The sequence below is a fragment of the Archangium primigenium genome (assembly GCF_016904885.1).
In the GTDB taxonomy this organism is placed as follows: Bacteria; Myxococcota; Myxococcia; order Myxococcales; family Myxococcaceae; genus Cystobacter; species Cystobacter primigenius.
In genome coordinates this window covers 5663809-5779151 of sequence record NZ_JADWYI010000001.1, presented here as the reverse complement: position 1 = coordinate 5779151, position 115343 = coordinate 5663809, and the positions used below count along the sequence as shown (strand labels likewise).

The window sequence follows — 115343 nt, the reverse complement described above, 5'->3', positions numbered from 1 at the left end:
GCGGCTCTCGGACCTGGTGGCCCGGCTCGTCACCGAGGCGGTGGAGGCGCACACGCGCGCGCAGGACGTCCTGCGGCACCAGGCGCGCGTCGCCCAGGAGACCGAGCGCGCCCAACTCGAGTCCCTCGTCCAGCACGTCCCCCTGGCCATCGCCGTCCTCCGGGGCCCCGCGCTCGTCTTCGAGATGCTCAACGCCGAGACCCAGCGCGTGTGGGGCCGACCCCGGGAGCAATTGCTGGGCAAGCCCCTCCTGGAGGCCCTGCCAGAGCTGGTGAGCCAGGGCTTCGACACCCTGCTGCACGAGGTGATGGCCACGGGCAGGCCCTACGTGGGTCCGGAGGTCTCCGTGCCCGTGCGGCAGGCGGATGGCTCGGTGGGCACGTGCTACTTCAACGTCACCTACGCGCCGTGGTGGAGCGATGCCGCGGCCGTGTCGGGCGTGCTCGTGGCGGCCATGGACGTGACCGAGTGGGTGCGTGCGCGCGAGGCGGTGCTCCGGGAGCGCCGGCGCGTCGAGCAGGCCCGGACCGGGGTGCTCGACGCCCTGGCGGCCCAGTCGCTCGTGGGGGTGGCCTACCTCCAGGGCCCCGAGCATGTCTTCCAGATGGCCAACGCCGCGCACCTGCGGATGCTGGACCGCGACGTGATGGGGCAGGGCGTACGCAACGCCTTCGCGGACATGGCCGACCAGGGCTTCTTCGAGCTGCTGGACCGGGTGAACCAGACGGGCGAGCCGTTCGTGGCCCGGGAGACGCCCGTGCGCATCGGGCCGGGCCGCACCCGCGGGCCGTACGAGCACCTGTGCGACTTCACCTACCAGCCGGTGCGCGGACCCGAGGGGGAGATCGAGGGCCTGCTCACGCTCGTGGTGGACGTGACGGAGCAGGTGCGGCAGCGGCGCGCCGCCCAGCGCCTGGCCGAGGAGGAGCGCACGCGCCGCGACTTCGAGCAGTACCTCATCGGCATCGTCAGCCACGATCTGCGCAACCCCCTGAGCTCCATCCTCCTGGGGCTCCAGCTGCTCTTGCGCCGCGAGGATCTGGAGGAGCGCACCCGCCAGTCGCTCGTGCGGCTGCACGCGAGCACCGAGCGCGCGGTGCGCATGGTGCGCGACCTGCTCGACTTCACCCAGGCGCGGCTGGGCGGTGGGCTCAAGGTCGAGCGCGTGCCCGGGGACCTGCACGTCCTGGTGCGCTCGGTGTTCGACGAGTTGCTGACCACGCATCCCGAGCGCGAGTTGCGGTTGGAGATGAGCGGAGACGGCCAGGGCAGCTGGGACGGCGACCGCATCGCGCAGCTGTTGGGCAACCTGCTCGCCAATGCGCTCAAGTACAGCCCCCCGCACAGCCGGGTGACGGTGCGCTCGGTGGGACAGGACGAGGCGATGGTGCTGGAGGTGCACAATGGGGGCGCGCCCATCGCCGCCGAGGCCTTGCCCCGGCTCTTCCAGCCCCTGCAGCGCGCGGTGGAGGGGACGGACCCCACGAGCCGCAGCGTGGGCCTGGGGCTGTACATCGTGGATCAGATCGTGCGCGCGCACGGCGGCGACATCCGCGTGGAGTCGAATCCGAAGGCGGGGACGACCTTCCGCGTCCGTCTGCCCCGCGCGCCGCCCCCGCCGTAGCGCCGTCACTTCGCGCGCATGAAGAAGGCGACGGTCATCAGCGTCGAGACGAGGAGGATGCCGCCTCGGAGCACCTGGGGCGAGAGCCGCCGGGCCAGCCGCGCCCCGCCGTAGCCGCCCACCACCGCGCCGCTCAGGAGCAGCAGTGTCTGGGGCCAGGCCACCCGGCCCGCGACGATGAAGCAGAGCACCGCGCTGGCGCCGGTCGCGGCCACCAGCACCGTCCGCGCCGGGTTGAGGTTGTGCGCTCCGGAGGAACTCAGGAGGCTCCAGACCGCCATCATCATGATGCCCACGCCGCCCACGAAGTAGCCGCCATAAAGGGTGAGCAGGAACTGGAGGCCGAGCACCGCCCCGGGCGAGACGCGCACCCGGCGGCGCAGCGCCTCGCCCGCGCGCCGGCCCCCGGCGAACACGAGCGTCGCCCACAACAGCAGCCATGGCAGCACCTGATCGAAGGCCCGCTGGGGCGTGAGCAAGAGCAGCGTCGCGCCGAGCAGGCCCCCGAGCACGCTCACCCCCAGCATCCTCCCGAGGGAGACGCCACCCACGGGCCGGAGGTCCTCCCGGTAGGCCCACGCGCTCGCCAGGCCGCCGGGAAAGAGCGCCACGGTGCTCGAGGCGTTGGCGGCCAGGGAGGGCACCCCGACGAGCACGAGCGCGGGCAGCGCGAGGAAGGAGCCGCCCCCCGCCAGGGCATTCATCGCCCCCGCGAGCAGGCCGGCCCCGAGCAGCAGCGGAGCGGAGTCCATGCCCCCAAGCTGTCGCCGGAGGGCGCGCCGGACAATCTGGAAGTTCCGGAGACGGACTTCGCCTCCGCCGAAGGCTTGGGGCAGAGTCCCCGGGATGGCTCCTTGTGTCCTTCGTGTCCGTGCCGTCCTCGTGGGCGCGGTGCTGGCCCTCGCCGCGGCGTGCACCACCCCCTCGGCCACGGCCCCCGCCGCGCGCGAGGCCCCCGTCCTGCGCGTGGGCACCAGCGGCGACTATCCGCCCTTCACCTCGATGCGGGAGGACGGCCGGGTGTCCGGCTTCGACGCCGCGCTCCTGGATGCCTACGCGGCCGAGCGCGGCTACCGCCTGGAGTGGGTGCGCTTCCACTGGCCCGGGTTGGTGGCGGACCTCACCGCCCACCGCTTCGACCTGGCCGCCAGCGGCCTCACCCTCCGGCCCGAGCGCTCGCTGGTGGGGCGCTACACGGTGCCCGTGGCGCGCAACGGGGCCCTGGTGCTCCTGCGGCGTCCGGCCTGGGCCCCGGCGCCCACGGGTCCCGAGGCCCCGCTCGCCACCCTCCAGGCGCTGGACCGGCCCGAGTTCCGGCTCGCGGTGAACCTCGGCGGCCACCTGGAGCGCGTGGCCCGCGCCCACTTCCGGCACGCGCGCATCCTCGCCATTCCCGGCAACGCGGTGCGCGAGGCCCTCGTCTCGGGCCAGGCCGACGCGCTGCTCACCAACACCGTCGAGGGCCCCCGCTGGGCCGAGGGCCTCACGGGCCTCGAGCGGGTGGGGCCCTTCACCCAGGACACGGTGGCGCTCTACGTGGAGGCCTCGCGCGCGGAGCTCGCCGCGGATCTGGACACGTGGCTCCTGGCCCAGGAGGCGAGCGGGGCACTGGCGCGGTGGCGGGAGAGGTACCTGGGCGAGGGCGCCCGGGAGGCCACCGCCACGCCCGTGGACGCGCTGCTCGTCGCGACCGCCGAGCGCCTGGCGCTGATGCCGCGGGTGGCCGAGGCCAAGCGGCGCGCGGGTGTGCCCCTGGAGGTGCCCGAGCAGGAGGCCCGGGTGCTGGAGGCCGCCCGCCGTGACGTGCATCAGGCCGCGCGCGACCTGGGCCTGCCCGCGCCCTCGGACGCCGCCATCACCGCCTTCTTCCAGGCCCAGATGGACGCGGCCAAGCAGGTGCAGGCGCGTGCCCCCCGCACGGACGGGCCCGCGGATTCCCTCGAGGACCTGCGCGCGGCCCTGGCGCGGATCAGCGCGCGCATCGCCACGCTCGTGCCCCGGGTCCCCGGCGGCCTGGCGCCCGACGCCCTGCGGCGCCAGACCCGCGCGCAGCTCGCCGCCTCGGGCCTGACCCCCGGCGAGTGTGACCGCCTCGCGGAGGCCCTGGCCGCCCTCGGCCCGGCCCGATGAGCCCGACACGGGAGGCGCTCTCCCGGGCGCTGACGGACCTGACCGACCTGCGGCTGTTCCTCGCGGTGGCCGAGACGGGCAGCATCACCCGGGGGGCCCGGCGGGTGCACCTGTCCCTCGCCGCCGCGAGCGAGCGCATCCACCGCCTGGAGGACGGGTGGGGGGTGGCGCTGCTGGAGCGGCGGGGGCGGGGCGTGCGGCTGACGTCGGCGGGCGAGGCCCTGGTGCCCGAGGCCCGCGCGGTGCTCCTCCAGGTGGAGCACCTCCAAGGCGCCATCGCCCTGCATGCCCAGGGGCTGCGGGGGCGCGTGCGGCTGTTGTGCAACACGGCGGCCCTGTCCGGCGCGCTCCCGGAAGCGCTCGGCGCCTTCCTCGCCCAGCATCCGCTCGTGGACGTGGAACTGGAGGAGCGGCCCAGCCCGGACATCGTCCAGGCCGTGGCGGAGGGCCGGGTCGAGGTGGGACTCGTGGCGGACACGGTGGACCTGGGCGGCCTGGAGACCTTCGCCTTCCAGGAGGACCGGCTCGCGGTGGTGATGGCGCCCGGGCACCGCCTCGCGATGCGCCGCGCGGTGGCCTTCGCCGAGGTGCTGGACGAGCCCCTCGTCGGCCTCGCCGAGGGCAGCGCCCTCCAGGAGATGCTGGAGGCCCAGGCCCTTCGGCTTGGCCGTCCGCCGCGCTACCGGCTGCGCCCGCGGGGCGTGGAGGAGGTGTGCCGGGTGGTGGCGCTCGGGGGCGGGGTGGGGGTGGTGCCCGGGGCGGCCGCCCGGCGCTGGCGGCGCCCGCTCGGCCTGCGCGCCGTCCCTCTGGAGGACGTCTGGGCCCGGCGCCAGCTTACCCTGTGCGTGCGCCGCCTCGACGGGTTATCCCCGTTCGCCCGGCTGCTCGTCGACGGGCTGCGGCGCTCCCCGCTTGCGGGGTGAAGAGGCGACGTGGCACGCTCATGGCCCCCCATGAAGTCCCTCGTTCGCCGCCCATCGTCCATCGCCGCGCCGCACCCGAGGACGGGATGAGCAGCACCTACCGGTTGACCGGCCGCACCGAGGCCGGAGAGCTCTCCGAGTTGTACGAGGCCGTCCAGGAGCCCGAGGGGCTCCCGGTGGTCATCAAGCTCTTCACCGCGAAGACGTCGGACACGCGCTACGCCACCACGCTCGCCGCCACCTATGGCGTGCTCAACCCCCTGTCGGCCGAGGGCGTGGTGCACGTGCTGGACATGGGCTTCGTGAAGAACCGCCTGGCCGTGGTGCGCGAGGCGGTGGACGGCCCGAGCCTGGGTCTGGCCCTGCAGCGGCTCAACACCAAGGAGGTCATCCTCCCGCCGTCCGTGGCGCTCAGCCTCATCATCCAGATCCTCGATGCCGTGGACCTGGCGCATGGCGCGGGCGTGGTGCACGGCGCCATCACCCCGGCCAACGTGCTGCTCTCGCGTGACGGCCACCCGCACGTGTGTGACTTCGGGGCGCTGCAGGCGCTCCTGGCCGTCCCGGAGCTCAAGCGGGCCTTCGCGCGGGGCCGCAGCGCCTACCGCGCCCCCGAGGTGGGCAAGGGCGGCGAGCCCACGTCGCTCTCGGACCTCTACTCCATCGGCGCCATCGCCTACGAGCTGCTCACCCTGCGCGAGGCCGTCATCGGCGATGGCGGCGGCGGGGTGAGCACGCGCCGCGCGGCCCTGCCTCCGCCCAGCCGGTTGGATCGGCGCCTGCACGCGAAGTTGGATCCCATCATCCTGCGCGCCCTGGAGGCCACGCCCACGCGGCGCTACGGCTCGTGCGCGGAGATGGCCCAGGCGCTGCGCGGCTTCCTGTCCAACCAGGGCGGCCTGCCCGGGGCCGAGGACGTGCGCCGCTTCATCACCGAGCTGGTGCCCAACGGGGTGTCGCTCACCACGCCGGGGCCGGTGCCCTTCGCCGAGGCGTTCCCCCTCACGCCCATCTCCGGGGTGTCCTCGCTGGCGCAGCTGCGCGCGGACGCCCTGGAGAAGTCCGTGGTGGCGCGCGTGCCGTTCAGCCCCGCGCCCAATGACGCGGACACCATGGACGCGCCGCCCGCCTTCGAGGAGTACCACCCGTCCATGTTCCCGGACACCCCGCCGCCCGGCATCGCCCTGGCGCCCCCGGCGAAGGTGCTCGAGTCCACCCACATCATCACCCCGGGCGAGCCCGATCGCACCGCCGTGGGCACGGCGCCGCCGGGCGTGGAGGTCACCCACTTCGGCCGCCAGCGCGGCGGGGAGCGCGGCGTCGTCGCCCGCGCGCCCGAGCGCCCCGAGGGCCCGCCCAAGGACGACGAGCAGACGTGGGTGGCGCCGCCCGGTGCCCCGCCCGTCAAGTCCACGCGCCGCGCGCCGGTGTCCCTGTCGGGGGGCGGCGAGGGCACGCGCATCGGGAAGAATCCCCGCCTGCGGCTCGTGGAGGACTTCTCCAAGCCCGCGCCGGGCACCCCGGTGGCCGCGTCCTCGCATCCGGTGGATCCGGACGACCTGCGCGACACGGATCGCATCGAGGTGACGGTGGCGCGCCAGCGTCCGCGGCCGCCGCCCGCGCCCCCGCCCGCGTCCGTGGCGTCCGAGGACTACGCCGCCGTGCCCGCGCCCTCCCAGCTGGAGGTGCCCGCGGCCGGGGGCCGGGGCGGGCGGCTGTTCACCGAGGAGCGCAACCTCCTGGAGGACGCGCGGCGTCGGCGCCGGATGATGTCCGTGGCGGGCAGCGTGGCCGGGGTGGGGCTCGTCTGCTTCGCCTTCGGCATGTGGCGCTTCGTCCAGCGCACCCGCGAGGAGGATCCGGATCCCAAGGTCGCCGCCGTGAGCGAGACCGTGCGCGAGTACCTGCGCGAGCCGGCCGCCCCGCCGCCCAGCCCCGAGCCGACCCCGCCCGTGCCCGTGGAGACCCCCCGGGAGGACGCCAAGGCCAGTCAGGCCTGGCTCACCATCCGGGCCAACCGCCCGGCGCGGGTGTACGTGGACGGCGTGCGCATCAAGCGCGCGCTGCCCCTGGTGAACCTCCCGGTGAAGGCGGGCGATCGCAAGGTCGTCGTGGAGACCACGGGCACGCCGCGCCTGCGCGAGGTGTTCGAGGTGCACGTGCAGGGCGGAGAGCACCGGCTCCTGGAGCCCATCTTCCCCGAGACCCGCCGCCGCTGAGGCCGTCCATGGACCGCACCCGCGTCTTCGTCGTCGAGGATCAGCCCACGCTCCTGCGCAACCTCCTCAAGGTGCTCGGCGCCTTCGAGGAGCTGGAGGTGGTGGGCAGCGCCCAGGCGGGCGAGGAGGCCGTGGAGGCCATCGTCCAGGAGCGCCCGGACCTGGTGCTGCTCGATCTGGAGCTGCCGGACATGAACGGCATCGAGGTGACGCGGCGGGTCAAGCGGCGCGCCACCGACGTGGCGGTGCTCATCCTCACGTCCTTCGAGGACGAGCAGAAGGTGTACGAGGCCATCCAGGCGGGGGCCTCGGGCTACCTGGTCAAGCGGGTGGGGCCGGAGAAGATCCGCTCGGGCATCCGCGAGGTGATGGAGGGCGGCACGGTGCTCGAGCCGCTCATCGCCCGGCGCTTCTGGAACTACTTCCACTCGCTCAAGGCGCGCCAGGACGCCGAGGCGCCCCCCCGGGACGAGAACCCCTGGGGCCTGACGCCCGCCGAGCTGGAGATCTTGCGCTACGTGGCCAAGGGCCTGTCCAACGCCGAGGTGGGCCGGGTGATGACGCTCGAGCGGCGCACGGTGCGCACGCACCTGTCCCACCTGTACCGCAAGATGGGCGTCAACTCGCACGTGGAGGCGGTGGTGCTCGCCGTGCGCGCGGGCCTCGTGGACGTGTGAGCCCGCGCGCGCTCACCAGCGCACGGGCAGGGACTCGAAGCCGCGGAAGTTGAGGCTGTGGCACTTGAGGCGCACGGGCCGCGACTCGTCCAGCCGCAGCCCCGGCAGCCGCTCGAGCAGCTGCGACACGCCGATCTCCAGCACCCGCCGCGCCAGGCCCGCGCCCATGCAGTGGTGGGCCCCGAAGCCGAACGCCAGGTGGCGGGGGCTCGCGGTGTCCCGGGTGATGTCGAAGCGGTCCGGGTCGCGGAAGGCCCGGGGATCCCGGTTGGCCGCCGCCAGGCCCAGGAACACCACGTCCCCGGCGCGGATCGTCCGGCCGCGCAGCTCCACGTCCTCCACCGCCACGCGGAAGATGAAGGGCACCGCGGGGTGGAAGCGCAGGCTCTCCTCCACCGCCAGGCGCATGAGCTCGGGCCGCTCGCGCAAGAGCTGGAGCTGCTCGGGGTGGGTGAGCAAGTCATGCACGAAGTTGCTGAACTGATCCGTGGTGGTGGTGTGCCCGGCGAACAGCAGGAGGATGGCGTTGGCCACCAGCTCCGCGGACGTCATCTGGCCCTGCTCCTGCGCCTGGACCATGAGGCTGAGCGTGTCCGGGGTGGGGTGGGCGCGCCGCTGCTCGAGCAGGGGCAGGAAGTAGGCGCTCATCTCCATCATGGCCTGGTTGGCCCGGCGCGCCGTGTCCAGCATGCTCGTGCCCGCCGCGGGCGCGGCGAAGTCGGCGAGCCTGTCCGACCAGCGCCGGAAGCGGTCGCGATCCTCCACCGGCACGCCCAGCAGATCCGCGATGACGAGCGTGGGCAGGTGGTAGGCGATGTCCTGCGCCAGGTTCATCCGCCCCCGCGACTGCACGCGCTCGAGCAGCTGGCGCAGCGTCTGGTGGATGGCGGGACACATCGCGTCCAGCCGGGGGGGGGTGAATCCCGCCCCGGTCTGCCGCCGCAACCGGACGTGCTCGGGGCCCACGCGCATCACCATCTGGTTGCGCGTGGTTTCCATGAACTCCCGGATCGTCTCCGGCCCTAATCCCTGAATCTGGTATTCGAAGAACTTCAAGCGATCCGCGCTCATCCGCGGATCACGAAAACACGCCATCACGTCGTCGTGGCGGGTGAGGATCCAGCCATTCACCAGAGGAGACCAGTGCACCGGCTCGTCCTCGCGCAGCTCCGCGTAGAGGGGGATGGGGTGGGCCAGGTTCTCGGGGCTGAGGAGGTTGCGGTCCTCGCGGACCAGGGGCATGACGCTCGACATGATGGGGCTCCTGTGAATGGGCCGGAGGTCCACGCACCGCGCCCGCGCTCGGGCACGCGCGGCGGTGGCGCACTCCGCTGCCAGACTTCCTGTCAGCAGAGGTTGTGCCAGCCGATTCGAGAGAGGGATTGACGCATGGCGGATGGAAATATGGGCAGCCGCCTCGCGTCTGTCCGAAGCCATCACCCTCCGAGCGGAAGGCGATGTGCACCCAAAGACAGACAGACGGAGTAACGCCATACCCCATCGGGTCAACCCAGACCCATGAGGATGTGAGGGAAAGGACTTCTCCGAGAGCCCCGTGTTCCGGGGCACCTCGTCCGCCCATGCGGGCGCGGACTAGGAGTCGCGCACGAGCCGCAGGTGGGCGCGCTTGCCGCCCGCGGGGGACGGCTCGGGGCGGGTGGGGCTGGGGACGGACGCGTCACCCGGCCGGGTGGGGCCGTGCTGATCCGCGGCGAGCGGATCCGCCGGCCCGCGCAGCCCCGAGCGCAGCACGACGACGAAGAGCAGCGTCATCAGCAGCGACACCGTCACCAGCGGCAGGAAGTTGCTCGTGAACAGGCCATCCAGCGCGGGCGCGGGATCCGGCATGAAGAGCAGGGCGCCGAGCAGGAGCCACCACAGCGCGCAGCCCACGAAGCCCACGCCGCCCACCCACAACTTCACCCGCGAGCCGAGCGAGCGCTGGGGCTCGGGCGTCACCGCCGGCACGGAGGCGAGGGACAGGCGCCGGGGCTCCTGCGCGAGCCGCGCCAGTCCCGGCACGGCGGCCACCGGCGCCGGGCGCGCCCCCGTCTTGCGGGAGCGGTGGCGCCACAGCGCGCCCATCGTCACCGCCAGCGCCCCATAGGGGACCCAGACGGCGGGCCCCAGGCTCCAGGCCTCGGGCGCTCCGTACAGGAGCGCCGCGCAACCGAGGCCGGACAGCAGGGACCGGAAGGGGAGGGGCGGGGGCACCAGCATGAAGCAGACGGTAGCAGACCTGACGGCTTTCTCCAGTTCCCCACCCCCCCCACCTCCGGCCGGGATGCTCGCGGCTGGACGCTCCCACGCCCGGACGCCACGCGCTCCACACATGCGTCGTCCGCTCGCACGGTTTTCTGGCGAGCGGATCGGAATTTCAGCCCAGCGGGTCCACGATGGGGTCGGGCATCACCCAGAGCGCGGCGGGGTCCGTGTAGGCCTGATCGAAGGCGTACAGGATGCCCAGCCAGCGATCCCAGAAGACGGCCCAGTTGTACTCCGTGGGCGGAGACGTCAGCGGACTGCCATCCGGATCCGGCCGGCTGTAGGCGAAGTCGGCGTAGGTCCACGTCTGGGTGCCGAACTCCGTCTTGAGCAGCGGGGTGAGGGCCTGGAGCACCCCGGGGCGCGACACCTCTCCCGGGAAAACGGTGCCCGGGGAGAAGACGGGCTGGGCCATGTCGTACTGCTCGCGCCAGGCGACGTAGTTGTTGCCCACGGCGATGAGCGCGTCGCGCCGGGCGGGCGTGGGCGCCAGCCGCGCCTCCTCATAGAGCGCGAACGCCGCCACCAGCAGGCTCTTGTAGTGCAGCGTCGGGAAGAGCTGGGAAATCTGGAAGGGACGGGGCGAGTCCTCCGCGTGCGCCACGGCGTAGGCGTGGGCGGCGCGGGCCTCGGCCTCCACGGCCAGGGGCAGGGTGAAGCCCGCGAGCACGGCCTCGGGCGTCACCGGGCCCGTCTGCCGCCGGCGCCAGTCGAGGTAGGCCTGCCCCGAGCCGCCAATGTCCGTGAAGATGGCGAGGTTGCCCTCGTTGAGCAGCCGCTCCAGGGTGAGGGCGATCGCGTCCGCCCGGTCGAGCGGGTGGGGGCCCGCGGCGCTCCAGTAGAGCGCGGCCAGGCGCTGGGACGTGGCCAAGAGCGTGCGGGGATCCGACAGGGCGCCCCCATTCATGGCCGTGATGAGCGAGGCGACCGAGGCCGCCCCGTCGATCGTCATGCCCCGGAGGATGAGCTCCAACGACAACGACTCCACCAGGACGCGCACCGTGCCCGTGAGATCCAGCCGGTTGAGGGCCTGGGTGAGCGTCAGGGACGGCTGGACCCGGGCCGCGGCGATGGCCCGCCGGGCCTGGGTGGCCGCGAGCATGCCCTGGCCCCCGGTGCGCGAGGCGTGGGGCGCGAAGACGAACCAGATCGGCCGCGCGGTGCTCGTGCCGCCGGGCTGGAGGGTGGGGTCCACCACCGCGCCCAATTCGTAGGCGAGCTGGATGTAGCCCAGGGTGATGCGCCGGTTGTCCTCCAGGGGGGTGGTGGCATGCGCGGGGGGGGCCAGCAGCAGGGTGGTGAGCACCAGCGCGCTCACCCCGCGGCCAAGGACGGCGAGGGATGTCATGGGAGGCGACTCCAACGGAGGGGGAAGGGGGGAAGCGGGGAACGGCAAACTAGTCATCACCTGTCTCGCGGGAAGTGTCACCCCCCGGAACTTCCCGGCGCTTTGAATACAAACATCCTGACGGGGGCGCGTGTCCTGGAAGCCGCCGAGCGGCCGGGCCATGGACACGTGTCATTGTGGATTGGGAGACACGGGCGAGTCGTGTATTTTGGAATCGCTTTCACAACGACAGGTCGAACGTGCCCCATCGGACGCCGTCTTCCCCCCGTCTCCCTTCCGAATCCGTGACTTCCCTTCCCGGCGCCTCGCGCGTGCTGGCCGCCGTGGCCGCCGCCGAGCCCGCGCCGCGGGAGACGCCCCGGGCGCCGGTGAGCGTGTCGCCCGCGCCCCTGTCCGTCACCACCGCCTCGGCGCGCCTGGCCTTCGAGACCGTGATGGCGCTGGACCTGGACGGCGATGGTCGGCTCACCCAGCGTGACGCGGTGCTCGCGCGCGAGGCGGGCCTGCGCTTCGCGGTGGACCTGGAGCTGGGGCCCGGCGTGCGGCTGGAGCTGGCCGGCCCGGAGCGCCTGTCGCACGCGGCGGACGTGCTCGCCGAGAGGGTGCTGGAGGGGCGCGGGGACGAGGACGGCCTGCCCGTGGAGCGGCTCCTGGAGACGCGCACCGCCGCGCTCAAGGGCCTGCTGGACCGGGGCTGGGACGGGCTCGTGCGCCGCTCGGACCGGGCGGTGGACCTCAAGAAGGCGCTCGAGGTGATGCCGGTGAAGGATCCCACCGGTGTCTCGCGCGTGTACGTGCCCGTGCGCGACCGCCAGGCGCTCAAGAAGCTGCGGGCCGAGGCCCGGCGCGCGGGGGGCCTGGAGATGGTGCCCCTGCACCGGCCCCGGAGCGCCGAGGACTGGACGGCCCTCATGCGCGCCCCCGGCATGCTCTACCTGCCCCGGCCCTACATCGTCCCCGGCGGCCGCTTCGTGCAGATGTTCGGCTGGGACAGCTACTTCAACGCCCGGGGCGCGCTGGCCTCCGGCCGCGTCGAGCTGGCGCGCGACATGCTGGAGAACCAGCTCTACGAGATCGAGCACTACGGGAAGATCCCCAACTCCAACCTGAGCTACCACCTGTCGCGCACCCAGCCGCCGCTCATGCCGCGGCTGGCGCTGGCGGTGCACGAGGCGCGCTCGGACCGGCGCCTGCTCAAGCGCGTGGCCCGGGTGGCCGAGCAGGAGCTGGAGGAGGTGTTCCGCACGGGGCCGCGCGCCACGCCGGGCGGCCTGTCGCGCTACCAGGACGACGCCGCGGGCCCCGACGCCGAGGACCTGTCGCACTTCTACGACGAGGCGCGGCCGGACGACGCGGGCTTCCACCGCCATGACCGGGCCATCCGCGAGAGCGGCTGGGACATGTGCCACCGCTTCGGCACCGCCACCCACCACCACGAGCCGGTGTGCCTCAACTCGCTCCTGTTCCAGTACGAGCAGGACCTGGCCACGCTCTGGCGCCACGTGGAGGGCGAGGGCGGCGTGCGCGCCACCCGCTACACCCGCGCCGCCCGGGCCCGCGCCCGCGCCATGCGCGCGCGCTTCTGGGACGCCGAGCGGGGCCTCTTCTTCGACCATGACTTCGTGGCCGGGCGCCGCTCCACCTACGAGTGCCTCGCCACCTTCTATCCCCTGTGGACGGGGTGGGCGAGCCGCGAGGAGGCCACGCGCGTGGCCGCCGCGCTCCCGCGCTTCCTGCACGCCGGCGGCCTCACCGCCAGCAGCCGCGCGTCCCGCGAGGCCGTGGGCGGCGAGGATCTGCAGTGGGACTACCCGTTCGGCTGGGCGCCCCACCAGGTCATCGCCGTGGAGGGCCTGCGCCGCTATGGCTTCCACGCCGAGGCCGACGCGGTGGCCTACCGCTGGCTGTCCATGGTGCTGGACATCGCCGGGAGCCACAACGGCCTCATCAAGGAGAAGTACGACGTGGTGAGCCGCTCGGCGGACGTGCCCGTGGAGTACGGCAACCAGGGCGCGGACCGGGGCGCGCTCCTCGCGCCCCGCGCCGAGCGCACCCTGGGCTTCGCCTGGACGAACGCCTCGGTGCTGCTCCTGCTCGAGGGCCTCTCGCCGGGCCTGCGCGAGGCGCTCGACGCGGGCATCCCCGCCGAGCGCGTGCTGGGCCCGCGGGACGAGGGCGGGGGCCGGGGCGTGCCCCGCCGCAAGCGCCTGTCGCGCATCGCCGCCTGAGTCCGGGGGACCCCCCGTGGGGGACGATTGACCCCCCTGCCGCATCCAGGGGATCGTGCACCCCGTGGTGAGTCCCCCGAGCACGGAAGGCTGGATGGAGCGGTCCGAGACGTCTGCGAGCACGAGCACCTGGCTGCTGGGGGCCCTCACCCAGCTCCAGGCGAGGTTCCTCCAACACCGCGATGCACGCCGGGCCCTGGGCGGGCTGTGGGCGGTGCTGCGGGAGTGGACGGGCAGTGCGTCCGGCTTCATCGGCGAGTTCCAGGCCACGCCCGAGGGCGCGTCCTTCCTGCACCTGTACACGGAGGGGGGGAGGGAGACGCCCGAGCGCGTGGCGCTCGAGGACCTGGGGCCGCTGCTGGGCGGCATCCCGCGCACCGGCGAGGCGGTGTTGAGCCAGGAGCCGGGGGAGGGGGCGCGGTGGGGCGGGCCGCTCGCGGCGCATCCGCCGCCCCGGTCCCTGCTGGGGCTGCCCCTGCGCGTGGGCCCGGAGGTGGTGGGCCTGGTGGTGCTGACGGATCGCGAGGAGGGCTACGACGCGCGGGTGGTGGCCAGCCTGGAGCCCGTGCTCGTCACGTGCCGGGTGATCCTCCAGGGCCTGCGCGAGGAGCGGGGCCGCCAGCGGGCCGAGGCCGGCGAGCGGCGGTGGTCCGAGAGCTTCCGGGCCCTCCTGGACGCCGCGCCGGACGCCATCCTCGTGCACCGCGAGGGCCGGGTGGTGTTCGCCAACGCCGTGGCCGCCCGGCTGGTGGGCCAGCCCGAGGACGTGCCGATGGAAGGGCAGCGCTTCGCGGACTTCGTGCTGCCCGAGGACGCGGATCTGCTCGAGCCGACCCCGGAGACTCCGGAGAGCGCGGGGCCGCGGGAGGTGCGCCTGCGCCACCGGCGCGCGCTGCGGGTCGTGGCCGAGGTGAGCACGGTGGCGCTCCTGTTCGACGGCCAGCCCACCCGGGTGTCCATCGCCCGCGACGTCACCGGCCGGCGCCAGGAGCAGGAGCAGCTGCGCGCCACCGAGCGCATGGTGTCCCTGGGCACGCTCGCCGCGGGCGTGGCCCACGAAATCAACAACCCCCTGTCCTACCTGCTGAGCAACCTGCGCTTCGTGGACGAGGAGCTGGCGGCCATGCGCGAGGCGGGCGAGGCGCTCACGGGCGAGCGGGGCCGGGAGGTGTGCGAGGCCCTGCACGAGGCGCTCGCGGGCACCCACCGGGTGCGCGACATCGTGCGCGACCTGAAGACGTTCTCGCGCGACAGCGAGGACTCGGTCGAGTCGGTGGACGTGTGCGGCGTGCTCGACTCGTGCGTGAACATGGCCTGGGGCGAGATCCGCCACCGCGCGCTGCTGGAGAAGGACTACGGCGTGGTGCCGCGGCTGGAGGCCAACGCCTCGCGCCTGGGGCAGATCTTCCTCAACCTGCTCGTCAACGCCGCGCACGCCATTCCCCACGGGGACCGCGAGGGCAACCGCATCCACGTGTCCACCCGCCACGAGGAGGGCCTGGTGGTGGTGGCCATCCGCGACAGCGGCGTGGGCATCTCCCCGGAGAACCTGGGCAAGCTCTTCCACCCCTTCTTCACCACCAAGCCGGTGGGGCAGGGCACCGGCCTGGGCCTGTCCATCTGCCACAACCTCATCACCGCCATGGGCGGCCGCATCGGCGTGGACAGCGTGGAGGGCCAGGGCACCACCTTCCGCGTCGTCCTCCCCGTCAAGCGCCCCGCCAGCATCTCGCGCTGAGTCCGACACTCCCGCCGCGTGACGCGGAAAGTCATCGTTCACAGACTTCTAGCGTTTGCCGGGTTTTCCGGGGAGGCTCCCTTCCGGCGGATCCTCCGGGCCGGCTTCTCCCCCACGGCCCGACCCCGACAGACAAGGTGGCGTGCATGCGAGTGGTGACGACGCGACGTGGTGGTGTGCTCAAGACGCTGGGCCTGGCGTTGACGCTGGGCCTGGCCGGCCAGGCCCAGGCGGGCGTCTACGTGCACCTGTTCGAGTGGCGCTGGCCGGACGTGGCGCGCGAGTGCGAGACGTGGCTCGGCCCCAAGGGCTACACCGCGGTGCAGGTGTCGCCGCCCAACGAGCACGTCACCGGCGAGGCGTGGTGGACCCGGTACCAGCCCGTCAGCTACAAGCTCGAGTCGCGTGGCGGCACGCGGGCCCAGTTCATCGACATGGTGAAGCGCTGCAACGCGGCGGGCGTGGCCATCTACGCGGACCTGGTCATCAACCACACGGCGTCCCTGAGCAACGGGGGCGTGGGCACGGGCGGCACCTCCTGGACGCCCCGCAAGCACCCGATGTACTCGGCCCAGGACTACCACTCGCCCGTCTGCTCCATCACCAACTACCGGGATGCCTGGAACGTCCAGAACTGCGACCTGAGCGGCCTGCCGGACCTCAATACCGGCTCCAGCTACGTGCAGCAGACGCTGGCCAACTACATCAACGATCTCACCAGCATCGGGGTGAAGGGCTACCGGGTGGACGCCGCCAAGCACATGGCCTCCGGGGACCTCTCCGGCATCCGCGGCCGCATGACGGGCGCGCCCTACGTCTTCCAGGAGGTCATCGACCTGGGCGGCGAGGCCGTCACGGCCAGCCAGTACCTGGGCAATGGCGCGGTGACGGAGTTCAAGTACAGCGCCAACATCGGCACCCAGTTCAAGACGGGCCAGTTGCGCAACCTCTCCAACTTCGGTGAGTCCTGGGGCTTTCTGTCCAGCGGCTCGGCGGTGGTCTTCACCGACAACCACGACAACCAGCGCGGCCACGGGGCGGGGGGCGCCAACATCCTCACCTACAAGGACGGCGCGCTCTACACGCTCGCCAACGTGTTCATGCTGGGCTGGCCGTATGGCTATCCCCAGGTCATGTCCAGCTACAGCTTCACCAACACGGACGCCGGGCCTCCGGGCAGCGCGGTGCACAGCGGCTCGAGCGTGAACTGCTTCGGGGCGTGGCAGTGCGAGCACCGCTGGCGGGAGATCTCCAACATGGTGCGCTTCCGCGCGGCGACCGAGGGCGCGGGCGTGTCCCGGTGGTGGGACAACGGCAACAACCAGGTGGCCTTCGCCCGCACGGGCAAGGGCTTCGTGGTCATCAACCGCGAGGGCGGGGCGCTCTCGCGCACCTTCGCCACGGGCCTGCCCGCGGGCACCTACTGCGACGTCATCAACGGGGAGGCCGCCAACGGCGCGTGCACGGGCCGGAGCATCACCGTGGACGCGAGCGGCAACGCGACCTTCTCCGTGCCCGCGATGACGGCGGCCGCGCTGCACGTGGGCGCGCTCGGCGCGGGCGGGGGCACGACGCCTCCGCCCTCCACCGGCAACGTCACCGTCAACTTCACCTGCACCAATGGCACCACGTACGTGGGCCAGAGCGTCTACGCCGTGGGCAGCCACGCCTCCCTGGGCAGCTGGGCGCCCGCGAGCGCCGTGAAGCTCAACCCCACGAGCTACCCCACCTGGACGGGCTCCCTCTCCCTGCCGGCCAACACATCCCTCGAGTGGAAGTGCCTCAAGCGCGAGGAGGCCAACCCGGCCAATGGCGTGCAGTGGCAGGCGGGCGCCAACATCGTCTACAAGACGCCCGCCTCGGGCACCGGCGCCACCTCGGCCGGCTTCTAGGCCCCGGGGGGCCGCCCACACGGGGTGTGCGGCCTACCCGACACTGTCCCGACGGGGCCGTCGTGTCTTGAACGGAGCTGGCACGCACCCCGGTGGCCTCGGACACCCCGGGTCAACATCTTCGGCCCTCCTTCAGGCGCCGGAGCATCCGTGAGTTGTCGTCAGACCCCTCCCTTTGTTTTTCGGATGATGGCGTGGCTCCTGGTGCTCGCGCTCCCGCTTCCGGCGCTCGCCGCGCGGGAGTCCATTCGCAACCACCTGGTCGTGATCCAACAGCTCCTGGGCAGCACCGAGTACGAGCGCGCGCTCGAGCAGATCCAGGTGGCCCGCCAGGAGCGCCACGGGACGGACGAGGACGTCACGCTCTCGCTCTACGAGGGCATCCTCTTGTACGAGCTGCGCCGCAAGGACGAGGCGAGGGCGGCGTTCCGCCGGGGCTTGCTGCTGCGGCCCGAGGCGGAGCTGCCCGTGCCGGTGTCCCCCAAGATCCAGGCGGATGTGGACACCGTGCGTCGGGAGGTCGAGGCCGAGCTGAAGGCCATGCCCCACCCCCCGACCCGACCGGAGGACGTGCGGGCCGTCACCGTCACCCCGGACGCGCCGGTCCAGAAGACGGCCGCGCCCTCCGGACTGCGCCGGCGCGCGTGGATTCCCGCCGTCGTGGGGGGCGCGTTCGCGGTGGCCGGAGGGGTGTCGCTGGGCTTCTCCCGCGCGCAGTTGAACCTCTTGCGCGACGACGATCCGCGCATCGTGAGCCGCGCGGACGCGGAGCTGGTCGCCCGACGGGGGCGGAACTGGCAGACCGCGGGCGTCAGCCTGCTGGGCGTGGGCGCCGCGGGCCTGCTCACCGCGGCGGGCATGTACCTGCTGGGGGCGCCCGACGACGCCGCCCCGTCCCTGGCCGTGGGCACCCACGGGAGCTCCGCGTTCCTCTATGGGAGGTGGCCGTGACGCGAACGAGTGTCGTGCCCGTTGGACGTGTCCTGCTCCCCGTGCTGGTGGGGCTGCTCGGCGCCTGGGGTTGTGTGCGCTTCGACACGGAAGAGGAGGCGTACTGCCAGCGCAATCCCGAGACCTGCGGGACGCCCTCCGGCGACGCGGGGACGAGTCCCCCCGCCCCCGTCGAGCGGGTCTCCGCGAGGGGACAGTTCAGCCTCGCCCTGCGCAGTGATGGCTCGGTCTGGGCCTGGGGAAAGAACGAGGAGGGCCAACTGGGAGACGCGGACACCAGCGTCCACAAGGCCCCGACCCGCGTCGAGAATCTGGGCGGGGTCAGTCAGGTGGCCGCGGGGTTTTCCCATTCGCTCGCGCTTCGCGCGGGCAAGGTCTGGTTCTGGGGCGCGAAGGCCTCGGGGGCCGTCCAGCTGCCGCTCGTGGAGGCGCCCGGGTTGAGCGGCATCACCGCCATCGCCGCGGGCGCTTACCACTCCCTCGCCCTGGATCCCTCCAAGTCGGTCTGGATCTGGGGACGTCACGGCGCGACGATCAACGGCGATACGCCCCGCCTCGTGGAAGGACTGCCTCGCATCAAGGCCATCGCCGCGGGCAACGCCCACTCGCTGGCGCTGGGCGAGGACGGCTCGGTCTGGGCCTGGGGAAACAACGAGTTCGGACAGCTTGGTCTGGATTCGCCCTCGGAGAGTGACACGCCCGTGAAGGTGGCGGGTCTGCCCGCCACCATCGAGTTCATCGCGGGCGGCGGGAATCACTCCCTGGCCCGAGACGCCACGGGCGCCGTCTGGGCCTGGGGAAACAACAACCATGGTCAGTTGGGGGACGGGACGATCGGCGGCAAGCGCTCCACGCCCGAGCGGGTGGTGGGCTTGGGTGACATCACGGACGTGGCCGCGGGCTACGAGCATTCCCTGGCGCTCACCCGGGACAATGACATCCAGGCCTGGGGAAGGGATTCCTCGGGGCAGCTCGGAAACGATGCCGAGCAGTACAACCCGACGTCCCAGGATCGCGCCCTGCCCGTGAAGACCTACGGATTGACCCGGGTCACGTCCCTGTCCGCGGGCTACTCCCACTCCCTGGCCATCCTCAATGGGGGCCTGTTGTTCGCGTGGGGCTCCAATCAAGGCGAACGGCTGGGCGTCGGCCAGGCGGGTGACACCCTCGGGACGCCGCGGCCCGTGACCTTCCTGCCGTGAACCGTCACCTCATTCCGACGCGGTGACGTTGAGGGGGGTGAGCTTGCCGGCCTTCACCTCGACCCGCCGGGTCACGGACCTCGACAGGGTGGGGAAGAAGAACGTCACGGTGTGCAGCCCCGCCGGCAGCTCCAACGCCGACTCCAGCGGGGTCGAGCCCCGGGGCGTCCCGTTCACCGAGATGTTCGCATAGGGCTGGGCCCGCACGTCCAAGGACCCCAGGGCGGCAGGGGGCGCGGGACGTCGGAGCTTGGAGGCACGGGCACTGCGCGCCGGGGCCGGCCGCGCCTCGGGGGGCGCGGACGTCTCGGGAGCGGCCTCGGCCTCTGGCTCCCGGGGCGCTTCCGCCAGGATCGGCCGCCGCTGCGGGGGCTCCTCGGTGGGCACGGCCTCGGCGGGAGGCGCGGGGGCCGGATCCTTCGAGGCGACCCCGGGCGAGGCACTGACGCGCGCTGGCGCGGGGCTCCGCCCCCAATGGACGAGCCCGCCTCCCGCCATCAGCAGCACGGCCCCCGCCAGCGCGTACCGTGTCCAGGCGCCGCGCTTGGACGCGAGGGGGACATGAAGTCGCGTCTCCACCCCCGGGGATGCCCGGGGCGCCCGGGCTTGGGAGGGCGGGACGCGCGAGGCATCCTGGGGCGCCATCATGTCCTCGAGCAGGGTCGCGGGCGCCTCCCGGGGCGCCCCGTCCGCGTCCGTCACCGCCTCGCTGGCGGTCTCGGCGGCGGGCGGCGCGGTGACTTGATGGACGAGCTGGGCCACCTGGGACGCGGTGAGGGTCCGGCCCCCCGCGAGGATGAACTCCTCGAGCTCCGCCTGGAGGGCATGGCAGTCCGGGTAGCGCTGCGCCCGATCCTTGTCGAGGGCCCGCGCGAGGATGCGCTGCAAGGCCACGGGCAGGTCCGGCCGGTGGTGGACGGCGGGGGTCGGCGGCTCGAAGAGGATGGCGTGCATCAGCGCCGCGTCCTCCGTGGGACGGTAGGGCTTGTGGGACGTGAGCAGCTCGTAGAGCACCACGCCGAGCGCGTACACGTCCGCCCGCCGATCCAGGCCCCGGCCGCGCAGCTGCTCGGGCGGCATATAGGCGAGCTTCCCCTTGATGACCCCGCTCTCGGTCTTGTGGCTCTGGCCGGCCGCCTTGGCGATGCCGAAGTCCACCACCTTCACCGAGCCTTGGCGCGTGAGCAGCAGGTTGTCCGGGCTGATGTCGCGGTGGATGAGCCCCAGCGGCTGATGCGTCTCGGGGTCGGCGAAGTCGTGGGCGAACGCCAGCCCTTCACAGGCCTGGGAGACGAGTCGGGCACAGACGGTGGGGGGCAGGGGCAGGCCCCGCGCCGAGGCCCGCTTGATGAGCGTGCGCAGGCTCGGCCCGTCGATGTACTCCATGGCCAGGAAGTAGGCGCCCTCCACCTCGCCGAAGTCGTAGATCTGCACGATGTGCGGGTGGTTGAGCCGGGCGGCGAGCATGGCCTCGGAGAGGAACATCCGCACGAAGGCGGGCTCCTGGGCCAGGTGCGGCAGGATGCACTTGACCACCAGGGTCTTCTCGAAGCCATGGGGCCCGGCGGCCTTGGCGAGGTACACCTCGGCCATGCCCCCGGCGGCGAGCTTGCGGATGAGTTGGTACTTGCCGACGAACCGGGTCACGGCCTGCCTCCCTCCTGGTGCCCTCCACCTCCGGACGCGCGACGCCCCGGATTCCGGCAGGCCTAGGAAAATGCCGCGCGCGGGGCTCCTATTCTCCGTATGGGAGGGCGAGGGCACGGCGCGCTGGCGGTGCCCTCGGAGGGTCGGCGGGCGGGCGAGGGCTCACCTAGGGGGTGGCCCGGACGAGGTTCAGCGTGCTGGAGAACCGGGCGGAGTAGGGCACGCCCTGGTAGGTGGCGCGCACGGTCCCCTCGTACTCCAGGGTGATGATGCCGCCCAGCAGGGTCGCGGTGCCGCGGGTCACGACGAAGTCCGCCGTCACGGTCTCGCCCTCCGGGCTCGTCACGGTCTTGCGACAGGTGGTCCGGGGCACGAGGGTCGCCACCGTGTCCTGGACCTTGGCGGGAAGGGCGCACCCCTCGCCATCGGAGATGGCGATGTCGGCGCTGAGCCCCTCGGTGATGCGCAGGGTCTCCTCGCGGGACTGGGACGCGCGCGAGTCGAACAGGGAGAGGGTGATCTGTCCGGAGGCGTCATAGGTGCCCAGGAACGGTTGGATGTCCGGGGCACAGCCCGGCCCCACGGCGAGCGCCCCCACGAGCGCGACGAGACGAAGGTTCATGCACGGGATGACTAGTGCGGCGCGCGTCCCGCGCGACCCGGGAGGGCCGACGAAAAGCGCCGCACGTGTCACACCCAACAGAACCCCCGTGGGGGCGGGCGCGCGCTACCGGTCCCGGGTCACGTTCGAGTAAGGACCCAGGGGATCCGTGGCGAGGTTCACGGCCTGGCGCAACGAATCACCCAGCCGCTCGTTCACGGCCGCGCTGTGATTGAGGATGTCCGCCCGCGTCTGGGCGCTCATGGCGGAGCCCACCAGGCCCGCGCACCCCGTCTGGGATTGGAAGAAGTCCGTCTCCCGGCGCGCGAACGTGTCCACGTTCTGCCGGGTCGCGGGGCTGTTGAGCAACGAGCGCTCACTCTCGTAGAAGTCGCCCACCTTGCCCGCGCACCAGCCGCCCACGCCCACGCCGTGGGTCACCGCGGCCAGGGGGACGTTGATGGCGGCCCCGACGGAGCCCGGCGGCGCTTCGCGGGTGGCCTGCAGGGCCCGCTCCCGTTGAGCGGTGGGCAGCGCGTCCATGAAGGCATCCGCGAGGTGACCGAGGCGATCCCTCAAGGAGGGGGACTGCTGGGCGGCCTTCTTGTCCTCCTCGGCCTTCTTGGCGGCGGCCTTCTCCGCTGCCTTCTCCGCGGCTTTCGCGGCGGCCTCCGCGCGGGCCGCGCTGTCACTCGCACGACCCGCGCCTTCACCTCGTCCTGAACCTCCAACGCCATCCATGGGGAGTCCTCCCGTTTGAGTGGAAGGGCACCGTGACATGGTGGGTGTTCGTCGCCCAAATCGCACACCAGGGCCCGCTCCCGCGGCAGGCGAGCACGACGCGCTGACGGGACGTGTTTTCCCGGGAGGGGTTGGCTGCTCTCCAGTCTGGCGTCTGGGTTTGGCAACGTCCGCCGACAACCCTTTGCAGACATTTTCGATAACCCATTCAAACCAGGCGCCACGGCGCACCGCGGTCGCGACGACCGCGGACTTCCCCAGAAGGCATTCTCCATGACGATCCAGAAGACCTGCTCCATGCCCCGGCCCATGAACCTGACCACCCCGGGCGCGGCGTCCGCGAAGGCGCCGCTGAAGCCGCTGGCGAAGGGCACGCCCGCGCCCGAGAACAAGACGCGGGCCGCCCACCACCGGGACAGCTTCGAGTCGGCCAAGGCCCGTCCGCCGGCCCCCACCGTGCACACCACCTCCAACGGCTCCACCGTGGTGAAGCTGGGCAAGGGCAACAACGTCGCCACCGTCACCCAGACCCGGGACGGGGGGCTGCGGGTGAAGTCCGATGGCCACACCGTCACGCTCTCGGCGCGTCAGGCGCGCAAGGCGATCATCCAGGCCGGCGATGGCCATGACAAGGTGACGGTGAGCGCGAAGGTCACCCGGGGCCTCACCCTCGACGGCGGCAAGGGCAACGACACGCTCGTGGGCGGCAAGGGCAACGACACGCTCGTGGGCGGCAAGGGCAACGACATCCTGAAGGGGCGGGGAGGGAAGAACCTCCTGATCGACGGCCCCGGAAACGATCGCATCCACGTGAACGCCCGCCGTGACCGCATCGCGCCGGGCAGCGGCAAGGACATCTATTACGTCAGCCTGTGAGGAGGACGTCCCGCACTCCCAGCGAACCGGCTCCGGAAGCCCTCGGGATGACGGGGGCGAGCCCTCGGGGGGACGCACTCCCGCCCGCTCGCTCCTGGTTGCACCTCCAAGTCATTGATTTCAGACGCCTCGCTCGGTCCGTGGACGAACGGCCGGGCGGCGCGGGCGGGGCGACGACGGAATGGCCAGGGCCGGCCATCTGTCCGGCGCCCGGCTTCCCGGTCCCCCTCGGGAACTGAACTCAAACAAGGAGTGTGGATGCGCAACCGCCGTTCGCTGAAGGCCGTCTCGTCCCTGGCCCTCGTGGGTGTTCTCGCCGTGGGCTCCGTCGCCCTCGCGGGCGCCGACGAGCGGATGCTCGCCCCGGAGCAGTCCATGGTCGCCACCGCGACGACGCCGACGTTCTCGCGGATCCTCTGGGTGTCGGCCTCGGGCCAGGACACCGCCGAGGGCAGTGAGTCCAAGCCGTTCAAGACCGTGGCCAAGGCCCTGTCCCTGGTGAAGCCGGGCGAGGCCATCTATCTCAAGTCGGGCACCTACTCCGAGCGGCTGCGGCTCGACGAGAAGGGCGGCTCGTCCAGCCGCTACCTCACGCTCAAGGCCGCGCCGGGCGCCACGCCCGTGTTCAAGGGCGGCACCGGCAGCCGCACGCCGATGCTGGACGTGCGCGGGGCGTACTGGCGCATCGAGGGCCTCACCTTCGACGCGGCCGGGGACAAGGCCTTCGTGGCGTTCTGGCGGGGCGCCGGGGCGCACCACGGCATCCTGCGCGCGTGCACGCTCAAGAACGGCACCGAGGGCGCGGGCGTCTACGTGGCGCAGCAGGCCCAGGACGTGCTCATCGAGGGCAACAGCATCAGCCACTTCCGCCGCTCGGGGGCGGACAGCCACGGCGTCTGCGTGCAGACCAACGCGCGCAACGTCATCGTCCGGGCCAACGACATCCACCACAACTCGGGGGATGGGGTGCAGTGCCTGAGCGCCGAGGGCGGGGCCACCGAGGCGGGCACGCCCTTCGACAACCTGCTCGTGGAGGACAACGACTTGCACGAGAACCAGGAGAACGGCGTGGACATCAAGACGTGCACGCGGGTGACGCTCCGGGGCAACCGCATCTGGGGCCACCGCCGCACGTCCTCGTCGGCGGGGGAGGGCGTGGTGGTGCACCTGTCCGCGAGCGACGTCACGCTGGAGGACAACGAGGTGCGCGACAACGGGCGGGGCATCCAGATTGGCGGCGTGCGCGTGGGCGCGCCGCCCGCCCGCGTCGTCCTGCGGCGCAACCGCGTCTTCAACGGCTACGGCGCGGACGGCAACGACGGCTCGGGCATCCGCGTGGACACCGCCACCGACGTGAAGGTGCTGCACAACACCGTGTGGAACATGCCCAACTACGGCCTCATCGTGGGCAACGGCGAGTCGGGGCCGAGCAAGGACGTGCAGGTGCGCAACAACATCCTCGGCGCCTGCACGTCGGCGCTGGTGCGCGCGGGCACGAGCCGCCAGAACATGTCCTTCGAGGGCAACCTCTACACCTCGCTCAAGGGCGCGGCGGTGTTGCGCAACCACAACAGCTTCATGGGGCTGAGTGCCTGGCGCTCGGCGACGGGGTGGGACGCGCGCGCGCTGGAGAAGCCCCCGGCGTTCGTGACGCCCCTGGCGGTGGACTTCTGGCTCACGTCCGTCTCGCCCGCGCTCGACACGGGGGTCTCCACGGGCGAGGCCTACTGCGGCAAGGGTCCGGACATCGGCGCGCGCGAGTCCGACTGCCCCTGAGCGCCGCCCCCGTCGCCTGGTGAACGCTTCCAGGCGGCGCGCGGGGCGCCCTCCGTTGGCTGGTGGCCCCCGGCGGCCGCTCGCCCCGGAGGGCGCTTGTCCGGGATGGCCGGTCGCGTCACGCTCCGGGACATGGGGCGGGAGGAGGGACGAACCGACGCGGCGCTGCGCGCCTGGGAGGACGTGGTGCGCCAGCACGCGGACGCGGGGGACGTGGCGCGCCGGGAGCAGGCCGCCCGCGCGCTCAATGCCCTGGGCCTGGAGCACGCGCGGCTCGGGGATGGGCGCTCCGCCCGGAGCCACCACGAGGAGGTGCTGCGCCGCTATGGCGAGGCCCCCGAGCTCCCCCTGCGCGTCCAGGTGGCCGAGGCGCTCTTCGGCCTGTACGCCGTGTGCCGCGCCGAGGATCGCCTCGACGAGGCGCGCGCCTTCCTCCAGGACACCGTGCGGCGCTTCGGCCAGGCGCCCGAGCCCGTCCTGGCGCGCAAGGTCATCGCCGCCCTGGCCGAGCAGGGCGACCTGTGGGCGGACCACGGCCAGCCCGACCGGGCCCGGGAGTTCGTGGACGCGCTGGTGCACCGCCAGACCGCGCCGTCCCAGACGGACGCGCGGGACGTGGTGGCCCGGAGCCTCATGCGCCTGGGCCGCTCGTACTGGGACTTGCTGCGCCCCGAGGAGGCCCGGTCCTGTTTCGAGCAGGTGGTGGGCCGCTTCGCCGAGGCCCCCGAGGTCGCCCTGCGCGAGGAGGTGGCCGGGGCGCGGCTGCGCATCTGGGCGCTCTTGCGTGGCCAGGAGCGCTTCGCCGAGGCCCAGCGGGAGTACGAGGCGGCGGTGCGCGCGCTCGACGCGGTGGCGGACGCCGCGGCGCGCGCGCGGATGATCGACGTCTTCCGGGTGACGGCCTCGGGCCTGGAGGGCGTGTTCTGTTACGAGGAGGCGCGCTGGTGCCTGGAGGAGGTGCTGCGGCGCTTCGGCGAGGTGCGTGAGGCGCCCCTGGGCTGGGTGATCGCGGAGGCGCTCGTCCAGCGGGGCCGGCTCCTGCGGCTGCAGGGTCGCCTGGAGGAGGCGCTGGAGGACTGGCACGAGGCCATCCGCCGGGCGGACGTGCTCCAGCCCCGGGGAGACGCCGCGCTGGCGGTGGAGGCCCTGGGCCGCATGGCCGAGCTGCGCGGCGACCAGGGGCGGCTGGAGGAGCTGCGCGGCTGCTACGAGGAGCTGGTGCGGCGCACGGCCGCGAGCGTGGACCCGTGGGACTTGCAGGTGCCCAAGGCGCTCATGGCCCTGGGGGACCTGGCCGACGCGCAGGGCCGGCGGGAGGACGCGCTGGCGCACTACGCGGAGCTGGTGCGGCGCTTCGGGTGGCAGCGCGAGCTGTCGCTCAACTGGATGGTGCCCGCGGCCCATCACCAGGTGGGCTGGATGCTCTGCCTGCTCCAGCGCTTCGACAAGGCCGAGGTGTGCTTCAAGGAGATGATGCTGCGCTATGGCCAGGCGCCCAATGCCTGGCTGCGCTCCCAGGCGCTCCAGGCCCACCGCAACCTCGCCCAGGTGTTCGTGATGTCGGGGCGCACGGAGGCGGCGGTGGAGTGTCTGGGCGAGCTGGTGCGGCGGCATGGCGACCCGGAGGACCCCGGCCTGCGGCTGCTGGTGTTCGAGGCCCTGAGCGAGCTGGGCGCGCTGTGCGAGCGGCTCGGCCAGCGCGAGCGGGCGTGTACCCACCACGCGGAGCTGGTGCGCCGCTACGCCGCCCGCCCGGAGGCCGCCCCGCCGGGACTGCTGGCCCAGACCCACCATGACCTGGCGCGCCTGTATGGCCAGCTGCGCCAGGGCGAGCGGGCGCGGTGGCACTTCGAGCAGGCGCTCCAGCTGCTCGAGGACGACACCTGCGCGGCCCGGCGGGCCCTGGCCATGCGCGAGCTGGGCGAGCTGCTCCTGGAGGAGGACTGTGTCGTGGAGGGCCAGGCGCTCCTGGAGGAGGTCGTCCGGCGCCATGGCGACGAGACCGAGTCCGGCCCTCAAGGCGAGGTGGCGCTCGCGCTGATGACCCTGGGGGGGCTCTTGGGACGGCAGGGGCGGGCCGAGGCGGCCTGCGCGCGCTACGACGAGGTGGTGCGCCGCTTCGGCGACGCGGCCGAGCCCTTCCTGCTGCGGCTGGCGGCCCAGGCGCTGCACCACGCCGGCCGGGTGTCGCTCGAGGAGGGCAAGCGCCGCTGGCGGCACGGGGCGCGCGAGGACGTGGTGACCTGGCTCGCGCGGGCCGGGACACTCCTGGAGGCCTCGCTCGCCCGGGAGCCCGGGGTGTTCCGGGTCCAGGTGGAGCGCGCCTACCTCGCCTTCCTCCAGGGCCGGCGCGAGGAGGCGCGCGCGGCGATCGAGGAGTGGCTGCTCCAGGGCGGCGAGGACGCGCGCGAGGAATTGCTGGAGGTGGCCCGGGCCGAGCCCATCTTCCTGGACGAGGCGTGGCGCAAGCTCGTGCGGGGCACCCGGCCGGGCTGAGCCGTCAGCGCCGCTCGGCCACGAGCCGCAACCGCCGGGGGCCGCGCAAGAGGAAGGACTCGCCCCAGTCGATCGCCTCCTCCTGGCCGGGGGCGAACGCGAGCCGGCCCACCCGGGGCAGCAGCTCCTCCAGGACCACCCGGGCCTCCAGCCGCGCCAGGGGCGCGCCCAGGCAGAAGTGCACCCCGTGCCCGAAGGCCAGCTGGCCCGGATCCTGGCGGGTGATGTCGAAGCGCTCCGGCTCCACGAAGCGGCGGGGATCCCGGTTGGCCGCCGCGATCAGCAGGAACAACCGCGTGCCCTCGGCCACGGGGTGGCCGGCGATCCGCGTGTCCTGGGTGGCCATGCGCATGAGCGCCTGGACGGGGCCCTCGTAGCGCAGCGTCTCCTCGATCGTGGCGGGCACGAGGCCCGGCGTGGCCCGCAGCCGCTCCCACTGCTCGGGATGGCGCAGGAGCGACACCAGGGCGTTGCCCAGGAGGTTCGTCGTGGTCTCGTTGCCCGCCACGAGCAAGAGCCGCGCGAAGGAGACCAGGTCCTCCACCTCCAGGAAGCCGTCGGCGGCCCGCACGAGCGCGCTGAGCAGGTCGTCCCGGGGCTCGCGCCGCCGCCGCTCGATGACCTCGCCCAGGTAGGCGTGCAGCTCGGTGAGGCCCTGGAGGATGGGGCGGGGATCCAACCGCTTCTGGGACAGGGCCACCATCTGCACCACGTGGTCCGACCAGCGCTTGAAGTCCTGGCGGCGCTCGGGCTCCACGCCGAGCATCTCGCTGATGACGATGACGGGCAGGGGCACGGCCAGGCCCTCCATCACGTCGAACGTCTCCTGCTGGAGCAGGGGCTCGAGCAGCTCGCGGGCGAGGGCGCGGATGCGCGGCTCCATCTCCGCCACCAGCCGGGGCGTGAAGGCCTTGGCCACCAGGGTGCGCAGGCGCGTGTGGTGGGGCGGATCCGAGGCGATGAGGTTGTTCTCGGTGCGAAAGAAGCGCCGGGCCTGCTCGCCCACCTCGGGGGGCAGGTTGAGGCCCGGGGCCACGCGCCGCGAGGAGAAGAGGGTGGGGTTCTTGAGCGCGGGCGCGATGTCCTCATGGCGCGTGACGGCCAGCACGCCCTCGAAGCCGGGCAGGGGCAGCACCGGGGCGCGCTCGCGCAAGGCGGCGTAGAAGGGGTGGGGATTGCGCAGGTGCTCGGGCGACCACGGGGTGTGCGGCTGCGTCACGCTTCCTCCGGCGGGGGCTGGGGAAGGGAAGTATGCCTGACAGTCGCGCCGTGAATCCCATGCCCGGCCCCCCGGCGGCCGTTATAGGGTGGCGCCCATGGCGAAGGCTCAAGCGAAACCCGCCCCCCGCGTGGCGGACCCCATCCTCCAGTCCCTCTTCGACGTCCAGGAAGCCACCCTGCCCAACGGCCTGCGGGTGCGCCTGCTGGCCAACCCGCAGACCCCGGTGGTGAGCCTCTACACCTTCTTCCAGGTGGGCAGCCGCAACGAGCGCCCCGGCATCACCGGCATCAGCCACCTGTTCGAGCACATGATGTTCAACGGCGCCAAGAAGTACGGCCCGAAGAAGTTCGACCAGGTGCTCGAGTCCAACGGGGGCCGCTCCAACGCGTACACGTCCACGGACATGACGGTGTACTACGAGGACTTCGCCTCGGACGCGCTGGAGACGGTGCTCGACCTGGAGTCGGACCGCATGCGCTCCTTGCGCATCAACGACACCGCCCTCACCAGCGAGCGCCAGGTGGTGATGGAGGAGCGCCGCGTCCGGGTGGACAACGACATCACCGGCATCATGGACGAGGAGTTGGGCACGCTCGTGTGGAAGGCGCACGCCTACCGCTGGCCCGTCATCGGGTGGATGAAGGACATCGAGAACATCACCCGCCAGGACTGCGAGCAGTACTTCCGCACCTACTACGCCCCCAACAACGCGGTGCTCTACATCGTCGGGGACATCGATCCGAAGAAGACCCTGGCGCTCGTGCGCAAGTACTACGGGGACATCCCCCGGGGCCCCACGCCCGCGCCCGTGCTCAACGCCGAGCCGGACCAGCGGGGCGAGCGCCGCGCCGAGGTGCGCCACCCGGCCCAGTCCCCCGCGCTGATGATCGCCTACCGCGGCCCCGCCGCGCGCGAGCAGGACACCTTCCTCCTGGACATCCTCCAGTACGCGCTCACCCGGGGCGAGGGCAGCCGCCTGGTCAAGAAGCTCGTCTACGACACCCAGCTCGCCGTCTCCGTGGGCGTGGACTGGGGCTGGCGCCTGGACCCGGGCATCATCCTCTTCTTCCTGGAGCTCAAGCCGGACTCCAACCCCCGCGAGGTGGAGCAGGCGCTCTACGCCGAGCTGGAGCGGCTGGTGAAGGACGGCCTCACCGAGCGCGAGCTGCAGAAGGCCAAGAACAACCTGCGCTCGGATCACCTGCGGGAGCTGGCCACCAACAGCGGCCGGGCCCACGCCATGGGCCACTACGAGGCGCTGCTCGGCTCGTGGCGCGACGGCCTGAGCCTGCCGTCCGTGTACGCCGCGGCCACCAACGAGCAGGTGCGGGAGGTGGCGCGCAAGTACCTCGCGCCCGAGGGCCGCTCGGTGGTGACGCTGCTGCCCGCGGCCCCCGAGGCCGACGGGGCCGAGGCCGTGGACGCGAAGGAGGTGGCGTGATGGCCGCCAAGCGTCCGGTGACGAAGCCCCCGGCCCCCGCGCCGACGCCTGCCCCGGCTCCGGCCCCGGGGAGCGTGATGCTGCCCGCGCTGCACGAGACCACCACGTCCAGCGGGCTCCAGGTGCTGGCGGCCCAGCGGGGCCCCCTGCCGCTCGTGGCCGCGCGGCTGGTGCTGCGCGTGGGCAGCGCCATGGACCCGGCGGACAAGCACGGCCTCGCGGACTTCACCGCGCGGCTGATGCGCCGGGGCACGGCCCGCCTGAGCGCGGACGAGCTCGACGAGGCCATCGAGTTCGTGGGCGCGAGCTTCGCGGTGGGCAGCAACGAGGACTCGCTGTCCTTCTACGTGACGTCCCCCGCCGAGCACTTCCCGGCGATGCTGGGGCTGCTGGGCGAGATGGTGCGCGAGCCGTCCTTCCCCGAGCGCGAGGTGGAGCTGGCGCGCGAGCGGACCCTGGCGAGCTTCGCCAACGACTTGGATGACCCCTCGTCCATCGCGGACCGGGCCTTCACGCGGGCGCTCTGGGGCAAGCACCCCTACGGGCACGACGTGTCGGGCAGCGCGGCGCACGTGCGCACCTTCACGCGCGAGGACCTGGTGCGCTTCCACCGCGAGCGGCTGGGGCCCAAGGTGGCGCTCCTGTCGGTGGTGGGCGCGGTGGCGCCGGGCGTGGTGGCCGAGGCGGCGGAGAAGGCCTTCGGTGGGTGGACGGGCGGCCCGGAGAGGCCCGAGCCCGTGCCGGCGACGGGCAAGATGGCCTCGGGGCGCATCCTCCTGGTGGACAAGCCGGATCAGACGCAGACCCAGGTGCGCCTGGGCGGCCCGGGCTTCCGCATGGGCCACGCGGACTACTTCCCGTCCGCGGCGATGAACAACGTGCTGGGTGGCGGCTTCACCTCGCGGCTGGTGAACGAGGTGCGCGTGGAGCGCGGCCTCACCTACGGCATCAGCAGCTACTTCGAGATGCTGGACGTGGGCGGTGTCTTCGCCATCTCCACCTTCACCCAGACGGAGCGCACGCGCGAGATGCTCGACGTGTCGCTCGCCGAGGTGGGCAAGGTGCGCGAGAGCGGCATCACCGCCGCGGAGCTCAAGAAGGCGCAGCGCTACATGGCGGGGCTCTACCCCTTGCGCACGGAGACGAACGAGTCGGTGGCGTCCGTCATCGCCGACATCCGGGTGCACGCGCTCGGGGACGACTGGGTGCAGAAGTTCCGCGAGCGGCTGTTCGCCGTGAAGCCCCGGCAGACGCAGGAGATGGCGGCCAAGTACCTCTTCCCCCAGGCGCCGCTCATCGTGCTCCTGGGCAAGGCGTCCGTGGTGAAGAAGCAGCTCAAGGGGCTGGGGTCGGTGTCGGTGGTGCCGGCCTCGGACTACGAGTGAGCGACACGCCGGGCCTCCGCGTCCTGTTCGAGGGCGCGGGGCTGCTCGCGGTGGACAAGCCCGCGGGGATGCTCGTCATCCCCGGGCGCGCCGAGGACGCCGCGCCCTCCTTGCGCGAGGTGCTGGAGGCGCAGCTCCAGCGCAAGGTGTTCGTGGTGCACCGGTTGGATCGGGACACGTCGGGGGTGGTGGTGTTCGCCCTGACGCCCGCGGTGCACCGCACGCTGTCCATGGCCTTCGAGGCGGGCCAGGTGCACAAGCGCTACCGGGCGCTGGTGGAGGGCCGGCTGGAGGCGCCGCGCGAGGTGGACGCGGCGCTGGCGGCCGGGCGCAAGGGCCGCATGCGGGTGGCGCGGCCGGGCGAGGAGGGCAAGCCCTCGGTGACGCGCTTCAAGCCCGTGGAGGGCTTCGCGGCGGCGACGCTGGTAGAGGCCGAGCCGCTCACGGGCCGCACCCATCAAATCCGCGTGCACCTCTTGTCCATCGGCCACCCGTTACTGGTGGACCATCAGTACGGGCGGGACACGGCGTGGACGGCGCGGGAACTGGGCGGAGTGGGGGAGGGCGAGGTGCTGGCGCGCACGCCCCTGCACGCGGCGCGGCTGGAGTGGCCGGCCCTGCCGGGGGTGGAGCCCCGGGTGCTGGAGTCCCCGCTGCCCGAGGACATGGCGGGCGCGGTGGCCTTGCTGCGCGCGCGGGCGCTCTCCTAAGGCGCCAGGGCGGACGGGCTTTCTCGGACCGCCGGCTCAGGCGGCCTCGGAGGTGCCCGGCTCCTCGTACACCTCGCCGCCGTGGAGCTGCGCCCAGGACGGGCCGGTGGGGTCTCCGTTGGCATCGTTCGTCTGGAAGGACTGCACCTGGAAGGCGAGGAAGATGGCCACCCATCCCTGGCCGGGGTAGCTGATCAGCAACCCACCGTCCTGGTACGTCCCGTTGTCCCGCTCCCACCGGCCCGCGTTGCCCTGGTTCATGTGGATGTCGTGGATGCCCTTGGACGGCCCGTTGCTCGAGCGGCGAGCGCGTCCGGGCTGCTGGGCGTCATCGAAGTACTGGCCGAACGCGTACAGCCGCGCCCCTTGCGTCTGGATGGCCCGCTGGATGTAGCCGCCGATCAGATCATTCAGATCCTGCTTGGGGGGCGTCTCCATGCCCAGGGGCTTCATGGCGGAAACGGGGAAGAGCCCGCTGCGCAGGTAGTCGATGGACAGCGAGCCGGGGACGCTGTCGAGCGCGTTGATGCCATCCCGCGCCCCACGGCTCAGCGCGTCCGTGAGGGCGTTCTGGAACGACTCGTTGATGGAGTAGAGCACCTCGGAGCCGTCCTGGGAGCGGACGTTGATGTCGATCTGGTACGGCTCGCCGCTCGTGGGGTCCCGCGCGATGACCTGGTAGTGGGCGAAGGCGTTGGTGGCGGGCTTGCCCTCGACGGCCTGGGCGACGAGCAATCCATAACGGGGAATCGACATGAGGGCTCTCCTGGGGTGCGAACGCGACGGCGTGTGGCGTTCGGTGAGCCCTGTTCTGTCATTCCGGCCGTTCGCGGCCTGTGCGCGGCTTCACACGTCGCCTGTGAAGACCGATACAGCTCACCGCACGGCTCGTGGCATCGGAGCTCCGGCGTCAAGGACTCCTGCGCGCGGGGGACAGGTGAGCGCCTACCGGGGCTCGCCCAGGGTGCGCAGGAAGAAGCCCTGGACGTCCTCGCGGTAGTAGCGATCCGCGGGCGGCTCGGGGGTGTGCGGCTGTCCGGGCATGAGGAGCAGCTCGAAGTGCTTGTCCGCGCGGATGAGCGCATCGGCCATGCGCAGGGTCGTGGACAGGGAGGCATTCACGTCGTGGGTGCCGTGCATCAGCTTGAGCGTCCCCTGGAGGTTGCCGGCCAGCGCGAGGTTGGACCCCGCCCGGTAGCCCTCGGGATTGTCCTGGGGCAGGCCGAGGTAGGGCTCGTTGATGATCGCCTCCTCTTCCAGGGCGCCGGGGGCTCCCGCGTAGCCCGCCTTGAAGACCTCTGGCGCCGTCAGCATGCCGCGCAGAGCGAAGTAGCCCCCCCACGAGTGGCCGTGGATCCCGACCCGCTCCAGGTCCATCCACGGGCGCGTGGCGGCGGCCTGTTTCAGCCCGGCGACCTGATCGGGGATCTCGGTCTGGCCAATCCGCCCATGGTTCGTGTCCTGGAACGCCTTGCTCCGGCCCGGAGTCCCCCGGGGATCGATCATCACGACGATGAAGCCCCGCTGCGCCAGGGCGTTCGCCTCCAGGGACATGGAGGAGCCCACGAAGCTCCAGGGCACGATCGTGGTGAACGGTCCGGAGTAGACGTACACGATGACCGGGTGGCGCCGGGCGGCGTCGAAATCGCGCGGCGTGTAGAGCACGCCGTGCAGCGGGGTGACGCCATCGGCGGCCTGGACGGTGAGGGCCTCGGGCGGCGTGTAGCCCAGCGCCTGGAGGGCACTCGCGTCGGCCGTGGTGAGGCGCACGCGGCCGCCACCTTCCGTGGCCACCACCTCCCGCAGCCGGGGCTGCGTCCGCGAGGACCAGGCGTCGACGTAGTACGCGCCCGAGGGCGAGAAGGTGACGGTGTGCATGCCCGAGCCCGAGGACATGCGCGTCAACGCACCGCCCTTCAACGTGCCCCGGTAGAGCAGGTGCTCGTAGGGCGCGCCGCTGTCGGCGGAGGCCAGCACGAAGACCGCGTCCCCCTGGGGCGCGATCCCCACCACCCGATGCACCGGGAAGTCGCCCCGGGTGACCTGTCGCACGAGCGTGCCCGCGGCGTCATACAGGTAGACGTGCCGCCATCCATCGCGCTCGGACATCCACAGGAAGCCCGAGTCATCCGGCAGTGGGGTGACCTGCCAGGACCAGCCCTCCAGGGCGAAGTCCAATCCCCCCACGAAGCTCTCGGGCCGCTCCTCGCGCAGCACCCGTCGGCTTTCGCCGGACACGGGATCCACCGCCACCAGGTCCAGGCGCTTGCCGTCCCGGGTCAGGTGGAGGAACAGCGCCTCGCCGCCCCGAGGGCGCCACCCCGCGAACCAGGCATGGGTCTCGCCCTCGACCGGGGGGACCTGGGTCACCCGGCCCGTCGACGGCTCGACCACGTGGAACTCCGTGCGCGCCAGGGGCGTGCCGACCTTGACGTAGGGCACCGGAATCACGCGCTCGAGCGCGCTCGAATAGTCCACGAGGGGAATCGTGTGGACGCCGCGCAGATCGTCCCGGGTGACCACCAGGAAGCGCCCGTCGGGAGACCAGGCCTTCTCGGGGAGCCGCCAGCCGTGATTCTCCTCTCCGGAGCGCTCGACCCGCGGGCGTCCGTCACTTCCCAGCACCGCGAAGCCGTCCTCCCGTTGCACCGCGACGGCGCCTCCGATCGGGGCGCGCTGGTGCTCGCGGGACAGCGCCCAGGTGGCCGGGTCGGTGGGCGCCAGGGCCGTGACCCGGCCGTCGGACAGTCCCAGCGCGAAGGTCCGTCCCTCGAAGGCGAAGACAATGCCCCGCTCATCCGGCGCGAGCGCGAAGCCCATCTGGGCGGGCAGGCGCACCGGCTTGCCCATCAGGCGCGAGAGCTGGGTGCGCAGCGCGGCGCTGGCCAGCAGGGGTTTCATCGCGCCGGTGCGGGCATGCACCAGCACCCAGGTGCCGCTGTCCTTTCCCACCGCCGACCAGAAGATCAGCCGGTCCCCCTGACGGAGCCATCGCGGAGGCACCAGGCTGTCGCGGATGAGCTCCGGCAGATGGACGTAGCGCTCGGCGAGCTCGCGTCGCGCCTCCGGGAGGGCCAGGACGGGCGGGCTGGACAGGCTCATCACCAGCAGGCCGAGGGAGACGAAGACGCATCGCATCCCCGGACGATGACACACCGGCTCCCGCGTCCGGAGGCGCTTCTCCCCCGGGGGCGTCAGCCTCCCAGTTGCTGGGTGAATTCCAGGACGATGAATTCGGCGGGACGGACGGCCGCGAGTGCGACGCGGACCCTCAACACGCCCTTCGAGACGTCGTCCGGGGTCATGGTAACGCCCTCACCGACCTGCACGGAGTAGCTCTCCTGGGGAGAAGTGCCCACCAGAGCGCCCTGCTTCCAGAGGGTGTAGAGGTAGTTCTCGATCGCCGCGCGAACCCGCTCCCAGGTCGCGCTCGAATTGGGCTCGAAGATCACGGGGCTCAGGGTCGCCTGGATATGTCGCTCGACGGAGTCGAACAGACGGCGGACGGGGACGTAGCGCCACGCCGTGGACTCCGCCTCCAAGGTTCTCGCGCCCCAGACGACAGTGCCTTGGCCCGGGAACTCCCGGATCATGTTGAGGGCCTTGCCGTCCGTGTACTGGGCTTGCTGCTCATCCGAGATCCGGTGAACAGGCCGCACGCCTCCGTTCAATGCGACGTTGGCGGGGGCCTTCCAGACGCCCCGTTCGCGATCCACCCGGCAGAACACCCCCGCCACCGTGGCGCTGGGCGGAATGGGGGTCTCGGCCCAGTCCGCGGTCAGCCAGGGGAAGTAGGCCGCGGCGTGAGACGTCGAGGGAAGGGACTCGGCGCTGTCCTTCGTGAGCTCCGCCTCGGGGCCATCCAGCAGGGCGAACCGGTGAGCGCCGGGCACACAGAGTTCCAGGACCTGGGCGCGGACGTCCTGGCCCGCGGCGACCAGCAGGGTGACGTCGTCCAGTTTGGGGAGCTCCGTCGTCCAGCGCGCGGTGGGAACGAGGTAGCAATACCCGCCCCCATTGTCGAAGTAGCTCCGGAGGGCGACATGCAACGTCTGCTTGGGGTCGAAGTCCCCCACGGCGCGGGTGAACTCCGAGAAGGTATTGAGGCGCGTGGTCTCGGTGATGCCACCGTGGGCGCCCACCGCGAAGACGGGAACCGCCGTGGGTTGCCGACCCGTGCTCAAGGCGAGCGAATCACTCTCTTCAATGTGGACTCCTGGCGAGACTGGGAAGCGGATCGTCATACGCGCGAGATGCTCCTTTGAGGGGGGGCGACGTCGAATCTTGCGCCCGTCGTCTCACGGACGCGAGTCCACTTCCTGGGTGCCCAAGCGCGCGACCAGCGCCTGGGCCTCGTCCTGGGTGTCGACGAAGTGCAGCCGTCCGCGCATGACGCTCACGCCGCCGGGGTAGGCATGGAAGAGCTCTCCCGCGAGGATCAACCCCCGCGCCATGGCCCGGTGCAACAGCCGCGTGTTGTAGAAGATGACCCCCTGGAACCACTGGGACCGCAGGTGCTCGCTGAGGTGGCGTCGCGCCTCCTGTTGCATCCCTCCCGCGGCGCTCGAGTCCGCCAGGATGTAGAACGGCGCGCGCTCGCCCAGGGCCCGGTAGAGGCTCGCCATCTGACGCGCCTCCTCCAGGTCGTTGTCTCCCACGAGCGTCACCCACAGGATGTGGGGATCCTCCCAGCGGAAGGTGTGTCGTCCGATCGTCCAGGCGCCAGGGCCGTCCATTCCGCCGCGATCCTAGTGCCCAAAGGGGTCGGACCCGGACTGTCCATTTTTCCGACCGCCCTCAGTGCTCGCCGGTGAACGCTCCCGGCGCCATTCGTCACCGGACGACGTCAGCGGGCGCGGCGCCGTGCCAGCGCGAGCAGCGCCAGGAGCGCCAGGGCCGAGGTGGCGGCGCCCGACGTCGTGCAGCCGCGGCGCGACTCCTCGGGGGTCCCTTCTTCTCCACCGGGCGTCGCGGGCGTCTCGGGCGTGCCGGGCGTCCCCGCGTCCGGAGGCGTCCCGGCGTCCGGAGGCGTCCCCCCGTCGTCCGGAGACGTGGGCGGGGCGGGCGGCGTGCCGAACTCGAACGCGCCCACGTCCCACGCGCTGTCCACGCGCTGACGCGGCTCACTGCCCAGGGGGTGCACGTAGTGGAAGCGCGGCGTGGCGTCCGTGCCCGGATCCGTGCCCGCGTTGATGGCGGGGGCGCCCGCCTTCAGGTGGTAGTCGAAGCCCGCCGCGTTGACGAGGCTCGCCTTGTCCATGACGAGGTTGGACTGCTGCGTCGCCGTGCCGCTCAGGGCCGTGCCCGGGCCGATGAACAGGTTGTTGACGATCCGCGCCGTCGGCGAGCCGGCGACGCGCACGAAGGTGCCTCCCGCCGAGCGCTCGTTCACGAAGGTGTTGTGGCTCACGAGCAGTGACTGCTCCGGGTTGCTCGTGCCCTCGGCGCCGAACGACACCAGGGTCGAGTTCTCCGCCGCCGTGCCCTGGTGGATCTGGTTGCCCACGATCTCCACCCGGCCGCCGTTGGGCACGTCGATCTCGTAGCTGGGATTGCCCTCCTCGCCCGTGAGCCGGTTGTAGAGGATGGACGTGCTGTACGCGCGGCTCTTCACCAGGTGGCCGACCTTCGCGCCGTGCGAGTAGCTGAAGCGCAGCGTGAAGCTGCGCACCCGGTTGATGTACATGTTGTGCGACTGGCCATCGCCGTCGCCGTTGCGCGCGAACCACGAGGACTCGATGAGGATGTCGCTGTCGGCCTTGTCGCCCGCGAGCAGTCCGTTCTGGTTGTCGTGGAAATAGCAGCCGCGCACCGTGAGGCCCGCGCCCTCCTGCCGGATGCCCGCGCCGTTGCGGTCGGGGACCTTGGCGCCGAAAAACTCGATGTTCTCCACCGTCGTGCCCGTGCCCTGGATGACCCAGATGGCCTTGCGGTTGGAGAGGGTGCGCCCCGTCGCGTCGAGCTGGGCCCGCGTCCCGCCCACGCCGCGAATCGTCAGGCCATGGGCCTTCCAGGTGGCCTCGTCCTGGTAGACGCCCGGGGAGATCTCGATGGTGTCCCCATCGCGCGCGGCGGCGGCGGCGGCGCTCGGGGTGGCGTAGGTCTTTCCCGCGCCGACCGTGAGCGTGGCGGCGCTCGCGGCGGTGGGCATCAACAGCAAGAAGAGCAGGGGGCTTCGGACGCGTGAGAAGTCGAGCATGGGGCCCCTATACCGCTTCGGGTCGTGGGCGTGACATGGATTGCGGAGCGAGGTGGGGTTGGTTAACCTCATCGCAGCGGTCCCTGGAGGCAGCGTGTCCCGAGTCACCTTCACCCTCAGCGCTTCAACGCCCCGGCGTGGTGCTCAGGGAAGGTGTGTCCGGAAGACGGCTTGCCCTGGGAGCCGCGCCTCGACGGTCCTGGGCTGACCCCCACCGTCGACGGCGCACCGCATTTCCGCGGTTCCCCCCTCGCTTCACCTTTCCACCCCCTGACGGGCTCCCGGCCGCCGTGCGGCGCCAGGGGCTCCGAGGCTCGCCATGACGTCTCTCCCCGTGACGGATTCCCGCTCCACCCCCACCCCCGCTCCGGCCTTGCGCATCACCGCCGAGGACATGACGCGTCTGCGCACGGTCGTGGAGCGCTACCTCGAGGGCTCCCGGGCCGCGGCGGCCGAGCAGTTGGAGCTGGAGCTGGACCGCGCCCGGGTGGTGCCCCAGGACCAGATGCCGTCCGATGTCGTCACCATGCGCTCGCGCATCCTCTTCGAGGACATGGAGACGGGCCGCCGCCGCGAGGCGACGCTCGTCTATCCGGAGGAGGCGGACATGGAGCAGTCGCGCATCTCCATCCTGGCGCCGGTCGGGCTCGCGGTGCTGGGCCTCAAGGTCGGGGATGCCATCCACTGGCCTCTGCCCCACGAGCGCCAGGCCCACCTGCGCATCATGGAAGTCCTCTACCAGCCCGAGGCGGCCGGGGACTTCCACCTGTAAGCACGGGGGGCGCCTAGGGCCTGGCGCCGCGGCGCGCGGCGTCCACGCTCCAGATGCCCGAGCCGTGCGCGGCGATGTAGAGGAACACGAAGCAGTAGAGCGCGGCGAGCTCGCCCTTGTTCACGATGGGCAGGATGTGGCCGCCGGGGACGGCGTGTCCCATGAAGAAGGCGAACGCCATGGTGCCGCTCGAGATGAAGGCCGCCGGGCCGGCGAACAGCCCGATCATCACGAGGATGCCGCCCACGAGCTCGATGAGTCCCGCGCCGTAGATGATGAACGGCGGCGCCCCGGGAGGCGTGCCGCCGAACATGCCGAAGACCTTCTGCAGGCCGTGAAACATGAACATGAAGCCCGTCACGATGCGAAGCAGGGCGTAGATGCGAGCGGTGTGCGGGGTCAGGAATCCCATGGGTGTCTCCAGGAGGCGGTGCTGTCGACCGCCTTCGATGCGCGCCCCCTCCTGGCGTTCCGCGCGCCCCGTGTCAATCCATTCCCACCTTGCCCGGCGCCCAGTAGGCCCGGGTCTTGAGCGCCGGGGCGGCCGTGCCCCGGGCCTTGAGTCCCTGGCGCACGCCCTGGATGGCGGCCGCGCGGCCCGAGAGCACGAGGGGCGCCCCGGGATGCGCCTGGAGGGCCTGGGCGACCGCGTCGACCAGCTCCTCGCGGTGGGCGTCGTCGGCCCGGCGGGTGACGAGCCGCACGCCCCGCAGGCCCAGGGCGTCGAGGGCCCCCTGGGTCTCCTCGGGCTCGGAGACCTCGAGCACCGTCCGTCCGGGCTCGCCATTGGCCCGGGCCAGCGCCAGGCTCGTCTCGTCGCCGAACATCACCGCCGGGGACGGACCGCCGACGACCAGGGAGCTTCGAGGTCCAAAGATCTGGAGCGCGGCCCCGGCGCGCACCGTCCGGGCCCATCGCGCGCCCGGGGTGTCGCCGTGCAGGTACGCGAGCAGCTCGGTCTCGCCCGTGCTCGCGTCCCAGCGCAGCGGCGTATAGGTCCGCGTCCCCGCGTCCGGCAGGAAGATCTGCAGCTTGTCGCCCGGGGTCCACTCCACGCCCCGCAGGGCCGGGCCCGAGAGCACCAGCCTGCGGAAGCGGCGGCCCACGTCCTCGGCGTGGGTCACCGTGGTGTCGCGGAAGAACAGACGGCCGAGGAGGCCTTGGACGGCGGCTTTGGCGGTGGTCATGGCGAGCCGAACGCTAACGGAGCGCGCTCGCCGCGGGCGTGAAGAAGCGTGAAGGGCCGTACGCGTGGCCATGGCCCACGGGGAAGAGCACCGGCGCGGCCGGGTCTTTCTGGGGCAGGGTGACGGGCAGGCGGCCCGAGGGGTCCACCTCGCCCATCAGCACCCGCGCCAGGGCCTTCATGGAGACCGTGCGGAAGCCATAGGTGGCCACGTAGGTGGGCACCTCGGGGAACCAGGCCAGGTCGTACGGCTCGCGCACCGAGACCACCACCACCGGCCGCTCCGTGCCCTGGAGCGCCCGGACCAGCGCGGGCTGCGCCTCGGACGTCCACGCCCGGTGGACCAGCACCACGGTGAGGTCCGCGTGTCCGGCCGCGGCCCGGGCCTGCTCGATCTTCTCCGGGGTGGGGCTCGCGCCCGTCTCCAGGGTCCGCACGGACAGCCCGCGCTGGGTCAGCGCCGCCGCCAGCGCGTCCGTCGCCGGGACGCCCCAGCCCGTCACCAGCACCTCGCGCACCTCGGGCTTCACCGGCAGGACGCCCGCCTCGTTCTTCACCAGGGTGATGCCGCGCTCGGTGAGGGCATCGGCCACGGCCAGGTGCTCGGGGGCGCCCACGCGCGTGAGCCCGGCCAGGTCCACCCGGGGCTGGGCGAGCACCCCGCGCTTCTGCTTGAGCGTGAGGATGCGCCCCACGGCCTCGTCGAGCCGCGCCTGGCTGACCTCGCCGCTGTTCACCGCGTCGCGCACGGCGTTGTAGGCCACGTCGATGCGCGGGGGCATGAGCAGCAGATCCACGCCCGCCTTGAGCGCCTCCACGGGGACGCGCGCGTCGCTCGCGTCGCCGTAGGGCCGGGCGCCCTGCATGGACAGCGAGTCGCTGATCACCACGCCCGTGAAGCCGAGCTGGCCGCGCAGCAGGTCCGTCATGAGCGCGGGGCTGAGCGTGGCGGGCAGGCCCGAGGGCTCCAGCTCGGGCACCACGATGTGCGCGGACATGATGGCGTCCACGCCCGCGTCGATGGCGGCCACGAACGGCGGCAGGTCGGCCGCGTCGAACTGGGCCCGGGTGCGGCGGATGATGGGCAGGCCGTAGTGGCTGTCCACGTCCGTGTCCCCATGGCCGGGGAAGTGCTTCACCGTGGCCGCGAGGCCCTCGGCCTGCGTGGCGCCCACCTGCACCTGGGTGAAGGCCGCCACCCGCGCGGGATCCAGGCCAAAGGAGCGCACGCCGATGACGGGGTTGAGCGGGTTGCTGTTCACGTCCGCCACCGTGCCGAGGTTCTGGTTGATGCCCAGGGCGCGCAGCTCGCGCCCGGTGATGACCGCCGCCTGGCGCGCGGTCTCCACGTCATGGGTGGCGCCCAGGGCCATGTTGCCGGGGAACTGGGTGGCCGGCTCGGTCACCCGCACCACCACCCCGTGCTCCTGATCCGTGGCGATGAGCAGGGGCACGGGCCGCTCCTGGCCGAGCGCCACCTCCTGCAGCCCGTTGGACAGCCGGGCGATCTGCTCCGGCGTCTTCAGGTTGTTGGCCCAGGTGAAGTAGATGACGCCGCCCAGGTGGTAGCGCTCCACGAGCTGCGCCGCCGTGTCCAGCCCGTGATCCTTGCGGTTGCCCTCCCGCATCTTGGGATCCGTGTCCGTGGCGCTCTCGCCATAGGCGTGCGTCATGAAGAGCTGGCCCACCTTCTCCTCGAGCGTCATGGCCTTCAACTGACAGGGCACCCAGTCCGGCGAGGCGACGTCGGGCGGCGTCCCGCAGTCCGGGGCGAGGGGAGGGCGAGGACCCACGGCCTCCTCGTCACAGCCCGTGCTCGCGAGCATCAGTCCGCCGAGCACGACGGACACAAACCACCTGCTCCCTGCCTTGTGCATGGTATTTCCGCTTTCCTGGTAAGTCGGGGTTGAGCGGACCATACACGGAGCCGTGTCGCGCCCAGCGATTGCGCGACGCGTCTGGGTTGAATAAGGCCGAGAGGGCAGGTGACTTCCACCCCTGCGCGGGGAGGGCGCGACACATGACGCACGACAACCGGTGGGCCAACCTGGTGAACACGGCCTTCCTGCTGGATCAAACGCCACGGCAGGCGGGGCCGGAGGGGCTCCAGTCCACGCTCACGATGATCCAGAGCGCGCTGGAGGTGTTCCCCGCGAGCATCGATCCCGTGGACGACTTCGAGGGCTACGCCGTGCGCCGGTTGCTTCTGGCGCTACAAGGGGCCCTGAGTCCCCCATGAGCACGGCGGACTCGTTCGAACAGCGAGAATAAACAAATCGTGTCAGCGTGGAGAACTGCGGAGCCGAGACCCTCGGTTCCGCTCCCCCCACGAGGAAATCCCATGCACACGACGCTGCGCGGCTCCCTGCTGTTCGCGGGCCTGCTGTCCCTGTCCACCGGCTGTGGCGCGCCCCTGGAGTCCGAGGCCCCGGACACCGCGCCGATGACGTCCCGCGTCGACGCGATGGAGAAGCAGGCCGCGGCCTCCTGGGCGTCCCAGGCGCCCATGCTCCAGCGGCGCGAGAAGCACTCGCTCACCTTGCTCGACTCGGGCCTGGTGCTGGCCGCGGGGGGCTCGGACTGGAACACCTACCTCACGTCCGCGGAGCTCTACAACCCGTACTCCAACACGTGGGCCTTCACCGGCTCGCTCCACGAGCCGCACTCCAATGGCGGCGCGGTGCGGCTCGCCTCGGGCAAGGTGCTCGTCATCGGCGGACAGAACAGCGTCACGCCCAACGTGCGCGCCGTGGAGCTGTATGACCCCGCCACCGGCACCTGGAGCTACACGGGCTCGCTCAACGAGGGCCGCTCCTGGTTCACCACCACGCTGCTGGACTCCGGCAAGGTGCTCGTCTCGGGCGGCATGACCACCATGGCCGGCTTCTCCTACACCGCCGAGGTGTACGACCCGGACACCGGCACCTGGACCCGCACGGGCCCCAAGAAGACCTACGGCTTCTTCCAGGCGGCGGCGCGGCTGTACTCGGGCGAGGTGCTGGTGACCGGAAACCCGGACCCCTCGGAGCGCGCCAACGCCGAGGTGTACAACCCCGCCACCAACACCTGGCGCCTCGTGGCGAGCAAGCCGGGCGCCCACACCGCCCACAAGCTCATCCGGCTGTACTCGGGCGAGGTGCTGCTCATGGGCGGCAGCGAGGGCAGCGACCCCAGCCTCGCGTCCTGGCTGTACAACCCCTACAGCGACAGTTGGACGCGCGCGTCCAACATGAACCACGTGTACGGCAGCCAGAGCGCGACCCTGCTCTACTCGGGCAAGGTGCTGGTGGTCGCGGGCTCCGGCGCCTCCGATCTCTTCGATCCGGCCACCCGCACCTGGACCTCCCAGCCCGCGGGAGCGCCCGTCAGGGACGAGACGGCCGTGCTGCTGCACACCGGCCAGGTGTTCACCGCGTCGGGCTCCAACGCCACGCGCTACACGCCCGCGAGCCCGTAGCACCCGGGAGGGGACGCGGGCGTCCAGGACCCTGGATTCTAGACGCCCGCGCACCCGACGCGATAAGTCACGTCCCCAACATGACTCCACGCAAAAGGCGGCAGTGGGCACGCGTCTTCATCGGCGCCCGGCGGCGAGGTTTGGGGACACCGGAACTCCTGGGCTTCGCGGTCGCCTGCGCGCGGCAGGTGGGCTCCCCGGTGCCCGTGCTCCTGGCCGGGCGGGTCGTGGCGCGGGCCGGTCTCGCCCGGGTGCCGCGTCCGGCGTGGCGCTCGCCGCCCGAGTGGCTCCCGCGCGTCGGGGCGATCCTCGCGGTCGGCGTCGCGCTCGGGGTCCTGTTCTCGCCGTCGCGCTCCGCCGTGTACAGGGCGCCCGCGTCGGAGGGGCCGCTCTCCGAGGTGGCCACCACCGACTGGCTGACGCGGGACGGCGGCACGATCGCCGTGCCCCTGCCGCCCAAGCGGCTGGAGCGCCAGCAGGCCCCGCCCTGTCTTCCGCCTCCCGGCGGTCAGGTGGAACTCAACGGGGGGTGCTGGCTGGTAGTGGCCACGCCGCCGTGCGGTCAGTTCTACGAGCATGCCGGCAAGTGCTACGTCCCCGTGCGCGAGACGCCCCGGCCGCCGACCTCGGTGGACCCCTCGCGCTGAGCCCCGCCGTTCACGCGCTCATGCCCACGCAGAACAGCAGGGTGGCGCTGACGTTGAGCCCGAGGGCCAGCACGAACAGCGAGCCCCATTCAGCCAGCGCCAGGGGCGGGGGCCCCCGGTCCGCTCCCGGTGGAAGGACCACGCGCCCAGCCCGAGCAGGAGCACGGGCAGCAGCATCAGCGGCAGGAGCCCCAGGGCCTCGGCGAGGGGCGTCTTGCCCACCATCGTCACCACCACCGCGAGCAGGTACGCGATCGCCACCATCACCGTCCCCAGGCCCCACACGAACGGCGGCGCCACCGCGCGGTCGAACAGCGAGAGGCGGGTCCCCCACGGGGCGCACACGGAGCTTTCAGTGAGGAGCCATTGTCCCAACACGTACTGGATGACGAACGCGACCGCCCAGCCCACGAGCGTGAGGCGCGAAACCGCGCGCAGGCGTTGACGCCAATCCATCCGGGGGTCTCCCTCACGGCTCATCCAAGCTCCTTCGCGTCACCACGCCCGTGGGCTCCTCGCTGCCCGGCGGGGAGGGGAGGTGCTCCACCCGGGTCTCCCGCTCCGCGCTCCGCGCGGGGACGTGGCCCGCCTTGTGCGCGAGGGCTTCCTGCACCAGGCGGCCCAGCTCGCGCTGTCCCCGGGGGAAGGGCGCGGCCACGCCCGTCAGGGCGCACAACTGCTCGCGCAGCCGCTGGCCCCGCTCCGTGCGCTCCTGCACGTTCCAGCGCACCAGGCCCATGAGGGCGGCGTCCAGCGCGGGGGGCACGTCCGGGCGGTGCACCGAGGGCGACACGAGGAAGGGCGGCGGCGTCGCGCGCACGGTGTTGGAGATGTCCTCGTCCTGGAAGACGCGCCGGCCGGTGAGCGCCTCGTGCAGCGTGAGGCCGAGCGCGAAGAGATCCGCGCGCCCGTCGAAGGCGTGGCCCCGGGCCTGCTCCGGCGCCAGGTAGCCCAGCTTGCCGCGCACCCGGTCCGCCTGGGTGAGCCGGACGTGGATGGCCGCCCGGGCCACGCCAAAGTCCCCGAGCTTCACCTCGCCGATGCGCGACAGCAGGATGTTGGGGGGATTGACGTCGCGGTGCACGAGGTTGAGCGGGGTGCCGTCGCTCGCGGTGCGCCGGTGCACGTAGTCGAGCGCCTCGCCCAGCTCCGCCCCCAGGTAGGCCACCACCGCGGGCGGCAGCGGCCCGTGGCTCTTGATGAGCTCGCGCAGGGACACGCCCTCGATGTGCTCCATGGCCATGAAGTACGTGTCCCCGAAGCGGCCCACGTCGAGCACCTGGACGATGTTGGGGTGGTTGAGCAGCGAGCCCAGCTCCGCCTCCCGGCGGAACAGCGTCACGAAGTCCTCGTCCTCGGCATAGGCCGGGAGGATGCGCTTGATGGCCACCACCTTCTCGAAGCCGCCCTCCGGGCTGTACGTGGCGCGGAACACCTCGGCCATGCCGCCCACGCCCAGCCGCTCGTGCAGGAAGTACTTGCCCACCAGATCCTTGGCCCGCACGGCGTGCAGCGCCTCCTCGGCGCGCTGCGTGAGGTAGCCGGCCACGAGCGCCGCCAGCCAGCCGATGCCGACGTAGTAGGCGGCCCGCAGCAGCACCAGGGGCGGCGAGAAGTACATGGGTACGGGCTCGGCCAGCCGGGGCCAGGCCAGCAGGAAGTAGAGCAGCACCGTCTGGGCCGCCACGAGTCCCCCGGCGAACAGGGCCAGGCGGCGCTTGCCCCGCAGCGCCGCGAACACGATGGCCGCCGTCCAGAGCACGGCCATGGGGTTGCCCAGCGCCTGCTCGGGCGTGCCGAAGAGCGTGTCACAGACGAAGAGCAGCCCGCCGGTGGACGTCTCCAGCGCGATGTTGACCCAGTAGATGCCGGGGTGGAACCAGCCGCGCCGCAGCACCCGGGACAGCACCCCGTAGTAGACGGCGATGACGGCGCACAGGCCCGCCACGGCCATGGCGCGCGGCCCGCCGATGACCGAGACGAGCCCGAGCGTGGAGAGGATGCAGAGGGCGGCCATCCGGCTGATGAACCGGGCCACGATGGCCTCGCGGGCGGCGGCGTCCGCGCGGAAGTGCGCGGAGAGCAGCTGGGTGCCGAGCGGGGCCGGGCCACCCGTGGTGTCGAAGGAAGGAGACATGCAGGGGCCGCATTGTCCTGGAGCCCCGGCGGCAACGCGAGTCCTGGGTCAGGTCGTCCGTCGGGAGGGCAGCGACAGCAACTTGCCGTTCTTCCGGGTCGCGTACCCATGCAGGCCTTGTCCGGGGTCCACCTCGAGCTCGTCGAGCTTCGCGAGCAGCCGCGTGAAGGCCTCGCCCCCGGGCGACAGGTGTGCGAGCACCTCCTGGGAGGGCGCGCCGAAGTCCCCGTTGCGCGCGCGCAGGAGCATGCGCTCGCCCAGCTTCGGGTTCTCCAGCCGCTCGCGCATCGCGTGGGGCTCGGCGAGCGCCGGCGGGTTCTGGGTGTCATCCCCCAGGTTGGCCGGCTCGTGCAGCACGAAGAACGCCAGGATGTTCAGCGCCCAGCGCAGCTTCCTGTCCTTCATCGGATCGATCCACTCGAACACCTTCTTCGCGTTGCGATCCCACAGAGCGTAGACGTCCTCGTCGCGCAGCGAGCCGTCCACCTTCGCGCGCAGCTCCTGGAGCCGGAACTTCATCGTGTGCACGAGCTGGGTGCTGTCGGAGTTCTTGGGGTAGCCGACGATGTGGAACATGTCGTGATCGAAGAACGTGAGCGGGCTCATGCAGATGGCGTCCGCGCCGATGAACTCGGTGTCGATCATCCCGATGACACACATGGGCACGCCGCGCGTGCGCGTGAAGAAGCCCGAGCCCAGGTAGTTGTAGGTCGGCACCGCCACGATGTCCGGATCCGCAAGCAGGGTTTCCAGGGTCGAGCCGCGATCGGTATGGCCGGTGTCGTAGGGCCACGCGGTGCTCGTCGACGCCAGGTCGTAGACGTCCATCATCGTCACGGACTCGGGGAAGCACGAGAAGCCCGCGGCGAAGTGCTTGTACGGCTCGAAGCGCGTGTGCACGAAGCGCGTGTTCGTGTCGGAGGGCTTGCCGTGGGGCACCAGGGCCCACTTGCGGGCGTAGTCGCCCCGCGCCTTCTGCACGCCGCTGACCACGTCCCCGCGCACCGAGTACTTGTAATGGGCGACGGCGCCCGTGGTGTCCAGGCCCTTGTCCAGGGCCGCGTCGAGCTTGTAGCCACGCACCTCCCACGCGGTACGCGCGCGCCAGGTGATGTAGTCGAGCACCTTGACGAACTTGAGACAGAAGCGGAGCGCGTCCTGGTAGCGGTAGCCCTGGCGCGCGATCGCGTCCATGTCCCGCAGGAGCAGGGCGGGGGCCTCTCCCTGGAGCTCCAGGCGGAGCGCGTCGGGCACCCAGCTGTCGATGAGCATGTCCTTCATCCGCTCGCCGCAGCAGGCCCGCTGCGCCATCGTGAGCAACTGCCGCCGCATGTTGTCGAACAGCTCGGACAGCTCGGGGAAGGAGAAGTTCGGGTCGCGCCGGGCGCGCTCGCGCAGCTCCTTCCACACGGAGAAGGGGTCCGCCTGGAACCGCTTGACGAACGTCTCCTCGGCGATCTGGTTCTGGCGGATGTCCGCGTCCTGGTGGCGCCGGGTCAGGCAGCGCGAGGTCTGCGCGTGATGCTGGTGGGCCTTCTTGGGATACAGGTGGTTGCCGGGCTCCTCGACGCCTTCGCGGGGCGCGCCCATGCCGGGAGGTGGGCTCGGCGTCTTGAGCGCGGGCGCACGGGCCGGACGGTCGAGGACCTCGTTGATGCGGGGATCCTTGCAGACCAGACACGCCGTCGCGTTGTCCAGGTTGGACCAGTCACAAGTGCCACAGGGCCAAGGCATGGGGGCCGTCCTTTCCAGGGGGCGCCGAGCTTAGCGTTCTTCCCCGACAGGAGGGGGGCGTCCAGGGCGCCCTGATGCGTTGCCTGGCCCGCCGCTCCCCTCCCACCCACACGCGGGGGCTCAGTTCGGGTGCAGGACGACCGCCGACACCAGGCCGGAGTAGATGGCCATGGTGTTGTTCTGCTCGTAGTTGAAGATGGCGCCGTTGCGCACGATGCCCACGTCGTTGCCGTAGGCCCCTTCGCCATAATCCCAGCCGTGCTTGGTCTGGAACACCACCGAGCCCTCGGGAATGAGGCCCTTGCTCGCCGCGTCGAGGTAGGCCTCGCGGGTGAGGACGTGGGCCTGGACATCGCCGTAGCCACTGGGGATGGTCGTCGACGTGGCGCCCGGGATCGCCACGGAGCGCCAGTGGCCGCTCTGGATCATCTGGGCCATCATGCCGCGCGAGTTGTTCTTGTCGCCGCTGGTCGTGGTGGGCACGCCCTTCATGCCCGCGGCCTGGAGGTTGGCGCGCACGGTCGTGACACACGAATGCTTCTTGCCCGCGACGAGGTTCACCGCGTTGATGGCCTCAAGCCCGGGATTGCCCTGGCGCGTCGCCGGGACGGGGGCGACCTGCGGGGTCCGCTCGAAAGCGGTGGACTGAGGTCCGGGGGCGCCCTTCTGGAAGGAGGAGGCGGGGCCGAACGTCCCGGCGCGGAGGATCTGCCTGTCGAGCCGGGGCGCCTGGAGCTCGCTCTGGAACGCCACGCTCTTGGGATCGCGCCGGTTGAAGGCGGCCTTGGGCCGGGCGGGCGTGTCCTGGGTTCCCTTGGCGCCCTTGGTCGGCGCGGCCTCGAAGCTGCTGCGAGAGAAGCGCTCGGCGGCGGACGTCTTGGACGACGGGCTCTCGGACGTCTTGGAGCTCTTCGCGCTCTTGCTTCCCTCCGAGCTGCTCGATCCGCGGCTGGAGCTGGACGAAGAGGACGACGAGGAACTCCGACTGGAATTGGAACCGCTGGTGGAACCGACGCTCACGCGGGCAACCTCGTCAGGGGACGTTTGGGCATCCAAGTGTACGGGAATTCCCGCCGTTTCCGGAACCGGAGTGCGTCACCCGGCGGGAGCGGGCGAGGCGCCCCCGTCCAACGCCTTCACCATGTGGACCATGGGCACCCGGGTGTTGTCGGGGCCCACGAAAGCCGCGTCGCCCACGGCGCGGTAGCCCCGACGGACATAGAACGCCACGGCGTTGAGCGACGCGTGGAGCTGGACGCCCTCGTGCTCGAGCGCCACGAGCTCCCGCTCCAGGGCGGTGAGCAGCGCCGTGCCGATGCCCTGACCCTCGAAGTGGGGGTGGACGTACAGCGCCGCGACGAAGGACGTGGAGAGCTGGAGCTGCCCGAACCCGGCGAGCAGCGCCCCGGCCTGGGCCACGTACAGCGCGCGGTCCGTCTGGGCGTCCTCGGCCTCGGAGCCCTGGGCCGCGAGGGCGCCCCAGGCCTCGAGCTGCCGGGGGCGGTAGTGCGACGGGCCCGCGTGGCGCAGGGCGGCGAGCTGCAGCGCGAGCAGCTCACCCCGCGGCCACGTCGCGTGCCTCCGGAGGAGGACCGGAGGCACGGCGCTCACCCCGGACCGTCGCTCTGGCTGGAGGTGTTGCGCAGGGGCCGCACCGCGTCCTGGATCGCCCGCGCGACCGGGAGCACGAGCGGCTTCACGACGTCGCGCGAGATGGGGCCTCCGTACTTGGCGGCCGTCCCCATGGTCTGATGGGCCTTCTTGAGATCCTCGACCGAGCGGATGGAGCCCGAGGGCACCGCGCCCTTGAGCAGCTGCTCCACGGCGCCCTCGCTGGCCAGCTCCTGCATGGCGCGCAGATCCGCCAGGAACCAGGACGCGGGCCCCATCTGGTTGTTGAAGCTGTCCAGGAACCCTCGGCCCTTGCCCTGAAGGGTGGGCGCCTTGCCCACGCCGACCCGGAAGATGACGTAGCTGCCATCGGAGTTCTGGAAGACGGCGTGGTAGAGGCTGCCCTCCAGGGAGTGCGCCTTGCCCGTGCGGAAGTGGAACACGGCCCCCTTGCGGCCCTTGTTCTCGAAGGTCAGGCCGTCGCGGATGAGGACGCGGTCGCCTCCCGCCAGCTCGATCTCCGCGGGCATGGAACCCACGCCGCCCTCCTGCTGGAGCACCCGGAAGCCGCCGGGGAAGTTGCTCGCGGAGCGCAGGATGATCTCATGCAGGCCCAGCGCGTCGTAGCCCTTGCCCTGGCTCGCCGGGATGTGCAGCGCCATCGCGTAGACGTGCTCGTCCGAGTTGCCCAGGCTCGCCTCCAACAAGGGGCAGTCCGGGGAGACCTGCCGGCTGATGATGTCGAGCAGTTGGGGCAGGTTGTCCTTCATCGCCAGGAAGGACGCATCGAGCGCCCGATCCGACGAGGGCAGGCCCTTGCCCAGCACCTTCGCGTGCGCCTCGCCCACCAGGGCGAGGAACTGCTGGAGCTCCTCGTCCTGGTCGTCGCGGCTCGGCAGGGTGCCCACGGTCTTGTCCTGGGCGAATTTGGCGCCACGGGCCATGGCATCCGTGAGCGGGCCGGTGACGCCGCCCGTGTTCTCGTGGGTGTTGTCCGCGTAGGACCAGTAGCCGAACAGCAGCAGCGAGGAGAAGTAGCACACGGCCTTCCAGAACCCGCCGCCCTCCGGATCCGGCGGCTCGTTGCCCCCGGGCGAGCCGCCCCCGCCACCGCCGAAGGAGTCCCGCCGACGCAGGGAGCCACCGCCACCGCCCCCCGAGGAAGAGGCACCCTGGCCGCCCGTCATCCGCACGGGAGACATCGGCTCGCGATCGAAGTGAAGGGAGCGGCTCGGGGCGTCGTAGACGCGCCGCTCCGCCCACTCGATGTGCTGGGTGATGAGCGGCTTGGTCGACTCGACCAGGGTGAAGAGGCTCTTCTTCTGCGAGAACCTGGTGCGTGAGACGCGAAACACGGTTCTGACGGTCGGCAGCACGGGGAGACTCCGGGGGGGGGGCAGGGTCCCTCCCAGTCTACCATGCGGGACTCCGGGAAAACCCGGAGTCCCCATTCCCGGGCGGCGGGCCGTCAGCCCTGACGCGGGGTGAGGCGCTGGGCGATCTCCGGCGTGGCGCGCACCAGGGCCAGGGCGGGCTCCTGGAGCGCCGCGTCCAGATCGTCGTAGCCCGCGTCCAGCGCGCGCTTGAGCCACTCGGTGGCGTGCTCCACCTGATCGCCCCGGGCGTGGTTGAGCGCGGCCTGGTAGGCCTCCTCGGCGCGACCGGTGGTCTCGAAGGTGCGCGCGAACAGGCTCGCCGCCGCGCCATAGTCCCCCCGCGCCACGGCGATGTCCGCGAGCAGCGCGTCCCGCCGGGCGAGGTTCCTCCAGGCGAAGTCCCGCGCCGAGCGCTCGGCCTCCGGCAGCCGCTGGGCCCGCACCAGCAGGCGCACCGCGAGCGCCACCGTGGCCTCGGACGGCTCGGTCTCCTGGGCGCGCAGGGCGGGGGGCAGGGCGCGCTCGTGCAGCCCCGCCGCCTCGTACGCCATGGCGAGCGAGTAGGGTTTGACGGCCTCGGGCGGGGCCACCTTCTCCAGCTGCGACAGGGCGGCGCGCGGGTTGCCCTCGGAGAGCGCCACCCAGGCGAGCAGGTCGCGCACCGTGTTGGTCTCCTCGCCGGGCGCGGCCACGCTGAAGGCCAGGTGGCCCAGCCGCGACGCCTCGCTCTCCTGGCCCGAGCGCAAGGCCTGCCAGCCCTGGGCGACCAGGTCCTTCACCGGCTCGGTGTCCTCGGCGGGGCGCACGGGCTCCAGGGGCTTGAGATCGCGCGTATAGGACAGGGCCTGCCAGCAGGTGTACGCCATGCGGCCGAACATGAAGGCCACGAAGATGGCGCGGCCCAGGAGCGCCAGGGCCGTCACCCCCGCCGCGACGACGACGCCCACCCACAGGGCGATGCGCTGGCGGGTGGGGCCCAGCACGCCGCTGAGGATGTGGCCGCCGTCCAACGGCAGCACCGGCAGCAGGTTCACGAAGCCCCAGAAGAAGTTCACGAACTTGAGGTAGCTGTAGGCCACCTGGCCGTACTCGGTGGTGGCTGGCACGTAGTGGTGCACGGCCACCATCAGGCCGCCGAACAGGAAGCCCGCCAGGGGGCCCGCGGCGGTGACGGCCACGTCGCGCCAGCGGCTGATGACCTGGTGGGTCGTGAGCCCGCCGAACTCATAGAGGCGGATGTGCACCAGGTCCGAGCCCAGCGTCATGGCGGCCAGGGCATGGCCCAGCTCGTGGATGAGGATGGACACGAAGCAGACGCCCACCCAGATCCCCGTCCAGGCCACGTTCTCCCGCGCCCCCATCAGGCCGAACAGGGCGGTGATGAGCCAGAAGCTCGGCTCCACCACCACGGGGATGCGGCCGAGGTTGAACTGCCACGAAAAAGGGGAAGGGGAGTACGTGCTCATGAGCCTCGGACGTCGATGCTACGGGTCCACCGGATCCACGGGGAACGACTGGGAGGTGGCGGCATTGTCCTGATCGTCGGTGATCCGAATGACATAGTCATCTCCGGACGACTGCGCAGGAAAAGGCCAGGGGTCGCTCTCTCCCTCGCTCAGGGGGCCTATCACCTCCGGCGGCCCCTCGGGGCGTCCATCCTTGTAGAGCTGAAGCACCGCCGTTCCCGCGAAGGGCAGGTCGTCCTTCACGTCCACGCGCACGGTGACGTCGAACGGCACGCCCGCCTGCTGTCGCCCGATGGGGTTGATGGAGTAGCTGATGGCCCGCTTGACCACATAGCGGGCGTCCGAGAAGGCGGCCTCGCGGCCGTCCGGCAGCAGCACGTTCAGGTCATACGTGCCGTAGGCCACGGGTCCCACGCGGCCCAGGTACTGGCCGTGGCCGAGGTAGGAGTCCAGCGTCACCGTCACCGCGTCCCCGAGCCGCAGCTGGGGCAGCGCGGGCAGGCGCGCCGAGGACTGGCCATAGTCCACGCGCAGCGGGGGATCCTCGTCCAACTGAAGCGTGACGACGCGGGACTCGTTGGAGCGCTGGCTCAGGGGCGTGACGGACAGGACACGGGGCGTGCGCGAGGGCGTCGAGGCCGGCTCGCACGCGCTCAGCAGCACCCACGGCAGCACCACCCAGGGCAGTCTCATGGGCTGAATCTTACTCCCACGGACGCGGACACGCCGCCGAAACGGGCCTCGACCAGCGGCGTGCTCGCCAGGGCCCGCGCGCCCTGCAGTTCCACCACCGGACTCACCCAGCCCAGGCGCCACGCGGCCTGGACGGCGACGAAGCCCAGCGACGTCCACCCCCGCTGCGCGAGCGGGGTGTCGAAGAAGGAGCCCGTGGCCTGGTGGGTGTAGGACACGGCGCCGCCGCCCACCCGGCCATGCAGGGACAGCCGCCCGAGCTCCAGGACGCGGATCCGCGCGGACACCCCCAGGGGCAGGGCGCGCACGCGGGCGTCCACCGTGCCCAGACCCTCCAGGGTGAAGTGGGTGGTGGCCTGGCGCCACCCGGCCTCGGCCTCCAGGAAGACGCGCTCGCCCAGGCCGGGCAGGCGCACGCCCAGGGCCAGCGAGGCCTGGGGGCCCTGGTTGTCGCCCCCCGCGACGAAGACGCCGCCGAGAACCTGGACGGCCCAGACGGGCGCGCGGGGCCGGGGCGCGGGCGGCGGCGCGGGCCGGGCGCGGGGCGGCGGTGGCGCCCACACCAGGGGCACCTCCAGGGGCGCGAGGGGCGCGGGGGGCTCGGGCGGCGCGGGCGGCTCGACGGGGGCGGGCTCCACCGGGCCCGAGACCTGGGCCGAGGCCGTGCCATCCGTGCGCCGGGCCTCCACGTGGATCTCCCGCGCGCCCGGCACGGGCCGGAGCCGGAACACGCCCGGGCCTTCTTCCTCGATGGCCGCGCCGTCCACCCGCAGGTGCAGGGCGGCGCCCGGCACGGGCCCGTCCCCGAGCGTCACGAGCCAGCCATCCGCGTCCTCGCGCAGGGGCAGGGGGCTCAAGAGCGCGATGAGGGGCTGGGCGGGGGGCACGGCGAGGGGAATGGTGCGCCGCAACTTCTGGCGCTTGGAGGTGGCGAGCACGATCGCCTCGCGCACGCCCGGGGGCACCTCCACGGGCACCTGGGCGCGGCCCCGCCTATCCGTGGGCAGGGGGCCGAAGTCCTTCTCGCCCACGCGCACCACCACCTGGGTGCCCGGGCCGCCCCGCGTGTCCACGTTGAGCGTGGTGCGGCCCAGCAGGGGGATGTGCAGGAAGGTGGGCTCGGGGGGCAGGCCGGGCCGGTCCACCCAGAAGGCGAGCACGGCCAGCAGCGGGTAGCGGATGTCCGGAGGCGTCCAGGCGTAGGCGGCCTCTCCGGGGGGCGAGGACGCCAGCGGCGCCAGGTGCCCCGAGGAGGCCGCGGCGCGCAGCACGGGCATGCCGGGCGGCCGCGGGACCCGCACCACCACCACGGCATCCCGACCCAGGACGACCTGCCGCGGCACCGCCGTCACCTGGAAGGGCTCGGCCACCGCCAGGGTGGGCAGGGCGAGCAGCAAGTAGAGGAGCGGCGCGCGCATACGCAAGGGCCTACCGTCCAGCCTCCCCGGCGCTCCTGTCAACCTTCGACGGGATCCGAGGACTCGGTTTCGGGCTCCGCATCGGGGTCCGCGTCGGGGGCGGCCATCGGCTTGTCCGCCGGACCCGCCTTCCGGGCGTTGGGCGGGCTGAAGGCGGGCTTCTCCGCGGGGGCGCCGCCCGCGGCGTGCATGAGCGTCTTGGTCTCCGCGCGGAACGCGATGTCCACCTTGTTGCCGCGCACCGCCGTCACCAGGCCCAGCCCGAAGGTGGGGTGGTTGATGACCTGATCCACCTTGAAGGTCTCGCGCGGGCTGTAGCGCGGGGCGTTGGCGATATCCTTGCCGGCGAGCTGCTCCTCGAAGGAGATGACGATCTTCTCCTCGGAGGACGCGCGGCTGGCGCGGGGGCGCGAGGTGCTGGAGGAGGAGCTGGCGCGGGACGAGGCCGACGGCTTGTCGGTGGTGCCCGGTGCGGAGCGGTAGGCGTGGTCGCCGTTGCAGGTGTTGCAGCGGACGCGGGCGATCTTCGTGCCCACCATCGCGAGGATGGTGTGTGCGAGCGTGAGTCGGCACCGGGTACAGAAGGCGTCGACCTCGCCGCCGACCTTGTGTTGGGTCGCCATGGGTGTGTGCTTCTCGCTTCTCGGAAGAGAGGGGGGGGTTGAAAAAGGGGGGCGGAACATAACGGCAAGCCCGTCTGGGAGAAACCCCTTTGTCGGCGGACGCGGGCGGGCGCGTGCCTGGATGCTTGGAGGTCCGGAAAGTCCAGGAGGGCCGGGCCCGGAGCGATTGCTTGTGCCGGGAAGGGGGGCACATAGAGTAGGAAGCTCCCGTGCCCCCAGAGACACCTCAGCAGGCGCAAGAACCCCCACGCCCCTCCGCGACCGTGCAGGCCATCGAGGCGGTGGGGCGGGGCCTCATCGAGCGGGTGGAGGACCTGGGCCGCCTGGTCACGCTCGGCGTGGACGTGATGCGGCTGAGCGTGCGCCGGCCGTTGCGGCTGCACAACCTCTTCTTCCAGCTGGATTTCGTGGGCGTGGGCAGCGTGTTCATCGTGCTGCTCACCGGGCTGTTCACCGGCATGGTGTTCGCCAACCAGTCCGCCGCGGCCTTCGCCATGTTCGACGCCCAGAGCCTGGTGGGCCCCACGGTGGGCCTGGTGCTCACGCGCGAACTGGCGCCCGTGTTCTCCTCGCTGATGATGACCATGCGCGCGGGCTCCGCCATGTGCACGGAGTTGGGCACCATGCGCGTCACCGAGCAGGTGGACGCCCTGGAGACCATGGCCGTCAACCCGGTGCAGTTCCTGCTGGTGCCCCGGGTGCTCGCGGGGCTGTTCATGGTGCCGGTGCTCACGCTGCTCTTCGACGCCGCGGGCATCTTCGGCGCCTATGTGGTGTCCGTGTCCGTGCAGGGCGTGTCCCCCGGGACGTTCATCGCGCGCACCCAGCAGTGGCTGGAGCCCGCGGACGTGCTCGAGGGCGTCATCAAGGGCGCGGTGTTCGGCCTGGCCGTGGCGCTCATCTGCTGCTTCAAGGGCTACCACGCCGCCGGTGGCGCCAAGGGCGTGGGCCAGGCCACCACCGCCGCCATGGTCAACAGCGCCCTGTCCATCTTCATCCTCGACTTCATCGTCGGGGTGCTCCTCCACTGACGATGGCGGACCTGGCGCCCGCGCGGCCGATGATCGAGATCCAGGGCCTGCAGAAGTCCTTCGGTGGACATCAGGTGCTCACGGGCATCGATCTGTCCGTGGCCGAGGGGGACACCTGCGTCATCCTCGGGGGCTCGGGCTCGGGCAAGACGGTGTTGATGAAGCACATGATCGGGCTGCTCAAGCCGGACACGGGCCAGGTGCTCATCGACGGCGAGGATCTGGTGCCCATGGGCGCCGAGGACCTGGCGCGCGTGCGCAACAAGTTCGGCATGGTGTTCCAGGCCGCCGCGCTGTTCGACTCGATGACCGTCTACGAGAACGTGGCCTTTCCCCTGCGCCAGCACCGCCAGTTGTCCGAGGACGAGGTGCTCTCGCGGGTGCGCGCCAAGCTCGACTTGATGGGCCTGCCGCGCGCGGTGGAGGGCAAGTTCCCCGCGGACCTGTCCGGCGGCATGCGCAAGCGCGTGGGCCTGGCGCGCGCCGTCGTGATGGAGCCGAAGATCGTCCTCTACGACGAGCCCACCACGGGCCTGGATCCCATCACCACCGACTACGTGGACGAGATGATCCTCGCGGCCCAGCGCGAGCTGGGCGTCACCAGCGTGGTCATCAGCCACGACATCGCTTCCGCCTTCAATATCGCCGATCAGATCGCCTTCCTCAGCAAGGGCGTCATCCTGGAGCAGGGCCCCCCGGAGCAGGTGCGCGCCTCCGAGCACCCCACCGTGAAGGTCTTCCTGGAGACGTGGTTCGGCAAGAATGACTAGGAGTTCCCGCCGGTGAAGAAGCTCGTCACACCCTTTCGCGTAGGCCTGCTGGTGCTCGTCGCCGGAGGCTTCCTCTTCGCCTTCATCGCCTTCACCCGCAAGGGCGGCCTGGGCAAGGACGAGTCCGTGGAGGCGTACGCCTTCTTCCGCGACGCCTCGGGCCTGGGCCCCAAGAGCCGCATCCAGATCGCCGGCATCCCCGTGGGCGAGGTGACGGACGTCAAGCTCGACGGCACCCGGGCGCGCGTCACGGTGCGCATCCGCGACGACGTGGCGCTGCACCAGGACGCCGCCCTCATCAAGCGCTCGGAGTCCCTGCTCGGCGACTACCTGCTCGACCTGAACCCCGGCACGGAGATGACCCCGCCGCTCAAGGACGGCGAGGAGATCCGCAAGGTCGTGGACGTGCAGGGCATGGAGGCGGCGTTCGCCTCGCTCAGCCAGATCACCTCGGACATCCAGCAGGTGACGGGCGCCTTGCGCGACGTGCTCGGCGGCGAGAAGGGCGCGGGTTCGCTCGGCCGCATCGTGGACAACATGGTGCGCCTGTCCGAGTCGGTGGACCTGACGGTGCGCTCCTCCTCGCAGCAGCTCGACGCCATCCTGCGCAACTTCGAGAGCGTGAGCGCCGACGTGCGTGGCCTCACCCAGACCAACGAGCAGAGCGTCAGCAACATCGTGCGCAACATCGAGGTCATCACCCAGGACACCCGCCAGGTGCTCGCCTCGGTGCGGCAGATCGTCGGCAGTGGGGAAGGGGACTTGAAGGACAGCGTCTCCAGCCTCAAGCAGACCATGGAGCGGCTGGACCGCTCGCTCGCCAACATCGAGGAGGTCACCCAGAAGGTGAAGAACGGCGAGGGCACCGTGGGCACGCTGCTCACCGACAAGCGCCTGGGCCAGAAGCTCTCGGAGACGGTGGAGGACGTGTCCGCCCTGGCCTCCACCATCGCCGGGTTGCAGACCGAGGTGGGCCTGCAGTCCACCTGGCTCACGGGGCAGGGCACGTCCAAGAACATCGTGTCCCTGCGGCTCGCGCCCCGGCCGGACAAGTACTACCTCCTGGAGATCGTGGACGACCCGCGCGGCATCACCGAGACGGTCTACACCCAGACCAACCCGCCCTCCTCGGGCGAGCCGGTGCTCCAGGCGCAGAAGATCACCCGCCAGGGCTTCACCTTCAGCGCGCAGCTCGCCAAGCGCTACTACTTCACCACCCTGCGCTTCGGCATGATCGAGTCCACGGGCGGCGTGGGCGCCGACTTCCACTTCTTCCAGGATCACCTGATGCTGCGCCTGGACGCCTTCAACTTCTCGGTGGACGAGCTGCGCTACCCGCGCATCCGCACCGCCCTGCGCGCCCAGGCCTTCGACCGCATCTTCCTCACGGTGGGCATGGACGACCTGCTCAACGATCCCCGGCGCGACCTCAACACCCGGCGCATGCTCGCCGGCCGGGACTTCTTCTTCGGTGGCGGCCTGTACTTCACCGACGACGATCTCAAGGCGCTGCTGCCCATCCTCCCCACGCCCCGTTAGCGGGGAAATCCCGCATTGGCTTGACCTGACCCGGCCAAAAGTCGTACCTCGCCACGGCACGAGCCCCCCGGGAGCCTCGTGCGCCGTCCTTCGCACGCTCCCCTGGAATGCCCATGTCTCTTCTCGTCGTTGGCTCGGTCGCGCTGGACTCGGTGGAAACCCCCTTCGGCACCAAGGAGGACGTGCTCGGCGGCTCCGCGTCCTTCTTCTCCACCTCGGCGTCCTTCTTCACGCCGGTGCAGATGGTGGCGGTGGTGGGGGAGGACTTCCCCCAGGCCCACCTGGACTTCCTCCAGGGCCGTGGCGTGGACATCTCCGGCGTGTCCCACGAGAAGGGCCGCACCTTCCGGTGGAAGGGCCGCTACGGCTGGCAGCTCAACGAGGCCGAGACGCTCGACACCCAGCTCAACGTCTTCCAGAGCTTCTCGCCCAAGCTGTCCGAGCAGCACCGGCAGGCCCAGTACGTCATGCTCGGCAACATCCACCCGGAGCTCCAGGCCCAGGTCGTGGATCAGGTGCGCGCCCCCAAGCTCGTGGCCGCGGACACCATGAACTTCTGGATCAACGGCAGCCGGCCCGCGCTCCTCAAGACGCTCGCGCGCGTCAACCTGCTCTTCGTCAACGACACCGAGGCGCGCCTCCTGTCCGGTGAGCACAACATCCTGCGCGCCGCGCGCGCCATCCTCGCCATGGGCCCCCAGCGCGTCGTCATCAAGCGCGGCGAGTACGGCGCCCTGCTCGTGGAGAAGGAGCACGTGTTCGCCTGCCCCGCCATGCCCCTGGCCGACGTGTTCGACCCCACGGGCGCCGGGGACACCTTCGCCGGCGGCTTCATGGGCACCCTGGCCACCTCGGGCGGCCTGGACTCGGACGTGCTGCGGCGCGCCATGGTCATGGGCAGCGTCATGGCCTCCTTCACCGTGGAGAAGTTCAGCCTCGAGCGTCTGAAGGAAATCTCCCGCGCGGACCTCCACGCCCGCTTCGCGGAGTTCAAGCGCCTCACCCACTTCGACGACCTGCCCTCCCTGAAGGCCTGAGGGCCGGGGAGGGGGAGGGGGGGGATCGCGGCTTGACGGATTTTTACACCTTGGCTAACGTCGCAGCCCTTCGTCGGGCAGGGTGTGGGGGTCGGGAAGGTGGCCGCGAGCCGGAGGACAGCGGGTTGCGGATGGAAAACCGGAAGAACACGCGTTTCACCTCGCGCCTGCGCTGCTGGTGCGAGTCGGACAACATCACCCTGTATGCCCGGATCGCCAACCTGAGCGAGGGCGGGCTGTTCCTCCAGACGAGCACCCCGTTGCGCACGGGCGGCAAGGCGCTCTTGCGGCTGAGCTCCGGGGAGGTGAGCGAGGTGATGGCCGAGGCCACGGTCATGTGGAGCCGCCCCTCGCGGCAGGACAAGGGCCCGGCGGGCATGGGAATGCGATTCGAGGGGATGGATTCTGGCGCCCAGGACCTGTTACGGCGCATCATCTCCGACGAGCAGCGCGGGTCCACCCTGGGTCACTGAGCTCCACATGCGAATCGCGATCATCTCCGACATCCACTCGAACATCGAAGCGCTCACCGAGGTGCTGCGCGTCACGGAAGAGCAGAAGGTGGATCGGATCGTGTCGCTCGGGGACATCGTGGGCTACGGGGCCTCGCCCAACGCCTGCTGTGACCTGGTGCGGCAGGTGACCGAGGTCACGCTGCTGGGCAACCACGACGCGGCGGTGGCCGGACGCATGGACTACTCGTACTACTACGAGGCCGCGCGCCACGCCCTGGACTGGTCGGCGGGCGTCCTGTCCGACGAGAACATGGAGTGGCTCAAGACGCTCCCGTACGAGTACCGCATCGGGGACGTGGGCTTCTGTCACGGCTCGCCCGTGGAGCCCAAGGCCTACGAGTACATCTTCGCGCTGGAGCAGGCGCGCGAGCTCGCCCCGTTCGTGGAGCACCTGCCCGAGGTGACGTTCATCGGGCACAGCCACCTGTGCAAGGCGTTCGCCATCGGCAACGGCGAGGTGCACGACGTGGTGGCCCAGAAGTTCGGCATCCGCCGGGGCTACAAGTACATCATCTCGGTGGGCAGCGTGGGCCAGCCCCGCGACTACGACAACCGGGCCTGCTTCGTCATCTGCGACACGGGCGCGCGCACCGTGGAGTACCTGCGCGTGGAGTACGACATCGAGTCCGCGGCGCAGAAGATCTTCGACGCCTCGCTGGCGCTCAACTTCGGCAAGCGCCTGTTCCTGGGCGTCTGAGCGTGGACGCGCGGGGCCCTCACGCGCCCGCGCCCCCGCGCTACTGGTGTCTCGGCCCGCTGGAAGGGCAGGGCCCCGCGGCCCACTGGCCCGTCATGCGCGAGGCCGCGTGCGTGGCGGTGGAGGGCCGGGCGCTGGGAGACCTGTCCGGCCTGGAGCCCACGCGGGAGGGCCTCAAGACCCTGGGCTCGCTGCTGGGCCGCTGCGGAGGGCTGTCGCCGCGCGAGGGCAAGGTGCGCGAGCAGCTCTTCGACTTCGTCCTGAAGCCGCGCGAGGACGACCGGGTGATCGTCATGCGGGGCCGGCGGGTGCTCGGGGTGGGGCGGGTGGAGGGCCCCTACTTCTTCGAGCCCGCGTCGGAGTTCGCCCACCGCCACCGGGTGCGGTGGCTGTCCCTGGAGGAGTTCTCCCTGCCAGGCGAGAGCCCCGTCACCGAGCGCACCCTGCTGCGGGAGCTCGACGCGCTGGAGAGCATCCTCGCCGTGGAGGCGCACCTGGAGCGCGTCCGGGCGCCCACCCCGGAGGCGCGGCCCCGGCCGTCCCGAGGCGGCGCCCGGGGCCATGTGCTTCCGGCGCTGCCCGGGCTCGCGGGGCGCGTCCAGGAGGGGCTCGAGCGCAAGGGACAGCTGTTGCTCTACGGCCCCCCGGGCACGGGCAAGACGTTCCTCGCCGAGCGCACGGCGCGGGAGCTCGCCGCGCACGCCGCCTTTGGCCGGCCCTTCGAGGCCCTGGGCCCCGCGCAGCGCGAGGCCGTGCTGCGCGGCTCGGACACCGAGGGCCCCCTGGTGCGCGTGTGCTGCTTCCACCCCTCCTACGGCTACGAGGACTTCATCGAGGGGTATCGGCCCGTGGCGGACGGCCCGCGCGAGGGGCCCCCACGCTTCGCCCTGCGCGACGGGCTGTTCAAGCGCCTGTGCCTGGAGGCCCGGCGGCGGCCCCACCAGCGCTTCTACCTCGTCATCGACGAGTTCAACCGGGGCGACGTGCCGCGCATCCTGGGCGAGCTGCTCACCGTGCTCGAGCCGGGCAAGCGGGGCCGGGAGGTGCTGCTGCCGCTGAGCGGCGCGCCCTTCCTGGTGCCGGAGAACGTCTACCTCCTGGGGACGATGAACACGGCGGATCGCTCCATCGCGCTGCTGGACGCGGCCCTGCGCCGCCGCTTCGCCTTCCTGGAGCTGATGCCGGAGCCGGAGCTGCTCGGGGAGGCCGAGGTGGAGGGCCTCGCGCTCGGCCCGTGGCTGCGGGCGCTCAACCAGCGCATCCTCGCGCACGTGGGCCGCGATGGCCGCAACCTCCAGGTGGGCCATGCCTACCTCCTGGAGCGCGAGCGGCCCCTCGGCGACTTCCCCCGCTTCGCGCGCGTGGTGCAGGAGGAGCTCGTCCCCCTCCTGGAGGAGTACTGCTACGAGGACTGGGGCGCCCTGGAGAAGCTGCTCGGCGACGTGCTGGTGGACCGGGAGGCCCGCCGCGTGCGGCACGAGCTGTTCGCCCCCGAGCACCAGGCCGCGCTGCGCGACGCGCTCGGCGCCCTCGGCCCGCCGTGATCACCGCCGAGCTGCGCGAGTGGTCGAGCTGGCCTCCGGAGGACGGCCCGCCCGTGCCGCCCCACCACCTGGAGCCGAGCGCCGAGGTGCGGGCGCTCGCGGACACGCTGCACCGCTCGGGTCGGCTCCGGGTGCGGGAGCTGCGCTCGGGCCTGCGCCTGGAGGCCACGTCCTACGTGGGCACCGTGCGGCTCGGCGCGCTCGCCGTCGTCATCCGCCCCAAGCTGCCGGGCCTGCCCCTGCGCACGCTCTTGCGCTACGCCTACGGGCTGTGTCCGCTCGAGCGCTTCGACGCGCTGCCGCAGGACACCGCGCCCCAGGCCTTCCAGGCGCTGCTGCTCCACCAGTTGGAGGCCGAGCTCCAGCGGCTCCTGGGCCAGGGGCCGCCTCGGGGGTACGTCCAGCGCGAGGAGACGCTCGACAGTCCCCGGGGCCGCATCGATCTGCCGGCCTCCCTCCAGGCGCTCCACGCCGGCCAGGCCCGCCTGCGCTGCACCCACCACGCGCGCCTCGAGGACCATCCCCTCAACCAGACGCTCCGGGCGGGCCTCGCGCTCGCCGCCCGGCTCACCCACGAGCCCGTGCTGCGCCAGCGCCTGCACCGGCTCGACACGGGCCTGCGCGGCGTGACGCCCGTCCGGCTGGAGCCGTGGCGCCTCGCCCGGGCGCTCCACGACACCAATCGGCTCACCGCCGCCTACCGGCCCGCCCTGACGCTCCTGCAGCTGCTCCTGGACGCCGGCGGCATGCTGCCCGAGGACGCCGCCGCCCAGACCCATGTCCTGCCCGGCTTCCTCTTCGACATGAACCGCTTCTTCCAGGTCCTCCTGGCGCGCTTCCTCACCGAGCACCTGCCCGGCCACACCGTGCACCCGGAGTTCCCCCTCCAGGGGATGATGGCGTACGCCCCGGCCCACAACCCCCTCGGGCGCCGCGCCCCCGTGCCCCGGCCCGACTTCGCCCTGCGCCAGGGGCCCCGGGTGCTCGCCCTGCTCGAGGCCAAGTACCGCGACCTGTGGGAGACACCGCTGCCCCGGGACATGCTCTACCAGCTCTCCCTCTACGCGCTGAGTCATGACGCCCTGGGCTCGGCCACGCTGCTGTACGCCACGCTCGCCCCCGACGCCCGGGAACAGGTCATCGACGTGCGCGACGTCGTCCATGGGGCCCGCCGGGGACGGGTCATCCTCCGGCCCGTGGTGTTGCCCACCCTGGCCCACCTCCTCGAAGACGGAGGAAAGGATGGCCTGCGCAACGAGCGGCTCGCCTTCGCGCGGTGGCTTGCCCTGGGCGAGCGAAAACCTGCATAGGCTATGGGGCAGGTGGCTCCCTTCAGTGGCGCGCTCGCGCCGGGAAAGGGTCGCATGTCTTGTCGCCGTGAGTGGTGGGTCGTCCCCCTGTCGTGGGTCCTCTGGGGCGCGCTGAGCGCGTGCGGGAGCGGAGACAATGTCTCCCCCGAGGTGATGGAGCTGTCGATCTGGCCGTCGGCGGTGCAGGTGGGGCAGGCCTCGCGGGTGACGATCAGCACCCGGGACGTCGATGGGGACACCCAGCGCTACCAGTGGTCGGCCTCGTGCCCGGGCACCTGGGCCGAGGCCTCCTTCGCCAGCGCCGTGTTCACCCCCACGGAGTCCTCCGCCGACGATGGCTCCTGCGACACGTGTGTGCTCAGCGTCGACGTGACGGACGGGCGGGGCGGCCGGACCCGGAGCGCGCTGGACCTGTGCGTGAAATCCACGGCGGGCGTGAGTACGGCGCCGCGCCTCGTGCGCTCCTCCCAGTCCTCCTACCGCGTGCCCGAGAACGGCTCGGTCTCCTTCGAGGTGAGCGCCATGGACCCGTGGGGCGCACCGGCGCTCCGCTTCGAGTGGACGACCCAGGTGGGCACGCTCTCGCCGCCGTCCTCCGGCGCCACCACGAGCCAGGTGACCTGGAGCAAGCCCGAGCGCTTCCCGGGTGACGCGCGGCCCCGCGTGGAGGTGCGCATCACCAACGACATGGGCCTGTCCCGCCGGGTCGTCTTCGAGCTGAACCGCTAGGCGCTCAGGGCACGGGGAAGACGCGCTGGACGATCGCCTGGGTGATCACCTCGCCATCGCCCGCCATCATCAGCCCGCTGTCGCCGAGCACGAAGAGCGTGCCCCCGTCGGGCTCGGCCGCCACGCTCAGCACCGCCTGGCCGTCCGCGCCCGTGGGCCGCAGGGCCTGGAAGGGCCCCCAGGTCAGCCCATCCGCCGACAGCCGGTAGCCCGCGTGGTGCACGTGGGGCCGCACCCGCTCGGTGACGGGCAAGAGCAGCCGGCCATCCGCGAGCCGCACCGGCGCCAGGACGGGCTCCTGCATGTTCCTGGCGGGCAGGTCGGCGTGGGTGACGGCCCCCGTCGTCAGGTCCACCCGGCGCACGTCCCTGTCCGTCACCCACACCAGCGTGTCGTCTCCGGCGAGCGCCGCGCCCTCCGCGCGCAGGTAGATGCCCGGCCGCAGCAGCGGATCCACCGTGCGCTCGGACACGAGCGTGCCCGTCAGGTCGTACTGGCGCAGCAGGAGCTGGGCGTGGCTCCCCGTGCCGTCGTTCTTCAGCGCGTCCACCGCGAGCAGTACGCCCGTGGACGTGGGCAGCAGCGCGCCGTGGAGCACCACCAGCCGACCCCGCTCGGCCGCGGTGAAGCCCGGGACGATCGTCGGCGGCGTGGTGGCGGCGTTGGGGGAGAAGCCCCACTGGAAGTCGAAGGACTGGAGCTTGTCGAAGAACATCGCGAAGAGCGGCCCCGAGCCCCCGGCATGCACCCACGCGGCCTCCAGGGGCGCGGCGGGGCGCGGGGTGGTGCTCACGGCCGAGAAGCTCGCGCCCTGGTCCGCCGAGCGGTGGACCCGCAGCGCCGAGCCCTGCTCCTCCAGCAGGAACAGCCCCCCGCCCGAGTGCCAGAGCCGGCGCGCCGAGAAGAGCGCCTCGCCCCCGATGCGCGCGCGCCGGGGGACGAAGGGCTGGCCCGGCCCCTCCGAGCGCAGGACGCCTCCGGGCACGGAGCTGTCGACGAGGTCCGTGAGCAGGTAGCGCGCGCCGTCCGCGAGCACGATCGGGGCCGTGGACACCCGGGGCGTGACGGGCGTGGTCCCCAGGCGCGCGCCCCGCGTCTCGGGCGCGGTGGACAGCGGCTCCGCCGGGGGCAGGCCGCGCGAGAGGAGCTGGGGCACGCCCCTCGAGGTCTCCGAGAGCAGGTGCAGCCGCGTGCCCCGGTGGGCATGGCCCCGCATGGGGAAGTCCAGGCTCCACTGCGAGTTGTAGGCCCGCGTGGGCGCGACCCAGGGCCCCGTGGGCTCGTCCTTGAAGAAGCCGCCCAGGCTCGTGCGCACCACGAGCGGCCCCACGAAGCCCGAGCCCGAGAACAGCCGACCCTCGGACTGGAAGCCGAAGTAGAGCGTCTGGCGCGAGGAGTCTCCGCCCTCGAAGGCGAAGGAGGCCAGCGGCTCCTGGCCGGGCAGGGCGTTGAAGGACACGTCCGCGGGCAGCGCGCCCGTGAGCGCGTCGTAGCTCAGGAGCACCGTGCTCCCGCCCGGCGTCTCCGGCCGCACGAGCGTCACGAAGTTCGGGCCCTCGAACCCCGTGGAGCGGATGATCGGATGCGCCAGCTCCCGCGCCGTCCAGGTGCCGCCCTTGGACTCGTGGAGCATCAGGGGCTTGTCGTGGGTGGACAGCACCCGGGGCAGCCGCTCGCCTGGCGCGGGCGGCAGCAGATGCAGGGGCATGTCCGTGCGCGTGGACTTGAGGGCGTACGCGTCACAGGTGGCCGCCAGCGGCGGGCCGTTCCAGCGCACGAGCACCTCCTGCGTCTTCACCGCGTCGTCCGTCACCTCCGCGAGCTTGATGACCTCGGCGCACTGGGCCGGCGTCTCCAGGAACTCGGTGGTCTGGTAGGTGGGGTTCTGATCGTCGAAGCGGTCCGCCATCCACCAGGCGATCCACACGCCGCCGCCCTCGCGCGGCAGCATGGCCACGTGGGACAGCGCGTGCCGGCCCACGTACTGCGGGGGCCTGAGCCCCGCGTCCGCCGCGAGCCCCAGGTCCATGGGCAGCCGCCGGTGGCGCCAGGTGTCCGGCGCGCCCTCGGCCGGGCGGTCCGCCACGACGATGTCCCCGAAGTGCCGGGAGGTATAGGTGACGTAGGGCACGTCACGCGCGTCCAGGACCAGGCGCGGATCCTCGGCGGCGTCCCACGGCTGGCTCACCCACTCGACACCGAGCCCCGAGCCCGTCCAGCGCGAGAGCAGCACCGACTGGATCGTCAGCGACGCCAGGGTGGCGGTGCGCGCGCCCCCCGTCAGGACGGCGAAGGCCCGGCCCTGGGAGTCCACCGCCAGCTGATCGTCCACCGCGTCCTTGCCCGCCAGGAGCCGCGCGCCGTAGTCCGAGCGGATGGCCGAGGGCCCCACGCCATCCGTGGGCCAGGCGCCCTCCGCCGCGGGCTCCAGCGCGCCCGTCTGCACGCGCACGGGGATGCTGGCCGTGGCCCCCGTGGGGCTCTGGAAGGTGAGCGTCGTCTGCCCGGGCGCCACGCCGCGCACCACGCCCGTGGCGTCCACGGTGGCGATGGCGGGATTCGCGGTGGCGTAGCCCAGGGGCTCCTTGCCGAGGATGCGCACGTTGGGCTCGGCGGGGTTGCGCTGGCCGTGGGGCAGGGCGGCCGTGGGGCGTGCCTCGCCCACGCGCAGGGCCACCTCCTGCTGGAAGGGCAGCACCTCGCGCGTCGTGCCGCCCCAGGCCACGACCCGCTCGGGCCGCACCCGCGCCACCGCCGCGCCCACCGCGTTCACCGCGTTCACCACCGTCACCGTCACGCTGACGTCCAGGCGGATCTCCCGCAGGAACGTGAGCGTCACCGTCTCCACGCCCGGCGCGGGGTGGCCGAACTCGGCCTTCACCTCGCCGCCGTTCGGATCCCACCCGTTCCAGTAGAACTCGTAGCCCGTGGCGGGCGAGCCGTCCGGGTTGTTCACGTACGCGGTGAGGGTGAGCGGCTCGCCCAGGGGGATGATGAAGGGCGCCTCGGCGAAGCGCGGCACCGTCACCACCGGCTTGTCGGGGGGAAGGACCTCCGGCTCGTCCTGGAAGTACTCACAGCCCGACAGGGCGAGCGCGAGGCCCGCCACCCACAGCCACCTCAAGACTCCACGAGACATCGAGACCTCTTCTCCCACGCACGTGCCGCGCGCCCAGTTGAGCACTGGACGTGGCGTGGGGAGAAGGGGGGAGACCTCACGGCCTCGCGAGGTCGAGCACCTGCTGGAAGGGGACGTCCGAGAGTGCGCCAAAGCGCGGGTGGCGCGTGAGCTTCGCGCGCGTGGCGCTCGGCGAGGTGATGCCGCACAGGAAGCGCGCGAGCTGGCGCGGGGAGGCGAGGGCGTCCTGGCGCTCGGCGCGCATGCGGGCCACCTCCGCGCGCACCTGGGCCTCGCGCGCCTCGGCGTCCGGGGCCGGGGGCAGCACGCCGGGGTGCTCGCCCGCGCACACGTCGCAGTGGCCACAGTCCTTTCCCAGCTCCTCGCCGAAGTACGCGAGCAGGAAGCGGGTGCGGCACCCCGCGTGGTCCACGAAGGCCAGCACTTGGCCCAGCCGCCGCGCGTCCCGCGCCTCGCGCTCGAGGAAGCGCTCCTGCATCGTGCGGGTGAGCGCCTCGGCACCGACGCTCCGGGCCTTCTTCCGGTAGCCCTGGCGCACCCCCGTCACCTGGAGCTTGAGCACCTCCTGCTCCTCCAGATAGTTGAGGGCCGCGACGATGCGCGCGCGCGGCTCGCCCGTCTCGCGCATCACCGTGGCCAGGTCCAGCACGCTCCAGGTGCGCTTGCGCTCGGCGTGGGCGAACACGCCCCGCAGGAAGGCCGCGCGCGCGGCGTCGAAGCCGGCGATGGCCTCGTCCAGGGGCTTGAGTTCCTGGAACTTGTACGCGTTGTAGAAGGGGCCGGTGGACTCGATGAGCCCGTCCAGCTCCAGGTAGGTGAGCAGCGTCTCGATGACCAGCGGGCGCACGTCGTGGGTGCCGGACAGCTCGTGGACGGACAGGTCGAACGTCTCGCCCTGGCCGAGCACGTGCTCGAGCACACCCGCCACGGCCTCGGGGGTGGGGGTGTCGCCGAAGGTGAAGTTCTCCAGCACCGTCACGTCCTCGCGGGCCGCGAGCAGCTCGCAGTCCGAGGGCTGGCCATCGCGTCCCGCGCGGCCGATCTCCTGCGCGTGGTTCTCCAGGCTCTTGGGCAGGTTGTAGTGGTAGACGGCGCGGATGTCGCTCTTGTCGATGCCCATGCCGAAGGCGATCGTCGCGACCACCACCGCGTCCGGGGAGGCCATGAACCGGTCCTGCACCGCGTGGCGCGCCTCGGGCTCCATGCCGGCGTGGTAGGCGAGCGCGTCGTGGCCGTGGCCGCGCAGGAACGTGGCCAGCTCCTCGGCGGTGCGCTGGAGCGTGACGTAGATGATCGTCGCGCCGCGCGCCCGGGCGCCGAGCCGCTGCAAGAGCAGCTCGCGCCGCGCGTCGCCGCCCCCGGTGGGCGTCACGCGCAGGGTGAGGTTGGGGCGGTGGAAGCCCGTCTGCACGACGTCCCCCGCGGCGATGCCGAACGCGGCGGCGATGTCGCGCGCCACCGAGGGCGTGGCCGTGGCGGTGAGCGCCAGCACGCGCTCCACGCCCAGGGTGCGCGCGAGCGGGGCGAGCTTCATGTACTCGGGCCGGAAGTTGTGGCCCCACTCGCTGATGCAGTGGGCCTCGTCCACCGCGAGCATGGACAGGCGGAGGCCCTTGAGCGTCTGGAGGAAGCGCTCGTTGGCCAGGCGCTCGGGGGCGACGTAGAGCAATTGGAGCGTGCCCGCGCGCAGGTCCGCGTACACCTGGCGCAGCTCGTCCGGCCCGAGCGTCGAGTCGATCCGCGCGGCGCGCACGCCCTGGCGCGTGAGGAAGTCGAGCTGATCCTTCATCAGCGCGATGAGGGGCGAGACGACCAGGGTGAGCCCCTCGAGCATCAGCGCGGGCAGCTGGTAGCACAGGCTCTTGCCCGCGCCGGTGGGGAAGATGGCCAGCACCGAGCGGCCCTCCAGGAGGCGCGAGACGACGGGCTCCTGGCCGCCGCGAAAGCCTGGAAAGCCGAACACGGAGCGCAGCACTTCGGTGGGGGAGGGCATGGGGGGCGCGAGCCTAGGCCAACGCCGGAGCGAAAAAGGGGTGCGCGGGCCGGGAAATGGCGTAGAAAACCGGCCCTGTGCGCCCCTACCGCCCCCGAGTTGGCCGGAAGCTCGCCGGCCTCGTGACCGTCGTCCTGTTGGCCACCCCCCTGGCCTGCCGCAAACCCGCCCAGCCCTCCGAGGCCTACGTGGAGGCGCAGACCCGCTTCGGCAAGCTCTACGCCGCCCAGGGGGACCAGGCCTTCGTGGACCCCGAGCTGGAGGCCATCGAGGGCCTGCTCGCCCAGGTGCCCACGGACAGCCTGGACGCCGCGTCGGCCCGGGAGCTGCGCCAGCGCATCGACGAGGGCAAGCAGCGCGTGAGCGGAGAGCTGCGCGAGCAGGAAGCCGCCCGGGAGAGCGCCCGGACGCCCGGCGCCATGCCTCCCGGTGGCACGGGCGGCTACGTGCCGAGCGCGCCTCCGCCCGAGCCCCCCGAGCAGGCGGCCGACGCCGGGACGGACGCGGGCACGGGCGGCGCGCCGGGCATTGGCACCGCGGTGGCGGCGTTGTCCAGCGGCTTCTCGGGCTGCTTCCAGCGGGGCGAGTCGCTCCAGGTGCAGGGTCGGGGCATCCGCGAGAGCTGGGAATTGGCGGCGCGCCCGGCGTGTCGCCAGCAGTACGCCTCGCTCCAGGACCAGTTGATGATCATCGAAAACGGCAAGGTTCTCGGTCTGGCGCCCAAGAGCGCGCTCCAGGCCCTCTCCCCGGACGGCGGCATGGGTCCGCCGGCGCGCGACGCGGGCCGTTAACCCTTCTTCCTTCCTCTTCCCCCCGAGGCCTTCTTCCTCATGGACGAACAGAACTTCATGAAGCTCATGCAGATCCTCCCCAAGTCCGCCCTGTCCACGGCGGTGGGGATGGCCACGCGTCTGCCCGTGCCCGCGCCGCTGCACCGCGCGGCCATCAAGACGTTCGCGAAGATGTACAAGGTGGACATGGCCGAGGCCGAGCACGCGCTCGAGCACTACCCCACGTTCGCCGAGTTCTTCACCCGCGGGCTCAAGGTGGGGGCGCGCACCATCGATCCGGGCGAGAAGGTCGTGGTGTCCCCGGTGGACGGCGCCGTGTCCCAGGTGGGCTACTCCGAGCACGGCCGGGTGCTGCAGGCCAAGGACATCCACTACTCGGTGGGCGAGCTGCTCGGGGACGAGGCGGCGGCGAAGCCCTTCCACGGCGGCGCCTGGACGACCATCTACCTGTCGCCGCGGGACTACCACCGCATCCACGCGCCGCTGGGCGGCACCATCACCGGCTACGCGTACATCCCGGGCGAGTTCTGGCCGGTGAATCCCGCGTCGGTGAAGAACAAGCAGTCGCTGTTCTGCGTGAACGAGCGGCTCATCACGTACCTGGACACCGTGGCGGGCAAGTGCGCCGTGGTGAAGGTGGGCGCGACCTGCGTGTCGCGCATCAAGGCCGCCTACGAGGACGTCATCACCCACCAGGGCAAGCCGGGCAAGGTGCACCGCTACGACACGGCCATCGCCGTGGAGAAGGGCGGGGAATTGGGCCGCTTCGAGATGGGCTCCACCGTCATCCTGCTGTTCGAGCCGGGCCGGGTGAAGTGGGCCGAGAGCCTGGTGCCCGAGGCCGTGGTGCGCCTGGGCAGTCGCATCGGGGAGATTCCGTGAGCCAGAAGATCGCCGGCCCCAAGGGGATGAACGACATCCTCCCGGGTGAGGTGGAGGTGTGGCAGCACGTGGAGCGCACGGCGCGCGAGCTCTTCGCGCGCTTTGGCTACGGCGAGGCCCGCACGCCCACCGTGGAGGACACCGCGCTCTTCGTGCGCAGCGTGGGCGAGGAGACGGACATCGTCGGCAAGGAGATGTACACCTTCGAGGACAAGGGCGGCCGCAGCCTGTCCCTGCGCCCCGAGGGCACCGCGCCCGCCGCGCGCGCCTACATCGAGCACTCGGTGCTGAACCAGGAGCCGCTCACGCGCTGGTTCTACATGGGCCCCATGTTCCGCTACGAGCGCATGAAGACGGGCCGCTACCGGCAGTTCCACCAGATCGGCGCCGAGGCGTACGGCTCGAAGGAGCCCGCCCAGGACGTGGAGATGATGGACCTGGTGGTGCAGCTGCTCCAGGCGCTGGGCCTGCGCGACGTGTCGCTCAACATCAACTCGCTCGGGGACGACGCGTGCCGGCCCGCCTACCAGGAGAAGCTGGTGGGGCACCTGCGCGCGCACGTGGACGAGCTGTGCGCGGACTGCAAGGTGCGCCTGGAGCGCAACCCCCTGCGCGTGCTGGACTGCAAGGTGGAGCGCTGCCAGCAGATCGCCCAGGCCGCGCCGAGCATCCTCGAGTCCCTGTGCACGCCGTGCCGCGAGCACTTCGAGAACGTGCAGCGCAAGCTGCGCGCCCTGGGCATCGCCTTCGAGGTCAACCACCGCATCATGCGGGGGCTCGACTACTACACGCGCACCACCTTCGAGTTCATCGCCGCGCACCCGGTCCTGGGCACGGCGAGCACCGTGGGCGGGGGCGGGCGCTACGACAAGCTGGTCAAGGCGCTGGGCGGGCCGGACGTGCCCGCGGTGGGCTTCGGGCTGGGGCTCGACCGGCTCTGCCTGCTCCTGCGCGAGAGCGGCCAGACATTCGGCCTGAAGGCCCAGCTCTTCATCGCCGTGGCGGACGAGGGCTCGGCGGACGAGGCCCTGACGATCGCGAGCCGGCTGCGCCGCGAGGGCCTGCGGGTGGAGCTGGACACGCGCGGCGGCAGCCTCAAGAGCCAGATGAAGCGCGCGGACAAGGTGGGCGCCACGTACACGCTGGTGCTCGGCGAGCTGGAGCGCACGAGTGGCCAGGCGAACCTCAAGCCCATGGCCGGGGGTGAGCCGGTGCCCGTGAAGCTCGCGGAGCTGGCCCAGGCGCTGCACGCCGCGGCCAAGCCCACGGCCTGAGCGTGACGCCCGTGGAGCGGCCGGTCCTCACCGTCATCGCCGGCCCCACCGCCTCGGGCAAGTCCGCGCTCGCCGTGGCGCTGGCCCTGCGCCACGGCGGGGAGATCGTCGGCGCGGACTCGCAGCAGGTGTACCGGCACTTCGACATCGGCACCGCCAAGCCCTCGGAGGCCGAGTGCGCCGCGGTGCCGCACCACCTGCTGTCCGTGGTGGAGCCCCTGGAGCCCTTCTCCGCCGCCGAGTACCAGCGGCGGGCCGACGCGGCCATCGCGGACATCCACGCGCGGGGCCGGCGGGTGTTCGTCGTGGGGGGCACGGGCATGTACCTGCGCATCCTCCTGCACGGGCTGGTGGAGGCGCCGGGGGCGGATCCCGCGCTGCGCGCGCGGCTGGAGGCGCTCGCCGTCGCCGAGGGCCGCGAGGCCGTGCACCGGCGGCTCGCCGAGGTGGATCCGGAGTCGGCCGCGAAGCTGCCCCCGCAGGACCTGTTGCGCGTCATCCGGGCGCTGGAAATCCACGCCCAGACGGGCAAGCCCGCCTCGGTGTTCCGGCGGGAGCACGCCTTTTCCGGGGGCCGCTACCCGTTTCGCATGGTGGTACTGGAGCCGCCGCGCGAGGCGCTCTACCAGGCCATCAACGCGCGCACGGAGACGCTCTACGCGCGGGGACTGGTGGACGAGGTGCGCGCGCTCCTGGCGCGGGGTTATGGCGAGGCCGCGCCCATGCGCAGCGTGGGCTACGTGCAGGCGCGCGCGGTGGTGGAGGGGCGGCTGACGGAGCGCGAGGCCATCGCCCAGACGGCCCAGGAGACGCGCCACTACGCCAAGCGCCAGATGACGTGGTTTCGCAAGGAGCCGGGGGCGCGCTTCGTGCCCCCGCCCTATGCCGGGCTTCAGGACGCGTAGCGCCCCGACTCCTCGGTGAGCGCGCTCGGGGCCGGCACGGCCGGGGCCGCGGGCACCAGACCGAGCAGCTGGCGCAGGAGGCGCTCGGGCTCCACGGGCTTGGGCAGGAAGGCCTCGGCGCCGGCGTCGAGCGCGCGCTGGCGCACGTGGGGCCGGTTGAGGCCGCTCATGACCACCACGCGGGTGTCGCGGGTGAGCGGGTGCTGCTTGAGGCCCTCGCACAGCCGCAGGCCGTCCACCCAGTGCAGCACCACGTCCAGGAGGATGGCGGTGGGCGGCCGGCGGGCCACCGCGCAGAAGAGGGCGAGCTCGTCCGCGAAGGCCACCACCCGCGCGCCCGTGGACTCCAGCAGCTGCGTCATCGCCTCGCGCTGCTCCGGGTCGTCATCCACGATGTAGTAGAGGTCCGGCTCCATGGCGGGGATCGTCGTGGGCAGGGGCTCCAGGGTGGTGTGCACCCAGGAGGCCAGCGTCTCGCGGATGCCGGCCCAGCGCAGGCTGGAGAGCAGGGCGAGGGGCGTGGGCGCGGACAGGCCGAGCACGCCGCCGCCCCCCATGCCCCCGGACGTGCCGCGCAGGCGGGCGGTGAGGAAGGCACGAGGCGCCTGGCGGCCCGCGCGGCGCAGCCAGGGGATGCAGCGGGCCCCGGCCGTCGCGTCCTCGAGCAGCTCGGCGAGGCCGTCGCGCACGTAGCGCCGCTCCAGGGCGGGCTTCTCCAGTCCCGCGTCGAGCAGGGCCACGGCGGCGCGGCTGCACGAGGCGAGCGTCTCGGTGAGGCCGAGTTGCAGCGGGTGGCCGAGCGCCACCGCGCCCACGGCGAGCTGGCCGGGGGCCACGAGGGTGCGGCCCGGCCCGTAGGGCAGGCGCGTGGTCTCCACGGCGGTGAGCTCGAAGCCCTCCTCCACGAGTCCGTCCCGGGCCGCCATCATCAGGGCCTGGCACAGGTCCGCGGGCGTCACCGCGGGGCCGAAGGCGAGCGCGTACACCGACTGGGCCCCGGGCAAGAGCCACAGGCCGTCCACGGTGGGCAGGGGCGAGAGCCACAGCCGGGCGAGCGGGGTAGGGGCCTGGAGCGAGGCGGGCCGCAGCCGCGCCTGCACGGCGGCCACGGTGGGCGCCGGCTGGAAGCCCGGGAAGAAGGCGTCGCCCAGCGAGGGCCCCGCGCCCGTGGCCAGGGCCACCGCGTGGAAGCGCTCGCCACTGCCCTGGGCGCGCACGATGAGCGGGCCACACTTGCGCACCGCCGCGGGCGCGTCCGGCGCGGAGGGCTGGTTCTCCACCCGCTCCACGCGCCGCTGGATGAACTTGGCCCCCTGGGCGGTGGCCGCCCCCGCGAGCATCTCGCGCACGAGCGCCACGCCGCCCTGGCCCTGGGGCCAGCCGTCCACCACCCACAGGCCGCCGGGCGTGCCGGGCACCACCTCGCGCTGGCCGTGGGAGATCACCTCCACGCCGCGCAACTCGTGCGCGCGCCACTCCAGGGGAATCCGGCAGCCGAGCGCCGCCAGGCGCGAGCGGCACTCGGGCGTGAGCACGGCGGGGGGCGCGATGGCGCTCGGGTCGCCGCCGTCATACACGCGCACGTCGACGGTGCATCCGCGGGCCCGGGCATTGAAGAGCAGGGAGGTCGCCATGCCCACCCCGGCGATGCCTCCCCCGATGATGGCCACCCGTGAGCCGCTCGCCAGCCTGCCACCGTTCATCCTCGCCCTCGCTCCGCCGCCGTCCATCGGGACCTCTTGGGGGTGTGTGTCCTGCTTGAAGCTAGTGCCGCTGTGCCGAGCGCGGAGCCGCGAGCTCCGCCGGGTGCTGCACCACCACCCGGTCGCGCCCCTCGCGCTTGGCCTCGTAGAGCGCCGCGTCGGCGGCCCGCAGCAGCTCGTCGGTGCTCTCGCGCGGGTTGCTCAGCGAGTGATCCGCGATGCCCACGCTCACGCTCAGCCCGAAGGGCGCGGGGCGGCCGTCCGCCCGGGTGATCTTCACGCCGCGCAGGCCCGTGCGGATGCGCTCGGCGAGCACGGCGGCCTCGGCGGCGGTCTGGTGGGGCAGCAGGGCGACGAACTCGTCCCCGCCGAAGCGCGCCGCGAAGTCCACCTCGCGCAGGTTGGTGCGCAAGAGGTTGGCGAGCGCCAGGATGGCGCGGTTGCCCACGTCGTGGCCCATGCCGTCGTTGATGGCCTTGAGGTGATCCAGGTCGATGACGACCACGGACAGGGGGTAGTCGTAGCGGTTGGACCGCTTGAACTCCTCCTCCAGGCGCGCGGACAGGGCGCGGAAGTTGGCCAGGCCCGTGAGCGCGTCCGTCTGGGCCATCTGCTGCAGGCGCTGTTGCTGCTCGCTCTGCCGCAGCGCGCGGTCGATGCGCGCCACGAGCTCGCGCGTGCTGGCCGGCTTGTGCACGAAGTCCACCGCGCCCATCTCCAGGCACTTCTCCAGGGTGGCCTCGTCCGAGTCCCCCGTGAGGAAGATGACCGGCACGGCCTCCGTGCTCCGGTCATGCTGCAGGCACTCGAGCACCGTGAGCCCGTCCTCGTTGGACAGGAAGCGGTCGAGCAGCACGAGGTCCGGGTGGCGCTCGCGCGCCAGCTCCACCCCGGAGCGGCCGCTGTCGGCGCCCAGCACGTCGAAGCGGGCCGAGAGCAGCTCCAACAAGCTCTCGCGCGTGCCCGGGTCGTCGTCCACGACCAGGATCAAGGGCTTCTCGCCGTGGCGGTCCTGACGCTGCATCATCCGCTCCGCTCCCTCGTCCGGGCCGCTCGTGGCCACTCGGAGTTCCCGGGTGCCGTCCCGCCGGGAGGTCTCCCCCTCCGGCCCATCCTTCGCCGCCATCGCTGGCGAGCTCCCCATGTCCTCCGCCACCCGAGACCCCCGGCCGCCTCGTCCCTAGGAACACCCTCCCAGGACGACGCCTTGCCCAGTAGCAAGCCACGTGCCCGGGAGACCGTCTCCCGAGAGAGACCTGATTCCAGGGGCTTGCGATCAGCCGGGCGGGAAGCGCGCGCCCGGATAGGCAAGACTTGCAGTATTCTCGGGAATGGAGACCGGTAGGAATTCCCGGAAGGGAGGGGTCAGCGTCGCGGGGTGAACTGAACCCGCCGGCCGCCGCCGCCGATCATCTGCGGGGGCGGGGCCTCCAGACCGAACTGCCACCACAAGGGCTCGTAGGGCTTCATCTTGAGCCGCTTGTCGTTCTGCAGCGCGGACAGGCTGTTCTTGAGCTTGTCATCGCTCGGGTTGGCGTCCACGCCCCGGCCCAGCACCTTGAGCGCTTCGTCCTTCTCCTTGTTCTGCACCAGACACCAGGCGTACACGGCCCAGACAATGGACTCCTTCTTGCCGGCGGCCGCGGCGGCCTCGAAGGCCTTCTTCATGGCGGCGAAGTCCTTCTTCTGGAAGTGCAGGGCGCCCTCCATGGCCTTGGCCATGTAGTTGCGGCTGCTCGCCTGGGCGAAGTGGCGCTGGGCGCCGTCCAGATCCTTGGACATGTACTTCAACATTCCAATCTGGGCGTGCACCTCGGGGCCCACGAGGAACTGGCGCTTCTCGTAGACGAGGCCGCCCTCGAGCATCTTGATGGCGCGCTCGAGCCGGCCCTGGGCGTCCTTCTGGCTGGTGGGCTGGCCCTGGAGCTCCTTCTGCACGGCGAGCATCAACTTCTGCAGTTCCTTGCCCACTCGCTGGGCGAGCAGGAAGTAGGTGGCCAGGAAGGCGATGGTGCCCGGGATGATGCCCGCCCAGAGGGGCCCGAGGTTGGTGAGCTTGACACCGAGGGTAATGGCGAGGCCCACGCCGAGGGCGATGAGGAGGTTGTACATGGCGCCCGTTTAGCGATCAGCACGGGGGACCGCAATCTTCGGATGCGTCCCGCGCGGCATCGATGTATACGGGTGCTCGTTCCGCCCCCAAGGGGCCCTCTGTCGAAATTGGTAGACGAGGCGGACTCAAAATCCGCTGCGGCTGACCCCGCGTCCCGGTTCGAGTCCGGGGAGGGCCAAGAATCCCAGGAGTCGTCCCCGTCCAGGCGGGTGGGCACTCCCGGGCCCGATGAGCCGCCGACATGCCAGGCGCGAGGTCCTCGATGAAGGTGTTGCTGGTGGAGGATGACGCCGGGCTGCGCGAGGGAATGGCCGAACTCATCTCCGAGCTGGTCGAGGTGCGCGAGGCGAGCAGCGTCGCCCAGGCGCAGCGCGCGCTGGGCGAGGAGCTCTTCGCGCTGGTGCTCACGGACCTGCGCATCGGGGACACGGGCAGCGGGGGTCGGGTGATCCTCGAGGCGGCGCGCAAGCGGCTGCTCCCGGTGGCCATCGTCAGCGCGTCGGCCACCGAGGAGGTGCTCAAGATGCTCGCGCCCCACGTGCCGGACGCGGTGCTCACCAAGCCCTTCCAGCTCGAGGACATGCTCGCCCTGGTGGAGCGCTTCGTGGCGCTGCGGCGCGAGGTGGCGCGGCGGGCCGCGGGGCCGGTGCCGGCCGAGTCGGCGTGGACCGAGGCGGCCACGCCGGGCGTGCGGCTGGCCCAGGGGGCGGACGGGGGCGAGTGGCTGCGCCTGGCGCCCGGGGCGGCGCACGCGCCGTGCGCCCGCGATCCGCGCCTGGGAATGATGTTGCTCGAGGGCTCGCTGGAAGTGGAAGGCGAGTCGCGCGGGCGGGAGCAGTACCTCTTTCTGTCGGCCGGACCGCGTGAGGTGCGCACCCAGGAAGGGTGCCTGGCCGTCTCGCTGCCCCTGAGGGCGTAGTCCAGGCCACGCGAGTGCCGTGACGTGAGCGTGAAGACCCTCTGGCCCGAAACCTTCCTGGACGACGAGCGCCTGGGGCGCCCGTCCCGACGCGCCGCCACCGCGGCCCTCGAAGCCCACCTGTCCGTGCTCAAGGGCGAGCCCCTCAAGCTCTCGCTCGCCGAGGCCCTCAAGGACGCCGAGGGCCTGGGCGGTCAGGAGCGGCGCTTCGCCGCGCTGGCGGTGCGGGAGTTGTCGCGCCACCAGCGGCTCCTGGACCTGGCCGCGCGCACGCTGGGCCACGCCCCGAGCAAGATCGGGCTGCTGGAGGATCAGGCGCTCGTGCGCTACGTGCTCTGGCGGCGGCTCTTCTGTGGCGCGCCGTGGTCGCGCATCGGCCCCGAGGTGAAGCTGCCCGGGCCCATCCGGCCGCGCACCATCAAGGACGATCTGCTCGCGCGGGTGGTGGAGACGCCGCTGAGCGAGCCGGCCGTGCCGGAGGCGGGCGCGGAGCGTCTGGCGACGCGCTACTCGTTTCCCAACTGGCTCGTGCAGCGCCTGGCGCAGTTGCATCCGGACACCGTGCTGGAGCCCATCCTGGCGGCGCTGGACGAGGAGCCCTCGCTGCACTTCCGGGTGCGCCCCACGGGCACGCGGGACGCGGTGCTGGCGCGACTGCTGGAGGAGGGCGTGGCCGCGGCCCCGGTGGACGTGGCGCTGGACGCGGTGCGCATCACCGACTCGAGCCACCGGGTCTTCGAGACGAAGGTCATGCGCGAGGGCCGGCTGCAGGTGCAGGACGTGGGCAGCCAGCTCATCGCCGAGGCGTGCCGGCCCCTGACGGGCTCGCTCGCGGGCTGCACGGTGGCGGACGTGTGCGCGGGGGCGGGGGGCAAGACGCTCGCCCTGGCGGACGCGGTGGGGCGCTCGGGTCGGGTGTTGGCGGGAGACCGTTCTCGCCGGCGGCTGGCCCAGGCGCGCGAGCGGGCGCGCGAGCTGTCGCTGCGCCACGTGTCCTTTCCCCATCCGCTGACCCTGGAGAGCGCGGATGTGGTGCTGGTGGACGCGCCGTGCAGCGGCACGGGCTCCCTGGCGCGCGAGCCGGATCAGAAGTGGAAGCTCAGCGCCAAGGCGGTGGAGGAGTTCCACACCACGCAGCTGGAGCTGCTCGTGGAGCTGGCACCCCAGGTGAAGCCCGGCGCGCTCCTGGTGTACGCCACGTGCTCGCTGCTGCCCGAGGAGAACGACGACGTGGTGCGCGACTTCCTCGCGCGCGTGCCCGGCTTCCAGGTGGAGCCGCTCGGGCCCGTCTACGGCGCCGAGCGGGCGGCCATGCTGTGCGACGGCCCCTTCCTCCGGGCGTTGCCGTCGCGGGTGCCCGGCGGGGGCTTCTTCGCCGCCCGTCTGCGCAAGAACCCCCCCGCGGGTTGACAGTCCGGGCGCGTGCACGCTACCCAGCAGGGACGTCCTCTTTCCGCGAGGTTGCGCCCGGTGGCAGCCGACCCCAAGCAGTCCGAGACCCTTCGTCAGATCCAGGCGGCGTTCGAGGCCTCCCAGGCCCAGCTGGCCGAGCTGCGCCAGCAGGTGGAGAAGCACTCCTCGCTCGCCAAGGCCAAGGCGCAGGGTGACCTGCTCCAGCGGGAGAAGGAACGGGTGTTCCGCGAGCTGGGCGAGGCCGTGTTCAAGCTGGCCCAGAAGGGCCGCCTGGAGCTGCCCGCCTCGTTCGCGCCGCTGCTCAAGGCCATCGAGCAGGTGCACCACAAGGCCGAGGCCCAGGCGCGGGAGATCACCGATCTGCTCATGGAGGGGGAGGAGACGGCGCAGCGGATGAAGCAGAAAAACGCAGGCCCCCCGAATTCGGGAGTAGCGCCCCGGGCGAAGAAGTTATAGAAATCGCGCCGCTTTCGACGGACGGCAGCCACTGCCCAGGTGGCCACCGAGTTGTGGGGCTATAGCTCAGCTGGGAGAGCGCTTGAATGGCATTCAAGAGGTCATCGGTTCGATCCCGATTAGCTCCACAGACAGAGAAGACGAGGCCCGCCTGAAACAGGGGGCGGGCCTCGTCCCTCACCTTCGAAAACACCCGTGGTTCAAGGGGCTATAGCTCAGCTGGGAGAGCGCTTGAATGGCATTCAAGAGGTCATCGGTTCGATCCCGATTAGCTCCACAACACATCCGGCCCGTCAGGTTTCTCGCCTGACGGGCCGTTTGTCTTTGCGGGCTTCGCATCGGCTCGGCATCGGCTCCCCCGCAAGGGCGTGAGGGGCGGGGCGCGGACGTGAAAAACCCCGCGTGCTCGGTGAGCGACGCGGGGTGGGGTGCCACGGGCCCGGCGCGCGGGCCGCTCAGGCCTCGCGGATCATCAGCATCTGCAAGAGGTCACGCAGCATCTGCTTGAGACCGCCCGCCTCGGGCAGGGTCTGCAGGATGCGCGCGGCGGCGTTGGTGGAGCGCTCGATGAGGCGCTCGGTGGCGCCGCGGCCCCCGTGCTGCTCCACCAGCTCGCGCGCCCGCTGCAGCATCGTCTCGTCCTTGGGGCCGGGGATGCAGAGCGTCTCCATCTCCTGGCGCGCCTCGGGCGTGGCCCGGAGGTAGGCGGCCAGCAGCGGGAAGGTGCGCTTGCCCTGGGCCAGGTCCGAGTCCGTGGGCTTGCCCACCACCGACGACTGGCCGTAGAGCCCGAGCAGATCGTCGCGCAGCTGGTACGCCGTGCCCACGTAGCGGCCAAAGCGCTCCAGCTTGTTGATGATCTCCGGATCCGAGCCGGCCAGCATCGCCCCGCACACCAGCGGCGCGGTGAAGCCGTAGAGCGCCGTCTTCAGGTAGGCCACCCGCAGCGAGTGGTAGATGGACAGCTCGCTCAGGGGCTGGTGCGGCAGCCGGATGTCCATGTACTGCCCCGCGGCGGTGTAGCGGCACACCTTGAGGAAGTAGCGCGTGGCCACGTCCGCTTCCGGCAGGTTGCAGCCGAGCATCACTTCCAGCGAGCGCCCGTAGAGGTGATCGCCGATCACGATCGCCAGGTTCTCACCCAGCCGCCCCTCGCCGAGCATCTTGTGGAGCGCGGCGCCCCCGCGCCGCGTGTCCGCCTGATCCGCGACGTCGTCGTGGATCAACATGAAGGTGTGCAGCAGTTCCGTCGCCGCGGCGAAGCGCCACAGCCCCGAGGGGGCGCGCGTGTCGCCCCGGCCCAGGGCGTAGCCCACGAGCACCAGCGCCGGACGGATGCGCTTGGAGGGCCGCAGGCTGTAGCTGCGCACCTGCTCGAGCACCTTGTTCCAGGCGGGGTCCAGGTGCCGCTCGTCCTCGAGCTCGAGGATCTGATGCAGCACGACCTGCGTCTGGTATTGCACCGTCTTCGACCAGGACGTGAAGTCCACGGGCGCCGGCGCCTGCTGCTGCTCTGCCGCCGGAAGTCCGGCCTGAGTCGACTTCCGCTCTTTCATGACAGAATAGGGGGTACCCGTGGTTCCGCGCGTCGGCATTGTATCCTGCACTGCGGCGACCAATGTCAGCATGACGAACCTCCGGGGCGGGACAGCTTAAGGGGGGTCAGGCGTGCCCCACGGATATTCTCCCCATTTTTACTACCAGAAAAATTTTCTTCGAGCAAACAGCTTCGCTCACATCAGAAATACTGCCGTCCGAGAACGGGGGGAAGGGGCGAAACCGGAAAACGTGACCTGGGTCACGCACCACCCCGCGCACTTGTTTGACCGGGAGACGTTTGGGGTTCTCCCGGCAGGAAGACGGCCGGTTCTCCTCGGGGAGGACCGGCCGCATTCCGACACTCGGACCTACGCGCGGGGACTCACGGCGCGTTCTTGAAGAGGGCCATCACGTCCTCGAGCAGCTTGACGGACTCCGCGTGGGGGCGCTGGAAGGCGTTGCGGCCCATGATGGAGCCGAAGCCGCCGCCGGCGGCGATCTGCTTGATCTCCTCGAGCAGGTCCTCGGTCTTCTTCGACTCACCGCCGGAGAAGATGACGATGCGCTTGCCGTTGAAGGCCGACTTCACGACGTCGCGGATGCGGTCCTCCATCGTCTTGGTGGGGATGCCGTACTGCTCGTAGACCTTCTTGGCCTCGGCCTGCTCGAGGAAGTCCGAGGGCGGCTTGACCTTGATGATGTGCGCGCCGAGCTGCGCGCTGATCTGCGCCGCGTAGGAGATGACGTCGATGGCCGTCTCGCCCTGCTTGGACATGTTGCCGCGCGCGTAGGCCCAGAGGATGGTCGGCAGGCCGTAGGACTTGGCCTCCTCGATGATGTCGCGCAGGTCCTCGTACATCTGGTTGCGCGCCGCGGAGCCCGGGTAGATGGTGTAGCCCACCGCCGCGCAGCCCAGGCGCACCGCATCGCGCACCGACGAGGTCACCGCCGAGATGGGGTAGTCGGGCTTGGCCAGCGTGTCCGAGTTGTTCAGCTTGAGCACGAGGGGGATCTCCCCCAGGTACTTGCCGGCCACCGCCTCCAGGAAGCCCAGGGGCGCGGCGTAGGCGTTGCAGCCCGAGTCGATGGCGAGCTGGATGTGGTAGTCCGGATCATACCCGGCGGCGTTGGGCGCGAAGGAGCGGGCCGGGCCGTGCTCGAAGCCCTGATCCACCGGGAGGATGACCAGCTTGCCGGTGCCCGCGAGCGTGCCGGTGTTGAGCAGGCGCGCCAGGTTCGTCAGCGTGCCGGGGTTGTCGGACGGGTACCACGAGAGGATCTGCTTGACGCGATCGGTGTACGCCATGGGGGGCTCCTCGAAGACCGGGGCGGCAGTGCCCCCGGTGCGGAAACTCATGCGGCGCGGATTCTGCCCACGCACTGGCAGCGGACCAAGCAGTTCGTGGCATTTCTTTCGTCCATGGGTGAGCGGGACAGGGGATGCTCTCGCCGCTCGTGGCAAGGGGAGACGCCGACGTGGTGATCGGGAAGAAGACGCGACGTGTCATCGCCTGGGGTGGGGTGCTTCTGGCCACACGGGTGGCCGCCCAGGAGCCCCCGCCGCCCCCCGAGCCCCTCCCGTCCCCAGCGCTCGCCACCGACGCCGACGCCGTGCCCGCCGGCGCCGAGCCCCTCACCCTGGATCAGCTCATCTGGAGGGCCCGCTCCCGGGATGCGCGCGTGGAGGAGGCGCGCGCCGAGCTGCGCCGGCTGGAGGCGCTCTTGCGTCAGGCGAGCTGGGCGTGGTTCCCCAAGTTCGAGACGCGCGTGGGCTTTGGTGGCCCCGTGCCCGAGGCGCGCAACGACGGCCTGGGCGGCCCGCCCACCACCGAGGCCTCGCTGGAGGGCGACTTCAACTTCGGCCGCATGGGCGTGACGGCCTTCGTCGAGTCCACCGCCGTGCTGCCGCTCTTCACCTTCGGCAAGCTCGAGGCCCTGGAGGACGCCGCGCGCGAGGGGCCCCGCGTGGGCCGCGCGCTGCAGACCCGCGCCGAGGACGAGGCCGGCTTCCAGGCCACCCAGGCGTTCTACGGCTACCAGCTGGCGCGCTCGGGGCTCGTCCAGCTCGCGGAGACGAAGAAGCGGCTGGAGGCCGCGGGCGAGCAGGTGCGCGCGCTGCTCGACGCGAAGTCCGAGCAGGTCTCGCGCATGGATCTCTACAAGGTCGGCTACTTCCGCAACCAGTTGGAGGCGCGCCAGGCCCAGGCCGAGCAGGGCCGTCAGCTGGCGCTCGCCGCCATCCGCCTGCTCGCGGGCATCCCCGAGGGAGAGCCCGTCCCGGTGGTCGAGGTGGAGCTGGAGCCGGAGGAGGAAGTGACGCCGCCCGCGCTGGAGGCCGCCCTGTCCACCGCCGAGGAGAAGCGGCCCGAACTGGTGGGCGTCGCCGCGGGCGTGCGGGCCCGGGAGAAGGAGGTCTTCATCCGCGAGCGCGGCTTCCTGCCGGACCTGGGCCTCGCGGGCTTCCTCACCCTGCGCTACACCTCGAGCGCCACCCGGCAGCGCGATCCCTTCGCCTTCGATCCCTACAACGATCGCGAGGCGGGCGTGGGCCTGGTGGCGCGCTACACCTTCGACTTCCCGGTGAAGCAGGCCCAGTTGGACCAATCCCGCGCGGAGCTCGACAAGCTCAAGGCCCAGCAGAAGCTGATCGCCGCGGCCATCCGGCTGGAGGTCACCAAGGTGCACGGCGAGCTGGTGATGGCGCTCGGACGGGCCCGCGCCCAGAGCCTGGCCGAGCGCGAGGCCCGGCGCTGGGCCACGGCCGCCTACGGCGCGTTCGACCTGGGCACCAGCGGCACGCGGGACATGATCGAGGCCTTCACGGCCCTCGCCCAGGCCTCGGCCGAACGGGCCCAGAGCTGGCATGACGTCCAGGTGGCCCGGGCGGCCCTGGCCCGGGCCACGGGCGCCGCGCCCCTGGGACATGAATAACTTCGCCCCGCGCGGTGTCTTGTTCCCCCGGCAGTCGTTCCACCCCTCGTCACGCCCCCGGAGCCCCCCGTCATGTTCCTGACCCTCGTCACCGCCGTGCTGCTCTCCGCCGCGCCCAGTCCCCTGGACGTCGTCAAGACGGGCAGCGCGGACGTCCAGAAGATCGCCGCGAGCAAGGGGGCCACCGTGGCGCAGCTGTCCGAGGCGGTGGATCGCTTCGTGGACTTCGGGGAGCTGTCGCGGCGCGCGCTCGGGGACACGTGGAGCAAGCTCACCCCCGCCCAGCGCCAGGACTTCTCGGCCACCATGGAGGGCCTCTTGCGCGCCTCCTACGCCCAGCGCGCCATCGGCCAGGGCAAGTCCCAGGTGCGCTACGGCGAGCAGTCCATCGCGGGCAATGACGCCCGCGTCGCCACCACGGTGAAGATCAACCGCGGCGAGGCCTTCCCCGTGGACTACAAGCTCTACCGCGCGAACGACAAGAGCGACTGGCGCATCTACGACGTCATCACCGACGAGGTGTCGCTGCTGACGACCTACCAGGAGCAGTTCCGGAAGATCCTCGCGACCAAGGGCTTCGACGGCCTGCTCGCCACGCTCAAGTCCAAGCGCGCCCAGCTCGAGAAGGCCGCCATTCCCTGAGCGGCCTCCCCGGGCGGGGTGGGGGGCGCCGCGCTACAGGGGCCGCTCGTAGACGCGGAACGTCTTGGAGCGCTGGCCCCCCATGGACTCGATGGCGCGGTTGACCAGGTGGTTGTCCTCCAACGTCCAGGAGATCTCCCCGCCCTCGAAGCCCAGCTCGCGCGCCTTGCGCAGGGTGTCCAGGTAGAGGATGGCGTCCAGGCCCCGGCGCCGGTAGCCCGCCACCGTGCCCAGCAGCACGAGCCGCAGCCGGCGGATGCGGCGCGAGGCGAGCAGCAGCTTCGCGAGTCCAATGGGCAGCCCGAACGTGGTGAGCCGGCCGTTGGCCGCCTTGAGCGCCTCGTTCGCGTCCGGGATCGTCAGCCCGAAGCCCACCGGCTCGCCCTTCACCTCGGCGATGAGCACCAGCTCCGGGCGCACCATCTGCTTGAGCTCCTGGGCCAGGTGGTCGAACTCGGCCTCCGTCATCGGCACGAAGCCCCAGTTGTTCTCCCACGCCGCGTTGTACATGGTCTTGATGCGCTTGACCTCCGCATCGAAGTCCTTGAGGTTCACCGTGCGCACGGTGACGCCCTCGCGCTGACGGATCTTCTCCGCCACGCGCGCCACCTTCTCCGGCGGCGGGGTGGCCGCGGACAGCTCCCAGGCGTACAAGTCCTTGGCCTTGGTGAAGCCGTGTGCCTCCAGCAGCGCCGCGTACCAGGACGGGTTGTACGTCGTCATGATGGACGGCGGGGTGCCGAAGCCGTCCACGAGCAGTCCCACCTCGTGGTTGGTGGAGTAGCTCATGGGCCCGAGCACCGACGTGAAGCCCCGGGCGCGCAGCCACTCGGAGGCCGCGTCGAACAGCGCCCCGGCCACCGCCGTGTCGTTCACGCACTCGAACAGGCCGAAGAAGCCCACGTTCGTCTTCTGGAAGCTGTTGTAGCGCGGGTTGTTCACCGCGGCGATGCGACCCACCACCTCGCCCTCGCGCCGCGCGAGGAAGAACTCCACCTCGCCGAACTGGAAGAAGGGGTTCTTGCGCGGGTCCATGAAGTCCCGGCGCTCCATCTCCAGGGGTGGCACCCAGTTCGGGTCCCCCTGATAGATGGTGTACGGGAAGCGGATGAAGGCCGTGCGCTCGGCCGAGGTGCGCACGGGCGCCACCTCCACGCGGGCGGACGGGGTGGGGGAGGGTGACCCGGCGGTCATCGGTTGGGCGGCGGCGGCCATGACCATCAGCTCCTGTCCTCGCGGCCATTGCGGATGAAGAGGTTGGCGCCCTTCTCCAGGAGCATGCCGGGCAGGTTGCCGCGCTTGGCCCAGAGCTTCTGGGGCATCCGCCCGAGCTCGCGGATGTCCTTGGGCTGCAGGTTGGCGGCGCGCCAGGTGAGCGTCTCCACCGCGTCGAAGAGCCGGTCGGCCACCTCGCGCTTGGACAGGCGCGACAGCTCGTCGAGCGAGAAGCCCTGGCCCGCGAGCGCGCCGGCGCTCGCCGCGGCCCACTTCTCCGAGGCCTGGTTGCCGCGCACGGCGGTGTGGGGACGGGCGATTTGAACGGGCGTGAAGCTCGAGGGCCGCGTCTGGGGGAGGACGTCCAGCTTCTTGCCAATCTGCTCGAAGATGTCGAGCACCCGGTCGAGCTGCTCGTCGGTGTGCGTGGCCATGTAGCTGGTGCGGATGAGGGCGTGGCCCGGCTCCACCGCGGGCGGCACCACGGGGTTGGCGAACACGCCCGCCTCGTGCAGCGCCTTCCAGAAGCGGAAGCACTTGACCTGATCCCCGATGTGCACCGGCACCACCGGCGTCACCGACACGCCCGTGTCGAAGCCCATGGCGCGGAAGCCATTGTGCATCTTCTCCGCGATGTCGAGCAGGCGCGTGCGCCGCTCGGGCTCGGCCTGGATGATCTCCAGCGCCTTGAGCGCCGAGGCCACCGAGGCGGGCGTCATGGACGCGGAGAAGATGACCGAGCGCGACTTGTGGCGCATGTAGTTGATGACGTCCTTGGGGCCGGCCATCACGCCGCCGAGCGACGCGAAGCTCTTGGAGAACGTGCCCATCACCAGGTCCGTCTCCGCCTCCAGCCCGAAGTACTCGGACGTGCCCCGGCCGCGCTCGCCCAGCACGCCCATGGCGTGCGCGTCATCCGTCATCACCCGCGCGTTGTACTTCTTGGCCAGCTCCACGATGCGCGGCAGATCGCAGATGTCCCCCTCCATGGAGAACACGCCGTCGGTGACGATGATCTTCCCCGCGTTGGGCTCCTTCTCCGTGGCCTGCTGGAGCAGCTGCTCGAGGTGCCCCAGGTCGTTGTGGCGGAACTTGCGCTCGGTGGCGAAGGACAGGCGGATGCCGTCCACGAGCGAGGCGTGGTTCTGCCGGTCCGAGAAGACGATGTCGTGGCGGCCCAGGATGGAAGCGAGCGCCAGGTTCGTCTGGAAGCCCGTGGAGATGACGAGCGCCGACTCGCGGTTGAGGAAGCGCGCGAAGGCGTGCTCCAGCTCCTCGTGCAGGGCGAGCGTGCCGTTGAGCAGCCGAGAGCCCGAGCACGTGGTGCCAAAGCGCTCCACCGCCTTGATGGCCGCTTCCTTCACGCGCGGGTCCGCGCTCAGGCCCAGGTAGTTGTTCGAGCCGACCATGATGACGCGGCGGCCCTCGATCTGGACCTCCGTGGCCCCGAAGGACTCCTCGATGGCGCGAAAGTACGGGTAGAGCCCCGTGGCCTTGGCGATGCGGTAGTCCTTCCAGCTGCTGCACTTCTCGAATACGTCACTCATGTGCTTGTCTCTCTGCGCGGGCTCGCGTCCGGGACCGGGGTGGGCGGGGCTGCCCGGAGGCCGTGACGCGCTCGTCCGCTGGTCGTGACTCGGCGTGGGCGGTCCATATTGAGTCACTTCCCGGGTGTCAAGGCATCGGCCTGGGGGCGGATCCCCTGGCTGGTGGACGTTCCGCCTGTCCGACCCCCGGCGGAAGTCCGCCCGGACGCCCGGTGTTGCAGCGGGATTCCGAGGAGCCGTGACAGGTGTCCAGAATTCTGCTTTCTGGCGGGTCTCCTCTCGACCGGGGTCATGCGTGGCAGAGTCTTTCCGAGAGCGGTGGTTCAAGTCCTTCCTCCACACCTCGCTCGCGCGGCCCTGGCGGGTGCTCTTCGCCTTCGTGCTGCTGGGGCTGGGCAGCGCGCTGCTCGCCGGGCGCCTGGAGTTCCGCGGCTCGTTCGTGGAGCTCTTGCCCCGGGACGCCCCCGAGGTGCAGGACCTGCAGCGCGTGTCGCAGAAGGCCGGCGGTGACGGCTACCTCGTGGTGCGCGTGCGCGGGGACACCACCGAGCGGCTCCAGGCCTTCTCCCAGAAGCTGTCCGCCCAGCTCGAGACGCTGCCCGAGGTGCGCTACGTCGAGCACCACTTCGACGTGGGCTTCTTCCAGGAGCGCGGCCTGTGGCTCCTGCCCACCGAGCAGCTCGGGGCGCTGCGCCAGGACGTGGAGGCGCGGCTGCGCTACGAGAAGCAGAAGGCCATCGGGATGGATCTGCTCGGCGCGGATCGCGCGCCGCCGGACTTCGATGCGCTGGTGAAGAAGTACACCCCCGAGGCCCCGATGCGCGCGGACCTGGGCAGCCAGGACGGCACGGAGATGTACCTGATGGTGAAGCCGGCCGGCACCGCGGGCGACATCGCCTTCGCCCAGAAGCTGGTGGGCGCGGTGCAGGGCATGGCCCAGGCCGAGGCCGCCCAGTGGCCTGGCGTCCAGCTTGACTACGCGGGCGCGTTCGCGGCGCGCCTGGACGAGGACCGGGCGATGCGCGAGGACCTCACGCGCGCGGGCCTGCTCTCGGCGGTGATGGCGGTGGGCATCATCCTGCTGGCCACGCGGCGGCTGTGGGCGCTGGCCGTGGTGGGCGTGCCCGTCATCTTCGGCGTGTCGCTCACGTTCGCCTTCGCCCAGCTCGCCATCGGCCACCTGAACATCGTCACGGGCTTCCTCGTGGCCATCCTCATCGGCCTGGGCCTGGAGTACGGCATCCACCTGACCATGCGCTACGCCGAGGAGCGGCGCGCGCACCCGGCCGCCGAGGCGCTCGCGCGCGCCGTGCGCGGCACCTTCGCCGGGGCCCTCACCTCGGCGCTCACCAACGCCGCGGCCTTCTTCGTGCTCGTGTTCGCCCAGTTCGAGGCGTTCCGGCAGTTCGGCCTGCTCGCGGGCGTGGGCGTGCTGCTCGCGGTGCTCATGGCCTATGGCCTGGGCCCCGCGCTGTTGATGATCTTCGAGCGCATGCGCGGCACGCGCGGCGAGCGCCCCGTGGAGGCCCGGCCCGCGGAGGTGGCGCCCGAGGGGCTCCCGGGTGGGGGAGGGCGCTGGCCCACCCCGGCCCTCGTCGGCATCCTCCTGGCGGTGCTCGGCTTCGCGGGGTGGTCGCTCTACGTCCTGCCCCAGGTGGGCTTCGAGACGAACATGCGCAGCCTCCGGGGCGACTCGCCCACGATGCGCCTGGACGACCACATCACCCAGCAGACGGGCATGCCGCTCAACCCCGCCATCCTGCTGGTGGACGACCTGGCGCAGGCGCGCATCGTGCAGGAGGTCATCCGCGAGGTGAAGGCGGGCCACGGCGACGCGTCGACCTTCCAGCGCTCCGCGTCGCTCAATGATCTGCTGCCCCAGGACGTGCCCGGGCACGAGGCCCACATCGCCGCGCTGCGCACCACCCTGGAGAACCTGCCCGAGGAGGCCCTGAAGGATCCCCGCGTGGCCCAGGTGAGCCGGATGCTCGCCGCCCAACCCTACGGCGTGGACGAACTGCCGCGCGAGGTGCGCCGCCGCTTCGAGGCGCTCGATGGCCAGGGCATGTTCCTCCTGCTCTTCCCCTCGGTGTCCAACCACGACACGCGCGAGCTGTCGGCCTGGGCCGCCCAGCTCGACGAGGTGGTCGCCAAGGCCCAGGCGCGGGGCGTGAACCTGGCCCTGCTCGACAGCAACCGGCTCGCCGCGCGCATCTTCTCGCTCGTGAAGATGGACGGGCCCTTCATCCTCTCGGCCGCCGCGGGCGTCGTCTTCCTCACCATCCTGCTGAGCCTGCGCAGCTTCAAGCGCGCCTGCCTGGTCGCCGGGCCGCTCTTCCTGGGCATGCTGTGCCTCGCCGGCGGCATGCACCTGTTCGGCGTGCAGCTCAACTTCATCAATGCCGTGGTGCTGCCCAACCTCCTGGCCATCGCCGTGGACAACTCGGTCCACCTCTACCACCGGTATGAGGAGGAGGGGCCCGGCTCGCTGGGTCACGTGGTGCGGCACACGGGGCTGGCGGCGGTGGTGGCCACCCTGTCCAACGCCGCGGGGTACGGCGCGCTGTTGATCTCCCACCACGCGGGCCTGCGTTCCATTGGCCAGATTGCACTTCTGGGCGTCGTGTGTACCTTCCTGGGCACCACGGTGTTCTTTCCGGCCCTGCTCGCGTTGTTGGAGCGACTCACGGGGAAGGGCGTGGCGGCGGGTGGGGTCCAGCGCCTGGAAGTCGGCTCGTCCTCGAAGGGAGGGGCCGCGGAGCCAGGGGAGCGTAAATCGGCGTGAACGACGAGCGAGCGGAGCAGGCGCTTCATCAGGACACTCCCCTGGTGGAGCTGCGAGCGGTGGACCTGGTGGTCGTCTTCTCGTGTGCCTGCGCGGCCCTGCTGTTGCTCGGGCCGTTCCGCTGGGCGCCCGGTGCCGGCTCCTCGGCGTTCGTCTTCGCGGTGTTCGCGCTCGGCCCGCTCCTGCTCCGCACGCTGGAGACGTATGGGCCCCGCAAGCGCGTGGTGTCCTTCATCGCGGACTTCTGGATGCTGCCCGTGGTGAGCGTGGGCCACGGCATGCTCGGCCCGCTCGTGAGCGCCGTCACCCCGGGGCTCAAGGACGCGCGCATCGTCGCCCTGGATCAGCACCTGTTCGGCGCCCAGGCGTCGGTGGTGCTCGGGGAGTGGACGCCGCGCTGGCTCATGGACGTGCTGCTGGTGTGCTACTACGGGCACTTCCTCTGGCCGCTGGCGCTCGGCTGCGCCCTGTACTTCGCCCAGCGCCGCGAGGCCTTCGACGAGTACCTGCTGGCGCTCGGCCTGTTCTTCGCCTGCAACTTCGTCTTCTACACCTGGGTGCCGGCCATCGGCCCGCGCTTCTTCCTCCACGCGGCCTTCCCCGGCAGCCTCCAGGGCCTGTGGCTCACGCCCTACCTGGAGTCGGCCATGCTCCAGCCCACCTTCGTGCGGGACTGCTTCCCCTCGGGGCACACGGGCGCGGCGCTCCTGGTGCTGGTGTACGCCTGGCGCTTCGAGCGGCGCGTCTTCCGGGTGGCGTTCCTGCCGGTGCTCGGGCTCATCGCGGCCACGCTGGTGGGGCGCTTCCACTACGCGACGGACCTCGTGTGCGCGGTGCCGCTGGTGGTGGGCGCCGTGGCGGTGGCCGCCGTCTGGAGCCGGTGGGCGCGGGGATCCCTGGCGCGCCAGGTGCCGTGGGACGTTATCGTGCGCTCCTGAGCAGCAAGGGAGCGTGCATGAGCGGCAGGTCCATCCTCGCCCAGCGGGTCGCGCCGCTGGGCACCACCGTGTTCTCCGAGTTCAGCGCCCTGGCCCTCCAGCATGGCGCGGTCAACCTGGGGCAGGGCTTCCCCGACTTCGACGGGCCGGACGCCGTGAAGGAAGCCGCCCACCAGGCCATCGTCTCGGGCATCAACCAGTACGCGCCCAGCACGGGCCTCAAGGTGTTGCGCGAGGCCATCGCCGAGCACGGCGCGCGCTTCCACGGCCACACGGGCATCGATCCGGACACCATGGTGACGGTGACGAGCGGCGCCACCGAGGCCATCCTCTGCGTGCTGCTGGGCCTGGTGGATCCGGGGGACGAGGTGGTGGTGTTCGCGCCCGTCTACGACTCGTATGACGCCAACATCGCGTTCGTGGGGGCCCGGGCGCGCCACATCCCCTTGAGGCCGCCGGACGCCGCGCACCCCACGTGGTGGTTCTCCCCGGACGAGGCGCGCGCCGCGTTCGGCCCGCGCACGCGCCTGCTGCTGCTCAACACGCCCCACAACCCCACCGGCAAGGTGTTCACCCGCGAGGAGCTCGCCTTTCTCGGCACGCTGTGCGCCGAGCACGACGCCTACGTGCTGTCCGACGAGGTGTACGAGCACATCGTCTTCGCCCCGGCGTGGCACGTGCGCGCGGCCACGGTGCCGGAGCTCGCCGGGCGCACCGTCACCGTGAGCAGCGGGGGCAAGACGTTCAGCCTCACCGGGTGGAAGGTGGGGTGGATCATCGCGCCGCCCGCGCTGCGCGACGCCGTGCAGCGCGCCCACCAGTTCGTCACCTTCGCCACCGCCTCGCCCCTGCAGGCCGCCATGGCCGTGGCGCTGCGCCTGCCGGACGCCTACTTCGAGGGCCTCCGGGCCCAGTACCACGCCCGGCGCGAGCGCCTGCTCGCGGGGCTCGCCCGGGCGGGTCTGTCGGCCCAGGCCCCCGAGGGCAGCTACTTCCTCCTCGCGGACATCTCCCAGAAGGGCCTGGGGGACGACCTGGCCTTCTGCCGGCACCTGGTGACGCGGGTGGGGGTGGCCGCCATTCCGCCCAGCGTCTTCTACCCCCCCGAGCACAAGCACCTGGGCCGGGGCCTGGCGCGCTTCGCCTTCTGCAAGAGCGACGCGGTGCTGGACGAGGCGGCGCGGCGCCTGGAGGCCGGACTCCGGTGAGCGCACCGCCCCCGGCGGACTCGGACTTCTTCGGCGAGCTGTACCTGCGCTCCACGCGGCCCTTCCTGTCCGCGGCGACGACGGCGCGCGAGGTGGACTACCTGCGCGGCTGTCTGGGAGATCTGCCCGCGCCCGGGCCCGTCGTGGACCTGGGCTGCGGCCACGGCCGGCACGCGGCGCCCCTCAACACCGAGGGCCCCCTGGCCGGGCGCATCCTCGGCCTGGAGCGTGACGCGCTGTCCCTCGGCGAGCGCCTGCCGGGCTTCCCCGTCGTCCAGGGGGATCTGCGCGCGCCGCCGTTCCGCACGGGCGCGCTCGCGGGCGCCTACGCCTGGTACTCCACCTTGTTCGTCTTCTCGGACGCGGAGCACGTGGCGCTCCTGCGGCAGGTGGCGCGGTGCGTGCGGCCGGGCGGGCGCCTGGTCCTCCACACGGTGCCCCACGCCCGCATCGCCGCCCAGGGCCCGGCGTCGTTCTCCACCCGACTGCCCGACGGGAGCCTGTTGGAGGAGGACAGCCACTTCGACGCGGTGCGTGGCCGGGACATGGGCCACCGGCGATTGACCCTGCCCGATGGGCGTTTGCTTTCCGGCCGGTACGCCATCCGGTACTATCCGCTGGACGAACTGACGCAACTGCTCGAATTCACGGGGTTTTCCGTGCGCTGGGTGCACGGGGGGCCCGACGGGAGCCCCCTGACGGAGGACTCCCTGGATCTCATCGTGGGGGCGGACATCCGCCGGTGAGGACGTTGCGCGGAGCGGGTGTGACGGACATGTAGAAGGGTAGCAGTCGCAGCTCGACGCGGGACATCACACACGTGCATTCGAACCAACATCGCGGCCCGCGCGTCACAGGGCTCGGCAACCTTCCCCAGCGGGTGGACGTGTACGAGGTGGGACCTCGGGACGGCCTGCAGAACGAGCTGCGGACCCTGCCCACGCGCGACAAGGCCCGGCTCATCGAGGCGCTCATCGCCGCGGGCGAGAAGCGCATCGAGGTGACGTCCTTCGTCCACCCCAAGTGGATTCCGCAGCTCTCGGACGCGGAGGAGCTCATGCGTCTGGTGGGGCGGCGCGAGGGCGTCACGTTCTCCGCGCTGGTGCCCAACCTCAAGGGCGTGGAGCGCGCGCGGGCCGCGGGCCTGCAGGAGGCCGCGGTGTTCATCTCCGCGTCCGAGGCCCACTCGCGCAAGAACATCAACAAGAGCATCGCCGAGGCGGTGGACGCCGCGCGCGAGACGAGCGAGGCGGCGCTCAAGGCCGGCATGCGCGTGCGCGGCTACCTGTCCACCGTGTGGGGCTGCCCCTACGAGGGCGACGTGCCCGTGGAGCGCGTGGTGGAGATCAGCCGGGCGCTCTACGCGGACGGCATCTACCAGCTGAGCCTCGGGGACACGATCGGCGTGGGCACGCCCCGGCAGACGGAGGCCATCCTCTCCGCGCTGCTCGAGCACCTGCCGGTGGAGGCCCTGGCGCTGCACCTGCACGACACGCGCGGCACGGCGCTGGCCAACGCCCTGGTGGGCCTGCAGATGGGCGTGACGACGTTCGACGCGAGCATCGGCGGACTCGGGGGCTGCCCCTACGCGCCGGGCGCCGCGGGCAACCTGGCCACCGAGGACCTCGTCTACATGCTGCGCGGCATGGGCGTGGACACGGGCATCCACCTGGACAAGCTCGTCGAGGCGGGCATGGTGGCCCAGCAGCTCATCGGCCGGAAGCTGGCGGGCAAGTTCCTCCAGGCCGCCCTGGGCGAGCGCGAGAAGGCGGCCCGCCGGGCCCGGCCCTAGTCGCGCCGCCGGACACGACTCACTGCACGGTGCTGGGCGAGGTGTCCGCCGTGGCGGGCAGGCTCGCGGCCCCGCCCTCCGGCGGCAAGGCCGGCGCCACCGGAACGGGCTCCGGCGCGGGCTCGGTCGCGGTGACCGCCTGCACGGGCGCCTCGGGGGCCGGGGGCTTCGGGGCCTCCACGATCGCGGGCGCGCTCTCGGTGGCGACGGGCACGCTCTCGGCCTCGGCGGCGACGGGCGCGCTCTCGGTGGGGGCGGCGGGCGTGGTGGCCAGCGCGGGGGCCTCGGGGGCGAGGGGCTCCAGGCCCGGGGGCAGCCGCCGGGGCGGCAGCACGACGTGCGGCGGCACCGGGCAGCGCGTGCACGGGCCGCGCAGGGGCACGGCCAGCACCTGACCGAGCCGCAGGAAGGTGTTGCGCATCCGGCTCGCCTTCTGGATGGCCTTCACCCCGGAGCCATAGCGCAGCGCGATGGCCCCGAGCGTGTCGCCCGAGCGCACCCGGTGCATCATCATGTTGTGGTCCGGCTGCAGCGCGAGCAGCGGCGCGATGCGCCAGCCCAGCTCCTGCGCCCGGGCGTTGAAGAAGCGCACGTGGAAGTGGTCGCGGTGGCCGCGCGCGTGCTTGATGAGGGCGCGATCGCCCAGGAAGAGCGAGTCCACCCACTTCGCGTCCTCGCCGTGCCCGAGCGCGTACTCGCGCAGCACCTTCTGCACGCGCTTGTCCACGAGGATCATCTGCACGTCGGTGTGCACCGCGAGCGCCTTGATGAGGCCCCAGTTGAGCTCCAGATCGATGTGGCGCTCGCGCTCGCGCACCCGGATGGGCTCCTCGGTGGGGTAGTAGAAGCCCAGGTCCACGTCGCGGCCGGCCTGGTGGCTCTTGTGCGGCCGCAGGTAGCCGCCGTCCTTGGAGCTGATCTGGTTGACGCGCAGCCGGGGCGCCTTGGGGTGGGCGGCCTTCACCTCGCGGATGGCGGTGGTGACGGCGTCGATCGTCTCCTGGGTGGCCCAGGTGAGCTCCGGGGACACGACGATCCACTGCTCGCCGGGTGGGAACTGCACGGCGTTCACCATGCGCCCGCTGTGCACGAAGCCCACCGAGACGGAGCCGAGCGCCTTGGGCTCCTTCTTCCACATCTCGGTGAGGGCCTCGTCCGTCCACTCGGTGGTGTACACGGGCCCCGTCACCGCGGCCTCGCCCGTGGCGGTCTCGACTTCCTCCTCGCCCTCGGGCGAATCGCCTCCCTCGGCGGACTCGTCGTCCTCCTCGGGCTCACCCTCGGGCACCACCGGACCCGGACCCTCGGCGAGGGCCTCGGTGGCGGGGGGCGCCAGGGTCGCCACGACCGGTTCCGATGTCACGGGCGCGGGGGCCACCGCGGACGGCGCCGGGGCCTCCCGGGCAACGCGCGGCGCGGAGACGGTGGGAGCCACGTGCGCGGTGCAACCGACGCACAGCAGGAGGGGGAGCCAGGAGGAAGAACGCACTGGGCGCGCAGCATGGCTCGAAATTTCGTGCGGAACAAAGCAAAGCGTGCTCGGGGGCAGGGCACCCAGGCAAGCGGGCCATACCCGGAGCGAGGCCTGACCCATCCCAGCGGTGAGACGGGTCGGGTTGACGTCCCGGGGCGGGGACGCGAAAACCCTCACCCCATGCGTTCCTTCCCTCCGTCGTCGTCCCTGCTCACCGCCTGGCTGCTGTCCACCGGAGCGCTCCTGCCCATCGCGGCCCACGCGGGCGGCGCCGTGGCCCTGCCCAACGCGGGCTTCGAGGAGCGCGCCGCGGCGGGGCTGCCCACGCAGTGGAGCGTGGCGGGCACGGGCCGGGTCATCTCCAGCACGGACGGCAAGAGCGAGGGCGCGCGGGGCCTCGTCATCGAGCACCCGGCCGCGGGCGCCGAGACGACGGTGGAGTCCCAGCCGGTGAAGCTCCAGGTGGGTCGGCTCTACCGGCTCAGCGCGTGGGTGCGCACCCGGGGCGTGCACGCGGACGCCCAGGCGCGCTACCCCACGGCGATTGGCGCGTGTCTGTCCATGAAGAGCTTTCCCTTCACCAACTGCTCGCCGTCGCCCGGCGCCGAGCAGGAGGGGCGGGTGTCGGTGCTCTTCTTCGCCATCCAGTCCGAGGACACGGTGCGCCTGCACCTGGGCCGCAACGGCGCGGCCACGGGCTCGGCGTGGTTCGACGACGTGCGCCTGGAGGAGGTGGACGACATCACCGAGTACATCCCCCTGGAGTCCGTGCGCTGGGCGGGCAAGGGCTTTCGCTACGACGACGGGGGCTGGAAGTACATCCACATCGAGGGCGAGCCCCACGAGCGGGGCATGCAGTACGGCGAGCTCGTGGCGGACGACGTCGTGCGCTACATGGAGAAGCTCGGCACGCTCAAGAACAAGCAGGACGCGGCCAACGGCTGGGCGCAGACGCGGCTGCTCACCGACTCGCTCTTCCTGCGCAAGTACGAGCCCGAGTTCCTCGAGGAGATGCGGGGCATCGCCGACGGGGTGAACCAGGCGGGCGTGAAGTTCAAGGACCGGGAGCTGGACCTCCTGGACATCGTGGCGCTCAACTCGGCGGTGGACCTGGGCCAGCTCGAGTCCGCCAACCGCGTGAGCGCCACGGCGCTCTCCGGTCGCACCTTCCTCAAGGCCGAGGACGAGGCGGCGCGCGCGGGCGAGGGGGACCATTGCTCGTCCTTCGTGGCCACGAAGTCCGCCACCAAGGATGGCCGCCTCATCATGGGGCAGATCTTCATGTGGAACGGCTACACGGGCGTGCACTGGGACGTGATGCTGGACGTCAAGCCCACGCGCGGCCACCGCTTCGTCATGCAGACGTTCCCCGGCGGCATCCACAGCGGCGCGGACTGGTACCTCAACGACGCGGGCGTGGTGATGGGCGAGACGACCGTGGGCCAGACGCCCTTCGATCCGGACGGCACGCCGCAGAGCAACCGCATCCGCAAGGCCGCCCAGTACGCCGGGTCCATCGACGACGTGGCGCGCATCCTCCAGGAGAACAACAACGGCCTGTACTCCAACGACTGGACGCTCGCGGACACGAAGACGGGGGAGGGCGCCTGCTTCACGCTGGGCACCAAGACGTCGCGCATGTGGCGCACCGGTGACGCCACGCACGCCTCGGACACGCCCGGCAAGCTCGTGGACTTCATCTGGGCCAACAACAACAACCGCGACCTGGAGGTGCGCAAGGAGTCCGTCGCCAACCCGCTCAACGCCCCCGTGGACCTGGCCTTCAACACGTGGAACCGCGACATCGCCTTCCAGCAGTACTTCGAGAAGCACGGCCAGGGCGGCATCGACCTGGACAACGCCATCCGCATGCTGGCCTCCAGCCCCATCAACCGGCCCCACGCCTGCGACGGCAAGCTCACCACCGAGGAGATGGCGCGCCAGCTCATGTTCCTCGCGCACTACGGCAAGACGACCCAGCGCGAGAAGTGGGTGGGCAGCCGCTACATCGCGGACCTGCCCGGCGCCACGCCCCACCTGACGCTCGGCTACACGACGTTCAGCCCGCTCTACGTGACGGACAAGCTCCAGGCCGCCCGGGCGAAGCGGGCCGCGGAGGCCGCCAATGCGTCCGAGCCCAAGCGCGACGCCACCAAGCTCAAGGAGGCGCTGAGCTTCGACAAGAAGGCCCTGTGGGCCAACACCGTCTTCCCGGCCTCGGACGGGGAGAACTGGCTGGTGAGCGGCACGGCGGCCTACTGGCACCAGCTCCAGGCGCTGCCGGCCACGCCCGACAAGGCCCTGGACGCCCAGCGCGATGCCCTGGCCGAGCTCAACGCCCGCTACCTGTACCTCACCGCGCGCGAGCCGGACGTGGTGCCCGTGGCCGCGCGCACCGCGTATGACCGCTACGGCGCCTACGCCCTCCCGCGCATCAAGGGCACCTTCCTCCTGCACCAGATGAGGCTGCTGCTCGGCAACACGGCCTTCTCCAAGGTGATGCGCGCGGTGCACGAGCGCTTCGCCCAGAAGGACATCACCACCCAGGACTTCATCCGCACCGCGTCCGAGGCGGCGGGCCGGGACCTGGCGCCCTTCGTGAAGCAGTGGGTGGAGCGGAGCGGGCTGCCCGCGCCGCGCGTGACGGCCAGCGTGGCCCCGGGCCCGAAGGGCGAGGACGTGACGCTCACGGTGGAGCAGGGCGGCACGCCCTACCACTTCGTCACCACGGTGGAGCTGGTGAGCGCCAAGGGCTCGACGCTCGAGCGCGTGGAGGTCAAGGGCCCGAAGGACACGTTCACCTTCTCCGTGGCCGAGCGGCCCCTGCGCGTGGTGTTCAACCCCACCAACGACATCCCCGTGCCGCGCGAGCGCTTCCAGGTGCTGTCCAACGCGCTGGACGACTTCGAGCACCTGCTCTTCGTGCACGGCACGGCGCGGGGCGTGGAGGCGGCGCGCACGCTGAGCCTGAACTTCCGGGACGTGGTGGCGGACGCCTCGACGGATCAGGTGGCCCCGCTGCGCACGGACGCCGAGGTGACGGACGCGGAGCTGGCCTCCAAGGACTTGTTCGTGCTCGGGAGCCTGGAGGACAACGCGCTGGTGGCGCGCCTGGTGGCGGACAAGAAGCTGGCCGTGGAGGCGGGCCTGCGCTTCTTCAAGTGGCGGGGCCGCACGTACGGCAGTCCCGAGGATGGCCTGGCGGTGGCGCTGCCCAACCCCTACAACGCCAGGCGCACGCTCTACCTGTACCTGGCCAACAGCGGCCTGGAGCTGTGGCACATGACGCGCGCCTTCCAGCCGGGAAAGCTCCAGGGCTGGGCGCTCTTCAAGGGCGGCGAGGTAAGCGCCAAGGGCTTCCACGACACGGACGCGCTGCGCGTGGACCTGCCCCCGGCGCCGCCCGCCCCCCAGGTGAAGCCGCTCACCACGACCGAGGGAGACCTGTGAAACGAAACAGGGGCGACGGTCCAAGACCGTCGCCCCTGGCCTCACGCGCCCGCGCCAACTACCAGGGGCAGTTGACCACGTTCACGGTGCGCGTCACGGTCGGGGCCTTGTTGCCCGAGTCATCGCGCACGTCGTAGCGCAGGGTGTACGTGCCTGGCGCCCAGCTGTTGATGTCGCCCGTGCGCGTCACGGTGGCGCTCAGGTCGCCCGCGCACGCATCGCGCGACTCCACGCCCGGATCCACCCACTGGCTGCCACAGGTGTGCGTGATGGTCGCGCTGCCCTTGAGCTTGAGCGTCGGCGCGTTGCGGTCCAGCACGTTCACCGTGCGCAGCGTGTCCACCGTGTAGCCGGGGCGGTTCCAGGCGATGTACTGGATCTGGTACGAGCCGGCCTGGGACGTGTTCGGGCCCGGGCCGTGCGCGTCACTGCCCGAGTTGAAGGAGTGCACCTCCACCGGGCCGCACGCATCCCACGCCCGCGCGCCGGGCTCCTTCCAGGTGTCCACGCCGCACTCGAGCGTCACCTCGCGGCTGCCGGTGAGCACGAGCGTGGGCTTGTTCTCGTCCACGCAGGCGTTGCCCGGCAGCTCGTAGGTGATCTCCAGCTTCGGGCGCCGCGAGGTGTCCGCGTGCTCGCGCGAGTAGTAGTGGGTCTTGTACCCGCCCGAGCTCAGCCGCAGGCTGATCTTGCGGTCTCCCTGAAGCTCTGCCTGAACGACGCTGGCCAGCGCGGGCTCGGTGTTGATGCCGACCTGCTCTCTGGGCAGGGTGTCGTACCAGAGCCACCAGAAGCCCAGCCGGGCCTCCTCGGCGGCGGGCCGGTTGTTCCAGGTGAGCGTCGACTCGTTCCAGGTGTCATCCTTCACCAGCTGGGTGTAGACGTTGCCGTCCCCGCCGTACGCGAAGCCGCCATGGGCCGTCGCCTGGAGCGTGGCGGAGAGCACCCGCGCGTTGGCCGGCAGCGTGCCGAGATCGAAGCGCAGGAAGGCCTCCTGCGGCTGCACGCTCCACGAGGGCCACAGGGGGCACACCGAGAAGGACGTCGTCGTGCCGAAGTTGAGGGTGGGGGAGTCGGCGCGCACGAACGTGTCCGCCACGGGCTCGAGCACCACCGTGGTCTGCGCGAGCGCCTGCTCGGGGATCTCGAGCTCGCCCGTGGGCACCGGCACCGGCATCGCGCCTTCCTCCGTGCGCAGCGCGCTGGCCGACACCTCGGCCTGCTCAGACGCGGTCTCCGCCGAGGGGCCGCAGGCGGACGTGGCCAGCAACAGCACGGTGGGGAGGGTGAGCTGCGGGCGGGAAACGAACCACGGGGACCGCGCGGCGCGACGCTTCATGGGGGACTGCCCTTTCGACCGAGGGACTGTCCACTTTACACAGGGCGTTTGGTCTCCAAAGGGGGTGTGTCTTGAAATGCATTGCGTCATTCCCTTCGAATTACATGTTTAGATTGGCTTTCGTGCTGACAACCCGCCGCAACCCAACACCCGCGTGGGACAGGGACCGACCATGATCGAGAAACAGCCCCTCGCCGAGGGCGTCTTCACCCTGGAGGGCTTCCTGTCGGCGGACGCCTGCGCGGAGTTGATCTCACTCGCGGAGGCGCGGGGGTTCTCCGCCGCGGCGGTGCGGACCGCGTCCGGGCCGCAAGCCCTGAGCCACATCCGCAACAACGATCGGCTGGAGCTGCGCGAGCCGGCGTGGGCCGCGCGCTTCTGGCGCCAGCTCGAGGGCCTGGGCCTGCCGGAGGTGGAGGGGCACCGGGCGCGCGCCCTGTCCTCGTGGTTCCGCTTCTACCGCTACGTGCCCGGCCAGCGCTTCCGAATGCACAAGGACGGCCGGCTCCAGGAGGACGGCCTGGAGAGCCGCCTGACGTTCCTGCTCTACCTCAACGACGACTGCGCGGGCGGCGAGACGACCTTCAAGACCTTCGCCGTCGCGCCCCGCCAGGGCTCGGCGCTGCTGTTCGTGCACGAGACCTGGCACGAGGGCAGCGCGCTCACGTCGGGCACCAAGTACGTCCTCCGGTCGGACGTGCTCTATGGACCCTGAGCCACTCGCACCCGTCGTATGGCCTCCCGAAATTCGGGCTTTCGCGCCGGTGTTTCCCCGACGCGAGTCCTTTCGGAGAAACGAGGCCTTCCATGCTTCCCCGCGTCCGCGCGCCCGCCGCGCTGCTGCTCTCCTGTCTGTTGCTCTCGACGCTGTTGCTCTCCTCGGGGGCCCTCGCCCAGCAGGCCCCGGGCCTGGAAGTGGTCCACACCAACACCACCCACCGCTTCCTGGCCGTGGCGCCCTCGGGCACGGCGTACGCCCTGAAGCTGGATGACTCCAGCCGCAACCTCTACGTGAGCACGGACGGGGCGCGGACGTGGAGCTACAAGGGCCGCACGCCGCTCGGGGGCTCCTTCCACGTCGTCACCGTGCTCGCGGACGGCACGCTGCTGGCCGACACGGAGCGCTCGGGCGCCCACTATCTCGCCCGCTCCAGTGACGGCGGCGCCACGTGGACCGAGGTGCTCTCGCTGGGCAACTACCGCCTGCTCACCTCGCGCAACATCGCGGAGCTCGACGGCACCGTGTACCTCCTCGAGTACCAGGCCTTCACCGCCCAGAACGCCCCCATCCGCCTGTACGCGAGCGGCAACCGGGGCCGCACCTGGCGGGTGAAGCAGACCTTCGAGGGCCACCGGCACGGCCACGGGCTGGCCGCGGACCCGGCGCACCACGCGCTCTGGGCCTTCTTCGGCGACAACATCCAGCAGTCGGCGATCCTCCGCTCCACCCAGGCGGGCAGCGCGTGGAAGCGCGTCATCTCCGGGCAGAACGGACTCGTCGTCACCAGCGCGGTGCTCCCCGATGGCTCGCTGCTCTATGCCCAGGACATCAACTGGCTGCCGGGTCGGCCCTACATCGTCCAGCTCGCGCCGGATGGCACCTACGTCCAGTTGGAGGCGCTCTCGGGCGCGGCCTACTCCACGTACGCGGTGCGCGCGGGCGGCTTCGTGGCGGGCATCGCCCGGGAGCCCCTGGGGGATGCGTATGATCCCGCCGAGACCCAGGCCCACGTCTGGGCGAGCCTGGACGGGGTGGAGTGGCTGGACGTGCTCCAGTACCCCCGGCTGGATCCCAACGAGAACGTGCGCGCCGACGTGTACGACGAGCTGCCCTCGGGCCTGCTGGTGCTCCAGTTGCAGAACGTCCAGGGCTTCGGGCCGGGGGGCTGGGGCTACCAGCTCGTGCGCTTCGTGCGGCCCTGAGGCGCTCACTCCCGGGCGCGCACCCGGACCTTCACCCCGTGGCGGGGCCGCAGGGTGATGGAGGGCAGCAGCTCCACCGCGTCGTCCGGCGCGCGCTCGAAGCGGAAGCGCTGGGCGAGCGTGGCCAGCACCAGCCGGGCCTCCATCAGCGCGAAGCTCATGCCGATGCACAGCCGGGGGCCGCCGCCGAAGGGGAACCACGCGAAGCGCGGCAGGCGCTGCTCCAGGCCGTCGCGCCAGCGCTGGGGCCGGAAGGCGAGCGGCTCCTCGTACAGGCGCGCATCGCGGTGCACCGTCCACGGGTTCATCATCATCACCGAGCCCTTGGCGATGGGCCAGCCGTCCAGCTCGTCCGCCTCCAGCGCCTCGCGGCCGATGGACCACGCGGGCGGGTAGAGCCGCAGGGCCTCCTTCACCACGGCCTCGGTGAAGGGCAGGGCGGCCAGGTCCTCCAGCGCCGGCGCCCGTCCCCCGAGCACCGATTCCAGCTCCGCGTGCAGCGCGGCCTCGGCCTCCGGGTGGCGCGCCAGCAGGTAGAAGCAGAAGGCCAGGTTGATGGACGTCGTCTCGTGTCCGGCGAGCATCAGCGTCAACACCTCGTCGCGCAGCTGCTGATCGCTCATGCCCTGGCCGTTCTCGTCCTGGGCGTTGAGCAACATGGACAGCAGGTCGTCCGTCTCGCCGCCCGCCTCGCGCCGCCGCCGGATGAGGCCCGCCACCAGCGTGTCCAGTTGATCGATCGCCGCCCGGTAGCCGAGGTTCTCCGGGGTGGGCAGCCACTCGGGGAAGATGAGCGCCTGCAGCCGGGCGAAGTGCTCCATGATCCGCGCCAGCGCGGGACCCACGGTGTCGGCCCCGTCGTCCAGGGACAGGCCGAACAGGCTCTGGATGACGATGGCGAGCGTCAGCTCCATCATGTCCGCGTTGACGTCACGCACCTCGCCGTCGCGCCAGAGGCCGACCTGGCGCCGCGCGTGCGTGGTCATGATGCGCCCATAGGCGGCCAGGCGCTGGCGGTGGAAGGCGGGCTGCATGAGCCGCCGCTGGCGCAGCCAGGGCTCACCGTCGTTGGTGAGCAGGCCCCGGCCGAGCAGCCGGCCGCCCATCACCTCGCGCTGGAAGGCGTCCTTGGCGTACTTGCGGTGGCGGGTGACCAGGACGTGCTCGATGTGCTCGGGGCGCTGGAGCACGTAGACGCGGTTGCCCAGCATGTTCACGCACACCACGTCGCCATGGTCCCTGGGGCAGGACTCGATGAAGCCCAGGGGGTCGCGCGTGTAGTCGAGCATGTGGCCGATGATCGGCAGGGCGCGGGGACCGGGAGGACGGGGGGCGCGGGACGGGTTCATGCCCGAAGCTTGCTGCCGCGCGCCACGACACGCCAGCACTCCCGCTCACGCCATGTCCAGCAGGTGCCTCGCCCGGTCGCGGTAGCCCCGGCTGAGCTTGAGGCCCGTGCCGTCCCGGAGCAGCACCTGGTACTCGCCATGGAAGAGGGGCCGCATCTCGTGGATGCGCTGCACGTTGACGATGGTGGAGCGGTGGATGCGCACAAAGTGGTGGGGATCCAGGCGGCTCTCCAGCACCCGGAGCGACTGGCGCAGCAGGTAGGTGCTCCGGCCCGCGTGCACCTGGACGTAGTCGTCCTCGGCCTCCAGCCAGTCCACCTCGCTCACCGGCACGAAGAGCACCCGGCCAATCTCCTTGATGACCAGGCGCTCCAGGGGCCGGGGCGGCGGAGCGGTGTCCGTCCAGGCAAGGCCAGGGGGTGTCGGAATCCTCGATGTCACGTCCACGTACGCCTCCGCGAGCAGGTGCGAGGGAGGGGTGTATGGGGCCCGCGTGATGGCGGCGTGACGGGGCGTCAGAAGGTGAGGGTCATCTCGTGGAGGATGGAGCTGCAGCCCGTCTTGGAGCCGGCCTCGTTGCCGTCCGTGTCCGCCACGCAGGAGATCTGCCACACCAGACGGCTGGCGGGGTTGAGCTGGGGGAACTGATACGTCTTGGTGGCATGGCCGTAGTTCCTGAAGCCGTGGTGGAACTCCGGCCCCGAGGCGACCACGGGCTGGGGCGCCACGGACACGATGGCGGAGGGGGCGGTGAAGACCTTGTGCCACACGCCGCCCTCGACGCGGGTGGTGCCGCCCACCTCCTGCCCGAAGACGTACATGCCCACCCACAGCTCGGTGTCGCCGTTGCGCAGCTCCATCTCGAAGTCGATGTCCATGTCGGGGCCGTGGCCGGCGAAGTCGGCGTCCCCCGCGACCCGGGGCGGAACGTAGAAGGGGATGTTGTAGCGACCGATCGTCACCGAGGTGAGGCCCTGCGCCGTGGTGGCGGTGGGCTCGGCGGCGGACTCCGACACCTCGGGGGCTTCACCCCCACAGGCCCCCAGGGCGAGCGCGAGCATGGGGAGGACGAGGGTCTTGGCGGACGAGAACATGGAGGGCTCCTGGAGAGGGGAAGGGTGCCACGGACCGGGGGTGTCCCGGCCACGAACGGCACCCTACCGAGGCCCTCGCGACCCGTCGGCCGGTGTTCCGTGAAGCGCTCCCCCCGCGCGGTGAACCGGCCCCAGGCGTCGGTGAACCGTCTTGTTTCCAGGGGCGTTCAGCCCGCCCAGGAGCGATCCCCGGTCTTCTCCTGGAGATATCACGGTGGAAGGAGCGAGCACACAAAGGGCGGGAGCGCCACGTCAGCGTATCCAACCCACCCAGCGCACACTCGGCGTTCACGGATCGCTGATCAACCCGAAGCTGAAACTTGAACTTTCTTCCACGACGTAATCAAGCACAGACCGCACAACCCTGCCTTTTTCCATCGCCAAGTGGGCAGGCAGCTTTTGGGCATCCGACCGAGTCAGCTTCTTCTGGACTCGAAACTCATACCGCCCCTTCTTCAAACATGACAGCTTGAAGCGCCCTCGGGCATCCGAAACAACCTTCTCCTGCTTTTCTGGATTGCTCTCATGAACCGCAACAATCTCTACTCCAGGAGCACGGATGTCCATCTTGGACGTGAGATAGGTGGTTCCCCTGAGCGAAAAGCAGGTTACATCCCGGCGCGTTTCATGCTTCGCATCCGACCAAGCCAGAGAACCACACAGGCTCAATGCCAAACACAACAACCGCCAATCACGGCTTGAACTTGACATAGTCACCCTTGTCTGGATGAAGCCTGGTTTGAATGCTGGGAGGCGGGTATTTGCCATGCTTTAATTTGTAGACATCCGACGTAATCCATCTCCCACCAACTTTCACCTCAACATGCGATCCGCTTAACGCGCCGTAAGTCTCAACGTTGAAGAACGTAGCGATTCCTTGGGCGATGCTCGGCTTAGGCGTATTCTTGGTGTTCAAGGCACGCCAGTAATAGGTGCCCTCGCTGTCTGAGTAGACCCAGTTTGCCACTCCAGCGTTGCAGCCCCAGAGCTTGATAGATGTGCCCTTGCTCGCGAATGTGTTTCGGACGGTCTGCTTGACGGACAAGAGTTGGGTCAACAGGTCGTCGGTGAAAATGGTACCGACTTCTGTCGCCAACACCTTCTCCATGGGAATCCTGTTCTTTTTTTCGTCGTATTCTGCTGCAACGGCGACCCTATGCCGCCCAATGTCCGGATCATGGTAGCCGAGCGACAACGCGGCCCCATACGCATGTGAGAATACGTGCAACTGCTTGATTTTGAATTTACCTTTCACTGTCTTGCTGAAGAAATCGAAGAAGTCTTTCTTTCGTTCGATGGACTGAACCAACATCCGCTCTCGCGGAAACGTTGTCTCAAGGGACTTGGCCAAGTGCTGAGCAAAAACCCCAAAGTCACCCAATTCCGCACCACGGCCGTACAGGATGACGCAACCTTCCTCTGCATTTTTCATGGAACGTTCCTTCTAGTGAGCCACGTTAGCGAGTCGCTGTTACCCATGATTTCTGGCCAAAGGAGGCCGTTTAGTCCGACCGTATCGTATCGAAGCAAGATGACGTGCCGCTGCAACTCACTCACTACTCGGCCACGGCCCCCAAGATTGACTGGCGCCACGTTCTTGTGCGGATGGCTTATTTGCCCCCCCTCTGGTCGATTCCACGATGGATTTGAAGGCAGCTGAGGTTAGTCAAGGACTTAGAGCGGTTGCAAGTGTGACCTGGAATTCGCTTCTGTTGAATACGTCACCGCATCCGTGTTTCCGGAGTCCAGGGAATGGGTCCTGACTAGGATAATTCCCAAGGACTTCATCCCCTCGAGTCGGATGCTCGACGATTCAGGGCGACCTGAACATGGACGACACGCTGCGCTTCGCGGGGGCCGCGAGCATGCTCTACTGATCCACCTGCACGGGCACGATGAGCTCAAGAAGGTGAGCACCAATCTGCTCACGGGGCTCAAGATCACCGAGAAGCTCCGCTACGACGAGAAGAAGGACAAGGACGTCACAATCTCCTCGAAGAGGGAGAAGGTCGCCGTGAAGCGCGCCTTCCTAGAGGAGGTCGACATCTCGAGCTACTGACGGACCCTCGCTCGGACGAGGGCCCGTCAAATCCGCTCTACATGTTGCGCCGGTACTGGCCGCCCACCTCGTACAGGGCGCGCGACAGCTGCCCGAGCGTGCACACCTTGCAGGCCTCCATCAGCGCGGCGAAGACGTTGCCGTTGTCGAGCGCCGCGCGGCGCACGGCCTCCAGCGTCTGGGGCGCCACCTGGGCGTTGCGCTTCCAGAAGGCGTCGCGCGACGCGATGGCGTAGTCCTTCTCCTCCTGGGTGGCGCGGATGACCTCGGGCGGGGTGATGGTGGGCGAGCCCTTGGGATCCAGGAAGGTGTTCACGCCGATGATGGGCAGCGAGCCGTCGTGCTTGAGCGTCTCGTAGTACAGCGACTCCTCTTGGATCTTCGAGCGCTGGTACATGCGCTCCATCGCCCCGAGCACGCCGCCGCGGTCCGAGATGGAGCGGAACTCCGCGAGCACCGCCGCCTCCACCAGGTCCGTCAGCTCCTCCACCACGAAGGAGCCCTGGTTCGGGTTCTCGTTCTTGCTGAGGCCGAACTCCTTGTTGATGACGAGCTGGATGGCCAGCGCGCGCCGCACGCTCTCCTCGGTGGGCGTGGTGATGGCCTCGTCGTAGGCGTTGGTGTGCAGCGAGTTGCAGTTGTCGTTGAGCGCGAGCAGGGCCTGCAGCGTGGTGCGGATGTCGTTGAAGGCGATCTCCTGCGCGTGCAGGCTCCGACCGGACGTCTGGATGTGGTACTTGAGCTTCTGCGAGCGGTCATTGCCGCCGTACTTGTCCCGCATCGCCTTGGCCCAGATGCGGCGCGCCACGCGGCCGAGCACCGTGTACTCGGGGTCCATGCCGTTGGAGAAGAAGAACGACAGGTTGGGCGCGAAGTCGTCGATGTTCATCCCCCGCGACAGGTAGTACTCGACGAAGGTGAAGCCGTTGGCCAGCGTGAAGGCCAGCTGGGAGATGGGGTTCGCCCCCGCCTCGGCGATGTGGTAGCCGGAGATGGACACCGAGTAGAAGTTGCGCACCTTCTTGTCGATGAAGTGCTGCTGGATGTCGCCCATCATCCGCAGGGCGAACTCCGTCGAGAAGATGCACGTGTTCTGCGCCTGATCCTCCTTGAGGATGTCCGCCTGCACCGTGCCGCGCACCGCCTGGAGCGTGCTCGCGCGGATGCGCTCGTACACGTCCCGCGGCAGCACCTCGTCGCCGGACACGCCGAGCAGCAGCAGGCCCAGGCCGTCATTGCCCGCGGGCAGCTCGCCCTGGTAGCGCGGCCGGGGCACGCCCTTCTCCTGGTAGAGGGCGTCGATCTTCTTCTCGACCGCTTCCACCTGGCCTTGGGCGCGGATCCACTTCTCGCACTGCTGATCCACCGCGGCGTTGAGGAAGAAGCCGAGCAGCATGGGCGCCGGGCCGTTGATGGTCATCGACACGGAGGTGGACGGGTCCGCCAGGTCGAAGCCCGAGTAGAGCTTCTTGGCGTCGTCCACGCTGGCGATCGACACGCCCGAGTTGCCCACCTTGCCGTAGATGTCCGGCCGGGGATCCGGATCCTCGCCGTAGAGCGTCACCGAGTCGAACGCCGTGGACAGGCGCTTGGCCGGCATGCCGCGCGACACGTAGTGGAAGCGCTTGTTGGTGCGCTCGGGACCGCCCTCGCCGGCGAACATGCGCGCCGGGTCCTCGTTCTCGCGCTTGAGCGGGAAGACACCCGCGGTGAAGGGGAAGGCGCCCGGGGCGTTCTCGCGCAGGAGCCACGTGAGGATGTCGCCCCAGTCCTCGTAGCGGGGCAGGGCGATCTTCGGCACGCGCAGGTGCGAGAGCGTCTCGGTGTACAGGTCCAGCTCGATCACCTTGTCGCGCACCTGGAACTGGTACTTGCTCGCCGCGTAGCGCCGCTTGGTCGCCGGCCACTCCGCGAGCAGCCGCCGGCAGTCCGGGTGCAGGCGCGACTCCAGGTCGCGGTAGAGCTCCACCAGCTCGCTCAGGTAGGCCGGCTCGCCCTCCACGCGCTCGGTGACGTGCACCACGCCCGAGGTGTCCTTGGGCTCGACGATCTCCAGGCGCTTCTTGCCCACGTTGGCGCGCAGGGCCTCGATGGTGCCGTGCAGCTGGTACATGCGCCGCGCGATCGCCGCCTGGGCGCGCACCGAGCGATCATAGCCCTCGCACGTCTCGACGATCTCCGCGAGGTAGCGCGTGCGGTCCGGGGGGATGATCCACTTCTTCTCGCTCATGCCCGGGGTGAGCGCGAAGCCGGACGTGAGCGGCGCGCCCGTCTTCTTCGCGATGGCGTCGATGAGCGCCCGGTAGAGCTGGTTCATGCCCGGGTCGTTGAACTGCGAGGCGATGGTGCCGTGGACGGGCAGGGCGTCGTCCGGCGTGGAGAAGGCGTTGTGGTTGCGCTTCCACTGCTTGCGCACGTCGCGCAGCGCGTCCAGCGAGCCGCGCTTGTCGAACTTGTTGATGGCGATGACGTCCGCGAAGTCGAGCATGTCGATCTTCTCGAGCTGGGTCGCCGCGCCGTACTCGGCCGTCATCACGTAGAGCGACACGTCCGAGTGCTCGGTGATCTCCGTGTCCGACTGGCCGATGCCCGACGTCTCCACCACGATGAGATCGAACCCCGCGGCCTTGCAGATCTCGATCGAGTCACCCACGTGCTTGGACAGGGCGAGGTTGCTCTGCCGCGTGGCCATGGAGCGCATGTACACGTTGGGGTGGTGGATGGCGTTCATGCGGATGCGATCGCCCAGCAGCGCGCCGCCGGACTTGCGCTTGGACGGATCCACGGACAGCACCGCGAGCGTCTTGTCCGGGAAGTCCGCGAGGAAGCGCCGCACCAGCTCGTCCACGAGGCTCGACTTGCCCGCGCCGCCGGTGCCGGTGATGCCGAGCACGGGCACCCGGGGGCCCTGCACGTCCGCGCGGGCGAGCGCCGCGCGCAGCTGCTCGCCCACCGGGGCGAAGTTCTCCGCGATGGTGATGAGCGAGGCGAGGCGCGAGGACTCGCGCGGCGCGGACGTGCCCATGAAGGGCGCGAAGTCCTCCGAGCGCTTCTCGAAGTCACACTGGGCGATGAGATCGTCGATCATCCCCTGCAGGCCCATGGCCCGGCCGTCGTCCGGGGAATAGATGCGGCTGACCCCGTAGCGGTGCAGCTCCTCGATCTCCGAGGGGAGGATGGTGCCGCCGCCGCCGCCGAACACCTTGATGTTCGCGCCGCGCTCGCGCAGCAGATCGATCATGTACTTGAAGAACTCGACGTGGCCGCCCTGGTAGGACGTGATGGCGATGCCCTGCGCGTCCTCCTGGATGGCGCAGTCGACGATCTCCGCCACCGAGCGGTTGTGGCCCAGGTGGATGATCTCCGCGCCCGAGGCCTGCATGAGGCGGCGCATGACGTTGATGGCCGCGTCATGGCCGTCGAAGAGCGAGGCGGCCGTGACGATCCGGACGTGAAAGCGGGGCTTGTAGGGCGAGGGGACGGTGGGCTGAAGGACTCTCACGCCACCTACAGTAAGAGCCGGGTGAAGACCGAGGCAAGGGATCGCGACGAGGGGATTTCGGCCTCGACGCGGCCCGTCAAGCCCCCGGGCCCGGCAGGAACGCGCGCAGCACGCGCAGTGCGGCCGCGGTGGGCGTGGCCCGCCCCTCGCGCACGTCCGTCTCCAGCGTGGGCAGCAGGGCCGCCACCTCGGGGTGCGCCCGCATGGCCGCTCGCACGCCGTCCTCCACGAGGTTCCACCACCACTCCACCTGCTGGGCCCGCCGGCGCTGCTCCAGCGCGCCCGAGGCCCGGCGCTCGCCGAGCTGTCGCTCGAGCGAGGCCCAGAGCGTGTCGATGCCCACGCCCTCCAGCGCGCTGCACGTGCGCACCTCGGGCTCGGCGCCCGGGCGCATCAGGTGCAGGGCGGCGCGGTACTGGGCCTGGGCCCGGAGCGCGCGCGGGGCGTTGTCGCCGTCCGCCTTGTTGATGGCGAGCATGTCCGAGACCTCGAGGATGCCGCGCTTGATGCCTTGGAGTTCGTCGCCCGCGCCCGCCAGCATCAGCACGAGGTAGAAGTCCACCAGGTCCGCGACCACCGTCTCCGACTGGCCCACGCCCACCGTCTCCACCAGCACCACGTCGAAGCCGGCCGCCTCGCACAGCAGCAGCGTCTCGCGCGTCTTGCGGGCCACGCCGCCGAGCGTCCCGCCCGAGGGGCTGGGCCGGATGTAGGCCGAGGGCTCGCGTGCCAGCCGGGCCATGCGCGTCTTGTCCCCGAGGATGCTGCCGCCGGTGAGGGTGCTGGACGGGTCGATGGCCAGCACCGCCACGCGCCGGCCCGTGTCCACCAGGTGCATGCCCAGCGCGTCGATGAAGGTGCTCTTGCCCACACCGGGCACGCCGCTGATGCCCACGCGCCGGCTGCCCCCGGTGTGGGGCAAGAGCCGCGCGAGCACCTCCTGCGCGAGCGCGGCGTGGCGCGGGTGCTCGCTCTCCACCAGGGTGATGGCGCGCGCGAGCAGGGCGCGATCGCCCGCCCGCACACCTTGCACATAGGTGTCCGCGGGCAGGGGTTTCACGCCTCCTCCATGGCCGCCGAGAGCTTGTCGAGCAGCTCGATGGCCGCCTTGGCGATGACGGTGCCGGGGCCGAAGATGGCCGAGGCCCCCGAGGCGCGCAGGGCGTCGTAGTCCTGGGGCGGGATGACGCCGCCCACGACGATCATGATGTCCTCGCGGCCCAGGGCGGCGAGCGCCTGCTTGAGCTGGGGCACCAGGGTGAGGTGGCCCGCGGCGAGCGAGCTGGCGCCCACGACGTGCACGTCGTTCTCCACCGCCTGGCGCGCGGACTCCTCGGGCGTCTGGAACAGCGGGCCGATGTCCACGTCGAAGCCCAGGTCCGCGAATGCCGTGGCGATGACCTTCTGGCCCCGGTCATGTCCGTCCTGGCCCATCTTCGCGATGAGGATGCGCGGCCGACGGCCGAAGCGCTCGAGGAAGGTGTCCGCGCGCTGGCGCGCCTCGGCGATCTGCGTGTCCTTGCCCGCCTCGCTCGAATACACGCCCGTCACCCCGCGCACCGTGGCCTCGTAGCGGCCGAAGACTTTTTCCAGGGCATCGCTCATCTCGCCCACCGTGGCCTTGGCGCGCGCCGCGTCGATGGCGAGCGCGAGCAGGTTGCCCTCGCCGCGCCGGCCCGCCTCGGTGAGCGCGTCCAGCCGCCGGCGCACCTCGGCCGCGTCGCGCTCGGCGCGCAGCTCCCGCAGCCGGGCGATCTGCGCCTCGCGCACCGCCGAGTTGTCCACCTTGAGGATGTCCAGCGTGTCCTCACGCTCGGGCGGGTACTTGTTCACCCCGATGATGGCCTGGCGTCCCGAGTCGATGCGGGCCTGGGTGCGCGCCGCCGCCTCCTCGATGCGCAGCTTGGGCAGTCCCGCCTCGATGGCCTTGGTCATGCCGCCCAGGGCCTCCACCTCCTGGATGTGGCCCCAGGCCTTGTGGGCGAGCTCGTGGGTGAGCCGCTCCACGTAGTAGCTGCCGCCCCAGGGGTCGATGACGCGCGTGGTGCCGCTCTCCAACTGGAGGTAGAGCTGGGTGTTGCGGGCGATGCGCGCGCTGAAGTCCGTGGGCAGCGCGATGGCCTCGTCGAGCGAGTTGGTGTGCAGGCTCTGGGTGTGGCCCTGGGTGGCGGCCATGGCCTCCACGCACGTGCGCACCACGTTGTTGTACACGTCCTGGGCGGTGAGGCTCCAGCCGGACGTCTGGCAGTGGGTGCGCAGCGCCAGGCTCTTGTCGCTCTGGGGGGAGAAGCCCTTGATGAGCTGGGCCCAGAGCATCCGGGCCGCGCGCATCTTGGCCACCTCCATGAAGAAGTTCATGCCGATGGCCCAGAAGAACGACAGCCGGGGCGCGAACGCGTCCACCCCGAGCCCCGCCTGGAGCCCCGCGCGCACGTACTCCACGCCGTCCGCCAGCGTGTAGCCGAGCTCCAGGTCCTGCGTCGCCCCGGCCTCCTGCATGTGGTAGCCGCTGATGCTGATGCTGTTGAAGCGCGGCATGCGCTCGGCGGTGAAGCGGAAGATGTCGCCGATGATCCGCATGGAGGGGCCCGGCGGGTAGATGTACGTGTTGCGGACCATGAACTCCTTGAGGATGTCGTTCTGGATGGTGCCGCTGAGCTGCTCGGGACGGACGCCCTGTTCCTCGGCCGCGACCACGTAGAGCGCGAGCACCGGGAGCACCGCGCCGTTCATCGTCATGGACACGCTCATCTGATCGAGCGGGATGCGATCGAAGAGAATCCGCATGTCCTTGATGGAGTCGATGGCCACGCCCGCCATGCCCACGTCGCCGGCCACCCGGGGATGGTCGCTGTCGTAGCCGCGGTGGGTGGCCAGGTCGAACGCGATGGACAGGCCCTTCTGGCCGGCGGCGAGGTTGCGCCGGTAGAAGGCGTTGGAGGCCTCGGCCGTGGAGAAGCCCGCGTACTGGCGCACCGTCCACGGCTGCTGCACGTACATGGTGGAGTAGGGGCCGCGCACGAACGGCGGCAGGCCCGGCAGCGAGCCCAGGTGCTCCACGCCCTCCAGGTCCTCCGGGGTGTAGACGGGCTTGAGGGGCAGGCCCTCGGGGGTGTCCCAGCGCTCGGCGGCGTGCGTGGCCGCCTGGGCCTGGCGCCGCTGGGCCTCGAGCACCGCCGGGGTGGGGCGGGTCTCGGGCGCGTCGAAGTCGAGGCCGGCGAAGTCGGGAACGTGGGGGCGCATCAGGCCACTCCGAGCTGCTGGTGCAGCGAGGACAGGAGCGCGAACACGTCCGCGCCCGCGAAGAGGAAGAGGTCCACGCCCGCCGCGCGGAACGCGGCCTCGTGCTCCCCGGGACGTCCGGCGACGGCCACCGCGCGCGCCCCCCGGGCCTTGAGCGCCTGGGCCAAGGCGGGCACCCACTCGGGGTAGAGCGCGTCCGGGCCGGAGATGACCGCGAGCGGGGCGCCCGACGCGGCGAAGAGCGCCGCCGCGGCCTCCACGTCCGCGAAGCCCTGGTGCTCGCGCCCCTCGATGCCGCCCACCGCCAGCACGTTGGCGATCCACGTCGCGCGCGCCGTGTGCTCGGCCACCGTGCCCAGGTTCGCCATGAAGGCGAGCGGCCGGGTGCCGTGCGCGGCGAGGTACCGGTCACTCGCGTCCCGCAGGCCCTCGAAGCCCGCGGCCACCCGCGTGGCCTGGGGCGCGGGGCCCTCGCGGCGCACCGGGGCCTCGCCCAGGTGGGGAAACTCGCTCACGCCCACGATGGGCAGCTTGCGCGTGCGCACGGCCTTGTCCCGCGCCGCGCGCGTCTCGTCGAGCACCCGGCGCACGTCGCCCTCGGCCAGGGCGCGGGCCATGCCACCGAGTGACTCGATGCGCCGCAGCTCCGCCCAGGCCGCGCGGGCCAGCTCGTCCGTGAGCCGCTCCAGGTAGTAGCTGCCGCCCGCCGGGTCCGCCACCCGGTTGAGGCTCGACTCGTCGCGCAGGATGAGCTGGGTGTTGCGCGCCAGGCGCCGGGAGCCCTCGTCCGGCGCGCCCAGGGGCTCGTCGAAGGGGGCGGTGCTCACGCTGTCCGCGCCGCCCACCACGGCCGCGAAGGACTCGGCGGTGGCGCGCAGGATGTTCACCCACGGGTCGCGCTGGGTCTTGTTCGCGCTCGCGGTGCGCGCGTGCAGCGCCATGGCCTGGGCCTCGGGCGAGCCCCCTGACGCGGCGACGACCTTGGACCAGAGCAGCCGCGCGGCGCGCAGCCGGGCGATCTCCGGGAAGAACTGGCCGCCCACGGAGAGCGCGAACTGGAGCGAGCGCGCCGTGTCCTCGGGGGACACGCCCGCGCGCTCCAGGCCGCGCAGGGCTTCCACGCCCGTGGCGATGGCCCACGC

Annotated in this window: 93 protein-coding genes and 3 tRNA genes (2 of these 96 only partly in view); 50 read left to right on the top strand and 46 right to left on the bottom strand. The window is 71.4% G+C overall.

Annotated features, from left to right (window positions below):
* Nucleotides 1-1624, top strand: the 3' portion of a protein-coding gene (locus I3V78_RS23660) for a sensor histidine kinase (RefSeq protein ID WP_204490713.1). It extends 272 nt beyond the left edge of the window; only the last 1624 of its 1896 coding nucleotides appear in the window; the start codon falls outside the window, past its left edge; its stop codon occupies nucleotides 1622-1624.
* A gap of 5 nt (nucleotides 1625-1629) precedes the next feature.
* On the opposite strand, the gene I3V78_RS23655 is transcribed toward I3V78_RS23660, so the two are convergent.
* The gene (locus I3V78_RS23655; RefSeq protein ID WP_204490712.1) at nucleotides 1630-2376 is read right to left on the bottom strand and encodes a sulfite exporter TauE/SafE family protein; all 747 of its coding nucleotides are present in this window, start codon (nucleotides 2374-2376) and stop codon (nucleotides 1630-1632) included.
* Between the two features lie 94 nt (nucleotides 2377-2470).
* On the opposite strand from I3V78_RS23655, the gene I3V78_RS23650 reads away from it, so the two are divergent.
* The 4 genes from I3V78_RS23650 (at nucleotide 2471) to I3V78_RS23635 (ending at nucleotide 7573) form a co-directional block, all read left to right on the top strand.
* Nucleotides 2471-3754, top strand: coding sequence for a transporter substrate-binding domain-containing protein (locus I3V78_RS23650; RefSeq protein ID WP_204490711.1), 1284 nt, complete (start codon nucleotides 2471-2473; stop codon nucleotides 3752-3754).
* On the top strand, nucleotides 3751-4677 hold the full coding sequence (locus I3V78_RS23645; RefSeq protein WP_204490710.1) for a LysR substrate-binding domain-containing protein: 927 nt from the start codon (nucleotides 3751-3753) through the stop codon (nucleotides 4675-4677). Before I3V78_RS23650 ends, I3V78_RS23645 begins: the two co-directional genes overlap by 4 nt.
* 86 nt (nucleotides 4678-4763) lie before the next feature.
* Nucleotides 4764-6896, top strand: coding sequence for a serine/threonine protein kinase (locus I3V78_RS23640; protein WP_204490709.1), 2133 nt, complete (start codon nucleotides 4764-4766; stop codon nucleotides 6894-6896).
* A gap of 8 nt (nucleotides 6897-6904) precedes the next feature.
* On the top strand, nucleotides 6905-7573 hold the full coding sequence (locus I3V78_RS23635) for a response regulator (protein ID WP_204490708.1): 669 nt from the start codon (nucleotides 6905-6907) through the stop codon (nucleotides 7571-7573).
* Between the two features lie 12 nt (nucleotides 7574-7585).
* Here I3V78_RS23635 and I3V78_RS23630 read toward each other — a convergent pair whose 3' ends face one another.
* The 3 genes from I3V78_RS23630 to I3V78_RS23620 all read right to left on the bottom strand — a co-directional run bounded on the left by I3V78_RS23630 (nucleotide 7586) and on the right by I3V78_RS23620 (nucleotide 11186).
* Nucleotides 7586-8827 carry a cytochrome P450 gene (locus I3V78_RS23630; protein WP_204490707.1) on the bottom strand — a complete coding sequence of 414 codons (1242 nt, stop codon included), beginning with the start codon at nucleotides 8825-8827 and terminating at the stop codon, nucleotides 7586-7588.
* A 339-nt stretch (nucleotides 8828-9166) separates the two neighbouring features.
* Nucleotides 9167-9787, bottom strand: coding sequence for a hypothetical protein (locus tag I3V78_RS23625; protein WP_204490706.1), 621 nt, complete (start codon nucleotides 9785-9787; stop codon nucleotides 9167-9169).
* Between the two features lie 163 nt (nucleotides 9788-9950).
* On the bottom strand, nucleotides 9951-11186 hold the full coding sequence (locus I3V78_RS23620) for a hypothetical protein (RefSeq protein WP_204490705.1): 1236 nt from the start codon (nucleotides 11184-11186) through the stop codon (nucleotides 9951-9953).
* A 284-nt stretch (nucleotides 11187-11470) separates the two neighbouring features.
* On the opposite strand from I3V78_RS23620, the gene I3V78_RS23615 reads away from it, so the two are divergent.
* The 5 genes from I3V78_RS23615 (at nucleotide 11471) to I3V78_RS23595 (ending at nucleotide 19197) form a co-directional block, all read left to right on the top strand.
* Nucleotides 11471-13414 (top strand): trehalase family glycosidase, encoded by a 1944-nt coding sequence (locus I3V78_RS23615; RefSeq protein ID WP_204490704.1) that lies wholly within the window; start codon nucleotides 11471-11473, stop codon nucleotides 13412-13414.
* Between the two features lie 94 nt (nucleotides 13415-13508).
* A complete protein-coding gene (locus I3V78_RS23610) occupies nucleotides 13509-15152 on the top strand; it encodes an ATP-binding protein (protein WP_204490703.1) in 1644 nt (547 codons plus the stop codon).
* 155 nt (nucleotides 15153-15307) lie between these two features.
* Nucleotides 15308-17044 (top strand): carbohydrate-binding module family 20 domain-containing protein, encoded by a 1737-nt coding sequence (locus I3V78_RS23605; RefSeq protein ID WP_338023727.1) that lies wholly within the window; start codon nucleotides 15308-15310, stop codon nucleotides 17042-17044.
* Nucleotides 17045-17230: 186 nt separating this feature from the next.
* Nucleotides 17231-17995 (top strand): hypothetical protein, encoded by a 765-nt coding sequence (locus tag I3V78_RS23600; RefSeq protein ID WP_239576550.1) that lies wholly within the window; start codon nucleotides 17231-17233, stop codon nucleotides 17993-17995.
* On the top strand, nucleotides 17992-19197 hold the full coding sequence (locus tag I3V78_RS23595) for an RCC1 domain-containing protein (protein ID WP_204490702.1): 1206 nt from the start codon (nucleotides 17992-17994) through the stop codon (nucleotides 19195-19197). Before I3V78_RS23600 ends, I3V78_RS23595 begins: the two co-directional genes overlap by 4 nt.
* A gap of 9 nt (nucleotides 19198-19206) precedes the next feature.
* On the opposite strand, the gene I3V78_RS23590 is transcribed toward I3V78_RS23595, so the two are convergent.
* From I3V78_RS23590 to I3V78_RS23580, 3 genes are all read right to left on the bottom strand, one after another.
* Complete coding sequence (locus I3V78_RS23590) at nucleotides 19207-20844, bottom strand: protein kinase domain-containing protein (protein WP_204490701.1); 1638 nt, start codon at nucleotides 20842-20844, stop codon at nucleotides 19207-19209.
* A gap of 166 nt (nucleotides 20845-21010) precedes the next feature.
* Nucleotides 21011-21466 (bottom strand): hypothetical protein, encoded by a 456-nt coding sequence (locus I3V78_RS23585; protein WP_204490700.1) that lies wholly within the window; start codon nucleotides 21464-21466, stop codon nucleotides 21011-21013.
* A gap of 105 nt (nucleotides 21467-21571) precedes the next feature.
* Complete coding sequence (locus I3V78_RS23580) at nucleotides 21572-22186, bottom strand: hypothetical protein (RefSeq protein ID WP_204490699.1); 615 nt, start codon at nucleotides 22184-22186, stop codon at nucleotides 21572-21574.
* 273 nt (nucleotides 22187-22459) lie between these two features.
* Between I3V78_RS23580 and I3V78_RS23575 the strand changes: the two genes are divergently transcribed.
* From I3V78_RS23575 to I3V78_RS23565, 3 genes are all read left to right on the top strand, one after another.
* Nucleotides 22460-23062, top strand: coding sequence for a calcium-binding protein (locus tag I3V78_RS23575; RefSeq protein ID WP_204490698.1), 603 nt, complete (start codon nucleotides 22460-22462; stop codon nucleotides 23060-23062).
* Nucleotides 23063-23320: 258 nt separating this feature from the next.
* Nucleotides 23321-24838 (top strand): right-handed parallel beta-helix repeat-containing protein, encoded by a 1518-nt coding sequence (locus I3V78_RS23570; protein WP_204490697.1) that lies wholly within the window; start codon nucleotides 23321-23323, stop codon nucleotides 24836-24838.
* Nucleotides 24839-24943: 105 nt separating this feature from the next.
* Nucleotides 24944-27334: a tetratricopeptide repeat protein gene (locus I3V78_RS23565; RefSeq protein ID WP_204490696.1), complete on the top strand. Its 2391-nt coding sequence runs from the start codon at nucleotides 24944-24946 to the stop codon at nucleotides 27332-27334.
* A gap of 4 nt (nucleotides 27335-27338) precedes the next feature.
* Here I3V78_RS23565 and I3V78_RS23560 read toward each other — a convergent pair whose 3' ends face one another.
* Nucleotides 27339-28553, bottom strand: coding sequence for a cytochrome P450 (locus I3V78_RS23560; RefSeq protein ID WP_204490695.1), 1215 nt, complete (start codon nucleotides 28551-28553; stop codon nucleotides 27339-27341).
* 97 nt (nucleotides 28554-28650) lie between these two features.
* On the opposite strand from I3V78_RS23560, the gene I3V78_RS23555 reads away from it, so the two are divergent.
* Genes I3V78_RS23555 through I3V78_RS23545 form a run of 3 tightly spaced genes read left to right on the top strand, consistent with a single transcriptional unit; the run spans nucleotide 28651 to nucleotide 32092 of the window.
* Entirely contained in the window at nucleotides 28651-29997 is a 1347-nt protein-coding gene (locus I3V78_RS23555) for a M16 family metallopeptidase (protein WP_204490694.1), read from the top strand.
* The gene (locus I3V78_RS23550; protein ID WP_204490693.1) at nucleotides 29997-31382 is read left to right on the top strand and encodes a M16 family metallopeptidase; all 1386 of its coding nucleotides are present in this window, start codon (nucleotides 29997-29999) and stop codon (nucleotides 31380-31382) included. Before I3V78_RS23555 ends, I3V78_RS23550 begins: the two co-directional genes overlap by 1 nt.
* On the top strand, nucleotides 31379-32092 hold the full coding sequence (locus I3V78_RS23545) for a pseudouridine synthase (RefSeq protein WP_204490692.1): 714 nt from the start codon (nucleotides 31379-31381) through the stop codon (nucleotides 32090-32092). The genes I3V78_RS23550 and I3V78_RS23545 overlap by 4 nt, the downstream gene beginning before the upstream one ends.
* A 36-nt stretch (nucleotides 32093-32128) precedes the next feature.
* Here I3V78_RS23545 and I3V78_RS23540 read toward each other — a convergent pair whose 3' ends face one another.
* The 5 genes from I3V78_RS23540 to I3V78_RS23520 all read right to left on the bottom strand — a co-directional run bounded on the left by I3V78_RS23540 (nucleotide 32129) and on the right by I3V78_RS23520 (nucleotide 38291).
* Nucleotides 32129-32848: a YukJ family protein gene (locus I3V78_RS23540; protein ID WP_204490691.1), complete on the bottom strand. Its 720-nt coding sequence runs from the start codon at nucleotides 32846-32848 to the stop codon at nucleotides 32129-32131.
* Nucleotides 32849-33037: 189 nt separating this feature from the next.
* Entirely contained in the window at nucleotides 33038-35230 is a 2193-nt protein-coding gene (locus tag I3V78_RS23535) for a S9 family peptidase (protein WP_204490690.1), read from the bottom strand.
* A 56-nt stretch (nucleotides 35231-35286) separates the two neighbouring features.
* Nucleotides 35287-36276: a phage tail sheath family protein gene (locus tag I3V78_RS23530; RefSeq protein ID WP_204490689.1), complete on the bottom strand. Its 990-nt coding sequence runs from the start codon at nucleotides 36274-36276 to the stop codon at nucleotides 35287-35289.
* A gap of 114 nt (nucleotides 36277-36390) precedes the next feature.
* Nucleotides 36391-36828, bottom strand: coding sequence for a hypothetical protein (locus I3V78_RS23525; protein WP_204490688.1), 438 nt, complete (start codon nucleotides 36826-36828; stop codon nucleotides 36391-36393).
* 110 nt (nucleotides 36829-36938) lie between these two features.
* Nucleotides 36939-38291, bottom strand: coding sequence for a right-handed parallel beta-helix repeat-containing protein (locus I3V78_RS23520; RefSeq protein ID WP_204490687.1), 1353 nt, complete (start codon nucleotides 38289-38291; stop codon nucleotides 36939-36941).
* A gap of 319 nt (nucleotides 38292-38610) precedes the next feature.
* Between I3V78_RS23520 and rnk the strand changes: the two genes are divergently transcribed.
* Nucleotides 38611-39063: a nucleoside diphosphate kinase regulator gene (gene rnk, locus I3V78_RS23515; RefSeq protein ID WP_204490686.1), complete on the top strand. Its 453-nt coding sequence runs from the start codon at nucleotides 38611-38613 to the stop codon at nucleotides 39061-39063.
* A gap of 13 nt (nucleotides 39064-39076) precedes the next feature.
* Here rnk and I3V78_RS23510 read toward each other — a convergent pair whose 3' ends face one another.
* The 3 genes from I3V78_RS23510 to I3V78_RS23500 form a co-directional block, all read right to left on the bottom strand.
* Nucleotides 39077-39475 (bottom strand): DoxX family protein, encoded by a 399-nt coding sequence (locus I3V78_RS23510; protein WP_204490685.1) that lies wholly within the window; start codon nucleotides 39473-39475, stop codon nucleotides 39077-39079.
* 73 nt (nucleotides 39476-39548) lie between these two features.
* Nucleotides 39549-40250 carry a siderophore-interacting protein gene (locus I3V78_RS23505; RefSeq protein WP_204490684.1) on the bottom strand — a complete coding sequence of 234 codons (702 nt, stop codon included), beginning with the start codon at nucleotides 40248-40250 and terminating at the stop codon, nucleotides 39549-39551.
* A gap of 13 nt (nucleotides 40251-40263) precedes the next feature.
* Nucleotides 40264-42099 carry a glycoside hydrolase family 3 protein gene (locus I3V78_RS23500; protein ID WP_338023726.1) on the bottom strand — a complete coding sequence of 612 codons (1836 nt, stop codon included), beginning with the start codon at nucleotides 42097-42099 and terminating at the stop codon, nucleotides 40264-40266.
* Between the two features lie 170 nt (nucleotides 42100-42269).
* Here I3V78_RS23500 and I3V78_RS23495 point away from each other — a divergent pair, with 170 nt between their 5' ends.
* From I3V78_RS23495 to I3V78_RS23485, 3 genes are all read left to right on the top strand, one after another.
* On the top strand, nucleotides 42270-42488 hold the full coding sequence (locus I3V78_RS23495; RefSeq protein ID WP_204490682.1) for a hypothetical protein: 219 nt from the start codon (nucleotides 42270-42272) through the stop codon (nucleotides 42486-42488).
* 102 nt (nucleotides 42489-42590) lie between these two features.
* Nucleotides 42591-43706, top strand: a complete 1116-nt coding sequence (locus I3V78_RS23490; RefSeq protein ID WP_204490681.1) for a Kelch repeat-containing protein — start codon at nucleotides 42591-42593, stop codon at nucleotides 43704-43706.
* An 80-nt stretch (nucleotides 43707-43786) separates the two neighbouring features.
* Nucleotides 43787-44353 (top strand): hypothetical protein, encoded by a 567-nt coding sequence (locus I3V78_RS23485; RefSeq protein WP_204490680.1) that lies wholly within the window; start codon nucleotides 43787-43789, stop codon nucleotides 44351-44353.
* A gap of 18 nt (nucleotides 44354-44371) precedes the next feature.
* Here I3V78_RS23485 and I3V78_RS23480 read toward each other — a convergent pair whose 3' ends face one another.
* The 10 genes from I3V78_RS23480 to I3V78_RS23435 form a co-directional block, all read right to left on the bottom strand.
* Nucleotides 44372-44809, bottom strand: a complete 438-nt coding sequence (locus I3V78_RS23480) for a hypothetical protein (RefSeq protein WP_204490679.1) — start codon at nucleotides 44807-44809, stop codon at nucleotides 44372-44374.
* Between the two features lie 13 nt (nucleotides 44810-44822).
* Nucleotides 44823-46490 carry a serine/threonine-protein kinase gene (locus I3V78_RS23475; RefSeq protein WP_204490678.1) on the bottom strand — a complete coding sequence of 556 codons (1668 nt, stop codon included), beginning with the start codon at nucleotides 46488-46490 and terminating at the stop codon, nucleotides 44823-44825.
* A gap of 48 nt (nucleotides 46491-46538) precedes the next feature.
* Nucleotides 46539-48224 (bottom strand): hypothetical protein, encoded by a 1686-nt coding sequence (locus tag I3V78_RS23470; protein WP_204490677.1) that lies wholly within the window; start codon nucleotides 48222-48224, stop codon nucleotides 46539-46541.
* A gap of 120 nt (nucleotides 48225-48344) precedes the next feature.
* A complete protein-coding gene (locus I3V78_RS23465; protein WP_204490676.1) occupies nucleotides 48345-49244 on the bottom strand; it encodes a hypothetical protein in 900 nt (299 codons plus the stop codon).
* Nucleotides 49245-49319: 75 nt separating this feature from the next.
* Complete coding sequence (locus I3V78_RS23460) at nucleotides 49320-49826, bottom strand: GNAT family N-acetyltransferase (protein WP_204490675.1); 507 nt, start codon at nucleotides 49824-49826, stop codon at nucleotides 49320-49322.
* Nucleotides 49827-49831: 5 nt separating this feature from the next.
* The gene (locus I3V78_RS23455) at nucleotides 49832-51211 is read right to left on the bottom strand and encodes a hypothetical protein (protein WP_204490674.1); all 1380 of its coding nucleotides are present in this window, start codon (nucleotides 51209-51211) and stop codon (nucleotides 49832-49834) included.
* 92 nt (nucleotides 51212-51303) lie between these two features.
* Nucleotides 51304-52677 carry a M50 family metallopeptidase gene (locus I3V78_RS23450; RefSeq protein WP_204490673.1) on the bottom strand — a complete coding sequence of 458 codons (1374 nt, stop codon included), beginning with the start codon at nucleotides 52675-52677 and terminating at the stop codon, nucleotides 51304-51306.
* 18 nt (nucleotides 52678-52695) lie between these two features.
* Nucleotides 52696-53370, bottom strand: coding sequence for a hypothetical protein (locus I3V78_RS23445; protein WP_204490672.1), 675 nt, complete (start codon nucleotides 53368-53370; stop codon nucleotides 52696-52698).
* The gene (locus I3V78_RS23440) at nucleotides 53367-54788 is read right to left on the bottom strand and encodes a hypothetical protein (protein ID WP_204490671.1); all 1422 of its coding nucleotides are present in this window, start codon (nucleotides 54786-54788) and stop codon (nucleotides 53367-53369) included. The genes I3V78_RS23445 and I3V78_RS23440 overlap by 4 nt, the downstream gene beginning before the upstream one ends.
* Before the next feature lie 38 nt (nucleotides 54789-54826).
* Nucleotides 54827-55411 (bottom strand): hypothetical protein, encoded by a 585-nt coding sequence (locus I3V78_RS23435; RefSeq protein WP_204490670.1) that lies wholly within the window; start codon nucleotides 55409-55411, stop codon nucleotides 54827-54829.
* Nucleotides 55412-55620: 209 nt separating this feature from the next.
* On the opposite strand from I3V78_RS23435, the gene I3V78_RS23430 reads away from it, so the two are divergent.
* From I3V78_RS23430 to I3V78_RS23390, 9 genes are all read left to right on the top strand, one after another.
* Nucleotides 55621-56442: an MlaE family lipid ABC transporter permease subunit gene (locus tag I3V78_RS23430; protein WP_204490669.1), complete on the top strand. Its 822-nt coding sequence runs from the start codon at nucleotides 55621-55623 to the stop codon at nucleotides 56440-56442.
* A gap of 2 nt (nucleotides 56443-56444) precedes the next feature.
* On the top strand, nucleotides 56445-57212 hold the full coding sequence (locus tag I3V78_RS23425; protein WP_420840426.1) for an ABC transporter ATP-binding protein: 768 nt from the start codon (nucleotides 56445-56447) through the stop codon (nucleotides 57210-57212).
* Between the two features lie 12 nt (nucleotides 57213-57224).
* Nucleotides 57225-58751, top strand: a complete 1527-nt coding sequence (locus I3V78_RS23420) for an MlaD family protein (RefSeq protein ID WP_204490668.1) — start codon at nucleotides 57225-57227, stop codon at nucleotides 58749-58751.
* Nucleotides 58752-58864: 113 nt separating this feature from the next.
* A complete protein-coding gene (locus I3V78_RS23415; RefSeq protein WP_204490667.1) occupies nucleotides 58865-59788 on the top strand; it encodes a PfkB family carbohydrate kinase in 924 nt (307 codons plus the stop codon).
* A 131-nt stretch (nucleotides 59789-59919) separates the two neighbouring features.
* A complete protein-coding gene (locus I3V78_RS23410) occupies nucleotides 59920-60261 on the top strand; it encodes a TIGR02266 family protein (RefSeq protein WP_204490666.1) in 342 nt (113 codons plus the stop codon).
* Between the two features lie 7 nt (nucleotides 60262-60268).
* A complete protein-coding gene (locus I3V78_RS23405; protein ID WP_204490665.1) occupies nucleotides 60269-61000 on the top strand; it encodes a metallophosphoesterase family protein in 732 nt (243 codons plus the stop codon).
* 2 nt (nucleotides 61001-61002) lie between these two features.
* On the top strand, nucleotides 61003-62544 hold the full coding sequence (locus tag I3V78_RS23400; RefSeq protein ID WP_338023725.1) for an McrB family protein: 1542 nt from the start codon (nucleotides 61003-61005) through the stop codon (nucleotides 62542-62544).
* Nucleotides 62541-63854 carry a 5-methylcytosine restriction system specificity protein McrC gene (locus I3V78_RS23395; RefSeq protein ID WP_204490664.1) on the top strand — a complete coding sequence of 438 codons (1314 nt, stop codon included), beginning with the start codon at nucleotides 62541-62543 and terminating at the stop codon, nucleotides 63852-63854. Before I3V78_RS23400 ends, I3V78_RS23395 begins: the two co-directional genes overlap by 4 nt.
* Before the next feature lie 54 nt (nucleotides 63855-63908).
* Nucleotides 63909-64583 (top strand): hypothetical protein, encoded by a 675-nt coding sequence (locus tag I3V78_RS23390; protein WP_204490663.1) that lies wholly within the window; start codon nucleotides 63909-63911, stop codon nucleotides 64581-64583.
* 4 nt (nucleotides 64584-64587) lie between these two features.
* On the opposite strand, the gene I3V78_RS23385 is transcribed toward I3V78_RS23390, so the two are convergent.
* Together I3V78_RS23385 and I3V78_RS23380 are read right to left on the bottom strand one after the other, a co-directional pair.
* Nucleotides 64588-67722: an Ig-like domain-containing protein gene (locus tag I3V78_RS23385; protein WP_204490662.1), complete on the bottom strand. Its 3135-nt coding sequence runs from the start codon at nucleotides 67720-67722 to the stop codon at nucleotides 64588-64590.
* A gap of 76 nt (nucleotides 67723-67798) precedes the next feature.
* On the bottom strand, nucleotides 67799-69715 hold the full coding sequence (locus I3V78_RS23380) for a RecQ family ATP-dependent DNA helicase (RefSeq protein WP_204490661.1): 1917 nt from the start codon (nucleotides 69713-69715) through the stop codon (nucleotides 67799-67801).
* A 122-nt stretch (nucleotides 69716-69837) separates the two neighbouring features.
* Here I3V78_RS23380 and I3V78_RS23375 point away from each other — a divergent pair, with 122 nt between their 5' ends.
* Genes I3V78_RS23375 through miaA form a run of 4 tightly spaced genes read left to right on the top strand, consistent with a single transcriptional unit; the run spans nucleotide 69838 to nucleotide 73567 of the window.
* A complete protein-coding gene (locus I3V78_RS23375; protein ID WP_338023724.1) occupies nucleotides 69838-70506 on the top strand; it encodes a hypothetical protein in 669 nt (222 codons plus the stop codon).
* A 39-nt stretch (nucleotides 70507-70545) separates the two neighbouring features.
* The gene (gene asd / locus I3V78_RS23370; RefSeq protein ID WP_204490659.1) at nucleotides 70546-71388 is read left to right on the top strand and encodes an archaetidylserine decarboxylase; all 843 of its coding nucleotides are present in this window, start codon (nucleotides 70546-70548) and stop codon (nucleotides 71386-71388) included.
* 26 nt (nucleotides 71389-71414) lie between these two features.
* A complete protein-coding gene (gene hisS / locus I3V78_RS23365) occupies nucleotides 71415-72662 on the top strand; it encodes a histidine--tRNA ligase (protein WP_239578267.1) in 1248 nt (415 codons plus the stop codon).
* An 11-nt stretch (nucleotides 72663-72673) separates the two neighbouring features.
* Nucleotides 72674-73567, top strand: coding sequence for a tRNA (adenosine(37)-N6)-dimethylallyltransferase MiaA (gene miaA / locus I3V78_RS23360; RefSeq protein ID WP_338023723.1), 894 nt, complete (start codon nucleotides 72674-72676; stop codon nucleotides 73565-73567).
* Here the strand turns inward: miaA and I3V78_RS23355 are convergent.
* The 3 genes from I3V78_RS23355 to I3V78_RS23345 form a co-directional block, all read right to left on the bottom strand.
* Nucleotides 73555-75270, bottom strand: coding sequence for a response regulator (locus I3V78_RS23355; protein ID WP_204490657.1), 1716 nt, complete (start codon nucleotides 75268-75270; stop codon nucleotides 73555-73557). The two genes, miaA and I3V78_RS23355, sit on opposite strands and share 13 nt — an antisense overlap.
* 61 nt (nucleotides 75271-75331) lie before the next feature.
* The gene (locus I3V78_RS23350) at nucleotides 75332-76294 is read right to left on the bottom strand and encodes a GGDEF domain-containing response regulator (RefSeq protein WP_204496770.1); all 963 of its coding nucleotides are present in this window, start codon (nucleotides 76292-76294) and stop codon (nucleotides 75332-75334) included.
* Nucleotides 76295-76635: 341 nt separating this feature from the next.
* The gene (locus tag I3V78_RS23345) at nucleotides 76636-77382 is read right to left on the bottom strand and encodes a tetratricopeptide repeat protein (RefSeq protein WP_204490656.1); all 747 of its coding nucleotides are present in this window, start codon (nucleotides 77380-77382) and stop codon (nucleotides 76636-76638) included.
* 93 nt (nucleotides 77383-77475) lie between these two features.
* Here I3V78_RS23345 and I3V78_RS23340 point away from each other — a divergent pair.
* The 6 genes from I3V78_RS23340 (at nucleotide 77476) to I3V78_RS23315 (ending at nucleotide 80448) form a co-directional block, all read left to right on the top strand.
* A tRNA-Leu gene (locus I3V78_RS23340) sits at nucleotides 77476-77561 on the top strand.
* 63 nt (nucleotides 77562-77624) lie between these two features.
* Entirely contained in the window at nucleotides 77625-78302 is a 678-nt protein-coding gene (locus tag I3V78_RS23335; RefSeq protein ID WP_239576548.1) for a response regulator, read from the top strand.
* A gap of 30 nt (nucleotides 78303-78332) precedes the next feature.
* Nucleotides 78333-79712 (top strand): RsmB/NOP family class I SAM-dependent RNA methyltransferase, encoded by a 1380-nt coding sequence (locus tag I3V78_RS23330; protein ID WP_420840458.1) that lies wholly within the window; start codon nucleotides 78333-78335, stop codon nucleotides 79710-79712.
* Between the two features lie 60 nt (nucleotides 79713-79772).
* A complete protein-coding gene (locus tag I3V78_RS23325; protein ID WP_204490655.1) occupies nucleotides 79773-80171 on the top strand; it encodes a hypothetical protein in 399 nt (132 codons plus the stop codon).
* A 55-nt stretch (nucleotides 80172-80226) separates the two neighbouring features.
* A tRNA-Ala gene (locus I3V78_RS23320) sits at nucleotides 80227-80299 on the top strand.
* A 76-nt stretch (nucleotides 80300-80375) separates the two neighbouring features.
* Nucleotides 80376-80448, top strand: a tRNA-Ala gene (locus I3V78_RS23315).
* Between the two features lie 178 nt (nucleotides 80449-80626).
* Here I3V78_RS23315 and I3V78_RS23310 read toward each other — a convergent pair.
* Both I3V78_RS23310 and I3V78_RS23305 read right to left on the bottom strand, forming a co-directional pair.
* Nucleotides 80627-81727 carry a polyprenyl synthetase family protein gene (locus I3V78_RS23310; RefSeq protein ID WP_239576547.1) on the bottom strand — a complete coding sequence of 367 codons (1101 nt, stop codon included), beginning with the start codon at nucleotides 81725-81727 and terminating at the stop codon, nucleotides 80627-80629.
* A 365-nt stretch (nucleotides 81728-82092) separates the two neighbouring features.
* A complete protein-coding gene (locus I3V78_RS23305; protein ID WP_204490653.1) occupies nucleotides 82093-83016 on the bottom strand; it encodes a class I fructose-bisphosphate aldolase in 924 nt (307 codons plus the stop codon).
* Nucleotides 83017-83186: 170 nt separating this feature from the next.
* Here I3V78_RS23305 and I3V78_RS23300 point away from each other — a divergent pair, with 170 nt between their 5' ends.
* Complete coding sequence (locus I3V78_RS23300; RefSeq protein ID WP_338023721.1) at nucleotides 83187-84641, top strand: TolC family protein; 1455 nt, start codon at nucleotides 83187-83189, stop codon at nucleotides 84639-84641.
* Nucleotides 84642-84713: 72 nt separating this feature from the next.
* The gene (locus I3V78_RS23295) at nucleotides 84714-85283 is read left to right on the top strand and encodes an MlaC/ttg2D family ABC transporter substrate-binding protein (protein WP_204490651.1); all 570 of its coding nucleotides are present in this window, start codon (nucleotides 84714-84716) and stop codon (nucleotides 85281-85283) included.
* 33 nt (nucleotides 85284-85316) lie between these two features.
* Here I3V78_RS23295 and I3V78_RS23290 read toward each other — a convergent pair whose 3' ends face one another.
* Together I3V78_RS23290 and I3V78_RS23285 are read right to left on the bottom strand one after the other, a co-directional pair.
* Nucleotides 85317-86498, bottom strand: coding sequence for an N-acetyltransferase (locus I3V78_RS23290; protein WP_204490650.1), 1182 nt, complete (start codon nucleotides 86496-86498; stop codon nucleotides 85317-85319).
* A 5-nt stretch (nucleotides 86499-86503) separates the two neighbouring features.
* The gene (locus tag I3V78_RS23285; RefSeq protein ID WP_204490649.1) at nucleotides 86504-88045 is read right to left on the bottom strand and encodes an aminotransferase class I/II-fold pyridoxal phosphate-dependent enzyme; all 1542 of its coding nucleotides are present in this window, start codon (nucleotides 88043-88045) and stop codon (nucleotides 86504-86506) included.
* A gap of 295 nt (nucleotides 88046-88340) precedes the next feature.
* On the opposite strand from I3V78_RS23285, the gene I3V78_RS23280 reads away from it, so the two are divergent.
* From I3V78_RS23280 to I3V78_RS23260, 5 genes are all read left to right on the top strand, one after another.
* Complete coding sequence (locus I3V78_RS23280; RefSeq protein ID WP_204490648.1) at nucleotides 88341-90830, top strand: MMPL family transporter; 2490 nt, start codon at nucleotides 88341-88343, stop codon at nucleotides 90828-90830.
* Nucleotides 90827-91768: a phosphatase PAP2 family protein gene (locus tag I3V78_RS23275; RefSeq protein ID WP_338023720.1), complete on the top strand. Its 942-nt coding sequence runs from the start codon at nucleotides 90827-90829 to the stop codon at nucleotides 91766-91768. Before I3V78_RS23280 ends, I3V78_RS23275 begins: the two co-directional genes overlap by 4 nt.
* 17 nt (nucleotides 91769-91785) lie before the next feature.
* Nucleotides 91786-92976 (top strand): aminotransferase class I/II-fold pyridoxal phosphate-dependent enzyme, encoded by a 1191-nt coding sequence (locus tag I3V78_RS23270; RefSeq protein ID WP_204490647.1) that lies wholly within the window; start codon nucleotides 91786-91788, stop codon nucleotides 92974-92976.
* Nucleotides 92973-93722: a class I SAM-dependent methyltransferase gene (locus I3V78_RS23265; RefSeq protein ID WP_338023719.1), complete on the top strand. Its 750-nt coding sequence runs from the start codon at nucleotides 92973-92975 to the stop codon at nucleotides 93720-93722. Before I3V78_RS23270 ends, I3V78_RS23265 begins: the two co-directional genes overlap by 4 nt.
* A gap of 74 nt (nucleotides 93723-93796) precedes the next feature.
* Nucleotides 93797-94768 carry a hydroxymethylglutaryl-CoA lyase gene (locus I3V78_RS23260; protein ID WP_204490646.1) on the top strand — a complete coding sequence of 324 codons (972 nt, stop codon included), beginning with the start codon at nucleotides 93797-93799 and terminating at the stop codon, nucleotides 94766-94768.
* A 19-nt stretch (nucleotides 94769-94787) separates the two neighbouring features.
* Here the strand turns inward: I3V78_RS23260 and I3V78_RS23255 are convergent, their stop codons facing one another.
* A complete protein-coding gene (locus tag I3V78_RS23255) occupies nucleotides 94788-96113 on the bottom strand; it encodes a LysM peptidoglycan-binding domain-containing protein (RefSeq protein WP_338023718.1) in 1326 nt (441 codons plus the stop codon).
* Between the two features lie 309 nt (nucleotides 96114-96422).
* Between I3V78_RS23255 and I3V78_RS23250 the strand changes: the two genes are divergently transcribed.
* Nucleotides 96423-99692 (top strand): C45 family peptidase, encoded by a 3270-nt coding sequence (locus tag I3V78_RS23250; RefSeq protein ID WP_204490645.1) that lies wholly within the window; start codon nucleotides 96423-96425, stop codon nucleotides 99690-99692.
* Between the two features lie 58 nt (nucleotides 99693-99750).
* Here I3V78_RS23250 and I3V78_RS39425 read toward each other — a convergent pair whose 3' ends face one another.
* The gene (locus I3V78_RS39425) at nucleotides 99751-101031 is read right to left on the bottom strand and encodes an immunoglobulin-like domain-containing protein (RefSeq protein WP_239576546.1); all 1281 of its coding nucleotides are present in this window, start codon (nucleotides 101029-101031) and stop codon (nucleotides 99751-99753) included.
* Between the two features lie 172 nt (nucleotides 101032-101203).
* On the opposite strand from I3V78_RS39425, the gene I3V78_RS23240 reads away from it, so the two are divergent.
* Both I3V78_RS23240 and I3V78_RS23235 read left to right on the top strand, forming a co-directional pair.
* Entirely contained in the window at nucleotides 101204-101746 is a 543-nt protein-coding gene (locus I3V78_RS23240; protein WP_204490644.1) for a prolyl hydroxylase family protein, read from the top strand.
* A gap of 92 nt (nucleotides 101747-101838) precedes the next feature.
* Nucleotides 101839-102954: a WD40/YVTN/BNR-like repeat-containing protein gene (locus tag I3V78_RS23235; RefSeq protein ID WP_204490643.1), complete on the top strand. Its 1116-nt coding sequence runs from the start codon at nucleotides 101839-101841 to the stop codon at nucleotides 102952-102954.
* A 5-nt stretch (nucleotides 102955-102959) separates the two neighbouring features.
* Here I3V78_RS23235 and I3V78_RS23230 read toward each other — a convergent pair whose 3' ends face one another.
* The 5 genes from I3V78_RS23230 to I3V78_RS23210 form a co-directional block, all read right to left on the bottom strand.
* On the bottom strand, nucleotides 102960-104303 hold the full coding sequence (locus tag I3V78_RS23230) for a cytochrome P450 (RefSeq protein ID WP_204490642.1): 1344 nt from the start codon (nucleotides 104301-104303) through the stop codon (nucleotides 102960-102962).
* Between the two features lie 45 nt (nucleotides 104304-104348).
* A complete protein-coding gene (locus tag I3V78_RS23225) occupies nucleotides 104349-104750 on the bottom strand; it encodes a LytTR family transcriptional regulator DNA-binding domain-containing protein (protein WP_204490641.1) in 402 nt (133 codons plus the stop codon).
* 68 nt (nucleotides 104751-104818) lie between these two features.
* Nucleotides 104819-105397: a hypothetical protein gene (locus I3V78_RS23220; RefSeq protein WP_204490640.1), complete on the bottom strand. Its 579-nt coding sequence runs from the start codon at nucleotides 105395-105397 to the stop codon at nucleotides 104819-104821.
* A 288-nt stretch (nucleotides 105398-105685) separates the two neighbouring features.
* Nucleotides 105686-106072 carry a carboxypeptidase-like regulatory domain-containing protein gene (locus I3V78_RS23215; protein WP_204490639.1) on the bottom strand — a complete coding sequence of 129 codons (387 nt, stop codon included), beginning with the start codon at nucleotides 106070-106072 and terminating at the stop codon, nucleotides 105686-105688.
* A 16-nt stretch (nucleotides 106073-106088) separates the two neighbouring features.
* Nucleotides 106089-106829 (bottom strand): hypothetical protein, encoded by a 741-nt coding sequence (locus I3V78_RS23210; protein WP_204490638.1) that lies wholly within the window; start codon nucleotides 106827-106829, stop codon nucleotides 106089-106091.
* 477 nt (nucleotides 106830-107306) lie between these two features.
* Here I3V78_RS23210 and I3V78_RS23205 point away from each other — a divergent pair, with 477 nt between their 5' ends.
* Nucleotides 107307-107456 carry a hypothetical protein gene (locus tag I3V78_RS23205; RefSeq protein ID WP_204490637.1) on the top strand — a complete coding sequence of 50 codons (150 nt, stop codon included), beginning with the start codon at nucleotides 107307-107309 and terminating at the stop codon, nucleotides 107454-107456.
* 37 nt (nucleotides 107457-107493) lie between these two features.
* Here I3V78_RS23205 and I3V78_RS23200 read toward each other — a convergent pair whose 3' ends face one another.
* From I3V78_RS23200 to I3V78_RS23185, 4 genes are all read right to left on the bottom strand, one after another.
* Complete coding sequence (locus I3V78_RS23200) at nucleotides 107494-110958, bottom strand: methylmalonyl-CoA mutase family protein (protein ID WP_204490636.1); 3465 nt, start codon at nucleotides 110956-110958, stop codon at nucleotides 107494-107496.
* Nucleotides 110959-111034: 76 nt separating this feature from the next.
* Entirely contained in the window at nucleotides 111035-112018 is a 984-nt protein-coding gene (gene meaB, locus I3V78_RS23195) for a methylmalonyl Co-A mutase-associated GTPase MeaB (protein ID WP_204490635.1), read from the bottom strand.
* Nucleotides 112015-114201: a methylmalonyl-CoA mutase gene (scpA, locus tag I3V78_RS23190; protein WP_204490634.1), complete on the bottom strand. Its 2187-nt coding sequence runs from the start codon at nucleotides 114199-114201 to the stop codon at nucleotides 112015-112017. The genes meaB and scpA overlap by 4 nt, the downstream gene beginning before the upstream one ends.
* Nucleotides 114201-115343, bottom strand: partial view of a methylmalonyl-CoA mutase subunit beta gene (locus I3V78_RS23185; RefSeq protein ID WP_204490633.1) — the 3' portion only. The gene runs 666 nt beyond the window's last position; only the last 1143 of its 1809 coding nucleotides appear in the window; its start codon lies off the right edge, out of view — the gene reads right to left on this strand; its stop codon occupies nucleotides 114201-114203. The genes scpA and I3V78_RS23185 overlap by 1 nt, the downstream gene beginning before the upstream one ends.

Bases quoted from the DNA above. Each gene is read 5' to 3' on its own strand.
- I3V78_RS23610 (WP_204490703.1), top strand. From the start codon at position 13,509: ATGGAGCGGTCCGAGACGTCTGCGAGCACGAGCACCTGGCTGCTGGGG.
- scpA (WP_204490634.1), bottom strand. From the start codon at position 114,201: ATGCGCCCCCACGTTCCCGACTTCGCCGGCCTCGACTTCGACGCGCCC.
- I3V78_RS23310 (WP_239576547.1), bottom strand. From the start codon at position 81,727: ATGAAAGAGCGGAAGTCGACTCAGGCCGGACTTCCGGCGGCAGAGCAG.
- I3V78_RS23650 (WP_204490711.1), top strand. From the start codon at position 2,471: ATGGCTCCTTGTGTCCTTCGTGTCCGTGCCGTCCTCGTGGGCGCGGTG.
- I3V78_RS23380 (WP_204490661.1), bottom strand. From the start codon at position 69,715: ATGCCCTCCCCCACCGAAGTGCTGCGCTCCGTGTTCGGCTTTCCAGGC.
- I3V78_RS23305 (WP_204490653.1), bottom strand. From the start codon at position 83,016: ATGGCGTACACCGATCGCGTCAAGCAGATCCTCTCGTGGTACCCGTCC.
- I3V78_RS23570 (WP_204490697.1), top strand. From the start codon at position 23,321: ATGCGCAACCGCCGTTCGCTGAAGGCCGTCTCGTCCCTGGCCCTCGTG.
- rnk (WP_204490686.1), top strand. From the start codon at position 38,611: ATGACGTCTCTCCCCGTGACGGATTCCCGCTCCACCCCCACCCCCGCT.
- I3V78_RS23350 (WP_204496770.1), bottom strand. From the start codon at position 76,294: ATGCAGCGTCAGGACCGCCACGGCGAGAAGCCCTTGATCCTGGTCGTG.
- I3V78_RS23520 (WP_204490687.1), bottom strand. From the start codon at position 38,291: ATGCTCGACTTCTCACGCGTCCGAAGCCCCCTGCTCTTCTTGCTGTTG.
- I3V78_RS23415 (WP_204490667.1), top strand. From the start codon at position 58,865: ATGTCTCTTCTCGTCGTTGGCTCGGTCGCGCTGGACTCGGTGGAAACC.
- I3V78_RS23355 (WP_204490657.1), bottom strand. From the start codon at position 75,270: ATGAACGGTGGCAGGCTGGCGAGCGGCTCACGGGTGGCCATCATCGGG.
- I3V78_RS23385 (WP_204490662.1), bottom strand. From the start codon at position 67,722: ATGTCTCGTGGAGTCTTGAGGTGGCTGTGGGTGGCGGGCCTCGCGCTC.
- I3V78_RS23470 (WP_204490677.1), bottom strand. From the start codon at position 48,224: ATGCCTTGGCCCTGTGGCACTTGTGACTGGTCCAACCTGGACAACGCG.
- I3V78_RS23565 (WP_204490696.1), top strand. From the start codon at position 24,944: ATGGCCGGTCGCGTCACGCTCCGGGACATGGGGCGGGAGGAGGGACGA.
- I3V78_RS23535 (WP_204490690.1), bottom strand. From the start codon at position 35,230: ATGCGATGCGTCTTCGTCTCCCTCGGCCTGCTGGTGATGAGCCTGTCC.
- I3V78_RS23435 (WP_204490670.1), bottom strand. From the start codon at position 55,411: ATGGCGACCCAACACAAGGTCGGCGGCGAGGTCGACGCCTTCTGTACC.
- I3V78_RS23345 (WP_204490656.1), bottom strand. From the start codon at position 77,382: ATGTACAACCTCCTCATCGCCCTCGGCGTGGGCCTCGCCATTACCCTC.
- I3V78_RS23505 (WP_204490684.1), bottom strand. From the start codon at position 40,250: ATGACCACCGCCAAAGCCGCCGTCCAAGGCCTCCTCGGCCGTCTGTTC.
- I3V78_RS23295 (WP_204490651.1), top strand. From the start codon at position 84,714: ATGTTCCTGACCCTCGTCACCGCCGTGCTGCTCTCCGCCGCGCCCAGT.
- I3V78_RS23600 (WP_239576550.1), top strand. From the start codon at position 17,231: ATGATGGCGTGGCTCCTGGTGCTCGCGCTCCCGCTTCCGGCGCTCGCC.
- I3V78_RS23240 (WP_204490644.1), top strand. From the start codon at position 101,204: ATGATCGAGAAACAGCCCCTCGCCGAGGGCGTCTTCACCCTGGAGGGC.
- I3V78_RS23425 (WP_420840426.1), top strand. From the start codon at position 56,445: ATGGCGGACCTGGCGCCCGCGCGGCCGATGATCGAGATCCAGGGCCTG.
- asd (WP_204490659.1), top strand. From the start codon at position 70,546: ATGGACGAACAGAACTTCATGAAGCTCATGCAGATCCTCCCCAAGTCC.
- I3V78_RS23235 (WP_204490643.1), top strand. From the start codon at position 101,839: ATGCTTCCCCGCGTCCGCGCGCCCGCCGCGCTGCTGCTCTCCTGTCTG.
- I3V78_RS23640 (WP_204490709.1), top strand. From the start codon at position 4,764: ATGAGCAGCACCTACCGGTTGACCGGCCGCACCGAGGCCGGAGAGCTC.
- I3V78_RS23290 (WP_204490650.1), bottom strand. From the start codon at position 86,498: ATGGCCGCCGCCGCCCAACCGATGACCGCCGGGTCACCCTCCCCCACC.
- I3V78_RS23390 (WP_204490663.1), top strand. From the start codon at position 63,909: ATGTCTTGTCGCCGTGAGTGGTGGGTCGTCCCCCTGTCGTGGGTCCTC.
- I3V78_RS23510 (WP_204490685.1), bottom strand. From the start codon at position 39,475: ATGGGATTCCTGACCCCGCACACCGCTCGCATCTACGCCCTGCTTCGC.
- I3V78_RS23620 (WP_204490705.1), bottom strand. From the start codon at position 11,186: ATGACATCCCTCGCCGTCCTTGGCCGCGGGGTGAGCGCGCTGGTGCTC.
- I3V78_RS23580 (WP_204490699.1), bottom strand. From the start codon at position 22,186: ATGGATGGCGTTGGAGGTTCAGGACGAGGTGAAGGCGCGGGTCGTGCG.
- I3V78_RS23405 (WP_204490665.1), top strand. From the start codon at position 60,269: ATGCGAATCGCGATCATCTCCGACATCCACTCGAACATCGAAGCGCTC.
- I3V78_RS23655 (WP_204490712.1), bottom strand. From the start codon at position 2,376: ATGGACTCCGCTCCGCTGCTGCTCGGGGCCGGCCTGCTCGCGGGGGCG.
- I3V78_RS23270 (WP_204490647.1), top strand. From the start codon at position 91,786: ATGAGCGGCAGGTCCATCCTCGCCCAGCGGGTCGCGCCGCTGGGCACC.
- I3V78_RS23335 (WP_239576548.1), top strand. From the start codon at position 77,625: ATGCCAGGCGCGAGGTCCTCGATGAAGGTGTTGCTGGTGGAGGATGAC.
- I3V78_RS23575 (WP_204490698.1), top strand. From the start codon at position 22,460: ATGACGATCCAGAAGACCTGCTCCATGCCCCGGCCCATGAACCTGACC.
- I3V78_RS23555 (WP_204490694.1), top strand. From the start codon at position 28,651: ATGGCGAAGGCTCAAGCGAAACCCGCCCCCCGCGTGGCGGACCCCATC.
- I3V78_RS23495 (WP_204490682.1), top strand. From the start codon at position 42,270: ATGACGCACGACAACCGGTGGGCCAACCTGGTGAACACGGCCTTCCTG.
- I3V78_RS23230 (WP_204490642.1), bottom strand. From the start codon at position 104,303: ATGAACCCGTCCCGCGCCCCCCGTCCTCCCGGTCCCCGCGCCCTGCCG.
- I3V78_RS23450 (WP_204490673.1), bottom strand. From the start codon at position 52,677: ATGAGCACGTACTCCCCTTCCCCTTTTTCGTGGCAGTTCAACCTCGGC.
- I3V78_RS23635 (WP_204490708.1), top strand. From the start codon at position 6,905: ATGGACCGCACCCGCGTCTTCGTCGTCGAGGATCAGCCCACGCTCCTG.
- I3V78_RS23445 (WP_204490672.1), bottom strand. From the start codon at position 53,370: ATGAGACTGCCCTGGGTGGTGCTGCCGTGGGTGCTGCTGAGCGCGTGC.
- I3V78_RS23210 (WP_204490638.1), bottom strand. From the start codon at position 106,829: ATGAAAAATGCAGAGGAAGGTTGCGTCATCCTGTACGGCCGTGGTGCG.
- I3V78_RS23550 (WP_204490693.1), top strand. From the start codon at position 29,997: ATGGCCGCCAAGCGTCCGGTGACGAAGCCCCCGGCCCCCGCGCCGACG.
- I3V78_RS23585 (WP_204490700.1), bottom strand. From the start codon at position 21,466: ATGAACCTTCGTCTCGTCGCGCTCGTGGGGGCGCTCGCCGTGGGGCCG.
- I3V78_RS23525 (WP_204490688.1), bottom strand. From the start codon at position 36,828: ATGGACGGCCCTGGCGCCTGGACGATCGGACGACACACCTTCCGCTGG.
- I3V78_RS23630 (WP_204490707.1), bottom strand. From the start codon at position 8,827: ATGTCGAGCGTCATGCCCCTGGTCCGCGAGGACCGCAACCTCCTCAGC.
- I3V78_RS23480 (WP_204490679.1), bottom strand. From the start codon at position 44,809: ATGGATTGGCGTCAACGCCTGCGCGCGGTTTCGCGCCTCACGCTCGTG.
- I3V78_RS23475 (WP_204490678.1), bottom strand. From the start codon at position 46,490: ATGTCTCCTTCCTTCGACACCACGGGTGGCCCGGCCCCGCTCGGCACC.
- I3V78_RS23410 (WP_204490666.1), top strand. From the start codon at position 59,920: ATGGAAAACCGGAAGAACACGCGTTTCACCTCGCGCCTGCGCTGCTGG.
- I3V78_RS23540 (WP_204490691.1), bottom strand. From the start codon at position 32,848: ATGTCGATTCCCCGTTATGGATTGCTCGTCGCCCAGGCCGTCGAGGGC.
- I3V78_RS23220 (WP_204490640.1), bottom strand. From the start codon at position 105,397: ATGTTCTCGTCCGCCAAGACCCTCGTCCTCCCCATGCTCGCGCTCGCC.
- I3V78_RS39425 (WP_239576546.1), bottom strand. From the start codon at position 101,031: ATGAAGCGTCGCGCCGCGCGGTCCCCGTGGTTCGTTTCCCGCCCGCAG.
- I3V78_RS23485 (WP_204490680.1), top strand. From the start codon at position 43,787: ATGACTCCACGCAAAAGGCGGCAGTGGGCACGCGTCTTCATCGGCGCC.
- I3V78_RS23250 (WP_204490645.1), top strand. From the start codon at position 96,423: ATGCGTTCCTTCCCTCCGTCGTCGTCCCTGCTCACCGCCTGGCTGCTG.
- I3V78_RS23645 (WP_204490710.1), top strand. From the start codon at position 3,751: ATGAGCCCGACACGGGAGGCGCTCTCCCGGGCGCTGACGGACCTGACC.
- I3V78_RS23490 (WP_204490681.1), top strand. From the start codon at position 42,591: ATGCACACGACGCTGCGCGGCTCCCTGCTGTTCGCGGGCCTGCTGTCC.
- I3V78_RS23440 (WP_204490671.1), bottom strand. From the start codon at position 54,788: ATGCGCGCGCCGCTCCTCTACTTGCTGCTCGCCCTGCCCACCCTGGCG.
- I3V78_RS23285 (WP_204490649.1), bottom strand. From the start codon at position 88,045: ATGAGTGACGTATTCGAGAAGTGCAGCAGCTGGAAGGACTACCGCATC.
- hisS (WP_239578267.1), top strand. From the start codon at position 71,415: ATGAACGACATCCTCCCGGGTGAGGTGGAGGTGTGGCAGCACGTGGAG.